This is a genomic window from Amycolatopsis thermoflava N1165 (assembly GCF_000473265.1).
In the GTDB taxonomy this organism is placed as follows: Bacteria; Actinomycetota; Actinomycetes; order Mycobacteriales; family Pseudonocardiaceae; genus Amycolatopsis_E; species Amycolatopsis_E thermoflava.
The window spans coordinates 1731690-1844278 of record NZ_KI421511.1 but is presented as its reverse complement, the minus strand read 5'-3'; the positions used below and the strand labels follow the sequence as shown (position 1 = coordinate 1844278).

Sequence of the window (112589 nt, the reverse complement as noted above, 5' to 3'; positions counted from 1 at the left end):
AGGAAGAACGCGTCCGGGTCGGCCGCGATCAGCCGCTCCGGCAGGTCACCCGGCTGGGCGAGGAAGAACCAGTGCCACGCCGACCTGGCGAACTCCGCGTCCACCGTGGCCAGCACGTCGGCCGTGGGCAGGATGTCCAGCACGGCCAGCGCGGTCACCGCGTCCGGGTGGTCGAGCGCGAGCCGGTAGGCGCAGCGCCCACCCCGGTCGTGCCCGGCGACGGCGAAGCGGCGGAACCCGAGCCGGCCCATCACCGAGACCAGCTCGCGCGCCATCGCCCGCTTGCCGAACGCCGCCACCTCGTCGCCCGGCGCCACGCTGTCCCCGTAACCGGGCAGGTCCGCGGCGACCACCGTGTGGTCCCGGGCCAGCTCGGGCGCGACCAGGTGCCACATGGCCGAGGTCTGCGGGTAGCCGTGCAGCAACAGCACCGGCGGGCCGCTGCCGCCGACGCGCACCCGGACGCGCCCGCCCGCGGGCGTCGCCACGTCCTGGCAGGTGAACCCGTCGAACACGGTCAGATCCCGTACCAGGCCGCGGCGTTGCCGGCGAGCACCGACTCCGCCTCGGCCGGGGTCAGCGCGTCGAGCAGCCGCTGCCCGCTGCCGCCGTGGTCGTGCGGGTGGTCGCTGGCGTGCATCAGCATCGAGCCGGCGCCGACCATGTCCAGCACCTCCCGCACCTGCGCGGGGTCCCGCGGCAGCTGCGCGGGCGCGGTGGTCAGCCGGATGTGCCGCGCCACCACCTCAGACGGTTTCGCGCCCAGCCACGGCACCTCGCGCCACACGCCCTTCCAGTCCTTGTCGAACCGCCACAGCAGCGCGGGCAGCCAGGAGAACCCGCACTCCAGCAGGGCGACCCGCAGTTCCGGCAGTTCCGCGAAGACACCTTCGGCGACCAGGCTGGTGAGCTGGGCCTGCACGAGCATCTGCGAGTTGCCCACGTAGTCCTCGAGGTAGGTGTGGGTCAGGCCGGTGCTGGTGGGCGCGTTCCCGATCCGGCCCCACGCGTGCAGGCCGACCACCAGGCCGCGTTCGGCGGCGGCCCGCAGGATCGGCCGGTGCCGCTTGTTGCCCCACGGCGCGTCCGTGCGCACCGGCAGCAGCACCTGCACGATCCCGGGGTGGTCGCCGATCCGTTCGATCTCGGCGACGGCGGCTTCGGCGTCCAGCGTCGGCACCACCATGCTGGCGCGCAGGCGGTCGTCGGTGCTCAACCACTCCTCGATCAGCCAGTCGTTGACAGCGCGGGTGAGCGCCGCTTCGTAGTAGGGGTTGCGGTTGCAGTGGAACGACGTCGTGCACACCAGGATCGCCGCCCGCAGCCCGTCGAGCAGGCCGGCCCGCACCGCCGCCGCGTCGTGGGCGGGGGTCAGGCCCGCGGCCCGCGCGGCCGGGGTGGCGCTGGTGGGCGCCGCCGGGGGATAGGCGCCGCCCTGGTGCGGGGACAGCATCAGCCCGCCCTCCAGCACGTAGCCGCGCCAGTAGGGTTCCAGGTAGGGCACCAGGTCGTTCAGCGACGACGGTCCACAGTGGATCTCGGCGTCGATGCGGGTGGTGCCGACCGCGGCGGTCATGAGGCCTCCGGCAGACCGTAGAGCCGGCACGCGTTGACGCCCATGACGCCTTCGCGCAGCGCCGCGGGGAACAGGCGCGGCGCGTGCCGCGGGGAGTCGAAGTCCCAGTGCGGGTAGTCGGAGGCGAACATGATCCGCTCGTCCATCGAAAGGTGGGCCAGCGCCTTGTCGAGGTCGCGCGGGTCGTCGGGCTCCTCGATCGGCTGCGTGGTGAACCAGAACCGCTCGCGGATGTACTCCGACGGCGGCTTGACCAGGTGCGGCACGTCGCCGCGCAGCTGCTCCCACGCGTCGTCCAGCGCCCACATCAGCGGCGCGGCCCAGGCGATGCCGCCCTCCACGCAGATCACCTTCAGGTCCGGCAGCCGGTCCAGGACGCCTTCGCAGAGCATCCCGGTGACGAACGCGGCCATCAGGTTGCCGTTCCACACGTGCTCTTCGAGGTAGAACGACGGCCACCCGGCGCCGCGGTGCATCTCCAGCCCGCCGGTGTGCGCGGCGACCGGCAGCCCGGCCTCGGCCGCGGCCTCGTAGATCGGCCAGTACCGGCGCCGCCCGAACCCGAGCTCCCCGCCGGTGGACAGCAGCACCTGCACGAACCGCGGGTCGCCGGCGTGCCGCCGGATCTCCTCGGCCGCGAGGTCCGGCGCCTCGATCGGGATGGCGATCGACCCGCGCAGCCGCGGTTCCGGGTCGAGCAGCGTGTCGATCTGCCACTCGTTGAGCGCCCGGCACAGCGCGGCCGCGTACTCCGGTTCCTCGGCGCCCCAGCTGTGGCTCTGCAGCGGAATCAGGATGCCGTGGGTGACGCCGAACTCGTCGAGCAGCTGGTCCCGGATCATCCCCAGGTCGCTGCCCGGCGGCCCGTCCGCGGGCCAGGAGTCCAGCCGGAAGCCCGCGTTGCGGACCCGCGGGTAGATCTCCGGCGGGCCCGGCACCCGGCTGCCGAACAGGTCCCACCGCGCGCGGTGCTTCTCCGGCAGCCGCTCCCGGATGGCGGCGGCCGGGGCCGCCGGATGGATGTCGGTGTCGACGATGGTGTAGCCGGTGCGGCCCGGCGCGCTGCCGGGCCGCCCGGCGACGGCTGTGCTGGTCACCGGTCACCTCCCTTGTCGCCAGGGCGTGCTCCGCCGCTGGTGTCCACGACCACGTAGGCGTCCTCCACGTGCACCGGGTACGTCTCGGCGACGTACGGGCCGGGGATGCGCCCGTTCTTGCCGCGCTCGACCGACACGTCGTAGGTGCGGGCGGGCGGTTCGTCCGGCCCGAGGAACGACTGCCCGGTTTCGAGGTCGTACTCCCAGCCGTGCCAGGGGCAGGCGACGAGCGAGTCGCCGTCGTCCTGCCGGACCTCACCGGGCGCGGCGGAGGTCAGCCACGGCTGGGTGGCCCCGAGGCAGAGCGGGCCGCCCTGGTGCGGGCAGTGGTTGTTCAGTGCGTAGAAACGGTCTCCGACCCGGAAAACCCCGATCGACCGCCGGCCGGCCTGCACGATCCGGCGCTCTCCCGGCGGGAAGTCGTCGAGCCGGGACACCACGATCCTCATGGTGTGCCACGGTAGAGATCGCCGCGGGCCGCGCGGAAAGTGAAAGTTTCGATGAAGAGCATCGGCGAGCCCGATAGTGGCGCATGTGGACCCGCGTCGACCTGCCGTGATTTCCCTTGTCCAGCAGGGGAAACTCTGCTCCGCCGGTGAACCGGGGCCGGACCCTCGCCTGCGGCGGCGGGAAACCGGGGACCTTGACGGGGGCGATCGGCTCGGGTCAACCTCTTCCCCAGCCGGTCACAGGGTGGTGGCCGGCAGGAGGAACGAGGAGAACCATCGTGTCCACTCCATCGCCGAGTCCATCGTTGCCCCGGCGGGCATTCCTGAGGCGTTCCGCGCTGACCGCGGCGGCCGTGGCCGCCGGGCCTGCCGTGTTGTCCGCGTGCGGCGCCGGCCCGGCGGCAGGCGGGGGCGGCAGCGGAACGGCGACCTTCCTGAGCATCCTGCCGCTGGAAACCCTGTCCATGTCGCCGGAGCTGCTCGCCGTCGCCGGCGGCCACTTCGCGCGGCACGGGCTGGACGTCACGCTGCAGGAGGTCAAGGGGTCGCCGCAGGCCACGCAGACCCTGATCGCCGGTGTCGGCGTGGTCGCGCGGCTCGGGCAGATCGACCTGATGACCGCGGTCGCCGAGTCGAACCAGCCGCTGGTGAACATCGGCACGCTGTGCCGCGGTTCCGCGGTGCGCGTCGTCTACAGCAAGCAGGCGCCGCTGGAGAAGCCGCAGGACTTCGTCGGCAAGACCATCGGGGTCAGCTCCGAGGGCGGCACCAGCAGCAAGATCGTGTCACTGGTGCTGGCCAACTCCGGGCTGGACCCCAAGAGCACGCCGCGCCAGGTCACCGGGCTCACCCCGGGCACGTTCAACCTGGTGCAGCAGGGCCGGATCGCCGGGTACGTGGTCAGCATCGACACCGCGAACATCGTGCAGTCGCAGCACGCGGACGCGGGCGTGTTCGACCCGGGCACCGTGGTGAAGTCCGACTCGCAGATCTACGTCACCACGGCCGACGTGATCGCCAAGCACCCCGACACGTTGCGCGCGTTCATGGCCGGGATCCGCGACGCGGTCGCGGAGTACGTGGCCGACCAGGACTTCGGCAAGACGATCGGGACGCTGCGCGGCAAGTACTCCTTCGCCACGCTCGACGACGACGCGATCGCGCGCAAGAGCCTCGGCATGATGCGCGACCTGTGGACGGGCAAGGACCCGTCGCGGCCCCTGCTGGTCACCGACCCGGCCGCGTGGACCGCCGGCTACGACGAGCTGACCAGGGCGGGCCAGGCCAAGCCGGGCGGTGACGCCGCCAGGTGGTTCGACAACAGCTTCCTGCCTGCCACCACCACCTGATCGCGAGGAGACGCATGTCCGCGCACCACGCCGAGACGCTCACCGCGGCCCCGCGGCAGGCCGCACCGCCGAAGCTGGAGCTCGCCGGTGTCGGCAAGGAGTTCCGGTCCAAACGCGCCACCACCCGCGCACTGCACGACATCACGCTGACGATCAGCGACGGCGAGTTCGTGTCCGTGATCGGCCGCTCCGGCTGCGGCAAGACGACCCTGCTGCGCACGCTCGCCGGGCTGCAGAGCCCGTCCGAGGGGCAGATCCTCGTGGAGGGCCGGTCGCTGTGGAACGGGTCCAGAGTGGACTCCTCCGTGGTGTCCGAACTCGGCGTGGTCTTCCAGGACGCCAACCTGTTCCCGTGGTACTCGGTCGCCGACAACATCGCGCTGCCCCTGAAGCTGCGTGGCGCGGGCAAGCGTGAACGCCGGGAACGGGCCCACGAGCTGGCGAAGCTGGTGGGGCTGGCCGGGTTCGAGAAGTCCTACCCGCGCGAGCTGTCCGGCGGGATGCGGCAGCGCGTGGCGATCGCGCGGGCGCTGTCCACGCGGCCGAAGCTGCTGCTGATGGACGAGCCGTTCGGCGCGCTGGACGCGCTGACCCGGGAGCGGATGAACGCCGAGCTGCAACGGATCGCGCTCGCCACCAAGGCGACCGTCGTGTTCGTCACCCACGACATCACCGAGGCGGTGTTCCTCGGCGACCGGGTGGTGCAGCTGAGCCCGCGGCCGGGCCGCATCAGCGAGATCCGCACGGTGGACTTCCCCAAGCCGCGTGATTTCGACGTCCAGACCGAGCCGGAGTTCGGCCGGATCGTGCGCGAACTGCGGCACGCCCTCGACAGGCAGGAGTGACCCCGGTGAACAGGGAACGTTTCGGCAGGTGGCTGCCGTGGGTGAGCACGCCGCTCATCCTGGTCGTGTTCTTCCTGCTGTGGGACGTGTTCGTGCGCGTCAACGGCATGTCGGAGCTGGTGCTGCCGCGGCCGGGCACCGTGTTCGCGAGCCTCGGCGAGCTGGTCACCACCGGCGACACCTGGTACCACGCGCGGGTCACCGCGATCGAGACGATCAGCGGGTTCGCGATCGCGCTGGTCGCCGGGGTCGCGGCCGGTGTGGTGCTGGGCAAGGTCCGGTGGATGGAGCGCAGCCTGCGGCCGCTGATCGTGGCCTCGCAGGTGGTGCCGAAGGTGGCGCTGATCCCGCTGTTCGTGATCTGGTTCGGCTTCGGCATCACCTCGAAGGTGATCATGGCCGCGATGCTGGCGTTCTTCCCGATCATGCTCAACGTGCAGCTGGGCGTCCGCTCGGTCGAGGCGGGGCAGCGGGACGTGATGCGCAGCCTCAACGCGAACCGGTGGCAGACGTTCAACCACCTGGAGTTCAAGAGCACGCTGCCGTACGTGTTCGCCGGCATGGAGGTCGGGATCGTGCTGGCCATCATCGGCACGATCGTGGGGGAGTACCTGGGCGGCAGCGAGGGGCTGGGCTACCTGGTGGTGCGCACGCTCAACGCGCTCGACGCGCCCGCGTTGTTCGCGGTGATCATCCTGTTGTCGGTGCTGGGGTTGGTGCTGTACTTCGTGGTCAACGGCCTGAAACGGTTCTTCATCCCGTGGCACGAGTCCGTCTACAGCATGCAGGAGACCAATGCCTGAGCCGGTGTTCGAGGCGGACGTGGCGGTCGTGGCTCGCCGGGTGGAGTCCGACGGGGTGGTGTCGCTGGAGCTGGGCGGCGCGGACCTGCCCGCGTGGGATCCGGGCGCGCACATCGACGTCGTGCTGCCCGGTGGCCTGGTGCGGCAGTACTCGCTGTGCGGTGAGGACGGCCGCTGGCGCATCGCGGTGCTGCGCGAACCGGACAGCCGCGGCGGGTCGGCGTGGATCCACGACCACGCGCACCCGGGCACGACCCTGCGGATCCGGGGGCCGCGCAACAACTTCCCGCTGCTGCCCGCGCCCCGGTACCTGTTCGTCGCGGGCGGGGTCGGCATCACGCCGATCCTGCCGATGGTGGCCGCGGCGGAGGCCGCCGGGGCGGACTGGACCCTGCACTACGGGGGCCGCAGCCGGACCTCGATGGCGTTCGTCAAGGACCTGGAGTCCTACGGCGAGCGGGTCGCGGTGACACCCGAGGACGAGGCGGGGATGCTCGACCTGGACGTGATCCTCGCCCCGCCGCGGGAGTCCACAGTGGTCTATTGCTGCGGCCCGGCCGGGCTGATCGACGCGGTCGAGACCCGCTGCCAGGCCTGGCCGCCCGGCTCGCTGCACGTCGAACGGTTCACCGCGGCCGAGCACGGCGGTGAGGCGCACGAGTTCGAGGTCGAACTGCGGGCCAGCGGGATGACGGTCGCCGTGCCCGCGGAGCTGTCGATCCTGGAAGCGGTGGAGAACGCCGGGGTGCGGGTGATCTCCTCGTGCACCGAGGGGATCTGCGGGTCGTGCGAGACGACCGTGCTGGACGGCGAGATCGACCACCGCGACTCGGTCCTCGACGACGACGAGCGCGACGCCGGTGACGTGATGATGATCTGCGTGTCACGGGCGAAGGGTGCCCGCCTGGTCCTCGACCTCTGACTCGTCGGGCACCCACTCCAGCAGGTCGCCGGGCTGGCAGTCCAGCACCCGGCACATCGCCTCCAGAGTGGAGAAGCGCACCGCCTTCGCGCGGCCGTTCTTCAGCACCGCCACATTGGCCGGGGTGATCCCGACGCGCTCGGCGAACTCGCCGACGCTCATCTTGCGCTTGGCGAGCTGGACGTCGATGCGCACGACGATCGGCACTCAGATCACCGCTTCCATGTCGGTGCGCAGCGTGGTGGCCTGCCGCAGCAGCGCGCGCATCACGACCATCAGCAGGCCGACCACGGCGACCCCGACCACCAGCAGGAACAGCACCAGCGGGAGGCCGGGGTCGTCGGCGTTGACGCCGACGTAGAGGAAGACCGCGACGAGCACGGCCCATCCGGCGGCGATCGCGCCGACGATCACGTTCACCCAGCGCATCGAGGCTTCGCTGAAGATGCGGTCCTTGCGCACCATGGTGAGCAGCCGCCACATCGCGACGATCACCACCTGGACGCACAGCACCCAGAACACGGTGACGGCGGTGGCCGGCCACCGGAGGTAGGCCATCTCGGGGTCCTCCCGTGCCATGTGGGCGAACTGCCCCGGCAGGGACATCACCTGGAACAGCACCAGGATCCCGAACAACGCGACGAGGAAGATCCGGAGGAGGGGGACGACCCAGCGTACGGCGAGCATGCGCCGAGTATCGCGCGGTATCTATCGAAAATCAATATATTCCTGTCGTTTCTCGGCTACCTCTGACTGTCGGTGATCAGTATTGACTCACATTGTGGGTCTGTGCTCATAATGTGGCGACAGTGCAACGAGGCACGAGCGACAGGACAACCGCATGTCAGACACCGCAATACTGATCAACACCGGGGTCACGGTCGCGGCCATCGTGGTGTTGATCGTCCGCTTCCGGCTCAACCCGGTGATCGCACTGGTGCTCGGCTCCTGCTACTTGGGGCTGTCCACCGGGCTCGGCGTGAGCAAGACGGTGGAGGAGATCACCGCAGGCTTCGGCGACGTGATGGCCGAGATCGGCCTGCTCATCGCGTTCGGCGTGCTCATCGGCGCGATCCTGCGTGATCTGCGCGCCATCGAACGCCTGGTGGACAAGCTGCTCAAGGTGTTCGGCGAACGCCGGATCCCCTACGCGATGGCGCTCACCATCGCCACCGTGCTGCAGTCGATCTTCCTCGACGTGCTGCTGGTGATCTCCGGGCCGCTGGCCAGGGGAATCGGCAAACGGCTCGGGCCACGCGGCGTCGCGCGCATGGCGACGGCGCTGGCGATCGCGCTGGAGTGCGGCATCGTGTTCACCGTGCCGGGCGTCGGCGCGCTGGCACTGGCCGGGCTGCTGCACGTGCCGCTGGGCAAGTACCTGCTGTTCGGGCTCGTCGTGGTCATCCCGACGGTGACCGTCGCGATCGCGATCATGTCGGTGCTCTTCGCCCGCGGCTGGTGGAACCCGGCCAAGGACGAGATGGCCGACGAGATCGTCGCCCCGGAAGCGCGGCCGCAGGGCGGACCGGGCACCGTGGCCGCGGTCGACCTGCGCAAGCCACCCGCCCTGCCGGTGGTGTTCAGCCCACTGCTGGGCGCGCTGGTGCTGATCGCGACGGGTGCGGTGGCCGAGATGCTGGAGTGGTCCAACCCGGTGGTGGCGTTCCTGTCCAGCCCGGTGGTCGCGCTGCTGCTCGGCCTGGTCGGCACCTGTCTGATCGGACGGCGGTACATGGGGCAGCCCGCGGTCGAGTCGGCGCTCGGCTCGGGCCTGCGGGACAGCGGGCAGATTCTGCTGCTCAACGGCGTCGGCGGCTGTCTCGCCGCGGTGCTGGCCGCGGCCGGGCTCGGCGACATCCTCGGCAAGTACTTCTCCGCCAACACCTGGGCGCCGCTGCTGCTGGTGTGGCTGATGGCCGCGGTGCTGCACATCGCGGTCGGGTCGGTGACGATCTCCGCGATCACCTCGGCGGGCCTGCTCGCCCCGATCGCGCCGTCGCTGGGCCTGGACCCGGTGCTGATCGCGCTGTCCGCGGGCGCCGGATCGCTGTTCATGGTCCACCTGACCAGCAACACCTTCTGGCTGCTGCAGTCGCTGCTCGGCCAGACCACGCGTGGCGCGCTGAAGACCGTCTCGGTCGGCGTCTCGGTCGCCTCCGTGGTGGCGCTCGGCCCGATCCTCGCGCTCAACCTCGTCCTCTGAGAACGGGAAGGAACAGATGGACACCGAACACGCACACCTGCCGCTGCGCGGCGTCCGCGTGCTGGAACTCGGCAACTACATCGCCGGGCCCACCGCCGCGCGGCTGCTCGCCGACCTGGGCGCCGAGGTGATCAAGGTCGAGCGCCCCGGCCGCGGGGACGAGCTGCGCAACTGGCGGCTCTACGCGGGCACGGTGTCCATGCTGTTCCACACCGTCAACCGCAACAAGAAGTCCATCGCGGTCGACCTGCGCACCGGCGAGGGGCGGGACATCGTGCTCGATCTGGTCCGGCGCTGCGACGTGGTGATCGAGAACTTCCGGCCCGGCACGCTGGAGAAGTGGGGCCTGGGACCGGCGGAGCTGGAACGGGCCAACCCGGACGTGGTGCTCGCGCGGATCTCGGCGTTCGGGCAGACCGGGCCGCTGGCCGACCGGCCCGGGTTCGCCGCCGTGGCCGAGGCGATGGGCGGTATGCGCAACCTGGTGGGCGAGGCCGACCGGCCGCCGTCCCGGGTCGGGGTGTCCATCGGCGACTCGATCGCCGGGCTGTACGCCGCGTTCGGCGTGATGGTCGAGCTGTACGAGCGGGCCGTGGTGCCCAGCGGGCGGCCGCTGCGGGAACGGGTGGTCGACGTCGCGCTGCACGAGGCCGTGTTCTCCATGATGGAGTCGCTGGTGCCGGACCACCTCGCCTACGGCGTCGAGCGGCGGCGCGTCGGCGGGCGGATGGAGGGCATCGCGCCCAGCAACGCCTACGAGTGCGGCGACGGCGCGAGCGTGGTGATCGCGGGCAACGGCGACTCGATCTTCCGCCGGTACATGCTCGCGATCGGCCGCCCCGACCTGGCCGACGACCCCGGGCTGGCGGACAACGCGGGCCGCTGGGCGCGACGTGACGAACTGGACGAGGCGATCGGGGAGTGGACGCGTGGCCTGGACCGCGACGAGGTGTTGAAGATTCTCGACGAGGCCGGGGTGCCTGCCGGCCCGATCTACACGGCGGCCGACATCTGCGCCGACGAGCAGTACCGGGCGCGGGCGATGATCCAGCCGCTGCCGGTCGACCCGGGCACCGGCGAGGAGGTGCCGATCGGGTTCCCCGGGGTGGTGCCGGTGATCGGCACCGAGTCGCTGCCGCTGCGGACGCCCGCGCCGAAGCTCGGCGAGCACACCGACGAGATCCTGCACCTGCTCGGCCGGAAGGACACCGGAAATGACTGACCTGCGGGACGTGACGTTGCGGGACGGCCTGCAGCTCACCGGGAAACCGCTGCCGACCGCGCGCAAGGTCGCGGTCGTCCGGGAACTCCTGGCCGCCGGGGTGCCGAGCGTCGAGATCGGCTCGATGGCGCGGCCGGACCTGGTGCCGCCGCTGGCCGACACGCTCGACGTGATCCGCGCGCTGGACCCGGACGAGCTGGCGCGCTGCTGGGTCTGGGTGGCCACGCCCCGGCACGTCGAGCGCGCGGCGGAGGCCGGGGCGGTCAACTTCCAGTACTGCCTGTCCGCCTCGGATGCGCACAACAAGGCCAACATCGGCCGCTCCACAGAGGACAGCCTGGCGGCGATGCCCCGGGCGGTGGCGGCCGCTTCGGCTGCGGGTGGCCGGATCCAGCTGTGCATCGCGACGTCGTTCACCTGCCCGTTCGAGGGGGCGGTGCCCGAGGAGCGGGTGCTGGCGATTGCGCGGGACCCGCGCGCCGAGGGTGCCGGGGACATCGTGCTGTGCGACACGCTCGGGCAGGCCGTGCCCGCGCAGGTGACCATCCTGGTCGCCCGGGTGGCCGCCGAGACGCCGCCCCGCCGCATCGTCTACCACGGACACGACACGTGGGGCCTGGGGGTGGCGAACACCCTCGCCGCCATCGCCGCCGGAGCGTCCGAAGTGGATGGTGCGCTCGGGGGGCTCGGCGGGTGCCCGTTCGCCCCCGGCGCCAGCGGCAACGCGTCCACCGAGGACCTGTTGTTCGCGCTGCGGCCGTCGTGGCTCACGCCGTCGTCGTTCGCGCGGATCGTGCGGTTGTCCGGTGCGCTGCTGGACGAGCTGGGCGAACCGAACCGTTCGCGGGCGGCGCAGGGGGCGCGCACCAGCGCGACGGCTTTCCCATGGGCGCTCGGCGAAGAGGTGAGCTGCCGGTGAGGTTCTTCGTCACCACGCCGCTGCCGGAACCGGGGATGACGCTGCTGCGCGAGGCCGGCACGGTGGTGGTGCCGGAGCGCTCGCCGGATCTGGCCGCGGTGTGCGCGTCGGGGGAGTACGACGTGGTCGTGGCGCAGCTGACTGACGTGTTCGACGCGGCCGTGCTGGCGGGGGCGCGGCTGCGCGGCATCTCCAACTACGCGGTCGGCTACGACAACATCGACGTGGCCGCCGCGACCCGGCGCGGGATCCGGGTGTGCAACACGCCGAGCGTGCTCACCGACGCGACCGCCGACGTGGCGATGCTGCTGATCCTGGCGACCGCGCGGCGGTGTGTGGAGGCCGACGCGTTCGTGCGCGCCGGGCGGTTCACCGGGTGGGAGCCGTCGCTGCTGCTGGGCGGCGACGTCAGCGGCGCGGCGCTGGGGCTGGCCGGGTTCGGCCGCATCGCGCGGGCGGTGGCGCGGCGGGCGCTCGCGTTCGGGATGACGGTGCGGTGCACCAGGCGTCGGCCGGTCGACGAGCCGGGTGTCGAGCGGGTGGACTGGGACGAACTGGTGGCGCGGTCGGATTTCCTGTCGCTGCACGTGCCGCTGACCGCGGAGACCCGGCACCTGGTCGACGCTTCCGTGCTGCGGCGGATGAAGCGCTCGGCGATCCTGATCAACACCGCGCGCGGCCCGATCGTGGACGAGCGTGCCCTGGTGGAGGCGTTGCGGAGCGGGGAGATCGCGGGCGCCGGGCTGGACGTCTACGAGGACGAGCCCCGGCCGGCTCCCGGCCTGGCGGACCTGCCGAACACGACGTTGCTGCCGCACGTGGGCAGCGCGACGCGGTCGGTGCGGGCGAAGATGGCGGAGTCGTGCGCACGCAACGCGATCGCGCTCGCCGCGGGTGAGGCGGTGCGGGTGGTGAACCCGGAGGCCGCCGCGTGAGGGTGTGGTCCCGCGGGCGCGTTGATGCGCGGGCGGTCGCCGCGTGGCGGGCGGGGCGGCGATCAGTGACGGCGCGCGGGTGGGGCGGCCGCCAGTGACGGCGAAGTCGGCGCGGTGCGGGCGAGGATGGCGGAGTCGTGCGCGCAATGCGATCGCGCTCGCCTCGGGTGAGGCGGTGCGGGTGGTGAACCGGGAGGCCGCGGCGTGAGGGTGTGGTCCCGCGGGCGCGTTGATGCGCGGGAGGTCGCCGCCGCGCGGGCGGGGCGGCCACCAGTGACGGCGCGCGGGTGGGGCGGCGATCAGCGACGCCGCGCGGGGCGGGTGATGCCGGGCGGCTCAGGCCGGGTAGCGGCCGCCCAGTGCGCGCGTGATCCGTTCGGCGTGCTCGACCAGCACGTCGACCCACTCGAGGCACTTCTCGTACGGCATGCGCATCGTCGGGCCGCTCACCATCAGCGCGCCCACCAGGTCCGCCGCCGAGTCGAACACCGGCGCCGCCAGGCCCGAGGCGCCGTCGACGCGCTCGCCGACCGTGATCGCGTACCCGTCGGCCGCGGTCTGCTTGATCAGGCGCCGCAGCTCGTCCCGGTCGGTCACCGTGCTCTCGGTCAGCTGCGGCAGGTCCTCCCGCAGCACCTCGTCGGCCAGGCCGGGCGACCAGGCGAGCAGCACGCGCCCGGACGAGCCGACCGTGATCGGCGCGATCTTGCCGACCGACATCTCCCGCCGCAGCGCGTGCCGCGTCTCCGCGACCGCGATGCACACCCGGTGACGCCCCTCGGCGCGGAAGAAGCACGCCGTCTCGCCGGTGGCGTCCCGCAGGTCCTTCAGCACCGGGTTCACCACCGACAGCACGTCGAGGTCCTTGCCCGCCGCCGCGCCCCAGTACGCCATCCGCACCCCGAGCCGGAACCCGTCCCCGGCGCGGTCGAGGAAACCGTGCGCCACCAGGTTCGTCACCAGCCGCTGGACCGTCGACTGCGGCAGCCCCGTCTTGTGCTGCAGCTCCCGCAGCGTCAGCGACGGCTGGTGCAGCGTGAACGCGTCCAGGATGTCGACGATCTTGCCCAGCACGAGCAGCGGACGCTGACCGCCCTCACCGTCCGCCCTGCGCTCGTCCGCGGTGCTCATACCGAAAAGGTACGGCAACGGCCTCAGATCGGCGCGCAGTCCGGCTTGTCGGTCCAGTTCGCGCCGCACAGGTACAGCGTGATGGGCGCGGTGTAGCCGTAGCGGGCGCCGAGCGCGTTGTACTCGGTGACGTCCACCCGCCCGGCCACGTAGTGGTCGGTGGCCGTGCCGACGGCGGTGTCGCTGTAGGTCGGCGTGCCGGGGCCGGAGCTGTCGTCGGCGATGCCCCAGAAGCGGCCCATGTAGTAGGCCGCGCAGATGTTCACGTCGAGCAGGTACGCGCCGGCCGTGCCGCACTGAGTGGTCCCGGTGCCCGGGTCGACCGGCTGGCCGTGCCCCATCCCGCTGATCTCGTAGTACTCGACCTTCCCGCCGTAGACCCGGTGCCGTTGCCCGGCGACGGTGTCGCTCACGTCCGGGGTCTGGTCGGTGCCCGCCACGTCGGTCCACTGCTCGACCAGTTCGGTGGCGTTGCGCGGGGCGACGGTGGTGTCCGCGGTTCCGTGCCAGATCGACACCAGCGGGTGCGTCCCCGAATGGTCGGCGGCGGCGCGCACCTTGTCGCCCCACTGGGCGGGGGTCAGGTCGGTGCCCGGGTTCATGCAGCTGAAGGCAGTGACGGTGGAGGTCGCGCAGCCGTACGGCAGCCCGGCGACGATCCCGCCGCCCGCGAACACGTCCGGGTAGGCGGCGAGCATGACCGCGGTCATCGCACCACCGGCGGACAACCCGGTGACGTACGCCGACGACGAGCCCAGGTCGGCTTTGGTGCGGTCGACCATCTGCTTGACCGACAACGCCTCGCCCGAGCCGCGGCGGGTGTCGGCGGGTTCGAACCAGTTGAAGCAGCTGTTGGCGTTGTTGGCGGAGCTCTGCTGCGGGAACACCACCGCGACGCGCCACTGGTCGGCCAGCTTCATCCACCCGGTGCCGGTGGCGTAGCCCGTGGCGTTCTGGGTGCAGCCGTGCAGCGCCACCACGACCGGGCGCCCGGCGGGCAGGCCGTCCGGGGCGTAGCGGAACATGCGCAGGTTGCCCGGGTTGGAGCCGAAACCGGTCACCTCCTGCAGCCCGGCGGCCTGCGCCGGTGGGGAGAAGCCCATCAGGGCCAGCACGATCGCCAGCAGGACGGCACGTCGGAACATCGCGACACCTCCACGTCGAGGCCGGAACCGGTGCCGCTGATGGTAAGAACCAGTCACCGTGATGACCGCGTTGCCGGGCAACACAATCGCGGCGATGATCATGGTGCCCGTCACCATCGCGAATACCGCGGTTTCGGTGGCGCGACCGGGCCGTTCGTGCTCTGATACCGGATCATGGACCAGCGGTGGCGGGTGCCCGGCTACAGCGAGGTGGAGGTGCTCGGCGCCGGCGGCTTCGGCCAGGTCGTTCTGGCCAAGCACGAGGCCTCCGGTCAGCTCGTCGCGATCAAGTACCTGCACTCCGAGTTCCTGAGCGACCCGGGGATCCTCGACGGGTTCCGCCGCGAGGCCCACCTGTTGCACGGCGTGCGCAGCCCGCACGTGGCGCGGCTGCACGAGTTCGTCGAACGTCCCGAGGGCGCCGCGCTGGTCATGGAGGCCGTCCCCGGGGTCTCGTTGCGCGTGCTGCTGGCCGCCGAGAAGACCCTGGCGCCCGAATCGGCCCTGGCCATCCTCAAGGGCTCGCTGCTGGGACTGGCGGCCGCGCACGCCGCAGGCGTCGTGCACCGCGACTACAAGCCGGGCAACGTCCTGGTGTCGCAGGCAGGGGAGTCCAAGCTCGTGGATTTCGGACTGGCCACACTGGACGGGCAGGCCGGGCTCGCCGCCGGGTCGCCCGCCTACATGGCGCCGGAACAGTGGGCGGGCCTGCCCGGGATGCCCGCCACCGACGTCTACGCCGCCACCTGCGTGTTCTTCCAGTGCATCACCGGTCACCGGCCGTTCGAGGCGGACACCACGGAGCGGTTGCGGGCCCTGCACCAGTCCGCGCCGGTGCCGCTCGCCGCCGTGCCCGAGCCGCTGCGGGCGCTGATCGCGCGTGGCATGGCCAAGGACCCCGGGCAGCGCCCGGTCACCGCGCACGCTTTCGTGGCCGAACTCGAAGCCATCGCGCGCGCCGCTTACGGGGCGGACTGGGAGAGCCGCGGCTGGAAGCGGCTCGCCGCGCCCGTCGCCGCCCTGACGGCCCTCACCCCGCTCGCGCTGCTCGCGACCGCCGGCACCGCGGCCGCCCCGCTCGCCGCCGCCGCACCGGCCGGCGCGGGGATCGCGGCCACCAGCGTCGGGAAGGTCGTGATCGGGGTCCTGGTGACGGCGGTGCTCGCCGTCGGCGGATTCCTGGTCTACCAGCAGTTCGACGACCCGCCGCCACCGGTGCTGAGCGTCGCCATCGAGACCACCGCCGGCACCGACACCGCGCTGCCGATCACCTACGACCTGCAGTACCCGCGAGTGACCGGGCACGCCGACCCCGCTGTCGAGGAGCGGATCAACGCCGCGCTGCGAGCGCCGGTCGACGAGCGCCTGCGGTCGGTGCGGGAACAGCTGTCCGATCCGGACATTGCCGCCGACGTCCGGGGCCGGGGCGAGACCGTGGGCGTGCGCACCACGGCGGTCATCGCCCTGCGCACCGACCGGCTGGTGTCCGTGCGCTTCGACCACGCGCTCGACTCGGACTTCCTGTCGCACGCCAGCTGGCGGTTCCCGGAGAGCGTCACCGTCGACCTCACCACCGGCCGGGTCCTCGGGCCGCGGGACGTCTTCCGCGACGACGTGCTGACCGCGCGGGGCATGGCCACCCTGACCGAACGGCTCACCGCGCACTCGGAGCGCGGGTTCTGCCGCCGGGTCGGCGTCAGCGGGGCCGGGGCGCCCGCGTCGATCGACACCGCGGACACGCCCGGCGGCGGCGACCACGTGCCCGCCGCCGACGTCGTGTTCACGAACGCCGGGGTGGACTTCCTGGTGCTGTACTACGACCTCGGCTGCGACACCGCCTCCGGGCAGGAGACGATCACGATCCCGTACGCGGAGATCACCGATCTGCTCCGGCCGGAGCTGCCGGCGATGCTCGGCCGGGGCGCCGGTGTCCCGCCGTCGTCCGCGCCGTCCACCCCGCCTGCCGACGACGGCACGTACACCAACGCGCGGTTCGGTTTCACGGCACTGGTGCCCGAGGGCTACCAGCGGCAGCTCTACAGCCCGCCGGGTGGCGACGGCATGGAGTTCACCGACCCGGCCCTCGGCGCGACGATGACGGTGTGGGGAGCCAACAACCCCGGCGGCCGCTCCACGGCGGACGTCCTGGCCGAAACTGCGGGCGGCATCCGCGCCGAGGGCGGGCAGGTGACGGTCCAGCGCGTCGAAGGCGAGCTGTACACGATCTCCGGCTACCGCGGCGACGGCCGCATCTTCTACGAGCGCGGTTTCGTCGGCCCCGGCTCGACGGCCACCCTGCGGTGGGTCTACCCGCGGGGGAACAAGGACGCGCTCGACGGGCCGGTGAGCCGCACGGTGAAGACCTTCCGGGCAGGCGACCTCAGCCGGCCGCACTGATCGGCCCGGGGCTGATCTTCTGGACAACCGGTCACGAAATCAGCACCATGGGTGACCTGATCGACGACTGGGGGTTGCCGTGGAAGTGACGCTCACCGTGACGGCGGAACGTGCCGGGGACGAGGCGCGGTCCCTGCGGGAGTGGCTGCTGGGCCAGGACGAGCTGCGCGGGCGCGTCCGTCTCGTCGAGTCGCCGCCCCAGCCGGGGCGGCTCGGTTCCGTCGTGGAGACCCTGGCCGTCGCGCTCGGGCCGGGTGGCGTCGCGACCGCCACGGCGACCGTGGTGATCGCCTGGCTCCGCCGCCGCACGTCGGACGTGACGATCACCGTCAAGAAGCCGGACAGCGATTTCGAGCTGACCGCCACCAACGTGAAGGGCGTCGACGCCGGCGAACTCGCCGAACTCACCCGGCGGGTGTCGGCCGAGCTGGACGGCGGGGACGAGACCGCCGCATGAACCTGGGCTCGGCCGGAACCCGGGTCCTGCTCGTCGGTACGGGCACGCACGCCGAGGGTTCCCGGCTCCCGCCGGTCCCCGCGGTCGGGGCCACGCTCACCGCGCTGGAAACCGCTTTCCGCGACCACTGCGGGGTGCGGCCGGAGAGCCTGCCGGACCCGATCCTGGACCCGGATCCGATCGAGTTCGGCAACGCCCTCACCAGGGCGGCGGCCGAGGCCGAGGACGTGTTCGTCCTCTACTACGTCGGCCACGGCCTGGTCAGCCCGGGCAACAAACTGCACCTGGCCACCCGCGAAACCGACGACCTGAGCACCGGCCTGGCGTTCAAGGCCCTGCCGTACTCCGCGGTCGAGGACGCCCTCACCCTGTGCCGGGCCCGCACGATCGTCGTCGTCCTCGATTGCTGCTTCGCGGGCCGCGCGCACGGCTCGTTCGGCACGTCGGCGAGCGACGCGTTCGAACTGGCCTCGCTGGGCGGCGCTTACGTGCTCGCCTCCGCGGCGTCCGACGAGCAGGCGCTGGCGCCGGAGGGCGAGCGGCACACCGCGTTCAGCGGCGCGCTGCTGACCCTGCTGGCGGAGGGCGATCCCGCCGGGCTGCCCGACCTGACCGTGGAAGCCGCCTACCGGCACCTCCGGCGCGTCCTGCCGTCGCGGAACGTGCCTGCGCCGGTCCGCCACCTCAGCGGGCAGGCCGGCGACCTCGTCCTGGCCCCGAACCCCGCCGCCGCGCCGCCACGGCTCCCGGTCCCGCGCACCGACGGGCAGCCGCAGGCCGACCAGCCCTGCCCGTACCGCGGACTGGACCCGTTCACCGCCGACGACGCCCGGTTCTTCTTCGGGCGCGAACAGCTCACCCGGGAACTGCTCGACGACCTGGCCGCGTGGTCCGCCGAACCCGGCCCGGTCGCCGTGGTCGGCCTGTCCGGCGCGGGGAAGTCCTCGCTGCTGCGCGCCGGCCTGCTGCCCGCCGTCGAGCGCGGCGAACTGCGCGTGCCCGGCTCGCGCACCTGGCCGCACATGCTGCTCACCCCGGGCGAGGACCCGCTCGGCAACCTCGCCGCCCGGCTGGCCGCGCCGGCCGGCCTGACCCCCGAGGCGATCCGGGCGGACCTCACCGCCGATCCGGCGCGGCTGGCCGACCTCCTGCGCCGCGCGCTGCGACGCCAGGCCGGCGGACGCGACGTGCCCGGCGGGCGGCTGCTGCTCGTGGTCGACCAGTTCGAGGAACTGTTCACGACGTGCGCCGACGAGGACCAGCGGCGGGCCTTCGTCCGCGCGCTCACCGCGGCCGCCGAGGAGACCGCGCTGGTGGTGCTCGGCTTGCGCGCGGACTTCTACGCCCACTGCCTGGCCTATCCGGAACTGGCCGGGGTGCTCAAGGACCGCCAGCTGCCGGTCCCGGCGATGACCTTCGCCCAGCTGCGCGACGCCATCGAAAAACCTGCGACGGCCGCGGGCCTCCAGCTCGAACCTGGCCTGACCGAGCTGCTGCTGCGCGACGTGCGGGCCGGCGGTGACTTCGGCTCCGGCACCCTGCCGCTGCTGTCCTACGCCCTGCTCCTCACCTGGCGGTCGCGGCAGGGCCGCACGCTCACGCTCGCCGGCTACCAGGCCACCGGCGGGGTGTGGGACGCCATCACCCGCCAGGCCGAGACCATCTACAACGGACTCGACGCGGACGGACAGCGGGCCGCGCGGCTGATGCTGCTGCGGATGGTGAGCGTCGGCGACGGCACCGAGGACACCCGGCGGCGGGTCCGGCTGTCCGAACTGGACGCCGGAGCCGCGGCCGTGCGCGACCGGTTCGCGGCCGCGCGGCTGGTCACCGTCGACGGCGACACCGCCCAGATCTCCCACGAGGCCCTGCTGCGCGCCTGGCGGCGCTTGGGGGAGTGGATCGACACCGACCGGGCCGGTCTCGTCATCCACCAGCGGCTCGCCGAATCCGCCCGGCTGTGGGACCGGGACGGCCGGGACGGGAGCGCGCTCCACCGGGGCAACCAGCTGCAGCTGGCGCGGGACTGGGCGGCCGACCACCCGGAGCAGCTGGACGAGCTGAGCAGGCGGTTCCTCGACGTGAGCGTGCGCGCCGACCGGCGGCGGCGGCAGGTCCGCGCGGTAGTGGGCGGCGCGCTGGTCGTCCTCCTCGTCGCCGCGCTGGTCGCGGCCGTGCTCGCGGTGCAGGGCCGCAACGAAGCCAGGGCCCAGCAGCGGAGGGCGACCGCGCGCGCCCTGATCGACCGGGCCGAGAGCGCCCGCGACACCGCGCCGCAGCTCGCGCTCATGCTCGGCATCGCCGCCGACCGGCTCGACAGCACCGCCGACAGCACCGCGAGCCTGGTCACGGGTCTGCTGGACCCCTACGCGGGAACCCTGGAGGCGCACACCGCCCCGGTGTCGGCCGTGGTGTTCAGCGGCGACGGGCGCCGGCTCGCGACCAGCGGCATGGACAACCGGATCTTCCTGTGGGACACCGCCGATCCGGCGCGCCCGCTGGGCGAGATCACCGACACCACACCCTCGAACGGGTTCCTGTTCGGCCCGGACGGCCGCACGTTGTTCGTCGGCGAGTTCACCGGCCGCGTCAGCGTGTGGGACGTCGCCGCCGCGCCGGCGCGGGTGGGGGAAGTGCCGACAGGCGGCGGTTACATCACCGCGGCCGCGCTCGACCCCGGCGGCACGGTGTTCGCCACCGGCAGCCTCGACGGCGCGGTGCGGCTGTGGGACGTCGCGGACCGCACCCGGCCGCGCCTGCTGACCACGCTCACCGGCTACCCGGACCAGATCGGCGCGATGGCGTTCAGCCCGGACGGCGGCGTGCTGGCGGCGGGCGGCTACAACCCGGAGCAGCCGAAGGCCGCGGGCGTGGTCCTGTGGGACGTGCGGAACCCGGCGGCGCCCCGGGAGGCGGGCCGCCTCGCCGACCAGGACGGCGGGACCGGGGCGATGGCGTTCAGCCCGGACGGCCGGTTGCTGGCCGTCGGCGCCGCCGCGACGATCGGGCTGTGGGACGTCGCCGATCCCGCCCGGCCCGGCCGGCTCGGCGACCTGACCGGCCAGGTCAGCCCGGTCCGGACCATCCGGTTCGAGGGGCCGCGGCGGGTCGCGGCGGCGGGCTACGACCACTCCTGGACCGCCTGGGACATCACCGATCCGGCCAAGCCGGGCCCGTCGCGGAGCAGGCTCAGCGGCGGGCAGTCCAACTGGACCAACGCGGTCACCCTCAGCCCGGACGGCGAGATCCTCGCGGCGGCGAGCGCGGAGAACACCGTGCTGCTGTGGCGCCGGGACGCCGACGCCGGGATCGGCGCGCTCGACCACTACCTCAGCGTCCAGCAGGGCGCGGTGCGGGCGGTGCGGTTCAGCCCGGACGGCAGGCTCGCCGCGGTCGGCAGCGGGGACGGGACCGTGGGCCTGTGGGACGTCACCGACCGCGACCGGCCACGCGGGATCCGCCGGGTGTCGGGCCACACGAACTGGGTCGACGCGGTCGCCTTCGCCCCGGACAGCCGCACGCTCGCCAGCGCAGGCGAGGACGGCGTGGTGATCCTGTGGGACGTCAGCGATCCGGCGAACCCCCGGGAACGGGCCCGCGTCACCGAATCGATGGCGCCGGCGTCCACAGTGGAGTTCGATCCGAGCGGGCGCCTGCTCGCGGTGGGGACGGGGAACGGTTCGGTGAGCCTGTACGACGTCGCCGACCCCGGCCGCCCGGCACGGGTCGCGGTCGTGCCGGCGCACCGGGCGCTCGTGTCCGCCGTGGCGTTCGGCGACCAGGGACGCGTCCTGGCCACCGGCAGCTACGACGGAACCGGCTCGCTCTGGGACCTGTCGGACCCGGCCGCGCCCCGCGAGCTGTCGAAGTTCACCGCGCACACCGGCCGCTGGTACGCGCTGGCGTTCGACCCGGCGGGCCGGACCCTCGCCACCGCGAGCGAGGACACCACCGTCATCCTGTGGGACGTCCGCGATCCGGCCGCGCCACGGGTGCTGGGATCCCCGTTGGCGCGGCACACCGGCCGGGTCCGGTCCGTCGCGTTCAGCCCGGACGGCCGGATGCTCGCCACCGGCAGCGAGGACCAGACCACCCGGGTCTGGGACGTCACCGACCCGACGCGGCCGGTGTCGATGGTCCGGCTCAGCAGCCAGCAGGCGATGATCATCACGGTGGCGTTCAGCCCGGACGGGCGGACCCTGGCCACCGGCGACGGCGAAAACCGGGCGTACCTGTGGGACACCGGGGAGGTCGTCGACATCCGCGAGCACGCGGTGGAGCAGGCCTGCCGGCGCGCCGGACGGGGCCTCAACCCGGACGAGTGGCGGCAGCAGGTGCCGGACCTGCCGTACCAGCAGACGTGCCCGTGACCGCCCGCAGGCAGCGTTCGCCCTGCCGCCGCAGGGCTTCGGCGAGTTCCGGTGGGCCGTCGGCGAGTGTGAAGGCCGCGTCGACCGAGGTGATCATCCACACCAGCGCGTGCAGGGTGTCGGCGCCGACGTGCAGCAGACAGCTCGTGTCGTCGACCGGTTCGAGCGTGCCGGTTCCCGGCCAGACCCGGCCGGCCACGGCGGTCGCCGATTCGTGCAGCACGACCGTCGCCCGGCAGGGCCACATCCGCGACGACAACTGCCGCTCCAGGTACACGGCCACGTCGCCGCACGGCGGTTCCCGCGGCGTGAACCGGGCGCCGCCGGGGGACTTCGGCGTCACGCGGTCCACGCGGAAGGTCCGCCAGCCGTCGCGGGCGACGTCCCAGGCGACCAGGTACCACCGCCGTCCCCAGCTGACCAGCGAGTGCGGCTCGACCTCGCGGCGGGACGCGGCGCCGGTGTGGTCGGCGTAGTCGAACCGGAGCCGCTCGTGACGCCGGCACGCCTCGGCGATCGCCACCAGCGTCCCGGGCGGCACCTGCGGCCCGGGGGCGAGCCCGGCCCGCACCGTCGCGTGCTGGAGGGTGCGCACCCGGTGCCGCAGCCGCGACGGCAGCACCTGCTCCAGCTTCGCGAGCGCCCGCACCGCGGTCTCCCCGATGCCCGCGACCGAACCACCGGCCGCCGTGCCCAGGCTGACCGCGACCGCCACGGCCTCCTCGTCGTCGAGGAGCAGCGGCGGCAGCGCGGCGCCCGCGCCGAGCCGGTACCCGGCGGCGCCGCGCGTCGCGTGCACCGGATAACCCAGGTCGCGCAACCGGTCCACGTCCCGGCGCACCGTGCGCGTGCTGACGCCGAGGCGCGCGGCGAGTTCCGCGCCCGCCCAGTCGCGCCGGGTCTGCAGCAGGGACAGCAATTCGAGCAGCCGCGCCGAGGTCTTCAACACCCGGCCAGTGTGCCGGACAGTTAGGACCGGATCCGGCCTAATCCGTCCCTACCGTCGCCGCCATGACCGAGATCCACCCCTTCCGCATCGACATCCCGCAGGCCCAGCTGGACGACCTGCACGCCAGGCTCGCCGCCACCCGGTGGCCGGGCGAGCTGCCCGGTGTCGGCTGGAGCCGCGGCGTGCCGGTCGGCTACCTGCGTGAACTGGCCGGCTACTGGCGCACCTCCTTCGACTGGCGCAAGCAGGAGGCGGAGATCAACAGCCACCCCCAGTTCACCACCACGATCGACGGGCAGAACCTGCACTTCCTGCACGTCCGCGCGGCCGGCCCGGACGCGCTGCCGCTGGTGCTGCTGCACGGCTGGCCGGGCGGCGTGACCGACTTCCTCGACGTGCTCGAACCGCTGTCGCGGGAGTTCCACCTCGTCGTGCCGTCGCTGCCCGGGTACGGCTTCTCCACCCCGCTGAACGGGCCGGGCATGCGCCCGTCGAAGATGGCCGGCCTGGTCGTGGAACTGATGACCCGCCTGGGGTACGACCGGTTCGGCGTGCAGGGTTACGACCTCGGGGCGTGGGTGGCGCCGTCGATCGGCAGGCAGGCGCCGGACCGGGTCGCCGGGATCCACGTCAACGCGCTGCTGACCTTCCCGGCGGGCGAGGAGGGCGAGTTCGATGGCCTGACGGACGCCGAGCGGGCCCGGTGGGCGGCGATGCAGGACTTCAACGACGGCTACCTGCAGTGCAACTCGAAGCGCCCGCAGACGGTGACCTACGGCCTGCACGACTCGCCCGCCGGGCAGCTTGCGTGGATCGTGGAGAAGTTCAAGGAGCTGACCGACCCGCCCGAGGGACTGCCGGAGGACAGCATCGACCGGGACCGCATCCTCACCGACGTGTCGCTGTACTGGTTCACGGGCACGGCGGGGCCGGCCGCGCAGGTCTACTACGAGGAGATCACCGCGGGGGAGTGGGAGCCGGTGGCGCGGGGCACGGTGCCGACCGCGGTGCTGGTGTCCCGGCACGACAAGACGATCCGCCCGTGGGCCGAGCGGGACCACAACGTGGTGCGGTGGACCGAAACCGGGCGGGGCGGGCATTTTCTCGCGATGGAGGAGCCGGAGCTGCTGGTGGCGGATGTGCGGGAGTTCTTCACGAAGCCGGCTTGAGTGGTTCGGGCGAGGATCGCGGCCGGTGCGTGAAAGCGCTTCCCGCGTTGAGCTATCCCGCGCCGGTGCGGGCGAGGATCGCTTGCGCGCGCAGGATGACCGGGCGGTCCACCATTTGCCCCTTGTGGACACCCACCGACCCGTCACCCATCGAGGCCAGCACCCCCTCCGCCCACTCGATCTCCGCGGCGGTGGGGGTGCAGGCCTCGTGCACGAGGCCGACCTGGCGGGGGTGGATGCAGAGTTTGCCGGTGAAGCCCAGCTTGATCGCGTGCGCGAGGTCGGCTTGGAGGATGTCGGTGTTGTGGAGGGTGGTGGTGACGCCGTCGATGGGGGCGGCGCGGCCGGTGGCCGCGGCGGCGATCACCACCGCGGAGCGGGCGTGGTGCAGGGCGGTGTGGGAGTGGTGGTCGACGCCGAGTTGGGTGGCGAGGTCGATGCTGCCGAACGCGGGCCGCACCACGTTCTCGGCGGCGCAGACCTCCACGGCCCGCACCACGCCGAGGGCGGTTTCGATCAACGGGATCACCGGGGCGCCGATCGACGCCAGCACGGCGGGGTCTTCGGCCTTGGGCACCATGATCGCGGTGGCCTGGTCGGTGATGGCGGTGAGGTCGTCGTCGAACCAGGGGGTGCCGGGGCCGTTGATCCGCACCACCGCCGGGTGCCCCGTCTCGAGCCAGGATCGCACGTGTTCCCGCGCCGAGGCTTTGTGGTCGGGGGCGACGGCGTCCTCCAAATCGACCACGACCACGTCGGCGCCGGAGGCGGCGGCCTTGGTGAACCGGTCGGGGCGGTGGCCGGGCACGAACAGGAAACTCCGCGCCCCGGCGATCATGCGGCACCCCGCAGCACGCCGGTGGCCGTCTGCCGCCCGTACCGGTCCCGCACCGCGGTGGCCACCCCGTCGGATTCCTTGGTGGCGGTGGTGATCAGGCCCTGGTGGTCGAACAGCGGCGCCACCAGCCGGTAGGAGAACTCCACCTCGCCGCCGACGCCACGAGCGCGGGCGGCTTCGGCCATCGCCAGCGCCTGCAGCGGCCCGTGCGTGAGCAACCCCGGATAGCCCTCCACGTCGCGGGCGTAGTCGCGGTCGTAATGAATCCGGTGCGCGTTGTAGGTCAGCGCGGAGAACCGGAACAACAACGTCGGTGTCACCTCGATCGCCCACTCACCCGGCCCGGCCGGCACCACCTCCCCCTCCGCGACCACGGCCGGACTCCCGGTAGCTGGTCGGTAGACGATGTCCTGCCGCTCCTCGACCACCACCCGGCCGCCCTGGGAGATCAGGTGTTCCACGGTCACGAAGGTCAACGGCCCGGACCGGCCCTGCTTGTCGGCCACCGAGGCCACCCGGGTGCGCCGCGTCGCCGCCTCCCCGCACCGCAACACCCCACAAGTGCGGACCCGGCCACCGGCCCACATCCGCCGCCGCCCCGGCCCCGGCGGCGCCGGCACACAGTTACGCACCGGATGCCCATCCGGCCCCAGATCCGTCTGCGCCGGCCGGTCCAGCAGATACAGCCAGTGCCACAACAACGGCAGCCCCTCGCGCGACAGATCCGGCACCGGCACGTCCAGCAACGCCCCCAGCGCCCACGCCGGCTCCGGCGCCACCACCTCGCTGCGTTCCACAACCTCCGACACGGCGTCAGATCCGGTTCCGGCTGATCAACTGCCGCGCGATCACACCACGCTGGATCTCGTTGGTGCCCTCACCCACGATCATCAACGGCGCGTCCCGGAAATACCGCTCCACATCGAACTCCGTCGAATACCCATACCCACCATGAATCCGCACCGCGTTCAACGCCACCTCCATCGCCGTCTCCGACGCGAACAACTTCGCCATCCCCGCCTCCATGTCACACCGCTGCCCCGAGTCATACCGACGCGCCGCCATCAACACCAACTGCCGCGCCGCCTCCAACTTCGTCGCCATATCCGCCAGATAGTTCCCGATCGACTGGTGCTGCCAGATCGGCTTGCCGAACGACTCCCGCTCCTGGGCATACCGCAGCGAGTCCTCCAACGCTGCCCGCGCCACGCCGAGGGCACGGGAGGCGACCTGGATCCGCCCGATCTCCAGCCCGCGCATCATCTGCGCGAACCCTTGGCCCTCGACGCCGCCCAGTACGGCGCCGGCCGGGACGCGGAGGTCGTCGAAGGACAGCTCGCAACTCTCGACGCCCTTGTAACCGAGCTTCGGCAGGTCGCGGGACACGTGGAAACCGGCGCCTTTTTCCACCAGCAGCACGCTGATCCCCCGGTGCGGCGGGTCGGCCGCCGGGTCGGTCTTGCACAGCAGCGCGACCAGGTCCGAGCGGCGGGCGTTGGTGATCCACGTCTTGGACCCGTTGACCACGTACTCCGGACCGTCGCGGCGCGCGGTCGTGCGCAGGGCCTGCAGGTCGGATCCGCCGCCGGGCTCGGTCAGCGCCATCGTGGCCCGCAGCTCGCCGGTCGCCATCCGCGGCAGGTAGCGGTCCCGCTGCTCCCGCGTGCCGTAGTCGACCAGCAGCTTGGCGACCACCGTGTGCCCGCCCATCGCGCCGGCCAGGCTCATCCAGCCGCGCGCCAGTTCCTCGGTGACCGCGGCGTAGCACTGCGCCGACACCGACGCCTCACCCCACGGCGCCGGGATCGCCAGCCCGAAAATGCCCATCTGCTTCATCGCCTCGATGAGCTTCTCCGGATAGGTGTTCGCGTGCTCCAGCTCCCGCGCCACCGGCCGCACCTCGCGGTCGACCCACTCGCCGACCGCCGCGACGATCGCCGTCTCGTCCTCGGTCAGGCCGTCCATCCGGTGTCCTTCCTGCGTTGCCTGGTTCTCACTATCGCTCACCCGCCGATCACCCCGCGAGCGCGAGGTAGCTGCCGGCGCCGGGCTGCGTGAGCGGCGCGAACCGCGGGTGCCGCGCCGGCGTGGAGTCCCGTGCCAGCTCGGCGAACGTGGGGTAGCGCGACCACAACACCGACGTCGGCCGCAGCACGCCCCGGCCGTGCGGAAGTGCTTGACCAGGACGGGAAAAGCGGCTCGGGCGGTGTCGGGTCGCGGCGCCGTCCGGCATCACCTCGATGACCCGCGTGGTTGCCAGGTTCTCGACCGGGATCGTGTGCGGGCCGCCCGGCTGGAAGGCGCCGTCCGCGTAGGTCGCGTTGCGGTCGGTCACGGCGACTCCCCTCGGGCGGTCTCGGCTCGCCCGCTCCGGCAAGCGCTCACCAGGACTCTATTCTATAGAATCTGCGAGATGACAGCCGCCGGTTATCCACATCACACACTTTTCTATGGGATATAGGATGGCGGCGGATGGCCGGCACGGAGGCGCGTCATGGGTGCAACGCACGGCCGCGGGGGCAGCCTGCGGCGCACGTCGTTCGAGAACAAGCAGCAGCTCAGCGAAAAGGTCGCCGCCTACATCCGCGAGGGCATCATGGTCGGCCAGTTTCGCGCCGGCGAGTACATCCGCACCGAGCGGCTGGCCGAGGAGCTCGGCGTCAGCCCCACCCCGGTGCGCGAGGCGCTGATGCTGCTGGGCAGCGAGGGGTCGGTGCGGTGGGAGCCGCGGCGCGGCTACCGCGTCGTGCCGCTGACCAGCCGCGACGTCGGCGACCTGTTCCGGGTGCAGGCCTTCATCGCGGGCGAGCTCGCCGCCCGCGCCGCCACCGAGCTGCGGGACGAGGAGCTGGACCTGCTGGAGGAGACCCAGGCCAAGCTGGAGCAGGCGGAGCGGGACGGCGACTTCGACCTCGTCGAGTCGCTGAACTACCAGATCCACCGCACGATCAACAAGGCGTCGGACTCGGCGCGGCTGGCTGTCCTGCTCGGCGTCACGGTGAACTACGTGCCGCTCGGGTACTACGCCTCGATCGAGGGGTGGTCGTCGGCCTCGGCCCACGACCACAGCTCGATCTTCCAGGCCCTGCGCGCCCGTGACCCGGAGGGGGCCCGCAAGGCGATGTCGGCGCACATCGAGCACGTCGGCGGGCAGCTCGTGGAGCACCTGCGCCAGCGCGAAGTGCTCAGCTGACGGTCTTGCTCGCGACCGCGGCCAGGTCCTCCCAGGCGGCGGCGAAGGCGTCCCGCCCGTCCGGGGACGGGCGGGACGCGGCCGGCGGAATCAGTTCATCGTCACGGAGAAGTCGGAGACGGTGAACCGGGCGGGCACGCCGCCGGTGGAGCAGAACTCGATGCCGTAGCCGAGCTGGTTGACGGTCGGGTTCGGCGGAATGTAGCCGCGGCCGACCGACCAGTCGATCATCGCCTTGATGTCGATGTTGCCGGAGTACTGGGTGGACTGCGCGACGAAGGCGAGGTAGCCGCTGCCGTTGGCCCACACGTCGTAGGTCACGCCGCCCGCGGTGTAGGTGGCGACCTTCTCCCCGGAGGGCACCTGGTTGTGGTTCTCCGTCCACACCATCAGTTCGGTGACCCCGGGCTGCTGACCGACGCCGTTGAGCCAGATGTCGTAGGCGACGTCGTAGATCCCGGTGGCGGGCCCGCGGCCGGCGAAGGTGGAGGTGATGGTGGAGTAGTCCGACAGCGGGGCGCCGTCGAGGTTGTTGATGTCCTTGTGGACGTTCGGGTAGGTCTTCACCGACGTGGAGTCGGGCTGGGTGGAGTCGACGTACCAGTTGTCGTGGGCGCAGGCATGCAGGGTTTCCGGGCCCGCCTCGTCCTGGTTCCACATGTTGTTGTGCACGTAGTAGCCGCCGTCGGACCAGCCGCCGTCGGGGTCGCTGGTGGTGAACACCGGGTCTGCGCAGGTCTTCTCCGGCGCCGGGGTGCTCGCGGCGGAGGTGGCGGAGGTGCTGGTGCCGGACCTGCTCGTGGCGGATGTGCTGAGGGGCGTCGTGCTACTGGGCGTCGTGCTGCTGGGCGTGCTGGACGTGATGGGCGGTGTGCTGGTCGTGCTGCTCGCCGCGGCGCTGGTCGTGCCCGGCGCGGCGCTCGCGCTGGACGACGGGGCAGGTCCGCCGCGGGAGGCCTGCGTGGCCCAGGAACTCCCGGGGTCGCAGGCCGCAGCGCTCAGCAGGACCAGGGGAGCGGCGAGCAACACCGCCGGCAACGTGCGTTTCATGTGCGATCTTTCCTGTTTCGGTTGGTCCCCCAGCCGAACGGTTCGGAAAGCTAGCACAGATAACGGGAAGATCACATCCGCATCACGGCAAAGTGTCTGCTGCGCCACGTCGCTCCCGCGACCAGCACGGTGGAGCCCGGTGATCACGGGGGCGATGTGACCAGGCGACGAGCGGCGGTGCCGATCCGGCTGGCCCTGACAGCGGGCCTGGTGCTCGCCGCCTGCGCGCCGGCCGAGCCGCAACCGCCCGTGCCGGAACCCGTCGTGACGACCGTGGAGTTCGAGAACCGGCTCGCCGAACACCTGGCCCGTTTCACGGCCGAGGTGCTGGAACCCGACGCGCAGGTGGCGGCTGCGGCGCACTCCCGCGCCACCGGCTGCCCAGGCGGGCCGGACTGGGGTGTGGTGCCGCGGGCGGAGACCGCGGTGACCGCGGGCGACCAGGCCGAGAAGTTCCTCGAAGACCTGCAGTCCTGGATGGGCGGCAACGGCTTCGCGGACACGTTCGAGGACGAGGACCGTCGCTGGGAGCCCGACGGCACGCGCGCGTTCTCCGGCGTCGGCGGGGACGGCACCGCGGTCCGCGCGCAGATTGCCCGCGACAGCCCGCGGTTCACCATCACCCTGACCGGACCGTGCACCTGGCCGCCGGACCGGCCTGGTGGCCCGCCGGAAACCGGCGTGCTCGCCCCGTTGCCGCCGCCTTCCGGGCCCGCCTCGCTCGGCGGCTCGGCCGACCTGGACCCGAGGGTGTGCCGGTCGCCGAAGCTCTACGTCCTCAACGACGACGCGCCCGCGTACGCCGGCCCCGGGCCGCACCCGATGGCGCTGGTGACCTACACCGGCCGCACCAACTACCAGGAGGAGGAGTTCGCGCACGACGAGATCCTCCTGCCCAGGAGCATGGCGGCCCAGTTCACCTCGGAAAGCCGCCCCGCGAAGTCCGCGCACCTCGTCGTGTGCGTGCACATCGAGATCACCGGCGACACCGGCCGCGACGTGACGTGCCGCTACACCTACGAGCCGGCGGGATCGGGCAGCGGTGTCCCGATCGCCTTCGACCTGCACGACAGCGTCTACCGGGTCACGGTCCGGGAGGCGCGCACCGGTGCGAAGGTCGCGGAGTTCACCCTGCCGGGAACCCGGGGTGGCGACGGTGCTTGCCCGTTCCGGTTGGACGTCCGCGGTTCCCGGCTCGCGCTCGCCCTCGACGAGTCCGAATTGGAGCGTCGCCTGCGCCCGGTGTTCGACGGCCGCCCGTGAGGCGTCAGGCGCGGCGCTGCTCGGCCTCCAGGCGTTCGGCCTCCTCGCCGCCGATGGCTTCGCCGCGGGCGACCAGCCCGGCCACGTCCGAGAGCGGGATCTGCTTCAGCACCAGCGACAACGCGAACGCGATCCCGATGAACGGCAGCAGGTACCAGAACACCGGGGCGAGCGCGTCGGCGTAGGCGGTGACCACGCCGTCGCGCACCGGTTCCGGCAGCTGGTTCAACGCGGCCGGGTCGAGGGTCGCGGTGGCGGCCGAGGCGTCCGTGGCCGAGGCGCCGGCGGCGGTGAACACGCCGTTGAGGTTCTCCGTCAGCCGCGTGGTGAAGATGGTGCCGAACACCGCCGTGCCGAGCGCCGCGCCGACCTCGCGGAAGTAGTTGTTCGTGCTCGTCGCGGTGCCGATCATCGCCGCGGGCACGGCGTTCTGCACCACCAGCACCACGACCTGCATGATCAGACCGAGCCCGGCGCCGAACACGAACAGGTACACGCAGATCAGCCAGATCGGCGTGTCCGCGGCGAGCGTGGTCATCAGGACCATCGCCACGGCCGTGATCACCGTGCCGAGGATCGGGTGGATGCGGTACCGCCCGGTCTTCGTGATCGCCGACCCGGACACGATCGAAGTGCCGATGAGGCCGACCATCATCGGCAGGAGCAGCAGGCCGGACGCGGCCGCCGAGGTGCCCGAGGACATCTGCAGGAACGTCGGCACGAACCCGATCGCGGCGAACATGCCGAGGCCGAGCGCGAGCCCGATCGCGGTGGCGTTGACGAAGATTTCGTTGCGGAACAGGCTCAGCGGGATGATCGGGTCCGCCGCACGCTTCTCGGCCACGACGAAGGCCGCCGCCGACACGAGCAGGCCGAGGCCCCACGCCCAGGTCTCCATCGCGGCCCAGCCGTGGTCCTTGTCGCCCCCGAAGTCGGTGAAGAAGATCAGGCAGGTGGTGGCCAGCGACAGCGACACCACGCCGGCCAGGTCGATCGGCTGGGTCGCCTTCTTGCTCGGCAGCGTCAGCGCGACCAGCGCGATGACGAACGCCGCGACGCCGACCGGGATGTTGATGTAGAACGCCCACTGCCAGGTGAGGTGGTCGACGAAGAACCCGCCGAGCAGCGGGCCGCCGACGGCCGACAGCCCGAACACGCCGCCGAGCGGGCCCAGGTACTTGCCGCGCTCGTTGGCGGGCACGATGTCGGCGATGATCGCCTGGGACAGGATCATCAGCCCGCCGCCGCCGAAGCCCTGCAGCGCGCGGAACACCACGAACACCCAGAAGTCGGTGGCGAACGCGCATCCCACGGAGGCGAGGGTGAACAACGCGATCGCGACGAGGAACAGCCGCCTGCGGCCGAGGACGTCGCCGAACTTGCCGTAGATCGGCATGACGATCGTGGTCGCGAGCAGGTAGGCGGTGGTGATCCACACCTGGTGCTCGACGCCGCCGAGGTCGCCGACGATGGTCGGCATCGCGGTCGCCACGATCGTCTGGTCGAGGCTGGACAGCAGCATGCCCGCGATGAGGGCGCTGAAGATGATCCAGATCCGCCGCTGGGTCAGCAGCAGCGGGGCAGGCGCGGTGGTCGTCATGGCGTCCGTTCGGGTTCGGGGGACAGGAGGGTGCGCGCGGCGGCGAGCCGGCGCGCGAGGAGGTCGCCGAAGCTGGTCGTGTTGCCCTCGCGGAGGAACTCGCGCACCGACGCCCCGGCGAGGGCGCCGACGATCTGCACCGCGGCGGCGGCGCGCAGGTCGCCCGCGGGCAGTCCTTCGCGGCGCTCGACCAGCTCCACATCGGACTGTTCGTCGCGCAGCAGCTGCTCGAAGAACCTGCCGAGCAGGCGGGGTTCCCGCTCGACGGCGGCCTGCACCTCGCGGCACTTCTCGACCGTGATGTCGGCGCGGACCCACCGGCCCGCGGTGAGCCGCACGAGGTCGTCGAGCAGGTCGCCGCCCGCGGCGAGGAACTCCTCGACCAGGTCGTGGTCGTCGCGGTGCGCGGACCGGCCGAGGACGGCGTCGTCCTTGGTGGCGAAGTAGTTGAAGAAGGTGCGGCGCGAGATGCCGGCCCGCTCGCACACCTCCTCGACGGTGAAGCCGGTGAGCCCCCGCTCGGCGGTGAGCTGCCGCGCCACGGTGGTGACCAGGGCGGCGGTGGCGGCCATCCGCCGGGTGGTTGCACTATTCATCTCAAAGTGCATTCTTCCACGCGGGCCCTGTCGTACGCCAGCGCGTTCTGCTACGTTCGATTGTGCACAACTTAATTGGAAACAACTGGAAGGATGGACATGACTGAGACGGTGGTCCTGGTGCACGGCGCGTTCGCCGAGTCGGCCGGCTGGAACGGGGTGATCGCCCGGCTGCGGGAACAGGGGCGCCGGGTCGTCGCGGTGGCGAACCCGCTGCGCAGCCTCGCGGGCGACGCCGAGTACCTGCGGCGGGTGCTCTCCGGGATCGAGGGTCCGGTGGTGCTGGCGGGCCACTCGTACGGCGGCATGGTCGCCACCGAGGCCGCGGCGGGAAACCCGCAGGTCAAGGCGCTCGTCTACGTCGCGGCGTTCGCGCCGGAGGCGGGGGAGTCGGCGCTCGGGCTGTCCGGCAAGTATCCGGGCAGCACGCTCGGCGCGACGCTCGACCCGGTCCCGCTCGGCGACGGCAGCAACGACCTGTCGATCAGACCGGACGAGTTCCACGGGCAGTTCGCCGCCGACGTGCCGGCGGCCGAAGCCGCGCTCATGGCGGCGACGCAGCGACCGGTGCGCGACGTGGCCCTGTCGCAGGAGGCGACGCACGCGGCGTGGCGCGACATCCCGTCGTGGTTCCTGATCCCGTTGGGGGACAAGAACATCCCGGCGGCGGCGCAGCGGTTCATGGCCGAGCGGGCGGGCGCGCGGAAGGTGGTCGAACTCGACGGTGCCTCGCACGCGGTGGCGGTGTCCGAGCCGGCCGCGGTGGCGGACCTGATCCTCGAAGCGGCGAAGTCCGCCTGACGGAAAACGGAAGACGGGGCCCGCGCGGAGTGCGCGAGCCCCGTCGTTCCAGGAGCGTCAGTCGTTGCCGGCTTCCAGCGCGGCGTGGTCGAGCAGCTCGACGTCCTCCGCGGCGCCGCCGCGGGAGGCGATCACCTCGGCGCCGCCCTCGGTCATGGCGCCGATCAGGCCCGTCGAGGCGGCCTGGGCGGCCCCGACCAGCTTCGGCTGCTGGGTACCGCCGGTGCCGACCAGGCCGAGGCCCGCGTACTGCTCCAGCCGCGAGCGCGAGTCGGCGATGTCCAGGTTGCGCATGGTCAGCTGGCCGATGCGGTCGACCGGGCCGAACGCCGCGTCCTCGGTGCGCTCCATCGACAGCTTGTCCGGGTGGTAGCTGAACGACGGGCCGGTGGTGTCGAGGATCGAGTAGTCCTCACCGCGCCGCAGCCGCAGCGTGACCTCGCCGGTGACCGCCGTGCCGACCCACCGCTGCAGCGACTCGCGCAGCATGAGCGACTGCGGGTCGAGCCAGCGGCCCTCGTACATGAGCCGGCCGAGGCGGCGGCCCTCGTTGTGGTAGCTGGCGATCGTGTCCTCGTTGTGGATCGCGTTGAGCAGCCGCTCGTAGGCGGCGTGCAGCAGCGCCATGCCCGGGGCCTCGTAGATGCCGCGGCTCTTGGCCTCGATGATCCGGTTCTCGATCTGGTCGGACATGCCCAGCCCGTGCCGCCCGCCGATCGCGTTGGCCTCGAGCACCAGGTCGACGGAGGTGGCGAACTCCTTGCCGTTGATGCGCACCGGGCGGCCCTGCTCGAAGGCGATCGTGACGTCCTCGGCGGGGATCTCGACCTCGGGGTCCCAGAACCGGACGCCCATGATCGGCTCGACCAGCTCGATGCCGGCGTCCAGGTGCTCCAGCGCCTTCGCCTCGTGGGTCGCGCCCCAGATGTTCGCGTCGGTCGAGTAGGCCTTCTCCGTGCTGGCGCGGTAGGGCAGGTTCCGGGCCGTCAGCCACTCCGACATCTCCGTGCGGCCGCCCAGCTCGGTGACGAAGTCGGCGTCCAGCCACGGCTTGTAGATGCGCAGGGCCGGGTTGGCGAGCAGGCCGTACCGGTAGAAGCGCTCGATGTCGTTGCCCTTGAAGGTGGAGCCGTCGCCCCAGATCTGGACGTCGTCCTCCAGCATCGCGCGCACCAGCAGCGTGCCGGTGACCGCACGGCCCAGCGGGGTGGTGTTGAAGTAGACGCGGCCGCCGGAGCGGATGTGGAAGGCGCCGCAGGCCAGGGCGGCCAGCCCTTCCTCGACGAGCGCCTCGCGGCAGTCGACGAGCCGCGCGATCTCCGCGCCGTAGGTCTTGGCGCGGCCCGGCACGGAGGCGATGTCGGGCTCGTCGTACTGCCCGATGTCAGCGGTGTAGGCGCAGGGGACCGCCCCCTTCTCGCGCATCCACGCGACCGCTACCGAAGTGTCGAGGCCACCGGAGAAGGCGATCCCGACACGTTCACCGACAGGCAGAGAGGTGAGCACCTTGGACACGGGAACAGTATATGCATGGCGATGCATGATCATGCAAAGGGGTGCGTGGTGTTCCCGGCCACGTGGGTCAGGCGCCGGAGGAGGTCCCTGGCCTCCCCGCGGCACAGCCGGCTCAGGCGGGCGAGCAGGCGGGCGGCCTTGACCCGGACGTGACGCGGCGCGGCCTCGTCGTGCGCCACTTCGCGGGCCACGAGCGCGGCCTGTTCCCGGTGATCGGCTCGGAGGTTCGCCATCGCCGCGGCCGCGCGGAGCCGGACCCGCGGGCCCAGCGATCGATCCGCCGCGAGGGCGCGCAGCCCGAGCGCGCCGTCGAGGCTGTCGAAGTGCCCGATCGCCTCGCACACCTGGACGCGGGCCAGCGGCTTGCCGGTGTGGCGGAGCCGCTGCAGGAACCCCAGCATCTCCCCGCACAGGTCGGGCCGGTGGCCGGCGAGCGTGCGGGCGGCGTCGGTGCGGACGAGCTGCGGCAACGTCGCGTCGGTCACGATCCCGTGCAGCGCGGGCGCTCCCAGCTCGCGACCGCGGTCGCCGAACGACATCAGGTCGCGTCCGGCGCGCCACCGCAACGTGGGACGGCACGCGTGGTCGGTGGCGAGCGCGTGCAGCGTCCGCACCCCGGCCGCGCGGTCGGCGACCGTGAACCCGGCCAGCCGGTTCGCCACGGTCCACCGGGTCGCCGCCGGCGCCTGGTCGTCGTCCCGGATCCGGCGCAGCGCGCCGAGGCCGTCCAGGTCGCGCAGGAGGACGCGGATCTCGACCCGGTCGAGGTCGCCCACCACCGGGTCGTCGAGCATGCCGCGCAGGTAGCCGGCCACCGCCTCGGCGGAGACCAGGTCCACCAGCACCTCGGACGCCTCGGCGTGGTCACGCCAGGGCCGGGACTCGTCGGCGAGCACGGCGTGCGCCTCGGCGATCCGGCGGCGCCGCCAGTCCGGGTCCAGTTCCGCGAGCTTGTCCCACGCGAGCCGGCCGAACCGCTCCTCGGTGAACTCCGCGAGCACGCCCACGGCTCGTGGCAGGTGCCGGGGTGAGAGGCCGGCGAGCGTGACCGCGGCCTCGACGCGTTCCGCGGGCAGAACCTCCGGCGCGGTGAGGAGGTCCGCCAGCGCCGACTCCGCCGCCGCGATCAGGTCCGGATCGTCCCAGGCGGTGAGGCCGGCGAACCGGTCCCCGGGTGCGACCGCCGGGTCGTCGAGAAGCGCGAGCCGGGTCTCCCGTGCCTCCCGGCCGCGGTACCGCTGCGCGAGCCGCGCCCGGAACCACACGGTGGCCGCGGGGTCCCGGGCGCGCAGGAGGTTGGCCTGCCGCAGTCCGTCCGTGCGGTCCTGGCTGAGCCCGTCCCACCAGTAGACCGCGAGCTCGTGTTCGTGCGCGGCGCGTTCCTGGTCGGCGGCCAGCCGCCGCAGGACGGTGAGCGAGCGCCCGGCCAGTGAGTCGTCCAGCTGAACCAGGTTCTTCGCGGCCTCGCACCGGTCGGTGGTGGACTGCCGCTCGTCTTCGAGGACCCGGCGGACGAAGGCGATCGCCGCCTCCTGCCGGTCCGGGGCCAGCGCCACGATCCGCATCCAGACGTCGACGCGGTCGGAGAAGCCGAGGCAGTCGTCGGCGGCCTGCGATTCGAGCTCGGCCAGCGCCTCCTCCCGCAGGCCCGGATCCAGCTCGGCGAGCAGCGCGGCGGCGATCTCGCGCCGGATGCGTTTCGTCGCGCTCCCGGCCGTCACGTCCCGCAACCCCGGCACCAGGTCGGCGCCGAGCGCGGCGAGGGCACGCAGCCGGGTCTCCCAGCGGTAGTCCGATCCACGCCGGCTCGACAGGACCACGGCGGCGGCCGCGCCGAGCCGGTCCGGCGCCGCCCTGGCCAGTGCGACCGCCGCTTCGCCGCGGGAGTCCTCGTCCGCGGTCTCGTCGAAGGCGATGCGTTCCAGCGCCGCGACCACCTCCGGATCGCCACGGTGACCGAGGTGGTCCAGAGCCTCGGCCACGCCGCACACGATCCCCGCGGTGACGGCCGGCCCGCGCAGCAACTCGCGGAACACCTCGGCGGCCTCGTCGCGCGGCGCGTGCCCCATGCCGGTGAGGCTTCGCGCCAGCCACGGGAGTTCCGCGTCCTGCACGGTGTGTGACCGCAGGAGGCCGATCACCCCGTCCAGCGCGTCGCGGTGGTACGGGCGGCCCAGCGTCACCAGGGTGGTGGCGGCGGACCTCCTGGCGTCGCCGCGCCGTGCCGGGTCCCGGAGCACCCGGATCACCGCGCGGGCCAGCGCCTCGTGGTCGTCGGTGTCGGAGACCTGGGGCACCGGGAAGTCCCGCCACGCCACCCACGTCGCGGCCTCGTCCGGACCCAGCAGGTGGAGCAACTCCGCGGCAGCGCGCTCGGCGGCCGGACCGTCGAGACGTCGCAACAGCCGCCACGCGTCGGACCGCAGGTCCGGATCCCTGCGGCGGTGCGCGATCTCGCCCAGCCGCTCGACGATCTCCCGGTGGAATTCCGGCCCGAGGCGGGCCAGCTGGGTGGCCGCCTCGCGGCGCAGGCGCGGATCGGCCGCCGTGTCCGCGAGGAGGTCGCGCAGATCGTCCACCGCGGCGGAACGGTGTGGTTCCCCGGCGGCGGCCAGCCACCCGAGCGCCGCGGTCCGCTCGTACCCGGGGGCCAGCGGGTGCCCGGCCAGGCGCTGCAGCAGCGCGGCGGCTTCCTCGCCGTACTGTGGAACGGCGTCGCCGAGGCTGCGGGCGGCCCACAACTTGTGGTTGACCGTGGCCGTGCGGTCGGCGAGAACCGCACGCAGGCGCTCCACCGCCTCCTCGGGAAAACCGAGGTTGGCCAGGCAGTCGGCGAGGAAGCGCCGTTCGAGGGGGCGCACGTCGAACTCGGCGCCGATCCTCTGGAGGAGGGTGACCGCGTGCGCGCGGTGCTGCGGTCCCAGCTCGGCCAGCGCCTCGACGGCGAAGATCCGCTCGATCCGGTCGTTCCGCCGGTCTTCGATCCGGCCGGTCAGCACCGCCACCGCCTCGTCGAAATGGGGTGCGCCCAGCGAAGCCAGAGCCCGGGCCGCGTCGGTCAGGTCGGTGTTGAGGCCGGTGTGCCGCCCGAGGGTCGCGCGGAACGCGTCCGCGCACCGCTCGTGGAACTCCACCCCGATCTCGACCAGGCCGGTCGCGGCTTCGACGAGATCGCGGTCGGGTGCCCAGGGGTCGGCCAGGACGGACTCGAGCGCGCGGACCGCGCGGGCCCGCGCCGCGGAGCCGAACGCCGACAGCACGACCGCGGCCTTCCGGCGTTCCAGCGCGCTCGCGCGCTGGTCGCCGAGCACGGAGACGAGGCCGTGCTCGGCGATCGCGCGATCGTCGCCGCCGCAGTCGGACAGCGCCTCGGCCGCCGCGAGCCGGACCTCCACGGCGATCGCTTCCTGGTCGATCACCTCACGCAGCCGGTGGCGCGCGGCGTCGCCCTCCGCGCCGCGCAGCCTCGTCGCCAGCGCGGTCGCGGCCTCCACCCGCGACGGCCACGGGAAGGCCTCGTCGTCCATCAGACCGGACAACCAGCCGCCGATACCGGGGTGGTGGGTGGCGCGGCCGGCCTGCGCCAGGATCTCGTCGCCGGGGGACTGCGTGGTGCGCGCCCAGGCGCGGACGGTCGCCAGGAAGTCGTCGACAACGCCCGCGCCGGCGGGCACGCGCCAGGCCAGCAGGTGGGCGGCGAGGAGGTGCTCGTCGGCGTTCCCGGCGTGCAGCCAGGTGATCAGGCGGTCGGCCTCGGCCGGGTGCAGGCGGGTGTAGTGCAGCAACACCGCGCGCGCGTGACGTCCGCGGAACTCCCCGCTCGCCGTGTGCAGCAGCAGGGCGAAGCCGGGGTGGGCGTGGTCGAAGTGCGCGGGCAGCAGTCTCGCCTGTGCCGTCGCGGCCAGGTGCTCGGCGAAGCTGTGGTGGAGGAACCGGAGGTCGCCGCCACGGCGGACGAGCGGGCCGGCCGCGGTCAGCGAGGAGATCAGCTCCTCCCGCGCGTCCGGGGTCCAGCCGGGGACGTGCTCCCCGGCCCAGGCGGTCGCGGCGTCCGCCAGCGAGGTGTCGGCCTCCAGCCGCACCCGGCCCAGGTGCTCCAGCAGCAGGCCGCACACCTCGTCGAACCGGCCCGGCCTGGTCGCCTGCGCCGAGCGCAGGTACTTCAGGTAGCTCTCGTAGAGCTCGTACTGGCTGTCGGGCAGCGGGCGGTCGCCGTGCTGCTCGAAGATGATCGCGGCGATGGTCGCGAGCAGCGGCACGCGGACGAGCTCGTCCAGGTGGGCCGCGCGGATCTGCCGCACGAACCGGTCGGCGTCCTCGCCGAGGTCGAACCACCTGCCCGCGAAGTCGCGCAGCGCCGTCTCGTCGAAGGGCTGGAGTTCGTAGCGGTTCGCGCCGATGCGCTGCAGCGGGGCGAGCGCCGCGCCTTCGATCGGCCTCGTGGTGAGGACGATCCGGTAGGGCGCCTCGGCGGTCGAGGCCCAGGCCGCGAGCACCGTCACCAGCCGGTCGCGCTCGACGGCGTCGGCGACCTCGTCCAGCCCGTCGACCAGCAGCAGCCACCGGCGCCCGGCGACGCGCTCACCGAGCCGGTCGGCGTCCACGGGCTTGCCGAGCAGCGCGCCGTACTCGGCGCGGACGCTCGCCGCGATCGCGTGCGGGAACGGCGTGTCGAGCCGCGCCGCGAGTTCCCGCGCGGTCACCCGCAGCGGCAGAACCGGTTCGAGCGGGCCGGCCTGACCCTCCTGGCCCGGCGACCACCAGCCGGCCAGCTCGGCCGCGAGCCGCAACGACAGGGTCGACTTGCCCTGGCCGGGCCCGCCGGTCACGACCACGTGGTCGTCGCTGGCGAGCACGTCGTGCACCGAGCGCGACGGCGGCCGGACCACGAGCCGGGACACCGGGGCCGTCGCCGGCTGCACGAGCCGGCCCCGGTCGTCCACGATGGGGGCCGGGCGCTCCGGCTCGGGCTGGTCGTCGTCCTGCCCGCTGCCGAGCTCCTGGCGCACGTACAGCGTGGCCAGCGCCGGGCGCCGCGCCCCGGGCAGCCGGTACGGCAACTCCTGCGCAGCTTGCGCCTGGGCCCTGAGCAGGGCTTGGACGTCGGCGGGCAAGGCCGCGGCGTGGCCCCAGCCGGCCGGGGCGGCCGGGTGCGGTGCGGGTTCCGCGGCGGGCGGGGACAGGTGGAAGTGCACGCCGCCGCTGATGGATCCGGCCTGGACAGCCGCGCCGTGGACGGTGCCGCTCAGGTCATTGCTGATGCGCTGCTCGTCCACGCCTCCTCCTTCGCCGCGGCGACGGCATCCTCTCACGAAGATCGCGGGCGAGAGGCGGAAACGCGCTAGTCCCCGGCCGCCGCGGCCGGGATGTCGTTCGCCGCCGCCCAGGCGCCCACATCCTGCCGCTGGACCGCCGCCGCCATCAGGTCGGGGAACTTGTCCGGCGTGCACGCGAACGCGGGAATCCCCAGCGCCGCCAGCGCGGCCGCGTTGTCGTGGTCGTAGGCGGGCGCCCCGTCGTCGCTCAGGGCGAGCAGGCACACCACCTGCACGCCGTCGGCCTTCAGGGCCTGCGCGCGCTGCAGCATCTCAGCCTCGTCACCGCCCTCGAACAGGTCGCTGATCAGCACGAGCACCGTGTCGCGCGGGGCGTCGATCCGGCTCTGGCAGTACGCCAGCGCCGCGTTGATGTCGGTGCCGCCGCCCAGCTGGACCCCGAACAGCAGCTCCACCGGGTCGGAGACCGACTCGGTCAGGTCCGCCACCGCCGTGTCGAACGCGATCACCTGGGTCCGCAGCGACCGGATGGAGGCGAGCACCGCCCCGAACACGCTCGCGTACACCACCGACGCGGCCATCGACCCGCTCTGGTCCAGGCACAGCACGATCTGCCTGGACACGCTGGGCAGCCGCCTGCCGAAACCCACCAGCCGCTCCGGCACCACGGTCCGCTGCTCGGGCTGGTAGTGCTTCAGGTTGGCCAGGATCGTGCGGTTCCAGTCGATGTCGCCGTGCCGGGGCCGGTTCGTGCGGTTGGCCCGGTGCAGCGCCCCGCCCACCGCCTGCCGCGTGGGCTGAGCCAGGCGCTTCTCCAGGTCCTCGACCACCTTCCGCACCACCGCGCGCGCCGTTTCGCGCGACCGTTCGGGAATGGCCCGGTTGAGCGAGAGCAGCGTGCCCACCAGGTGCACGTCCGGCTGCACCGACTCCAGCATCTCCGGCTCCAGCAGCAACTGGCGCAGCCCGAGCCGTTCCATCGCGTCGCGCTGCATGACCTGCACCACCGAGCTGGGGAAGTAGCCGCGGATGTCGCCCAGCCACCGCGCGACCCGCGGGGACGACCCGCCGAGCCCGCCGCGCCGGTCCTTTTCCTTGTCGTACAACGCTTCCAGCGTGGCGTCCCGCCGGGCGTCCGCACCGGACAGCGACACGCCGGTGCCGTCGGCGTCCTGTCCGCCCAGCATCATCCGCCACCGCCGCAGCCGTTCGCTCATCCCAGCAGCTCCAGGATCCGCGGCACCACCAGCGCCGCCCGCTCGTGGTCCAGGTCCTCGTCCGCCGCGCGTGCCCCGGACGCGCCCTCGCCGCGGTCGATCCGCCGCACCCGCAGCCCGATCTCCCGCCGCTCCGGCGCGCTGAACTCGGCGAATGTGCGGCGCAGCAACGGCAGCAGGTGGTCGAACACGTCCTCGCCGACCCCGGTGGCCCACCGGTCGACGATCTCCAGCAGCTCGGGCTCGTGCACCAGCAGTGCCGCCTCGCCGGACAGGAACCCCTCCAGCCACCCCGCGGCCTGCGTCGCGTCCGCGGCGACCGACAGCTGCCGGGACAGCCTGCCCCCGGCGTCGGCCACGTCCAGCAGCCCGGCGTCCAGCAGCAGCCGCACCGCGCGGCCGGCGATCAGGCCCGGCACGCCGAGCCGGTCGGCGACCGTCCGCAGCGCGCCGTACCAGACCTCCCGCAGCTCCTGCTGGTCCAGCAGCCCGATGCCGCGCTGCACGCCGTCCACGAGCTGCCGCACCTCGCGGCCGGCGTCCTCGTCGAGACCGGCGCACGCGGCGGGCAACCCGACCGCGATGCGCGTGACCACCCCGGTCAGCACCCGCTGCACCAGCTCGGTGTCCGCGCGGCGCACGTTGCCGTAGCGGCGCACGCGCGCCATCGGCTCCACCGCCGCCATCAGCCGGGTGGTGTCGTGCTGGCGCGCGGCTCGCTCGTCGAGCGCCGCGAGGACCCCCGCCAGCGCTTCCGGGAGGTCCGCGGTCAGCGTGTCCTCGACCAGGGCGCTCAGCTCGGCGATGTCGGCCTCGGCGGCACGCTGCGCCACCACAGCCGTCGCCGCGGACTCGATCGTCGTGCCGTGACCGCTCGCCTCGATCAACGCGACCGCCAGCTCCGGCCGCCACTCCAGCACCCACGACTCCCGGAACGTGCCCCGCGTCCGCGCCGTTTCCGCGGGCTCGCCCCACCGCACGCCGAGCAACAGCAGCCGGTGCAGCAGCTTGCTGCGCTCCAGGTGCGTCGGCGTGCGCAGGTCCAGGTCGAGCTGCTGCTCGGCCGCGCTCTGCTTGAGCCGCAACCGTTTCCGGGTCGCCTCCAGGTCCTTGGCCAGCGGCACCATCGGCGTCTCGGCGGGCACCCGGCCCAGGATGTCGCCGACCAGCAGCTTGCGGGCGACCAGCCGCATCGGGACGTCCGACCCTCCACACAGGACCGCCTGGCAGGCCTCCAGCACCTCGGGCAGCCCGGGGTGCGGGCGGTTGCGCAGCACGGCCAGCGCGTCGGCGAGCCGGACGCCTTCGATCACCGCGGCCGGGGACACGTCGTGCTGCTCGCGGCGCAGCAGGTGCGCCACCCGCACCAGCCAGCGGCCCACCGCCTCGTCCCGGGCAGTGGTGAACAGGTGGTGGTACCAGCCGGGGGAGGAGATTCCCGCGCCGTAGCCGCTGGCCCTGGCCAGCCGCGACGACGTCCACGGCACCCAGGTCGCGGCGACCTTCGTCGTGCGCAACCCCTTGAGCAGCCGGTTGTCCGCGGCCTGCGCGGGGAACTCCGAGGGCACCAGCACCGGCGCGTGCCAGGCGCCGCACACCACCGCGATCGTCCCGGCCCCGCCGCGGATGACCGCCCGCAGCACCTTCCGCATCGCGGCTTCGCGCCGCTGGGTGCGCAGGTCGGGCACATGCCCTTCGCGCAGCGCGCGCATGGCGTCGAGCAGCGCGTCGAACACTTCCAGCCCGTGGTAACGCAGTTCGACCGCGTCCTCCCACCAGCGTTCGGGGTCGTCGTACCCGGCGGCTTCGGCGAGCGTCGCGATCGGGTCGATCGGCGGTTCGGCGGCCGGGTCTTCGGCGTCCTCCAGCACCAGCGCGGCGTTCGCGGGCAGGTCGAGGAACCGTACCTGCCTGCCGTGCTCCAGAGCCCACCGCAGCGCCACCCACTCCGGGGAGAACACCGCCATCGGGTAGAACGCGGCCGTCGCCGGCCGGTCGGTCGCGTACACCAGCCCGGCCACCGGCGGGCGCATGCCCGCGGCCGCGGCGAGCGGGGCGACGGAGTCCAGCTCCGGCGGCCCCTCGATCAGCACGACCTCGGGGTCGAGCCGTTCCAGGGCGTCGGCGACCGCGCGGGCCGAACCGGGCCCGTGGTGCCGGATGCCGAGGACGTGAACGCTCACACCAGTTCCCGGCACGCGCGGTAGAGGTCGGACCACGGCTTGCGCTCGCGCACCACGGTCTCCAGGTACTCCTGCCACACGATCCGGTCCTGCACCGGGTCCTTGACCACCGCGCCGTGCAGGCCGGCCGCCACGTCGTCGGCCCGCACCACGCCGTCACCGAAGTGCGTGGCCAGGGCGATCCCGTTGGTCATCACCGAGATCGCCTCGGCGGTGGACAGCGTGCCCGACGGCGACTTGATCTTCGTGCGCCCGTCGGTGGTGACCCCGTCGCGCAGCTCGCGGAACACGGTCACCACGCGGCGGATCTCGTCCACGTTCTCCGCGCCGGCAGGCAGCTGCAGCGACCGGCCCAGCTGCTCGACGCGCAGGCGGACGATCTCCACTTCGGACTCCGCGTCGTCGGGCAGCGGCAGCACGACGACGTTGAAGCGGCGTTTCAGCGCGGCGGACAGGTCGTTCACGCCGCGGTCGCGGTCGTTGGCCGTGGCGATCACGTTGAACCCGGCGAGCGCCTGCACCTCGCTGTCCAGCTCCGGGATCGGCAGGGTCTTCTCGCTGAGGATCGTGATCAGCGCGTCCTGCACGTCGGACGGGATGCGGGTCAGCTCCTCGATCCGCGCGATGCCGCCGGTCTCCATCGCGCGCAGCACCGGGCTGGCGACCAGCGCCTTGGGCGAGGGCCCTTCGGCGAGCAGGCGCGCGTAGTTCCAGCCGTAGCGGATCGCCTCCTCGGCGGTGCCGGACGTGCCCTGCACCAGCTGGGTCGAGTCGCCGGAGATCGCCGCGGCCAGGTGCTCGGACAGCCACGTCTTCGCGGTGCCGGGCACGCCCAGCAGGAGCAGCGCCCGATCGGTGGCGAGCGTGGCGATCGCGACCTCGACGAGACGGCGCGAGCCGAGGTACTTCGGCGTGATCGGCGTGCCGTCCGGGGCCTCGCCGCCCAGCACGTAGGTGGCCACCGCCCACGGCGACAGCTTCCAGTTGGGTGGTTTGGGCCGGTCGTCGGCGGCCGCGAGGGCAGCCAGCTCGTCGGCGTGCTGCTGCTCGGCGTGTGCTCTGAGCACGTCGGTCATGTGAACTCCTGCCGGATGGTCGCTCGGATGGTCAGCGCGTGGGCGATGCCGCGCAGGGTGCGCGCGGTGGGTTTGTGCTCGGTGCCGAGGGCGAGCAGCCAGTTCTCGACGGCGGCCAGCGCCGCGGGGTGCAGGTGCTCGGCCATCGCGCGGGCGGCGAGCCGCAGCACGGCCTCGGCCTTGCCGGTGCGCAGCCGCCCGACGATCCCGGTGGAGAACTCCGCGGGCCACGGCCCTGGCGCGGCGGCGAGCAGCGCGCCGAACCGGGCATCGAGTTTCCGGCTGCCGCCGAGGATCTCCGCGGCGGTCGCCGGGGTGAGCGCGGCGATCAGCTCGGGGGTGGCCTGGTGGCGGGCCAGCGCGGTGAGCCACTCCTGGTCGCGCTGGCGCAGCGCGGCCTTCGTCCAGCCGAGGAGGACGTCGTGGCCGGCCTCGGGGATCCAGTCCGGATCCCAGGCGGACAGCGGGGCGGCGGCGAGGATCTGGATCAGCCGGGACGCGCCGCGGCCGAGACCAGGTTCGCGGTGGTCGGTGACACCGTCGCGGCGGGCCGCGTCGTCGGGTTCGCCGGGCAGGTCGAACGCGCCGCGGCCCTGGTGCAGCTGCTGGGCGCGCTCGGCCATGCGGCGGGCGCGGGCCGAGCCGGGCAGGTGGTCGAGCAGCGCGGTGGCGGCGGCGCGGACGGTCGCGGCGCGGTCGTCGAGGGCGCGTTCGAGCAGCGGTTCGTCGTCGCCGGACAGGCCGGTGCGCAGGGTGTCGAGGAAGGCGGCGCGGGTGGCGGCCGGCTCGTCGGCCCAGGTTTCCTCGATCAGTTCGCGCGCGCGGCCGGGTGCGGTGGCGCGCAGGTCGGTCAGCAGCGCCACCCGCTCGGCGCGGGTGCCGGTGGCGAACCGCTCCGCCACGTCGGCGGGCCGGACGGTGGCGGCCCAATTCCACGCCGGGTTGTGCCCGGCCAGCCAGGCGCCGCGCGGGCCGAGGACGTCGCGGACCAGCGGGCGCGCGGTGGCGGTGGTCGTGCCGAACCGGAGCAGCTCCGGCAGCAGCCGGTACGGCGGGCGCCGTCCGGTGTCGCGGGCGGCGGCGAGCCAGTCGCCGGTGAGCAGCTCGGTGCCGGCCTCGAGGCGGATGGCCTTGGTGAGCAGCAGTTCCAGCAGCTGGGCGGCGGCCGGGGTGCACTCGGGACGGTCGTCGGGGGCGGCGGGTTGCCGCGGGGTGCCGCGCCACACCGGTGGCGTCCAGCCCGCGCGCCGGTGCCCGGCGGCGAGGGCGGCCGCGGCCAGGACCGCGGCCTCGGGCGAGTCCGCGGTGACGCGGCCTGCGCCCGGAATCCCGGAGGCGGCGAGGTCGAAGGGGCGGCGGCCGGTGCCGACCAGCGCCGTGCCCAGCAGGTCGTCCCACGCGGTCACAGCGCCACCAGCCGGTCGCCGACCTGCACGCTCAGGGGGTGCAGGCGCTCGTCGATCCACTCGCCGAACACCGGCACCGGGTGCCCGCCGGACAGGGCGAGCAGCTGCCACACGTCGGTGCCCGGGGCCAGGGTGAGCGCGGCGCCGGCGGGGTCGACGAGCAGCGGCGGGTCGCCGGGGACGACGGTCATCCCGGCCAGCGCCAAGGGTATGCGGCGCAGCCACGGGTTCCCGGCGAGCCACCGGGCGGCCTGCCCGAGCGCGGTGCGGACGTCGGTGGCGTGCGGCAGGCCGGAGCCGGGCGTGACCTTGTGCTCGTCGCCGGCGAGCAGGGCGCGGCGGGGCGGGCCGCCGGGGTAGCGGGCCACCTCACCGTCCACAACGGACCCGAGCACGTGCGCGACCTTCAGCGCCTGCCCGGCGGCGGCGAAGTCCAGCAGCACCACGGTTTCGCCGGTGCGCTCGCCGTGCAGCCAGGTGCGCTGGGACAGCAGGCGCTCGTCCTCCTCCTGGCTCAGGCCGACGACCCACCACCGGTCGGCGACCCGGTCGCCGATCTCGTCGCGGCGGCGGGCCCAGCCCAGCACCGTGCGCAGGTCACCCATCGCGGCGTCGTCCAGCTCGGCGCGGCGCCGCCACGCGCGGACCGCGAGGTACCAGCGGCCGAGCTCGCCGAGCAGGTGCGGCGCCCAGTCGGCGCGGGCGTGGATGTCGGCGCCGGCGGCGCGGACCCGGTCGGCGAGCCCGGGCAGCTGGGCGTCGACGAGCCGGGCCGCGGCGGTCTCCCAGAACCCGGGCGGCTGGCGGCGGGCGGTCGCCAGGCCCTGCCGGACGAGGTCGTGCAGCCACAGCTCGAAGTCGTCGAGGCCGGCCGACATGAGCGACTCCCGCTCGGCCAGGCGCTTGGCCTGCGCCTCGGGATCGGGTTTGGCGGCTTCCCGGCGGGGTGCGGCGGGGGTGACCCAGTCGGCGGGCCCGGCGTCCTCGGCGACGGAGCCGTCGCCCGCGGCCCACATGAGCAGCAGCGCCAGGCCGTGCTTGCAGGGGAACTTGCGGCTCGGGCAGGTGCAGCGGAAGGACGGTTCGGTGAGGTCGACGGTCACCTGGTAGGGGGTGCGGGCGCTGCCCTGGCACTTGCCCCAGACGAGTGAGCTGGTGCTGCCGAGGTCGGACCAGGTGCGCGGGTTCGCCAGCCCACGGGCCGCCCGCGCGGACCCGGCGTCCGGGGCCAGCGCGAGCACCCGAGCCACCGTCCACCGCGATCCCACCCGGCCAGCCTATCGGCCGTGACGGAGCCGCGGCCTGCTGGTTCACCGGCCGGGGGCGCGCCCCCGGCCGGCGGCGCTCAGGCCATTTCGGGGACCCGCAGGTGCGCCAGTGCCAGCTCGAACTCGGCCACCTCCAGGATCTCCACACCGGCCTCCTCCGCGCCGCGCGAGCGGAGCGCGTCGGCGCGGTTGCGGGTGCTCGCCATGTTCGCGTGGCTGTCGTAGGTCACCGAGGACACCGCGATGCCGGCCTCGCGGTCGATCATCAGGCTGGCGCTGCAGAACCCGTCGAGGCGTTCCAGCTCGGGCAGCAGGCCCATGCGGTAGGTGTCGATGGCGCGGTCGAGCTGGTCGAAGCGGGTCCAGGTGACGCGGCAGCAAGCCCCTTCCGGCGCGGGCCGCGTGCGGTGCAGCACCGCGATCTCCCACTCGTCGACCTGGGCGCGGTTACCGCCCATCACCTCCGCCGCGTGGTCGCGCAGCGGGCGCACCCGGTCCGCGCTGTCCCGCATCGCCTCCATCGACTCCCACGACGTGGTGGCGATGCAGCGCCCGGACTCGCGGTCGACGAGCATCGACAGTCCGACACAGCCGGGCATCTCCATCAGCTCCGGCATGACCTCGTCGCGCATGTGGGCGATCCCGGCGTCGATGGTGTCCTGGTGAGCTTGCACCGTGGTGGAACGCGCGAACACGCCTTCCACCCCCTCTCCGGTCGAGGCGGCGTCCCGGCGGCGCCGCCGGTAGCCCTCCACCTTGCGCCGCGGGGCGAGCGGGCGCAACCGTGGCCGGAACCGGTCCACCACTCAGTCGACGACGTACCACTGGCCGCCGCGGTATTCGAGGACCGCGTCGCCGAGATCGCTCTCCGTGAACGGGGTGCCCGCCCGCACCGCGCCGGCCGGGATTTCGATCCGCCCGGCGGTTTCGGTGACCCGGGCCCGGTCGACCGTCGCGGTGCGCAGTGCCTGCTTCTGTGCCGTCGAGAACATCTGGAACGTGATCGGGAAGGTCTGCTCGCACGGCCCGAAACCCTGGTCCTCGGCCTGCTTCGCGGCCGGGCCGGCGATCTCGCAGGCCACCGCGAGGTCCTCACGGCCCACGGCGTGCAGGAACTCCTCGTAACGCCGGATGCCGTCGGACGCCGACGGGGCCGACGACGTCGGCGGTGCCGAGGACCCTGACGGTGGCGGGCCGTCCTGCTTGCGGTACAGCGTGGCCGATGCCGTCACGCCGCCGCCGGAGTAGGTCATCTTCAGCGACTCGCCGTCCCGGTGGAGCGTCACCGTGCCGTCGGTGACGCAGTTGCCCGCGTCCTTGTCCAGGATCGTCTCGCGCAGCTGCAGCCACTCCGTGGTCGCGTCGACCAGCCGGAGGATGCCGCGGCAGGCCAGGTCCGGATCGGGGCCGGTCCAGGTCGTGCGGTATTCGACCGGGTTGCTGTCGCCGCCGAGGACCACCCGCATGTGGTAGGGCCCGGTCGCCGGGGACTGCTCGACCGGGTCGCGGGTCTCCCAGGTCCCGGCGAACCCGTCCGGCAGCCGTGCGGGCATGGCGCAGCGGCGGTCGGTGAACACGTCGGCGAGTTGCCGTCCCGGGTAGGGGCCTGCCGGGCCGGAGAAGCCGGGCACGAGCGACTGCGCGCCCCACGCGCCGCGGTAGCCGTACCACGGCTCGCCGTCGAGCGCGCGCGGTTGCGTGTGCCACAGGTCTCCCTGCGAGGTCCAGTCGAAGGTGGCGCCGGAGACGTGCCAGCCCTTCGACGGGTACGACGCGTGCGACCCCTTGGCCGAGTACACGACCGGGTGACCGTCGTCGTGGTCCAGGTCCGTCCACGGCACCGAACACGGCTCGGCGCCGTGGCCGAAGAAGGTCACCGCGACCGGCTCGCCGTTCCGCAGCTGGACGGCGACCCGCTCCCAGTCGCCCTCGTGCGTGTTGCCCACCGGGGTGCCGGCAGGGCGGAGTTCGTTGCGGCCGTAGAAGAACCAGTACACGTACGCGGAGCGCTCGTCGTCGGCGCGGTGGTGCTCCCAGTACATCGGCGGGGGAGCGTCGTCGGGCTGGACGTCGTCGTGCGCGTCCAGGTAGAACCCGCCGTCGGAGTCCGGGGTGACCTCCTCACCCGAGTGGCGGGCGCACGGGAACAGCGGCTTGTCCGGGGACGGCACAGCCGGATCGGCGTCCTTCTGGTGCTTGTAGACGGTGCCGCGGAGCGCGCCGGGCTCGACCGGGTCGGCCACCGGTTCGCCGTCGGCGCAGTCGTCGTGCTCGTACCGCAGCACCGACTGCCGGATGTAGGCGGTCGCGTCCATCGGGGTGAACCGCTCGTCGCCGGCGAGCCACACCCGCGGCGCGAACTGCAGTGCGGTGGGCTCGTCCGCACGCGCCGGAGTGGGCGCGGTCTGCTCCTTCGGCCCAGGATCGTGGTCCTGGCAGGCCGTCAGCAACGTCATGGCCAGCAGAGCCACCCCCAGCAACGCGCGCATTTGGAGGACTGTACGCAACGGACGCCGCCCGCGTGGCCGTTTTCCCGGATCCGCCGCCGGTGATCGTTTTTCCGGTTCCGCCGGAACCGGGTGGAGAGCTGTCGCATCCAACCGGTGCACTTCGACGAGGAGGTCATCGTGGCTGAACTGCCCGATCGGAAATCGCAGGCGGGAACCGGTTTCGACGTGGTGCCCGGCTCGCTGGCGCTGGCCGCGACCGGGTTCGGTGTGGCGTCCGACGCCTGGCGGGACGCACGCGAACTGTTGCTGGGCTGCGACCTGCGCCTGGACGACCTCGGCGCGCTCGCCCGGCGCAGTCCGTCCATCGTGGACGGGGTGCGGTCCTATCAGGACGCCGTGGCCCAGGTGCGGCTCGCCCTGGCACACGGCGCGACGGTGCTGGCCGAGTCCGAGCTGACGCTCAAGCAGATCGCGGGCGTCTACGCCCGCGTCGACGAGGAGTACGCCGAGGCGTTCGGCTACCGGAAGGGATCACATGGCTGACCGGAACCTGCCGCTGGCGTTCGACGTGGTGATCCTGTGCGCGGAGAGCACGGGTTACGACGACCTGGCCGACCTGTTGCGGACCGCGCCGGACTGGGAACCGCGGACCGCCGCGCTCGACGCGCTGGCGCACCTGTGGGGGACCGAGCTCGGCAGGCGGTTCGCCGGCTGCAAGAGCCGGCTGGAGACCGTGAAGAGCGAGGTCAAGCACGTGTGGGCCGGCGACGCCGCGGACGCGTTCGTCCGGCACGTCGACGACACCCTGGCCCGGCACGCGGAGTACCAGGCCGCGGCCGGGCAGGTCGCCGTCGCGCTCGGCGAGGTGAACAAAGCGATGGCCACCTGCGCCGCGGACTGCCACGGCGCCGTCAACGACGCCGCGGCCGCCATTCTGAACGCCGGCCTGCTCGGCGTCGCCGGGTTCGCTTCGGGCACCGCACCGGTGTCGGTGACCGGAGCGGTCTTCACGATCATGGCCACCCTGTCCGGCAAGGTGGCGCAGATCCAGGCGATCGTCGAGCGCGACGCCGGCGCCGCTCTGGCCAAGCTCCGGGAGGCGTGCAACACCCTGGCGCAGCTCACCCTGCCCGCGGCGATGGCCGAATCGCTGAAGGAACCCGCCCACTGGTTGCCGAAGCCCTACGGCAGCACCGTCCTCGCCGACGTGCCGCCCGGGTTCGCGGCGCACCTCGCGCAGGTCAGCGCGGACCACTTCGGCAAGGACGTGAGCGCCGCGGCGCTGCAGCGGTTCGAGCAGACCTTCGACCACGGCTTCGACGGTCTCGACGAGGACGAGTATGTGGCCGCCGCCGAGGCGATCAGCGGGTACGCCGACGACGTCGACCTCGGCGCGGCTGAACCGGAACCGGACGGGCAGGTGACGGTGGTCGGGCCGCCGCCGTTGGACATGCCGCCCGCCGCGCCGAAGGCCGGTGCGCAGTGACGCCGGAACTCCCGCCGCCGCTGGCCGAACTCGGCAGGCGGCTCGACCACCACCGCGCCACCGCCGCGCACGGGAACGTGGCGGCCGAAGTGGACGGACACGGCAACCTGACCGGCCTGCGACTGGCCGCGGGCACCCTGCGGCGTGTGCACCCGGACGTCCTGGGCCGCGAGATCGTGTCCGCGGTCGCGGCCGCCCGCGCCGCTGCCGCCGAGCACCGGCGGCAGGCGATGTCCGCCGTGCTGCCGGGGATCGCGACGTGACCGGGTTCGACGACCTGGCCCGGGAATCCGACGAGCGCCTGCGGGCGATCGCACGCGCGGCGGAGGAACGCGCCAGGGCCACGGTCAGCGAGGCGATCGACGGTGGGTTCGGCGACGTGCTGGTCAGCGGAACCGGTGTCCTGGTCGACGTGCGGCTGGACGCGGCGCGCCTGCGGACGGTGCCGGAAGCACGGTTGGCGGAGGCGGTGGTGAGCGCGATCCGCCGGGCAGGTCAGGGGGCGCCGCCGTCCGCGGTGCGCCGCCCCCGTCCGCCGGCGGGCGACGAGCCGGAGGAGTTGTTCACCGGTCTGGCGGACGAGCACCGGCGCCGGGCGGCACGGGAGCGGGTGACGTGCTGCCCGCACTGCGGCGGAACGTTGCCCGCTCAGCCGTGAGGCTGCGCTTCGAGGTGCTGCTTCAGCAGGCCGAGCGTGGCGGGCACTTCCTTGCGCGCGTTGCGGCGCGCCAGGGGAGCGATGAACCTGCCCACGCCGTGCCCCTCGAAGGCGATGCCGTACTCGACGTGGGTGCCCTGGCCCTGCGGGGTGAACGTGACGTCCACGTTCGCCCGGACCGGCCCGTCCACGCCGCGGACCCCGTAGCGCCGGCCCGGGTCGTAGGCCGTCACCTCCCACGCGATGGTCCGGTCGGCGCCCATGACGTGACGTACCTCGTGCCCGCGGGTCCCGACGGTGACCGGGGCCGGGCCGTCGAAGGCGGCGGTGCGGACGTCGGGCTGCCAGTCGGGCAGGTGGGTGGCGTCGGTGAGGAAGCCGAACACCTCCTGCGGGCTGCGCGCGATGTCCACTGCGGCGGTGGTCTTCCCGGACATGACGCGACTCCTCTCGTGGTGCGTCGAGGGTAGGCCGGTCGGACGGTGCCCGGAAGGAGTTCGGCGCGGCAACCTCGTCCGCGCTCGACCGTCCTGTCAAGGAGTGCCCGGACGCGAGGGGGTTCTGTTGCGGGATGCCGGCGGTTGGCTGCGGGAGTTCCAGGAGGCCGCGCGGGCCAGGCAGGATCGGGGTGATCCGGACTGGGCGCGCGGCGCCCGGCTCGATTGCGCCGTGGTGCGCAGCCTGCAGCGGTTCCAGGTCGGCGAATCCGGCGACGGCGTGCGGCTCAACCGCGCCGCGGAGCGGACCGGCGATCCCGCCTACGCCGCGGCGGTGCGGTTGTTCGTCGCCGAGGAGCAGAACCACGCGCGGCTGCTCGCCCGCCTGCTCGAGGCCGCCGGGGCGCCGACGATCACGCGTCACTGGACCGACACGGTGTTCGTCTCACTCCGGCGCGGGCTGGGGCTGCGGCTGGAGCTGGCGGTCCTGCTGATCGCCGAGACCGTCGCGCTCAGCTACTACCGCATCCTGCGCGACGGTTCCGGCGACGCCCTGACCCGGGAGGTGGCGGCCCGCATCCTCGATGACGAGCAGCGGCACGTGCCCTTCCACCGGGACCGCCTGCGCGGGTCGATGCCGCGCCCGGTGTGGTGGCTGGTGCGGACCGCGTGGCAGCTGCTGCACACCACCACCGCGATGGTGGTCGCGTGGGACCACGGGGCCGCGTTGCGTGTGCTCGGTGTCGGTCGGCGGGAGTTCGTGGCCGAACAGGTCCGCCTGTTCAGCCGGTTCCTGACCACGCTGCGAGCGGAGCACGCCGGGGTTTGAGGCCGCGTGGTGCGGGGTCAGCGGTCGCGTCCCGCCAGGTAGGCGAGGTGGTGCGAGGTCGCGATGGCGACCGGTTTGCTCCTGCGGCCCAGCCCGTTCCCGCGGCCGTCTGCGGCCGCGGCCACTTCCCGGTCGCCCCAGGAGAACCGCGGTCCCGCGAAGTGCTCGCTCGTCACCAGACGGCGGCAGGTCCGGCGCAGGGTGTACGCCAGGCTGCTGTCCGCACCGGAGTGTTCGTCCTCGGTCAGGCGTTGCCGGCTGTAGACCCACCCCGCCGGACAGGAGTACTTCACGGCCACGTGCTTGCTCCTGAACCCCGGGCCGGCGATGGGGTGCACGACGCCGTAATCACCGAACCGGAGATCGCCCGCCCCCGCGGCCACGACCTCGTTCCACAGTTGTTCCTCGTAGCGCGGCTGCTGCCACAGATCCGTGCGATTCAGCGTGCGCGGGATGGAGCCGCTCAGCAGGACGGTCGACCGGACCGGCCCGACCACCCGAACGAGGTCCAGAACCGCCCGCACCTGCTCGACACGCTGGGGCGCCACCTGATCGACGTACCGGAGGTCGACGATGACGTCGACCAGGCCGACGTCGATCCGCAGCCGATCGACGAGCCGCGCCACCGAGGACCGGTCGCGCAGGGGCACGTGAATCCGCACGGCCGCGCCGATGCCGATTTCGTCCGCCAGCCTGCCCAGATTGGTCACCGCCTCGTCCGGAGTGTCGTCGCGGACGACGGGGATGAAGGGGACGGGGTAGTCGCCGTCGAGCAGGTCGACGGGATCGGACAGGCGGTTGGCGAGCTCGCCGAGTGGGCCTGCCAGTCCGAACCTGCTCGGTTCGCGGATCTCGGCGGCATCGACCATGAGGTGACGGCCGAACCGGTGGAGGGCCCGCGCGACCGCTTCGATCCGGGACAGCTGGGCCGCCGGGGATGACGTGAACGCGTCGAAGTCGATCAGCGGTTGAACGTGGGTGAGCTGCCGGGCGCCCTCGATCCTGCGCAGGGCTTCGAACTCGCCCTCCTTGGCACGCAGAGCGACCAGCACCGTGAAGTCGTCGAGCCGTTCCGCTGCCATCACCCCCGGTTGTCGAGGCGACACCAAGAGTCATGGTAGGGACTGGGAAACGGCCGTGGATCCGCCGAACGCGCGACCTCAGGCGTGCGCCACGGGAGGCCCGCGCCCAGTGCCAGCGCCGCCGCCTCGCCGCGGGAGCTCACTTCCAGCTTCTGCAGCACCCCGGTGACGTGGAACTTCACCGTGCTCTCGGTGACGCCCAGCTCCGCCGCGATCGCCTTGTTGCGCTTGCCCTGCGCGAGCAGCGCCAGCACCTCCCGCTCACGGCGGTTGAGGTTCGTCAGCCGCGTTTCGCCGGAGGGCTGCGGCGCGTCCAGCGGCAGCGAGATCGTCACCCGGCTGCCCCAGCCCGGCGCGGCGTCGATGTCCAGCGCGGCGCCCAGGGTGCGCGCCCGGCCCTGCAGGCCCCGGCGCAGCGCGTCCACGTCCAGCTCCCCGGACCCCTGGTCCCGCACGTCGACCACCAGGCTCGCGCCGTCGCTCGACCACGCGATCCGCAGGCGCGCCAGGCCCTGCTGGGCGGTGAACGCCAGTACGGCGGTCCGCGTCATCGCCCGTGCGGCATGGGCGATCTCGCCGGGCACGGAACCGCCCGACGGTGCGACGAACTCGATCGGCGCCTCGTGATGCCGCAGCATCTGCCGGATGTCCTCGCGCAGCCGGGCGAACGCCTCCGGCGCCGCCTCCTCGGACAGCGCCTGGTCCGACTTCCGCGCCGACCGCAGCGCCAGCAACGCCGCCGACGCCGAGTCCGCCGCCGACAGCCGCGCCCGGCGGTCATCCAGGCCGGCGGACCGCAGCGGGGTCAGGATCGCCACCAGCGCCGCCTCGTGCGCGGCCGCCAGCTCGGCGATCGTCCGCTCCCGCTCACTCGACGCGGCCCGCGACTCGGCGAGGTAGTCGGGGCTGGCCTGGGCGACCTGCTGGCTGATCGAGGTCACCACCAGGCCGAAGATCGCGGCCAGCAGCTCCGGCTCCGGCAGCCGCCGCCGCGCCGCACGGGGGACCAGCACCAGCAGCGTGCCGGCCGGATCGAGCACCACCCACACGGTCCGCTCCGCGCCCGCGATCGACGCGGTCGTGCTGACCGGACGGCCGGGCTCGACCGCGGCCTTCAGCTCCTCCAGCTCGCCGATCGTGACCTTGTTGATCATCTCGGTGGCGCCGGCGACCTTGCGTGGCCGCCCGGTGCACTCCCGGGTGAACACGACCAGCGCGGTGTGCGGCCACCGCTCGCCGAGGAACCGCGAGAGGCGGCGGGCGATCTCGTGCAGCGGCCCGTCCACGACCTCTCGCAGAGCCACCAGGTCGGTCACCGGATCCATGCGGCCACTCTAACCGGAGGTCGAGGTTTTACTGGTCCGACGACCAGGTCGCGGAAACGCCACTCGGGGCTACCGTCGCCAACGGTATGCGTCACCGCGCATGCTTCTCCACCGAAAGGAACAGCCGATGCCACAGACGGTCCGCGGCGTGATCGCCCGCTCGAAGGGAGCTCCGGTCGAGCTCACCGACATCGTGATCCCCGACCCCAGCCCCGGTGAGGTCGTGGTCGCGATCGCCGCGTGCGGGGTGTGCCACACCGACCTGACCTACCGCGAGGGCGGCATCAACGACGAGTTCCCGTTCCTGCTCGGGCACGAGGCCGCCGGCACCGTCGAAAGCGTCGGCGAAGGCGTCGACTCGGTCCAGCCGGGCGACTACGTCGTCCTCAACTGGCGTGCCGTGTGCGGCCAGTGCCGCGCCTGCAAACGCGGCCGCCCGCAGTACTGCTTCAGCACGTTCAACGCCACCCAGAAGATGACCCTGACCGACGGCACCGAGCTGACCCCGGCGCTGGGCATCGGCGCGTTCGCGGACAAGACGCTCGTGCACGCCGGGCAGTGCACCAAGGTCGACCCGGCCGCCGACCCCGCCGTCGCCGGCCTGCTCGGCTGCGGTGTGATGGCCGGGCTGGGCGCGGCGGTCAACACCGGCGCGGTGAGCCGCGGCGATTCCGTCGCGGTGATCGGCTGCGGTGGTGTGGGCGACGCGGCCATCGCCGGGGCGCGCCTGGCCGGGGCGAACAAGATCATCGCCGTGGACCGCGACGCGAAGAAGCTCGAGTGGGCGACCGAACTGGGCGCCACGCACACGGTGAACGCCACCGAGACCGACGTCGTCGAGGCCGTCCAGGCCCTGACCGGCGGGTTCGGCGCGGACGTGGTGATCGACGCGGTGGGCAGGCCGGAGACCTGGAAGCAGGCCTTTTACGCGCGCGACCTCGCCGGCACGGTGGTGCTGGTCGGCGTCCCGACCCCGGACATGCGCCTGGAGATGCCGCTGCTCGACTTCTTCTCCCGCGGCGGCGCGCTGAAGTCGTCCTGGTACGGCGACTGCCTGCCGGAACGGGACTTCCCGGTGCTGATCGACCTGCACCTGCAGGGCAGGCTGCCGCTGGACAAGTTCGTCACCGAGCGCATCTCGCTGGACGACGTCGAGAAGGCCTTCCACACCATGCACGCCGGCGAGGTGCTGCGTTCGGTGGTGGTCTGGTGAGCTTCCGGATCGACCGGGTCGTCACCTCCGGTGTCTTCGAACTCGACGGCGGCAGCTGGGAGGTCGACAACAACGTCTGGCTCATCGGCGACGACCGCGAGGTGGTGGTGGTCGACGCCGCGCACGACGACAAGCCGATCGTCGAGGCCGTCGCGGGGCGCAAGGTGGTCGCGGTGATCTGCACGCACGGGCACAACGACCACGTGACGTACGCGCCGCAGCTCGGCGAGCAGCTGTATGCGCCGGTGCTCCTGCACCCGGGCGACCAGGAGCTGTGGGACATGACCCACGCCGGGCAGGCGTTCTGGAAGGCCGACGACGGTCAGCGCATCGCCGTCGCGGGCACCGAGATCGAGCTGATCCACACCCCCGGCCACTCGCCCGGATCGGTGTGCCTGCACCTGCCCGAAGCGAAGGCGCTGTTCACCGGCGACACGTTGTTCGCCGGCGGGCCGGGCGCGACGGGCCGGTCGTTCTCGGACTTCCCGACGATCATCGACTCGATCCGGGACCGGCTGTTCAAGCTCCCCGAGGACACCCGGGTGCACACCGGCCACGGCGACGGCACCACCATCGGAACCGAAGCGCCGCACCTGGCGGAGTGGATCGCGCGCGGCTACTGAGCTGGCGTGTTTGCCCACGCCATGGCCGTCGCAGCGCCTGGCTACCGCGCGGGCTGCTCGGCCACGATGCCGCCACCGCCACGGTGAGCGAGAACTGGGCAGCCCGCGCTCAGTGCGCGGGCTGCCCAGCGGCGACGCCGGCGGGGGTGGTGCGTCGGCGGGGGTGGTGCGTCGGCGGGGGTAGCGCCCGCGCTCGGTGCGCGGCAGGCGCCGCGGCGGCAACAGCGGGCTTGCTCCATCGGTGGATCCACGGCGGCGGCTCGGCAGGGTGGTGGTCGCGCGAAGGGCGGTTGGCGCCCAAGGCTTCGCCTGCGGCAGGCAGGTGATGCCCCGCAGCGCGGCCACCCGCCGGGTGCTCGCGCTCAGCGCGCGGGCTGCCCAGCGGCGACGCCGGCGGGGGTGGTGCGTCGGCGGGGGTAGCGCCCGCGGTCAGTGCGCCGCAGGCACCGCGGCGGCAGCGGGTTTGCGCACGAACAACGCGGTCACCAGTGCGAGCACCCCGACGACGCCGGCCACCACGAACGCCGTGCGCAGGCCGGTGGCGTCCGGGGTGCCCGCCGGGTCGTTGCTGCCCAGCGTGGCCACGCTGACGAACACCGCGGTGCCGAACGCGCCCGCGACCTGCTGCAGCGTCGCCAGGATCGCGCTGCCGTGCGAGTACAGGTGGTCCGGCAGCACGCCGAGCGACTCCGTCATCAGCGGGGTCATCATGAACCCGAGCCCGGCCATCAGCAGCACGTGGATCGCGATCACGGCGGCCAGCGGCGAACCCGGCCCGAGCAGCGCGAACAGCCACATCGACACCGCCAGCGCCGCCGCGCCGGGGATTACCAGCGGCCGCGCGCCGAACCGGTCGAACAGCGCGCCCACGGGGCGGCCCAGCAACCCGAGCGTCAGGCCGCCGGGCAGCACCGCCAGCCCGCTGACGAACGTGCTCGTGTGCAGCACGGTCTGCAGGTACAGCGGCAGCATGATCGAGGCGACCCCGAGCAGGCACACGAACAGCAGCGCGGCCAGCACCAGCGCGACGACGAAACTGCGGTGCGTGAACGGCCGCAGGTCCAGCAGCGCCCGGTCCGCGCGCTGCAGCCGCGTCTGCCGCCAGGTGAACACGGCCAGCAGGGCGAGCCCGCCGACGATCGTGGCCCACGGCGGCACCGGCGAGTGCCCGCCGCCTTCGCCGATGCCGGCCAGGCCGTAGAGCACGCCGCCGAACCCGAGCGCGGACAGCAGCACCGACGGCACGTCCAGCGGCACCTTCCGGGTCGAACTGTCCAGGCGGAACCACGTCGCGCCGACCGCCAGCGCGGCCAGCGCCAGCGGGAGCACGATCCAGAACATCCAGCGCCAGCCCAGCGACGCCAGCACCGCCCCGCCGATCGTCGGCCCCACCGCGGGGGCCACGGCGATCACGATGGTGATCGTGCCCATCGTCGCGCCGCGCTTGTTCTCCGGCACCAGGCGCATCACCGACGTCATCAGCAGCGGCAGCATCACGGCGGTGCCGCACGCCTGGACCACGCGCCCGGCCATCAGCATGCCGAAGCCGGGCGCGAGCCCGCTGATCGCGGTGCCCGCGCTGAACAGAGTCAGCGACGCGAGGAACACCTGGCGCGGGGTGAACCGTTCGAGCAGGAACCCGGTGGTCGGGATGACCACCGCCATCGTCAGCAGGAACCCGCTGGTCAGCCACTGCACCGTGGTGGTGGAGACGGCCAGGTCGGCGGTGAGGTCGCGCAGCGCGACGCTCAGGATCGTCTCGTTCAGGATCATCACGAACGCGGAGACGACCAGCACGCCGATGAGCAGCCCGGACCGCGGCGGCGCCTCGAGCGTGGCGTCGGGCGGAGTGGTCGCGGGGGCGGCCATGGAAGCACCTCACAGGGAATTCAGTGGTCGGGATCGCGGCCTCGGCGCCGCCGGAACGGCCGCACCCCATCCCCCAGCAGGGCAGGCGAAAACAGCCGAACCACTTATACGGTGCGAACGCACCGCCCGTCCATCGAATTCCCGCTTCGCCGCTAGGTCACCTGGCGGATGAGGATCGTCGCCACGCACGCCGGTTTCGGCGCGTCCGCGACGGCGATCGTCATCGTGATCGCCAGCTGCAGCCCGCCCCGCACCTCGGTCACCTCCTCCAGCGTCGCGGTCGCGCGCACCTTGCTGCCCACCGGCACCGGGGAGGGGAAACGGACCTTCTCGCAGCCGTAGTTGACGGTCAGCCCGAACCCGGTGAACTCCACGATCTCCGGCAGCAGCCGCGGCACCAGCGACAGCGTCAGGTAACCGTGCGCGATGGGACCACCGAACGGCCCGCTCTTCGCCCGCTCGACGTCGACGTGGATCCACTGGTGGTCCCCGGTCGCCTCGGCGAACCGGTTCACCGCCTCCTGCGTGACCTCGACCAGCCCGCTGCTGCCGAGCGGTTCCCCGACCGGCAGGGCGCGCACCCCTTCGACGCCGTGCACCACGATCGCCACGTCAGACCTCCTCGAGCGCGAGCGGCGCGGGTTCGAACTCCTGCAGCGGCGCACCGGCGAACAGCCGCGCGACCTCCGGCACGGTCCAGCCGCCGGGCCGCAGCTCCTCGGCCACCTCGCCCGGGTGCGTCCACAGCGCGATGCGGTCGCCGCCCACGGCGATGGCCTGGCCGGTGACGTGCGCCGACTCCGCCGACGCGAGGTAGACGACCAGCGGCGCCACGTCGTCCGGGGTGCCGAGACCCTGGCGCCGCAGCGGCTCCGGCACCGGCTCCCCGGCGTCCACTCTGGACACCAGCTCGCCCAGTCCCGGCATGGTGGCGACCATCCGGGTGAGCGCGGTGGGCACGATCGCGTTGACCGTCACGCCGATCTTCGCGTGCTCGACCGCCCAGGTGCGCATCATCGCGACGATGGCGCCCTTCGAGGCCGAGTACGCGGTCTGCCCGAAGCTGGCGCGCTGCCCGGCGGGGGAGCCGACGAGGATCAGCCGCCCGCCCTCGCCCTGTTCCCGGAACCGCCGCACCGCCGCCCGGCCACAGGTGAAGGTGCCGCGCAGGTGGCTGGTGACCACGAGGTCGAAGTCGTCGTCGCTGGTGTTGCGCAGCGTCCGGTCGCGCAGCGCGCCGGCGTTGGTGACCATCACGTCGAGGCGGCCGAACTCGCCGACCGCCCGCCGCACCAGCGCGTCGGCCAGGTAACTGCCGCCGACGGAACCGACCACGGCAACCGCCCGGCCGCCCGCGGCGGTGATCTCCGCGACCGTCGCCTTGGCGACGTCGGCGTCGAGGTCGTTGACGACCACGGCGGCGCCCGCGGCGGCCAGCGCCCGTGCGTAGGACCGGCCGAGGCCGCGGCCTGCCCCGGTGACCACGGCGACTCTGCCGTCGAGCATGTGCCCTCCTTCGATCGCGGATCTCCTCGACGGTATGGGCCGCGGCGGCCCGGCACGCTGGCCTTGCGTCGCCACCGTGGCGCGACGTTTGTCCCGCCCGGCCTGCGGTTCCCGGCCGTGTCGCAGGGACCCCGCGCCTTCCTACGCTGGACGCCGAGCCGAGGAGGTGCAGACCGGATGGACGTCTCCTTCGGCACCGTGTGGGAGGCCGTGGCCCGTGGCCTGCCGGACGCGGTCGCGATCTCCGAACCGGGGCGCGACCTGACCTACGCGGAGTTCGACGACCGCGCGGCCCGGCTGGCCACCGCGTTCGAAGAGGCCGGGGTGCGCTCCGGCGACAAGGTGGCCTGCTACCTCCACAACGGCGCGGCCTACCTGGAAACCGTGTTCGCCGCGTTCAAGATCGGCGCCGTTCCGGTGAACGCGAACTACCGGTACACCGCGGACGAGCTGACGGCGCTGCTGACCGACGCTGACGCGGCGGCGGTGGTGTTCAGCGGTGCGCTCGCGCCGAACCTGCGCCACGCCGCGGCGCACGTGCCGACCCTGCGGCTGCTGGTCCGCGCCGGACCCGCCGCGGAGCCCGGGCCCGCGGCGCCGGAACTGGAGGAACTGCTCGCGGCCACGCCGCCGCGGCCGCCGGAGCACCGGTTCGGCTCGGACGAGATCTTCATGTACACCGGCGGCACCACCGGCAAGCCGAAGGGCGTCATCTGGCGGCAGTCCGACCTGCTGCATTCGCTGTTCGTGCCGGTCTTCCGGCCGCTGGGCGCGCGGGAGCTGCCCGCCACCCTCGCCGAGGCCGTCGGCCTCGCGATCGACGCGCACGCCGAGGACCGCTCGCACGCGACGATGCCGGTCGTGCCGCTGATGCACGGCACCGGCCTGTTCAACTCGATGGGCGCGCTGCTCACCGGCGGCCGGGTGATCACCACCGATCCCGGTGCGCTCGATCCGCGCCACGTCTGGACGACGGTCGCCGCGCAGCGGGCGCGCACGATGATCGTCGCGGGCAACGCCGTGTGCCGTCCACTGGTCGACGAGCTGGTCGCGGCGGAGCGGCGAGGGAGCCCGCACGACCTCGGCTCGCTGCGGTCGGTGATCAGTTCCGGCACCGCGCTGTCGGACCGGCTCAAGCACGCGCTGCACGAGCGGGCGGGCGTCACGATCTTCGACGCGATCGCCTCCAGCGAGGGCGGGCCGTTCGCGTTCGCGGTGACCTCCACTGTGGACGATCTGCCGTCGCGGTTCTTCCCGGTGCCCGCGACGAAGGTGTTCGGTCCCGGCGACGCCGAGGTCACACCCGGCAGCGGCGAGACCGGCGTGCTCGCCTACCGCGGCCCCATCCCGCTCGGCTACTACAAGGACTCGGCGAAGACGGCCGCGACGTTCCGCACGATTGGCGGCGTCCGCTACGCCATCCCCGGCGACCTGGCCGCCGTCGAGGCCGACGGCGCGATCCGGTTCCTCGGCCGCGGGTCCGGCGTGATCAACACCGGCGGCGAGAAGGTGCACCCGCAGGAGGTCGAGGACGCGTTGCTCACCCACCCCGAGGTCACCGACGCGGTCGTGGTCGGCCTGCCGGACGAGACGTGGGGCGAGCGCGTCGCGGCCGTGGTCGCGACCGCGTCGGCGACGTTGTCGGCCGGGGAGCTGCGGGAGTGGGTGCGCCGCGGCCTGGCCGGGTACAAGGTGCCGCGCACGATCGCGCTGCTGCCCGAGCTGCGCCGCACGCCGACCGGGAAGCTCGAGCTGGCCTGGGCCCGCGACCTCCTCCTAAAACGTTTAGGAAGTTCCTGATAAGCTTTAGGCATGGTGCGAGCGGGACTGACCACCGAGCGCGTGGTCCAGGCGGGGGCGGAGCTGGCCGACGAGGCCGGGTTCGACCAGGTCACCCCGTCGGCGGTGGCCCGCCGGTTCGGCGTCCAGGTCGCGAGCCTGTACACGCACGTGCGGGGCGCCCACGACCTCAAGGTCCGCGTCGCGCTGCTCGCGTTGGGCGAACTCGCCGACCGGGCCGCCGACGCGCTCGCCGGGCGAGCCGGCCGGGACGCGCTGGCCGCCTTCGCCGGTGTCTACCGCGACTACGCCCACGAGCACCCGGGCCGCTGGGCGGCGGCACAGTTCCGGCTCGACCCGGAGCACGCGGCCGCGAGCGCCGGGCCCCGGCACACCCGGATGATGCAGGCGATCCTGCGTGGTTACGACGTGCCGGAGGCCGACCACCCGCACGCCGTCCGGCTGCTGGGCAGCGTCGTCCACGGCTTCGTCGAGCTCGAATCGGGCGGCGCGTTCGGCCACAGCGCGCCCGCGCCCGGCGAGTCCTGGTCGCGGATCCTCGAGGTCCTCGACGTCACCCTGCGGAACTGGCCCGGGAGGACCGGATCGTGATCACCACACCCCTGACCGCGGACCTGCTGCGCGGCGCGCTGGACGTCGAGTCCGGGGCGCACGGCCTGGTGCCGCACCGGCTGCCCGCGTGGGCGCGCGCCCGGGCCGACGCGCAGCTCCGCATGGCGGAGTCGCAACCCTCCGGCGTGCGGCTGGCCTTCCGCACCCGCGCGACCGTGATCGAGCTGGACGCGCTGCGCACCACCCGGTCCTACGTGGGCACCCCGCCGCGCCCGGACGGCGTGTACGACCTGCTCGTCGACGGACGGCTGACCGCGCAGGGCGGGGTCGGCGGCGGCAACACCGTCCACATCGACCTGTCCACCGGCGCGGCTCGGATGGAGCCCGGACCGCCCGGCACGGTCCGGTTCGACGGCCTGCCCGGCCACGACAAGGACGTGGAGATCTGGTTGCCGCACAACGAGATCACCGAGCTGATCGCGCTGCGCACGGACGCGCCGGTCTCGCCGTCGCCCGCGCGCGGGCGGGTGTGGCTGCACCACGGCAGCTCGATCAGCCACGGCTCGGACGCCGCGAGCCCGGTCACCACCTGGCCCGCGGTCGCCGCCGGGCTGGGCGGGGCCGAGCTGGTGAACCTGGGCTTCAGCGGCAGCGCGATGCTGGACCCGTTCACCGCGCGGGTCATGCGGGACACGCCAGCCGACCTGATCAGCGTCAAGATCGGGATCAACCTGGTGAACGGCGACGTGATGCGGCTGCGTGCGTTCACGCCGGCGGCGCACGGTTTCCTCGACACGATCCGCGACGGGCACCCGGACGCGCCGCTGCTGGTGGTCTCGCCGATCTGGTGCCCGATCCACGAGGACACGCCGGGCCCCGGCGCGTTCGACGTCGAGGCGCTGAAGTCGGGTGTGGTGCGGTTCCGGGCCACCGGGGACCCGGCCGAGCGCGCCGCCGGGAAGCTGACGCTGCGCGTGATCCGGGAGGAGCTGGCGCGGATCGTCGCCGAGCGCGCCGACGAGAACCTGCACTACCTCGACGGCCGCGACCTCCACGGCGAGAACGACCGCCCGCTGCCCGACAACCTCCACCCCGACGCGGCGACCCACCGGCTGATGGGGGAGCGGTTCGCCAAGCTCGCGTTCGGCGGCCCGTTCGCGGCTCGCTAGTTGTGATGTCCAGGGACGTTGTTCCGGTTTGAGGTGACCGGTGACGGCCTGTGGTGCGGACAGGTGAAGGCCTCCGGATGTGACGTGGAGCTGTCGTGGAACCACATCACCCACGGGAGGCCTTCGTGTCCCACCGCCGCGAAGTGGGCGCAGCGCTACCGTGACGAAGGCCCAGCCGGGATGGCTGACCGCAGCTCACGCCCACTGCACAGCCCGGCCCGCACCCCCGAGCACCTGGCGAGACACCTGCGCCGAGCCGGGGATCACTCCGAAACACACCCGGCCCCCTCGGCCACAGAACAACGGCAAGATCGAACGCTTCCACCGCACCCTGGCCGACGGCTGGGCCTACGCCCGCTTCTACCCATCCGAGACCCTGCGCCGGGCGGCCCTGCCAAGCCGGCTGCACTTCTACAATCACCACCGACCCCACAGCTCAACCGGCGGCAAGCCACCCCTCACCCGTCTGACCAACCTCCCTGAACATCACAGCCAGTCCAGGCAGGAGCGGAGCGCGGTCAGGTAGGCGGTGGTGTTCGGCGCGTTCAGCAGTCCCGGCGCCATCCGGTTCATGACGTAGGCGAACGTCAGCCGCCGGTCGAGGTCGTTCACCACCACCGCGCCGCCGAACCCACTCCACCAGCAGGTGCGGCCGTCGACCGCGTAGCCGAGCCCGAACCGGACGGGCGCGCCGAGCACCCGGTCCACCCCGTCGGCCTGCACCGCGAAGATTCGCTCCACAGTGGACTCCGCGAGGAACCGCCTGCCGTCGATCGCGCCGCCGTGGGAGACGACCGACTGCAGGCGCGCCACCGAGCGCGCGTTGCCCTGGCCGTTCAGCCCGCCGAGCTCGGCCGCCAGGAACGGCCGCGTGGTGGTGACCGAGGGTGGGATCACCGGGTTGGTCAGCGTGCGCACCGCGACCGGGTCGAGGGCCGCGTAGTCCACACCGGACGACTCGGGCGGCACCAGCGTGGCGACCCGGGTGTCGACGTCCTCCGGCGCGCCCAGCCAGTAGTCCGCCCCCAGCGGCTCCGCGAACTCCGACCGCAGCACCGTGCCCAGCGAGCGGCCGGTCACGCGCCGCACGATCTCGCCGACCAGGTGGCCGTGGCTGACCGCCTGGTACCCGGAGCCCTCGCCCGGCGGGAACCACGGCTCCTGCGCCGCCAGCAGCGCCGCCGCCCTGCCGACGTCGCAGATGTCTTCCAAGGTGACCGGCGAGTCCCACCCGCACACGCCTGAGGTGTGGCCCAGGACGTGCCGCACGAGCACGCCGTCCTTGCCCGCGGCGCCGAACTCCGGCCAGTACCGCGCGACCGGCGCGTCCGGGTCCAGCTGCCCCCGGTCCACCAGCGCGAGCGCCACCAGCGCCACCATCGTCTTGGTCAGCGAGTACGTGGTGACCAGCGTGTCCCGCGTCCACGGCCTGCCCGGCGCGGCCGAGCCGCCCCACAGGTCCACCGCCACCCGGCCGTCGGCGATCACGCAGACCGACGCGCCCGCCTCCGCGCCGTCGCGCAGCCGCTCCGCCAGCAGGTCGCCGAGTGCGGCGAACCGCGGGTCGCAGTGGCCGTTCACCGGACGGCCGCCGCCCGCTTCCGGCCCGCCTCGATCTCGCGGTGCAGGTCGCGCACGTAGCGGGCGAAGTCGAGCTGGATGGTGTGCCGCGGCGCGGAGTAGTACTGCCCGAGGTGCTTGGCCTCGTCGCGCGCGATGGTGGCCGCCATCTCCGCGACGTCCGGCAGCTCGTACTCCCCGGTCAGGTGCCGCGCGATGAGCTTGCTCTGCTGCTCGGCGAGGTTGACGATCGTCGGCGACGCCTGCGCCAGCCCGGCGAAGTAGAGGTTGCCGATGCCCGGCTTGACGATCCGCTTGAACAGTGGCAGCCGGTGCTCGGCGTCCGGCAGCAGCGCCGGATCGTCGAAGAACGGGAACGACATCCGGTACCCGGTGGCGCACACGATCACGTCGGCCTCGACGCGGGTGCCGTCCACGCACACCACGGCGTCGCCGTCCAGCCGCTCGATCGCGGGCACGCAGGTGAGGTCGCCGGAGCCGGCCTTGGCGAGGAAGTCCACACTCACCGACGGGTGCGCGGACAGCGGCTCGTGATCCGGCTTGGGCAGGCCGTAGTCCTCCATGTTGCCCAGCGTCTTCCTGATCGCCCGGCGCGACAGGGCGAGGCCGATCTTCTTCGGCATCCACGGCGGCATCATCATCTTGTCCGCCGGTTTGCCGCCGCGGTACTTCGACAGCACCCACACGCCGCGCCGCGCGGACACCCACACGTGCCGGGCGATCGAGCGGTGCGACAGCTCGGAGGCGATGTCCAGCGCCGAATTTCCCATGCCCACCACGACGATCCGCTTGTCCCGCATGTCGACCGGGTCGAACGGGCTGCGGTAGGCGTGGCTGTGCAGGACCGGCCCGTCGAACGTGCCGGGGTAGGCGGGCAGGTACGGGTTCCAGTGGTGGCCGTTGGCGACCACGAGCGCGTCGTAGTCCCGGGTCTCGCCGGTGGACAGGGTGATCCGCCAGGTGCCGTCGGGCTGCCGGGCCGCGTGCTCGACCGCGGTGTCGAAGGTGATCGTCTCCCGCAGTCCGAAGTGGTCGACGTAGTCGCGGAAGTACTGGTGGATTAGCGAATGGTGCGGGAAGTGCGGCCAGTCCGCGCCCGCCGGGAAGTCCTCGAACTGCAGACGCGTGGTCGAGGTGTCGATGTGCAGCGATTCGTAGCAGGCCGAGCGCCCGTTGGGGTTGCCGAAGTACCAGTTGCCGCCGACGTCGTCGGACATCTCGAAGCAGTCGTAGGGGATGCCGTGGTCGCGCAACCGCTTCGCCGTGGTGAAGCCGGAGCAGCCGGCGCCGATGATGCAGACGGTGGGGAGTGAACTCACGGATGCCTCCTCCGCTGGCCACGATGCCGCTGAACACTCTGACACGTTCGCTGACGGTGTGTCCAGTGAGTAGGCTGACCGTCATGAGCCTGCGGGAGCGGCAGAAGCAGCAGACCCGGCGCGACCTGCTGGAGCACGCCAAGGCGCTGTTCGTGGAGCGTGGCTACGCGGCGGTGACGATCGACGACATCGTCTCCGCGGTGGGGTGCAGCCGCGCGACGTTCTACCTGCACTTCACCGGCAAGCCGGAGGTGCTGCAGAAGATCGGCGCGGAGACGATGGCGCAGCGGGCGGTCGCGGTGTACGCGGAGCTGGACGAGGTGCTCGCCACCGGATCGCGCGCCGAGTTCACCCGCTGGATGCGGGGCGCGGTCGCGTGGTTCGAGGAGAACCAGGCGATCCTGCCCGCGTGGGACGAGGCGGTCGCGCTCGAACCGGAGTTCCGGGCCATCGCCAAGCGGGCGGTCGACGAGCTGCCCGCCGCGATGCCGCGGTACCTGGAACGGTGGGGCCCGCAGCGGCGGGCCGAGGCGCACCTGCGGATCGAGCTGCTGGTCAGCCAGCTGGAGCGGTTCTTCACCCGGTGGGCGGTGCAGGGCACGATCACCTCGACGGCCGACGAGGCGGCCGAGGTGCTCAGCGACATCTGGTTCCCGGCCCTGCGGCCGCCCCGCTGAGACGCTCGTCGTCTCAGCGGAGCCGGAATCGGATATTGGACTTCATGGTGCCGGGGTGCGATCGTCGGACGTAAGCCCTGCCCAGCCGTGAAAGGACAACGGATGTCCGTCGATGTCGTGATCTGCGAGCCGCTGCGGACGCCGATCGGCCGGTTCGGGGGAGCGCTGGCCGGCCAGACTCCCGCCGCGCTCGCCGCGCACGTGCTGTCCGCCGTCGTGGAGCGCACCGGCGTGGACCCGGAGCGCGTCGACGAGGTGATCCTGGGGCACGCCTACCCGACGTCGGAGGCGCCCGCGATCGGGCGGGTCGCCGCGCTCGACGCCGGCCTGCCGGACACGGTGACCGGCATCCAGATCGACCGCCGCTGCGGCTCCGGCCTGCAGGCCGTGCTCGACGCCGCCATGCAGATCCGCGCCGGGTTCAGCGACGTCGTGCTCGCCGGTGGCGCCGAGGTGATGAGCGCCGCGCCGTACTACACGCACGAGGGCCGCTGGGGCATCAAGGGCGCCGGCCTGCAGCTGCACGATTCGCTGGCGCGGGGCCGGGCCACCGCGGGCGGCGTGCACCACCCGATCCCGGGCGGGATGATCGAGACCGCCGAGAACCTGCGCCGCGAGCACGGCATCTCCCGCGAGGACCAGGATGCCCTCGCCCTGCGGTCCCAGCAGCGCGCGGCGCGGGCGATCGAGGGCGGGCTCTTCAAGGACGAGATCGTCCCGGTCACGGTGAAGTCGCGGAAGGGCGAGACGGTGGTCGACGCCGACGAGCACCCGCGCCCGGACACCACCGCGGAGGGCCTGGCGAAGCTGAAGCCGGTGATGATCCGCACCGACCCGGAGGCCACGGTCACCGCGGGCAACGCGAGCGGCCAGAACGACGCCGCCGCGGCCTGCCTGGTCACCAGCCGGGAGACCGCGGAGAAGCTCGGCCTGCGCCCGCTGGTGCGGCTGGTGTCGTTCGCGCGCGCCGGAGTGCCCGCCGAGACGATGGGCATCGGCCCGGTGCCCGCGACCCGCGCGGCGCTGGCCAAGGCCGGGCTGTCGCTGGACGACCTGGACCTGATCGAGCTGAACGAGGCCTTCGCCGCGCAGGTGCTGGCGTGCACCCGCACGCTCGGGCTGAGCGACACCGACGAGCGGTTCAACGTCAACGGTTCCGGTGTGTCGCTGGGCCACCCGGTGGGGGCGACGGGCGCCCGGATCCTGGCGACGCTCGCGCGGGAGATGGTCCGCCGGGAGGCGCGGTACGGCCTGGAGACGATGTGCATCGGCGGCGGCCAGGGCCTGGCGGCGGTGTTCGAGCGGGTGAGCTGACCCGGGGCGGCGGCCGCCGCCCCCAGCCCCGCGCAAGGTGCGCGCGGGGCTGGGCAGGTCAGTCCCGCCTGGCCGGCGCCCCCTCGGCGGGTGCGGCCCGCAGGTACTGCCCCGGGTACTGCTTCCGCGCCGAGCCGGGGTCCAGGGTTTCCGCGGCGTGCAGGGGCCACGCCGGGTTCCGCAGCGCCTCCCGCGCCAGCAGCACCACGTCCGCGGACTTCGCGGCCAGGATCGCCTCGGCCTGCTCCGGTTCGGTGATCAGGCCGACCGCGCCCACCGGCAGCGCCGTCCGGGCGCGGACCCGCTCGGCGAACGGGACCTGGTACCCCGGCCCGACCGGGATCCGCTGGTCCGGGTCGAGCCCGCCGGTGGTCACGTCGATCAGGTCCACCCCGCGGTCGTGCAGCAGCGGCGCCAGATCGGCGGTCTCCGCGGCGGTCCAGCCGCCCTCGACCCAGTCCGTCGCCGACAACCGCACCAGCAGCGGGCGTTCCGCGGGCCACGCAGCGCGGACCGCGTCGACCACCTCCAGCAGCAACCGCACCCGGTTGCCGAACCCGCCGCCGTAGCGGTCGGTGCGCCGGTTCGCTCGCGGCGACAGGAACTGGTGCAGCAGGTACCCGTGGCCGGCGTGGATCTCGACCGCGTCGAACCCCGCGTCCACCGCCCGCCGGGCCGCCGCGGCGAAGTCCGCCACGACCCGGGCCAGGTCGTATTCCTTCGCCGCCACCGGGGTCGCGAAGCCGCGGTAGGCGAGCGGGGACGGCGCGAGCGGTGTCCAGCCGCCCTCGCCCGCCGGCACCGTGCCACGCCCCTCCCCGGGCGGGAACGCCGACGCCTTGCGCCCGGCATGACCCAGCTGCACCGCGATCGGCGTGCCCTGCGCGTGCGCGAACCCGGTGATCCGCCGCCAGCCCGCGACCTGCGCGTCCGACCACAGACCGGTGTCCCGCGCGCTGATCCGCGCCTCCGGCGACACCGCGGTGGACTCGGTGATCAGCAGCCCGAACCCGCCGGCCGCGCGGGCGCCGAGGTGGACCAGGTGCCAGTCGCCCGGCACCCCGTCCGCCCCGGCGCTGTACTGGCACATCGGGGACAGCCACACCCGGTTCGGCACCGTCAGCTCCCGCAGCGTCAGCGGGGTGAACAGCCTGCTCACGAGCCGGCCCCGAGGAACGCCCGCGCGTTCGCGGTCAGGGTCGCGACGTCCAGGCCGGCCGCGGTGGCGAACCCGACCGGGTCCGGCTGCGCCATGTCGAACGGGTGGTCGCTGCCGCACACGACCGCGTGCTCGCCCACCCGCGTGGTCAGCAGGCGCAGTAACTCCGGGTCGTGGGTGACCGTGTCGAACCACAGGGCCCGCACCGCCTCGCCCGGCGGGCGCGACGAGTCGCGGCGCACGTCGGCCCGGGTGCGCCAGCCGTGGTCCCACCGGCCCAGCACCCCGGGCGTGCAGCCGCCGCCGTGCACGAAGCAGATCCGCAGGTCCGGCAGCTGGTCGAGCACCCCGCCGAGCAGCAGCGCGCCGACCGCCGTGGCGGTCTCGACCGGGTTGCCGAGCAGGTTGGCCAGGTAGTGCTCCCGCCACTCCGGGCGCGGCAGCTGCATCGGGTGCACCAGCACCGACAGGCCGAGCCGCGCGGACTCGCCGAGCACGTGCCGCAGCACGCCGCGGTCCAGCGACTCGCCGCCGAGCAGCGGCGGGATCGCCACCCCCGCGATCCCCGGCTGCGCCGCCAGCCGCTTCAGCTGTTCCGTCGCTGCCGCGTCGTCGTCGAGGGAGACCAGGCCGAGCCCGGCGAGCGCACCACCAGCGGACGCCACGACCTCGGCGAGCGCGGTGTTGAACGCGTCCACGTACTCCGCCGCCGGGCCGGCGACGGGGAAGGCGAACGGCGGGGCCGACAGCACCCGCACGCCGAGTCCGGCCGCGGCGGTGTCGGCGAGGATCGCGGGCACGTCGCTCATGGCCCGCGTCGGGATGGACAGGGGCACCTCGCCGAGGTGCAGCCCGCCGCCGGAGTCGCGCAGCGGCCCGTACGGCGCGCCCGGCGGGAGGCCGAACAGCTCGGCGGGCAGCCAGTGCGCGTGGACGTCGACCGGCCCGTCCGCGATCGGCCCGATCACCGCCGCTCTCCCAGCGGCAGCGGCGCGTTGGCGCTGTCCAGGTGCTCGACCGTGGTGAACACCAGATCGCTGTCACCGATGTTCTCGATGTCGTGCAACAGGTATTCGCCCGGGCCGAACGTGAAGTGCCGCGTCTCACCGGCCACATAGGACACCTCGCGGGTGGTGCCGTCGCTGGTGTGCTGGCGGCTGCGCCCGGCGTTGACCGCGGTCCAGAAGTAGTCCAGCACGTGCCGGTGGGCGTGCCAGCGCTCCCCGGGCGCCAGGCGGATCTCCCAGACCCGGACGCGCTCGTTCTCGCTCAGCAGGCGCGAGCCGACCTCGCCGTCGTGGGCGTGGGCTTCGAACTCGGCGCGCAGCTGCGGGCTCCAGCCCTCGAATCCGCTCGCGACGAGGGTGCCCGCCAGCGGCAGGTCGGACAGGAAACTGGTGTCGGACATGGTCTTCTCCTCGTTTCAGTGGCCGGGCCCGTAGAGGCCGAACCGCAGGTCCGGGTCCCCGGGCGTCCAGGTGTTGTGGAACTGCGAGCGCGCGCCCATCGCCTTGACGCGGTCGAGCAGCCGGGCGCTCAGTTCCAGCTGCGCGGGCTCCCATTTGCGCAGGGCTGCGGGGACGTCGCCGTCGGCATCGGTCAGCGCGCCGGCGAGCGCCCAGGCGTCGGCGGCCGCCTTCGCGGTGCCCGCGGCGGCGTGCGGGCGCGCGGCGGCCGCGGCGTCGCCGATCAACGCGATCCGGCCCTGCGCCATCCGCGAGGCGCGGACGTCCGACACGACCTGGATGTAGGGCTGCGCGGTGCGGGTGACCACCTCGGCGGCGGCGGGCGCGAGCAGCTCCGCGGCCGTGTCCCGCATCTCGTCGACGTAGCGGTCCTGGACCTGTCCGGGGTGGATGGACACCGTACCGGTGAAGCCGCGCTTGTCGATGAGCATCTCCGCCAGCTCACAGCCGGCCGGCACGTTCCGGTACCAGACGTAGTTCATCAGCCGCTCCGACGGGCCGGTCTCCCCGGGGATCGGGTACACCGTGATGTGCGAGTGCGGGACCACGCTGTAGGAGATCGCGTTGCCGAGCAGTTCCCGCGTCGCGGGCGTGAGTTCGTGCTCGGGCACCGTGCCGCGCCAGCCGACGTAACCGGAGTACTCCAGCTGCGCGCCGGGGTCGAGCAGGGACCGGCCGATCGAGGTGATGCCGTCGGCGAACACGACCAGATCGGCCTCGGCACGGTGGCCGGAGACGAACCGGACGGTGACCTGGTCCTCGTCCTGCGCGACACCGCAGGCGAACTGGCCGAGGTGGTAGTGCTCGCTGCCGAAGTCGGCGAGCAGCGCCCGGTAGAAGGTGCCCCAGGACGTGTAGGTCCAGCGGCGGCGGTCGCGGTGGACGACGCCGTTGGCGCGGTCGAGGTACTGCACGTACTCGGTCGCGGTGGACAGCGCTTCCGGGTTCTGCGTGCTGCGCTCGGCGAACCAGCGCACGGTGTCCGGCTGCAGCACGATCCCGCCGCCCCGGCCGTCCAGCGGCGTCGGGGTGCGCTCGTACACGTCGACCTCGAACCCGAGGTCGCGCAGCAGCAGCGCGGTGGTGAGCCCGCCGATCGACCCGCCGATCACGGCGGCGCGGGCGCCTGCGTAGGCACTCATCAGTGGATCTCCTCCGAAGCGGGAACCGGGCCGGGCTGGACCGGATCGGCGGGCAGGGGCGCGCCGCGGGTCTCCGGCGCGAAGAACAGCCCGATGGCGCCGAGCATCCCGACGGCGACGACGCACGTGGTGGCCAGACCGAGGTCACCGCCGAACCAGGACGCGGCCACCACACCGGCCACCAGCGGTCCGGCCGCGGTGAGGTAGCGCCCGATGCCGTTGTAGAGCGCCATCCCGGTGGCGCGGACGCTCGGCGGGAACAGCTCCGGGCCGTAGACGAGGATCCCGGACAGCGCGCCGTAGAGGCCGAAGCCCGCGAGCGGGATGACGGCGAGGAACACGGCCCAGCCGGGCGAGAACGGGAACAGGAACCCCACACTCACCGCGGAGACCGCGAAACTGGCCGCGAACGCTTTCCGGCGGCCGATCGCGTCGGCCAGGAACCCCCAGGTGGCGTAGCCGAGCACGCCACCGGCGTTGAACAGCATCGAGGCCAGCGCGACGCGTTCGTTGGCCGTCGCGGGCGTCAGCTGGGCCGCGGTCGCTGCCTGGCGGATCACCTGCGGGTACCAGGTGGACACGCTCCAGAAGGCCACCAGCGACCCGGTGGCCAGCGCGGTGCCGACCAGGGTGTGCTTGAGCAGCGGCCGGGTCAGCAGCCGGCGCAGCACGAAGCGGTCCTGCTCGGTGCGGTGGCCGCGGGCGCGGCGTTCCCGGCGGGCGGCGATGGAGCCCTTGATCTCCGGCGGTTCCGGCACGTGGCGGCGGATGAAGTACACCAGCAGCGCGGGCAGCACGGCGATGCCCATCATCAGCCGCCAGCCGTGGCCGCCGAGCACCGCGTAGGCCAGCGAGGCGATGAAGAAGCCGAACGCGTAGCCGGACATCATCACGCCGCAGGCCCGCGCCCGGTAGCGGTTGCGCCAGACCTCGGCCACGAGCGCGGCGCCGACCGGCGCCTCCACCCCGGACCCGAGGCCGGCGACGAACCGCAGGACACCCAGCTGCCACCAGGTGTCGGCGAAGGCGGCCAGCGCGGTGAACACCGCGTACGTCACGATGCCCGCGGACAGCACGCGGACGCGGCCGAAGTAGTCGGCGAGGATCCCGAACAGGATCCCGCCGGTGCCCCAGCCGAACAGGAACAACGCGACGGTGATGCCGCCGTAGAGCCCGATGCTGCCGGTGGCCGGCGCGATCCCGCTGTGCGGCAGTAGCTCGGTCATAGCCGGGCCGAGGATCAGGGAGTACAGGCTGCCCGCGAACCCGTCGAGGGCCCAGCCCATCGTGGTGCCCAGCAGGACCAGCCACTGGGTGCGGGTGATCTCGGTGCGCCACGGTGGCGCGGAGGGGTTGGCCATGGAACGGCTCCTTTGCCGTGGGGACAGGGGTCAGTTGAGGCGGCCGGGGGTGTCGGCGCCGTACCAGTCGACGTCGTCGGCGGCAGTGCGGGCGACGACGGTCTTGATCCAGGTGAAGTCGTCGAAGGACTCGGATCCGGCGTCCCGCCCGGTGCCGGATTCCTTGATGCCGCCCCAGGGCAGCGACGGTTCGAGGCGGTGGTGGTCGTTGATCCAGACCATGCCCGCGGCGATCCGGTCCGCGACGCGGTGGCCGCGGGCCAGGTCGCGGGTCCAGATCCCGGCGCCGAGGCCGAAGCGGTTGTCGTTGGCCTTGGCGATGGCGTCGGCCTCGTCGTCGAACGGGACGACGACGGCGACCGGGCCGAAGATCTCCTCCCGCGCCACCCGCATCTCGCTGGTGGCGTCGGCGAGCACGGTGGGCCGCAGGAAGAACCCGCCGTCCAGCGGCGCGGGCAGGTCCGGCGCGCCGCCGCCCGCGGCGAGCCGGGCGCCCTCGGCGATCCCGGCGCCGATCAGGTTCAGCACCTTGTCCCGCTGCGCGGCGCTGACCAGGGGACCGAGCTGGGTGCGGGGGTCGGACGGGTCGCCGATCCGGATCGCGTCCGCGCGGCGGGCCAGCGCGGCGACGAAGCGCTCGTAGCTCCCGCGCTGCACCAGGAACCGGGAACCGGCCACACAGGACTGTCCGGCCGCGACGAAGGCGGCGAACGCGGCGCCCTCCGCGGCCACCTCGGGGTCGATGTCGTCGAACACGACGATCGGGGTCTTGCCGCCCAGTTCGGCGGTGACGCGGGCGAACCGCGCGGCGGTCGCCACCGCCGCGGCCCGGCCGGCCTCGGTGCCGCCGGTGAGCGTGATCTTGGCGATGTCCGGGTGACCGGTGAGGCGCTCGCCGACCTCCCGGCCGCCGGTCACCACGTTCACCACGCCGTCCGGGACGCCGGCTTCGCGAACCAGCCCGGCCAGGGCCACAGTGGACAGTGGCGTGATCTCGGAGGGCTTGACCACCACCGTGTTCCCGGTCGCCAGGGCGGCGGACAGGCTGCGGGCGAGGATGAGCAGCGGGTGGTTGAAGGGCGTGATGATCCCGCAGACGCCGAGCGGCGCGCGCCGCTGGTAGGTCAGGTACGGGCCGTCCGAGGGCAGCACCGCGTCGCGCTGGGCGGCCAGCAGCCCGGCGTTGTAGCGGAACCACTCCGGCACCCGGGACAGCTGCGCGCGGGTCTCGGTCACCGGACGGCCGTTGTTGCGGGTCTCCAGCCGGTACAGCGACTCGGCGGCGCCTTCGACGACGTCCGCGACGCGCAGCAGCAGCCGTCCGCGTTCGGTGCGGGTCAGCGCCGGCCACGGCCCGCCGAGGAACGCCGCGCGGGCGCGGGCGACGGCGGCGTCGACCTCGTCGAGCGTGCTGTCCGGCACCGTGTCGAGCACCCGGCCGGTGGCCGGGTCGAGGATCGGCCGCGCGTGTCCGGTCTCGGCGGTGGTGGGGGAGGTGGTCGTCGTCGACATCCCGGGCCCTTTCGGTCGTGGGTGGAGCGCTTCCCGAGTCTGATCGACGGCGCCGCACCGGGCGATGTCTGCGGCGACACAGAGTTGACTTGTGTGGTGTTCCCGCTGACACTGCCCGGGTGGATGAGGCTTCCGAGTTGCGCGAGTGGCTGGGCGCGATCGGCGCCCTGACCGCGGCGGTGAACGCCGGTCAGGGGCTGCGTGAGGTGCTCGACCTGGTCGCGGCGACCGCGCGCGAGCTGCTCGGGCTCGACTTCTGCGGTGTCCTGGTGCCGGACGCCGCGCGGGCGAACCTGGTGATCGCCGGGTGGAGCGGACTGACCGAGGCCTACGTCGCCCGCGTCAACTCCGACCGGCCGGTGCGCATCGAGGCCACCGCCGACGTCGGGGCCCCGTCCAGCCAGGCGTTCCTGTCCGGCCGTCCATGCGCGGTCTCGGACATCTCGCGGGAGCAGGACTTCGTGTGGGGTGGTGTCGCCCGCGAGCAGGGCTACCTGTCGATGCTGTCGGTCCCGCTCGTCACGGCCTCCGGCGTGATCGGCACGCTCAACAGCTACCGCTCCACGGTGCACGAGTTCGGCGCCGAAGAGGTCGGCCGCCTCCAGCTGCTCGCCGAGCACGCCGCGATCGCGATCACCTCGGCGCGGGTGCTCGACGACCTGCGCCGCCAGCACGACCTGGTGACCCGGTCGGAGCGGATCCACGAGCGGCTGCTGCGTGTCGCGGTGCAGGCGGGCGGGGTCGCCGGGATCGCGGCCGCGCTGCACGACCTGCTGGGCAGGCCGGTGCTCGTCCGCGACGCGCGGGGCGAGGAGCTCGCCGCCGCGGGCGGCCCGGTGGCGGCCGGCGACGCCGGTCCGTGGTCACCGCGCGCCGAGCTGGTACGGGAGACCGGTGCGCACGTCGTCGCCGACGTCGTGCTGACCGGCGAGGTCGCCGCCCGGGTGTGGCTGCCCGGCGGGCCGCTCGCGCCGCTGGACCGCCGGGCCCTGGAGCACGCCTCGGTGGTGCTGTCGCTGGAACTGCTGCGGCAGCGGACCGCGCTGGAGGTGGAGCAGAACCTGCGTGGCGAGCTGCTGGCCGACCTGCTGGCCGGGGCGGACCCGTCGGCCCCGTCGGTGCGGGACCGCGCGGGCCTGCTGGGTCACGACCTGACCCGCCCGCACCGCGCGCTCGTCGCCCGGGCGGTCGCCGCCGGGAAACCGGCGCCGCCGGGCGCGACCCAGCGGGCGGTGGCGGAGGCGACCCGGCTCGCCGCCGGGGTCCGGCCGCGCCCGCTGGTGGCGCTGTATCGCGGCGAGGTGGTGGCCCTGTGGCCCGACGGCGAGCCCGTCGACGGCTTCCGCCGGGCGCTGGTCACCGCGCGCGGGGTCGACGACGCCACCGTCGCGGTGTCCGCGCCCGCCGTCAACCACGCCGAGGCCTACCGGGTCGCCCGCGGAGCACTCGCCGTCGCCGCCTACGCCGGGCAGTCGGGCGCCACGATCACGCTGGACCGGCTCGGCGTGGCCGGGTTGCTGCTCCAGCTCGGCGATCCCGCCCCGCTGTGCGAGTACGCCGACCGCACCCTGGGCGGGCTGGTCGCCTACGATCGCGACCACGGCACCGCCCTGCTGGAGACGCTGCGGGTGCACCTCGCCGCCGGGCTGGACCGGCAGGCCACCGCCGCGGCGCTCACCGTGCACCCGAACACCGTCAGTCAGCGGCTGCGCCGCATCGAGGCGCTCAGCGGTCTGGACCTGCGCTCGGCCCGCGACGTCGTGGACGCGCAGTCCGCGCTGGTGGTGCTCGACGTGGCGAACGGGACGCACGCCGAGGGGTGATCGTCCGAGGTGGACGGAGCCCGCACGGTTCGGTTTCGGCGGCAACCGGATCGGGCCGGCGAGTTAGCGGCACGGTCGCCGTGCGGTTCCTGCTCGCCTTGGCCCTGCTGAGCGGGACGAGCGTCGAGCGCGCGCCGATCCGCGGGACGTCGAGAGCTTCCGGCTCCAGTGGCGCCACGACCTCCGGCACCGCTGCGGCTGCACCGGCGCCGGCACGGGCGCAGGTTGCGCGGCGCACCCGCCCAGCACGGAAGCGACCTTCACGATCACCGGCCCGCCGGCGACGACCACGACGAAGCCGCGGCCGGGCACGTCCACGCGGCCGCCCGCGCCGTCGAAGGCCCCGACGAAGGCCCGCAGGTCAAGGTGCTGCCGACGGGCGCCCCGGAGACCGGCGACGGCACCTACGCGGGGTAAGGGCGTCCGGGCCGGGGCAGATCGACTGCCCCGGTCAGTCCGGCACGTCCCGGTCCGCCACGTGCACGGCCCGGCCGTCCTGGTACACGGCCAGGATCCGTTTGCCCAGGTCCCGCACGTCGAGCGGGTCACCGTCGACGATCACCAGGTCCGCGCGCTTGCCCGGGGCGATCGAGCCGAGCGTGGACTCCAGCCCCATCAGCTCGGCGGCGGACAGCGTCGCGGCGTGCAGGGCCCCGGCCGGGGACAGGCCGTGCTCGACGAGCAGCTCCAGCTCCAGCAGGTTCTCGCCGTGCGGGTACAGCGGCGCATCGGTGCCCATCGCGATCCGCACGCCCGCCTCGACGGCCCGCCGCACGCTGTCGCCGGAGCGCTGCCGGATCTTCTCGGCGATGTGGTCGGGGTAGGGTACACCCGCCTCGACCGCCTGCCGCAGCCCGACGCCCGCGCTGAGCGTCGGCACCAGCCAAGTGCCCCGCGCGGCCATCATCTCCAGCGTCTCGTCGTCCAGGAAGTGCCCGTGCTCGATCGAACGGACCCCGTTGCGCACCGCCGCTTTCGCGCCCTCGCCGTGCGCGTGCGCCATGACGTGCAGGCCGGCCGCCGACGCCTCGGTCACCATCATGGCGATCTCGTCGTCGCGGAAGTGCGGGATCCGCGGCCCGGCGCCGCTGGACACCACCCCGCCGCTGGTCGCGACCTTGATGACGTCCGCGCCGGCACGCACCAGTTCGCGGATCTTGCGCCGGATCTCCTCCGGTCCGTCCACGATGACCGGCGGGCGGCCCGGGTGCGGCGGCAGCAGGTCCACCACGCACGTGGAGGGCCACCACGGGTCGCCGTGCCCGCCGGTCTGGCTCAGCATGTTCAGCGAGATCTGCATGCGCGGCCCGGGAATCAGGCCGCGTTCCTGCGCCACGCGCATCCCGAGGTCGGCACCCGCCGCGTCGCGGACCGTGGTCACCCCGGCCGCGAGCGTCCTGGCCATGTTCCGCGCGCCCTCGTAGAACTGCAGCGAGAACGGCTCCTGCGCGGCGGCGAACAGGTCCGCGCCGGTCATGGTGAGGTGGACGTGGCAGTCGATCAGCCCGGGCAGCACCCCGCGGCCGGCGCAGTCGACCTCCTCGTCACCGTCGAGGCCGGTGCCGACGTCGGTGATCCAGCCGTTCTCGACCGCCACGTCGGCGGGACCGGCGGTGCGGGAGGCGGCGTCGAACACCGTGCCGCCGCGGAAGATGGTGCGTGTCATCGCTGCCCCTCGCGTACGGGTTCCATTGTGGACAAACCGCGGTCGGAATGCCGCCGGATGAGCGGCGCGAGCGCGAACAGCACCAGGGCGAGCACCACCGCGCCCATCCCGAGCAGGCCGAAGTAGGCGGCCGCCGACCCGGCGTCGTAGAACTTCACCAGCTGCGCCCCGATGCCCTGCCCGGCGGCGTTGGAGGACAGCCACAGGCCCATCGTCTGCGTGGCGAACGCGGCGGGCGCAAGCCGGGTCGTCGCGGACAACCCGATGGGGGACAGGCACATCTCGCCGATCGTGACCACGGCGAGGCTGCCGATCAGCCACAGCGGGCTGGTCTGGCCCGGACTCGCCGCGGGCAGCACGAGCATCAGGTAGGACAGCCCCGCGATCGCCAGGCCCGCCGCGAACTTGTGCGCCGTGCCGGGGGATCGGGTGGACCGGTCGAGCCGCAGCCACAGCACCGCGAACAGCGGCGTCAGGACGATCAGCACGAGCGACCCGACGGACTGGAACCACGACGCCGGGATGGTGAAGCCGAACGCGTCCAGGTCGGTGCTCTCGTCGGCGTACTGCGCGATCACCGTGGCGCCCTGTTCCTGGATGCACCAGAACGCGACCGCGGCGACGAACATCGGGATGTAGCCGCGCACTCGTGCCCGTTCCGCCGCGGTGGTGCGCTTGCTGCGCAGCATGACCGTGAAGTAGCCGACGGGCAGCGCGATCGCGAGCACGCTGATCAGGTCGACGACCCCGCCCGGGCCGAGCGCGCCGGTGCCGATCGTCGCGGCGAGCACGGCGACGAGCACCGCGACCCCGGCAGCCACCGCGACCACGCGCGAGCGGGGCACCTCGCCCAGCCGCAACGGGTTCTTCGGCGCGCTGCTGAGCGGGCTCAGGTGGCGCTGGCTGCGCACGTAGACGACGAGGCCGAGCGCCATGCCGATCGCCGCCAGGCCGAACCCGAGGTGGTAGTCGTACCGTTCGCCGACGGTGCCCACGACCAGCGGCGCGGCGACTGCCCCGACGCTGATCCCCATGTAGTAGATGCTGAACCCGGAGTCGCGCCGCGGATCGTCGCGGGCGTACAGGTCGCCCACCGACGAGGAGATCGTCGGCTTCAGCAGCCCGGTGCCGCTCGCGATGAAGATCATCGACGCGAAGAGCGCGCCCGCCCCGGCGGGGATCGCGAGGCAGATGTGGCCGCACATGATCAGGACCCCGCCGGTGAGCGTCGCCCGCCGGTCCCCGAGCAGCCGGTCGCTGATCCAGCCGCCCAGGATCGCCGCCATGTAGGTGGCCGAGCCGTACACCGCGATCAGCGACTTCGCGCTGCCCGGGTCGATGCCGAGACCGCCGTCCAGAATCCGGTCGGTCATGTAGTACAGCAGCAGCGCACGCATGCCGTAGTAGGAGAACCGTTCCCACGCCTCGGCGAAGAACAGCCCGACCAGCCCGCGCGGCTGGCCGAAGAACACCCGATCCGTACTCCCCACGCCCACCGCACCTCCGAGCCGACCGTGTCAGATGGGCGCAGACGTTACATCCGCACGGCCCGGTGATCAATGCATGATTCGACGGTTATGCCGCCTCCGTGCCGCCGGTACGACTTTCAATGGGCGATTTGCGTGAATGGAACGTCGGACGGCTCGGCGTGCGTTAGGTTGTCCCCGTGCACGGGAACCTGGACGACATCGACGAGCGGCTCGTCCGCGCCCTGCACGAGGACGGCCGGGCCTCCTACGAGACGCTGGCCCGCCTGGTCGGGCTGGCCCGCTCCACCACCAAGGCCCGCGTGCAGCGCCTGCTCGGCGAGGGCGGGCTCCGGCTCGTCGGGGCGATCCACCCGGCGGTGTTCGGGCTGCACCAGCTCGGCCACGTGACCATCGAGACCGACGGCCCCGCCGGCCCGGTCGCGCGGCAGGTCGCCGAACTCGACGAGGTTTCGTTCGTCACCACCACCGCCGGGCGGTTCGCCGTCACCGCCGAGCTGCGCACCGCCGACCTGGAGTCCTTCGCCCGTGGCCTCGCGCGCGTGCAGGCCGTGCCGGGGGTGCGTGCGCTGCAGACGATGACCTACCTGCGCATCTGGAAGGACCCCTACTTCCCGCCCGGACCGCTGGAAAGCCCCGGCCCGCTCGCGCACATCGAGCTCGACGCGCACGACCACGCACTGCTGGCGCACCTGCGCACCGACGGCCGGGCCTCCTTCGCCGAGCTGGCGAGCGTCAGCGGCCTCTCCGCCGGGGCGGCGCGCGCCCGGGTGCTGCGGCTGCTGGAGACCGGGGTGGTCCACGTCGGCGCGCTGGTGCGCATGACGCCGCTCAGCCGGGTCCACACGATGGGGTTCGCGCTGGACGTCAACGGCGACACCGAGCCCGTGGCACGCAAGATCGCCGCGCTCGACGAGATCGACTGCCTGGCCACCGGGATCGGCTGGTGCGGCGGAATCGGCACCATCCGGGCCGGCTCACTGGACGACGTGCTCGCCACGCTGGAGCGGGTGCGTGGCCTGCCGGGCGTGCGGACGGTCGAGGCGTGGACGCACCTGCGCGCCATCAAGGAGGAGAACGACCGGGCGCTGCCACTGGCCGAATAGCGCCAGGCCGGGAAATCGGTCGTGGCGCGGGGTTCGCCGCCGTAGGGTGCGTGGCGCAGCGGCCACGATTCCGTGCTGCACCGGATTTCCTGAGGAGGGATGGCGTTGGCTCAGGGGCAGGACGAGACGGGCAGCACGCTCCGGTTCCGGGTGGCGGGCGAGAGCGGGGGACAGGTGTGCTTCGAACCGGCCGGGATGTGCTACGACCTGGCCGACGGCGAGCACGTGTGCGCGCTGCTGGACGAGACCCAGATTCGCGGCCTCGAAGTCACGTACTGGCCCGGTGGCATTTCGGTGTGGGTGCGCGGGAGCTTCACGACGTCGGACCACCACGGCAACGAGCTGCACCGGCTGTGGGGCGGCTGACCGGACGTGATCGAGATCCGCAACTTCCTCCGCCGCCAGGACGGCACCTTCGAACCACTCCTCGCGACGTCGGATCCGCCCGAAGACCCCTGCTACGTCGACGGCGCCATCGAGCTGGTGATCGACGGCGCTGCCGGAGAACGCCGAGGACCACCGGCACGACCTGTCCCAGCTGCCTCCGGCGAAGTCCACATGAGACCGCCCCACGTACCCGGGGTAAGAGGCGTTCGGCCCTAGCCGGGCGGTCGCGGAGCGGGTGTGATCGGGCCGGTGCAGACCGATTTCACCGCCGTGCCGGACTGGTTCCCGTGGGAGAACAGCGGCGCGTCGATCGCCACCGCGGGCGGGGACGTCGTGCTCCTGATGGTCGATAACCCGCCCGGCCGCAACGCCGCCTTCTACCGCGTCGGGCGCGGGCTGGACCAAACCGGCGCCCTGACCGGCGGGTGGACCGGCTGGCGGCAGGTTCCGGACTGGTTCTCCTGGCAGAACGACGCGGCCGGGGTCGCCGTGGCAGACGTGAACGGCGACGGCGAGCCCGACCTGATCGTCTACCTGATCGACGCGCCGGACGGCCCGAACCAGGCGTTCTACCGCGTCGGCTGGTCCCTCGACCGGGACACCGGCGCGGTCACCGGCGGCTGGACACCCTGGCAGCCGGTGCCGGACTGGTTCGCCTGGCTCAACGCGGGCGGGGACATCACCGTCGCCCGCACCGCCGCCGGCCTGCAGCTGGTCGTGTTCATGGTCGACGCGCCGGCGGGCGCGAACGCCGGTTTCTACCGCAGCGGCACGCTGAACCCGGACGGCGTGGTGACGGACTGGCGGCCGTGGCGTGCGGTGCCCGACTGGGGGTTCTGGGAGAACCAGGGCGCGGCCGTGGCGGTCGCGGATCTCGACGGGGACGGCAACGACGAGCTGATCGTCCTGACCGTCGACAACCCGGCCGGCCAGAACCGCGCGCTGTGCACGATCGGCTGGCGGCTCGACGACGAGGTGCGTCCCGCGGACGGCTGGGGACCGTGGCTCCCGGTGCCGGACTGGGGGTTCTGGGAGAACCAGGGCTGCGGCCTCGCCGTCGCCGGTTTCGGCGGCGAACCGCACTTCGTCGTGCTGGCGGTGGACAACCCGGCCGGGCAGAACGCCGCGCTGCACCGGTTGCTGCACCCGCTCACCGACCTGCACATGGCGCCCGACATGGGGGTCTGGCGCCTGCTCGAACGCGACTCCGGCACCCTCGCTGTGCACGCCGCCCTCCTGCGCACCGGGGACGTGCTGTTCTTCGCCGGGTCGAGCAACGACCCGGACCGGCACAACGCGCACCTCTACGGCACCACGGTCTGGCACTACCCGGGTGATGAGGTCGAACAGCCGCACACGCCGGTCGACCTGTTCTGCGTCGGCCACGCGTTCCTGCCCGACGGCAGGCTCCTCGCCGCCGGGGGCACCGGGCAGTACGACCCGTTCTTCGGGCTGCGGCAGTCGATCGTGTTCGACCCGGACACGCTGACCTGGACGGCGCAACCGGACATGGCGGGCGGCCGGTGGTACCCGTCGCTGCTCGCGCTGGGCGACGGGCGGGTTCTCGCCGTCGCCGGGCTCGACGAGTCCGGCATGCTCAACACCGTCCCCGAGGTCTACACCGGCGGCGCAGGCTGGACCACGCGGCCCGGGTCGGCGCACTGGCCGATGTACGGGCACCTGTTCCTGCTCGCCGACGGTCGCGTGTTCTACAGCGGCGGCCAGTACGGCAGCAACAACGGGGTGCGGCCGAGCGTGTGGGACCTGGCTTCCAACGAGGTGACCGACGTGCCGGGCCTGCCCGGCGCCGGGCTGCGCAACCAGTCGGCGAGCGTGCTGCTGCCGCCGGCGCAGGACCAGCGGGTGATGATCGTCGGCGGCGGGCCGTGGGACATGCACGACCACTCCGGCGCGACCACGTCGGCCGCCATCGCCGATCTGTCCGCGGCCGCGCCCCGCTACACGCCCGCGGCTGACCTGCACATGGCGCGGATGCATCTGTGCGCGACGCTGCTGCCGGACCGGACGGTGCTGGTCAACGGCGGCTCGATGATGGAGGAGCACGTCGACGCGGCGGCGCTGGGCGCCGAGATCTTCGACCCGGCGAGCGGGGCGTGGACGATGGCCGCGGAGAGCCGGGTGCCGCGGCTGTACCACTCGGTCGCGCTGCTGATGCCGGACGGCAAGGTCGTGACCGCGGGCTCCAACCCGGCGCGCAAGACCGAGGAGATGCGCATCGAGGTGTTCTGGCCGCCGTACCTGTTCGCCGGCCCGCGTCCGCTGGTCGTCGTGACCACACCGGAGGTGCACTACGGCGACACGCTGGAGGCCGGCGTCCCGGACCCGGCGGACATCGCGAGCGCGTCGCTGATCCGCCCCGTCGCGACCACGCACTCCAGCGAGCTGGAGCAGCGGCTGGTGGATCTGCCGGTAACGGTGACGGGAGAGGACACGCTCGGGTTGCGGCTGCCCGCGTCGGCGAACCTGGCGCCGCCCGGCTGGTACCTGCTGACGGTGGTGAACCACGTGGGAGTCCCGTCACCCGCGGTGTGGGTGCGGCTGAGCTGACCGGTCAGACCGCCAGGCGCTGGAACAACGCGACCGGGAACGCGCCCGTGCGCACGAGCGTCCGGGCCGTGCGGCGGCCGGCGGCGGCGGTGGCCGCCGCGCGGACCGCGCCGGAGGGCGCCCAGCGGATGTCGTATATCCACAGTGGACCGCCGGGGCGCACGACCCGGTGCAGGGCGGTCACGATCGCGGGGACGTCGGTCCAGTGGTGCATGCTCGCGGTGGACACGACGAGATCGGCGGTGGCGGCCGGCAGCGGGAGGTCCGCCAGGTCGGCGACCGTGAACGTGACCCGGTCCGCGAGGCCCGCCCGCTCGGCGCGCTCGACCGCGACGTCCACCATGGCCTGTTCCAGGTCCACGCCGTGCACCCGCAGATCCGGCCGCCGCTGCGCGATCTCCGCGGCGAGCAGGCCCGTGCCGCAGCCGGCGTCCAGCACCAGCCCGCCGCTCGGCGCCGCCGCGGCGACGTCGTCGGCGACCCGCCGGTGGAGAGTGCGGAACGCGCGGCCCGCGTGCCGGTCGTACGACCGCCCGTCGGCGAAGAGGTGCCGCTGGCCGAGCCCGTGCAGTGTCCGGTGCATGACCGCTCCCTATGATGGTTGACAGTGGCAACTGTGACCGATGCTAGCGTCAACGGTTGCCACTATCAACCATGGAGGTGTGGTGGCGGAGATCGACTCGCTGGAGGCCCTGCTCGCCCGGGTCATGCGGCTGGTCGCGACGCAGGGCGACGAGCCGGCCGGCGACGGGGCGGCGGCGATGACGCTGACCGAGGGCGTCGTGCTCGTCGAACTGCTCGGGGCGGGGGAGGTGACGCAGGCGCAGCTCAGCGCCCGGCTGCGGGTGGACAAGAGCCGGATGAGCCGGGTCTGCTCGTCGCTGGAGCGCAAGGGGCTGGTCGCCCGGGAACGGGACGAGCGCAACCGGCGCAACCTGGTCGTGCGGATCACCGGCGAGGGGACCACCGCGGCGAAGCGGCTCCGCGAAACCTGGCGGGAACGGCACGAACGCATGCTCGGCGCGATGACCGCCGAGGAGCGGCAGGGGCTGATGCTGGGGCTGCGGGCGCTGGCCCGCGAACTCGACGGCTTCCACCCCTCGCAGGAGGCGATCTGACCCCGGGTGATCCCACCCCACAGGGAGATCACCCGGGGCCGGACCCGTCGGCAGGCCGGGACGCCTGCCGTTGCTGGCTTCCCGCCCTGCCCGATTGAGGGCCGCGGTCGCCGGCCGGCCGATTGCCACGCGAACCGGCGCTCGCCCGGCCCGGATGGGGCCATGCGCCGGGGTAAGACACCGCCTGGACGGGGTCACCGTCCAGGCGGCGCTTGCTGCCCGTGCACGGTCCAGACGGGGGTCACCGTCGGGACCGTGCACGGGATTCCTCAGCCCTGCGGTCACCGCCAGGCGGCGGCCGCAGGGCTGGTCGCTGCCCGGGCACGAGCCGGGCGGGATCACCGTCCGGATAGGCGCGGGTATTCCTCAGCCGAGTGCGGTCACGGCCCGGGCGCCGTCCGAACCGGAGTCACCGGCCGGACGGCGCGGCACCCTCAACCCAGCGCGGGCACCGCCAGGCGGCGTTCGTTCGCCGTCGCGTCGTCGGGGGCTTCCTGGGCGGTGCGTTCCGCCTCGACGCGGGCCCGGTAGTGCGCCACCTCGCGGTCGCGGCGCTCGGCGGTCCAGCCCAGCTCCGGGGCGATCAGGTCGGCCACCGCGGGCGCCGCCGCCAGTCCGCGGTCCCGCTGCTCGATCGAGATCCGCGTCCGCCGCGTGAGCACGTCCTCCAGGTGCAGCGCGCCTTCGTGTGTCACGGCGTACACCGCCTCGGCCTTCAGGTAGTCCGGCGCGCCCGGGATCTCCTCGCCCAGCTCCGGCCGCTCACCGACCAGGGCCAGCACCTCCTCGACCGCCGTGCCGTACCGGCCCAGCAGGTGCTCGATCCGCGCCACCGGCAGGCCCGCCCGCCGCGCGAGCGCGTACCGGCCCTCCCAGACCTCCGCGTACCCGCGCGCGCCCACGATCGGCAGCTTGTCCGTCCACGACGGCGGCGCCGGACGGTCCACATCGGACATCGCCGCGTCCACCGCGTCCGCGGCCATCACCCGGTACGTCGTGTACTTCCCACCGGCCACGACCACCAGTCCCGGCACCGGGTGCGCCACCGCGTGCTCCCGCGACAGCTTCGTCGTCGCGGTCGCCTTCGCCGCCAGCAGCGGCCGCAGCCCGGCGTACACGCCCTCGATGTCGTCGCGCGTCAACGGCTTGCGCAGCACCGCGTTCACGTGGTCGAGCACGTAGTCCACGTCCGCGCGGCTGGCCGCCGGGTGCTCGCGGTCCAGGTCCCACTCGGTGTCCGTGGTGCCGACGATCCAGTGCGGGCCCCACGGGATCACGAACAGCACGCTCTTCTCGGTGCGCAGGATCAGCCCGGTGTCCAGGTCGATCTTCTCCCGCGGCACCACCAGGTGGATGCCCTTCGACGCGCGCACCGTGAACGGCTTCTCGACGCCGGCGGCCTCGGCGATGTCGTCGCTCCACACCCCGGTCGCGGCGATCACCACCCGCGCCCGGACGGTGATCTCCGCGCCGCTCTCCCGGTCGGTGACCCGCGCGCCCACGACCCGCTCGCCGTCGCGGACCAGCGAGGTCACCCGCGTCCTGGTGACCACCGCCGCGCCCTGGTCGGCCGCCGTGCGCGCGATCATCATCGTGTGCCGCGCGTCGTCGACCTGCGCGTCGTAGTACTGGATCGCGCCGATCAGCGCGTCGTCGGCGAGGCCGGGCGCCACCTCGAACGCGCGCCGCCGGCTCAGGTGCCGGTGCCGCGGCAGCGCCCGCGCCCCGCCGAGCGTGTCGTACAACGTGACCCCGGCCCCGATGTAGCCGCGCTCCCAGACCCGGTGCTGGAGCGGCACCAGGAACTTCACCGGCCGCACCAGGTGCGGCGCGAGGGTGCGCAGCAGCAGCCCGCGTTCCCGCAGCGCTTCCCGCACCAGCTTGAAGTCCAGCTGCTCCAGGTAGCGCAGACCGCCGTGGATCAGCTTGCTCGACCGGCTGGACGTGCCCGCGGCCAGGTCGCGGGCCTCGACCAGGGCGACCGACAGCCCGCGCGAAGCCGCGTCCAGCGCGGCGCCCGCGCCGGTCACGCCGCCACCGACGACGAGCACGTCGAACTCTTCGTTCGCCAGCCGCCGCAGCGCGTCGCCGCGGTAGGCGGGGGACAGGGGTTGGGACACGGCTCTCTCCTCTTTTCCAGGCCTGGTGCCGGAGCGGCGAGCCGCCTCCAGGCGTCGCCACGCGGGCCGCTCCGGCACGGGATTCACTCGACGTCGACCCAGTCGAGGGTGCGGCCGACGGCCTTCTGCCAGCCGGCGTACCCCTCGGCGCGCTGGGCGTCGTTCCACGACGGCTCCCAGCGCCGGTCCTCGTTCCAGTTCTGTTCCAGCTCGTCGGTCGACCGCCAGAACCCGGCGGCCAGCCCGGCCGCGTAGGCGGCCCCGAGCGCGGTGGTCTCGGCGACGACCGGCCGGGACACCGGCACGCCCAGGATGTCCGCCTGCAGCTGCATGCACAGCTCGTTCGCGGTGACGCCGCCGTCGACGCGCAGCACGTCGAGCGTGACGCCGGAGTCGTTCTGCATGGCCTCCACGACGTCGCGCGTCTGGTAGCAGATCGATTCCAGGGTGGCGCGCGCCAGGTGGGCGTTGGTGGTGGCGCGGGTCAGGCCGACGATCGCGCCGCGGGCGTCGGAACGCCAGTACGGCGCGAACAGCCCGGAGAACGCCGGGACGAAGTAGATCCCGCCGTTGTCCTCGACCTGCCGGGCCAGGGTCTCGCTCTGCGAGGCGCCGCTGATGATGCCGAGCTGGTCGCGCAGCCACTGCACCGCCGACCCGGTGACCGCGATGGAGCCTTCCAGCGCGTACACCGGCTTGTCGTCGCCGAATTGGTAGCACAGGGTGGTGAGCAGCCCGTGCTTCGACCGCACCAGCTCGTGGCCGGTGTTGAGCAGCAGGAAGTTGCCGGTGCCGTAGGTGTTCTTGGCCTCGCCGGGGCGGAAGCACACCTGGCCGACGGTGGCCGCCTGCTGATCGCCGAGCACGCCGGTGATCGCGATCTCGCCGCCGAGCGGTCCGTCGGCGCGGGTGGTGCCGAAGTGGCCGGACGACGGCTTGATCTCCGGCAGCATCCGGCGCGGGATGCCGAAGAACGACAGCAGCTCGTCGTCCCAGTCCAGCTTCTCCAGGTCCATCAGCATGGTGCGGGAGGCGTTGGTGACGTCGGTGACGTGCACGCCGCCGTCCACCCCGCCGGTGAGGTTCCAGATCAGCCAGCTGTCGGTGGTGCCGAACAGGGCGTCGCCGTTCTCCGCGTCGGCCCGGACCCCGTCGACGTTCTCCAGGATCCACTGCAGCTTGCCGCCGGAGAAATACGTGGCGGGCGGCAGCCCGGCCTTGCGGCGGATCACCTCGCCCTGGCCGCCCCGCTCCAGCGCGGAGGCGATCCGGTCGGTGCGGGTGTCCTGCCAGACGATGGCGTTGGTGTAGGGGCGGCCGGTGCGCCGGTTCCACACCACGGTGGTCTCGCGCTGGTTGGTGATGCCCAGCGCGGCCAGGTCGGCGACCGTCAGGTTCGCCTTGGTCAGCGCGCTCGCGATCACCGCGCGGGTGCGCTCCCAGATCTCGGTGGGGTTGTGCTCGACCCAGCCCGGCCGGGGCAGGATCTGCTCGTGCTCCAGCTGGTGGCGGGCGATCTCGTTGCCGCCGTGGTCGAAGATCATGAACCGGGTGCTGGTGGTGCCCTGGTCGACGGCACCGACGAAATCGGGCATGGTCACTCCTTCGTGAACTCAGGCGGTGGGCTCGAGGGCCTTGGCGGGCCCGATGTCCTCGGTGCGGGGCAGGTGGCGGCTGATGAAGTACTTGTAGATCGCGCCGCCGATGACCGCGCCGACGATCGGCGCGAGGATCGGGACCCACCAGTACGGGTTGCCGTACTGGTCGCTCCACGCGGTGTCGTAGCCGGTCAGCCAGGACGCCAGGCGCGGCCCGAAGTCGCGGGCCGGGTTGATGGCGTAGCCGGCGTTGGTGCCCCAGGCCATGCCGATCGCGACGACCAGGAAGCCGACGACGACCGGGCCGAGGTTGGCCGCCGGCGCGGTGTTGCGCAGGTCGGTGATCGCGAAGATGACCAGCGCCAGGATCGCGGTGCCGATCACCTGGTCGCGGAAGGCGCCCCAGTCGCCCACCGGCAGGGTGCCGTTGCCCGGCAGGGTCGAGAACACGCCCTGGGTCTTGATGGTCAGGCCCGGGTCGACGGCGTTCAGGACCTCGGTGTAGTTCCAGCGCACCAGCAGCGCGGCGACGAACGCGCCGGCGGTCTGGGCCAGCGCGTAGGGCGCCACCTTGCGCCAGGAGAAGCCCTGGAACACGGCGAGCGCGACGGTGATCGCGGGGTTGAGGTGGGCGCCGCTGATCCGCGATGCGACGTAGACGCCCAGCGTGACGCCGATGCCCCAGGCCCAGGCGATGCTGTCGTGGTCCCCGATGCCGGCGGCCGACACCTGGGCCACCACCCCGCATCCGAACAGGATGAGGATCATCGTCCCCACGAACTCGGCGGCGAGTTCGCCGGCGAGTCCGTGAGCCTTGAGGCTTCGCGTCATTGCTTCCTCCACAAAGGACCGGTTCCCCCGTTGGTGACGCCGAAGCTATGACCGGCGGTGAGACCGCGGCAACGCGCGGTGGTCGGCATTGTCGAACACTCGGAAGTGCGGTTCGACATTGTCGAACCCGCGGCGGGCGGGTTAGGGTCCCCGCTGTGCCGGGTCCCATCCAGTCCATCGAGCGCGCCGCCGCGATCCTCCGGCTGCTGGCGCGCGGTTCCGGGCGCCTCGGCGTCGTGGAGATCGCCGAGTCGCTCGAGCTGGCCAAGGGCACCGCGCACGGCATCCTGCGCACCCTCGCCGGCGTCGGGTTCGTCGAGCAGGACCGCGACACCGGCAAGTACCAGCTCGGCGCCGCCCTGCTGCACCTGGGCAGCAGCTACCTCGACGTGAACGAGCTGCGCTCCCGCGCCATCAACTGGGCCGACGCGCTGGCCGCCCGCAGCGGCGAGGCGGTGCGCATCGGCGCGCCGCTGGAGGGCCGGGTGCTGGTGGTGCACCACGTGTTCCGCCCGGACGACAGCCCGCAGACCCTGGACGTCGGCGCGATGCTGCCGCTGCACGCCACCGCGCTGGGCAAGGTGCTGCTCGCCTACGACGCCGCGCTGCTGGCGTCCTGGCGCGCGGCCGGGCCGGAGGCCTACACCCGGCGCACCCTGCCGCCTGCCGCGGTCGCCCGCGCGCTGGCCGAGGTCCGCCGGGCAGGCTGGGCGGCCGAGCGCGGCGAGATGGTGCCCGGCGAGGCCGGGATCGCCGCGCCCATCCGCGGGCACGGTGGCATCGTGGTCGGCGCGATCGGCGTCTCCGGCGCCGAGGACCGGATCTGCGAGCCCAGCGGGCACCCGAAACCGCGGCTGCTGGAGCAGGTCCGCGACGCGGCCAGGGCGGTCTCCCGCGACCTCGTCGCGTCCCGGTGAGGAGGAGGTGATCCGGTGCAGCACTACGTGATGGCGGTCGACCAGGGCACCACGTCGACCCGGTGCATCCTGTTCGACGCCCGCGGGCGGCTGGTGTCCGTGGCGCAGCGCGAGCACCAGCAGCACTTCCCGCGCCCGGGCTGGGTCGAGCACGACGCGACCGAGATCTGGCGCAACCTCGGCCGGATCGTGCCGCAGGCGCTGGCCGACGCGGGCATCGGCGCGGAGCAGGTCGCCGCGCTCGGCATCGCCAACCAGCGCGAGACGACCGTGCTGTGGGACCGGCACACGGGCGTGCCCGTGGGGCGGGCGATCGTGTGGCAGGACACGCGCACCGACGCGATGGTCGAGGCGCTGGCCCGCGAGCCGGGCGCGGACCGCGTCCGGCGGCTGTGCGGGCTGCCGCTGGCGACGTACTTCTCGGCGCCGCGCATCCGCTGGCAGCTGGAGCACATGCCGGGGCTGCGCGAGCGGGCCGAGCGCGGGGACGTGCTGTTCGGCACGATCGAGAGCTGGCTGATCTGGAATCTCACCGGCGGGCCGGACGGCGGCCTGCACGTCACCGACGTCACCAACGCCTCGCGCACGATGCTGATGAACCTGCGGACGCTGTCCTGGGACGACGAGCTGCTGGAGTTCTTCGACGTGCCGCGCGCGATGCTGCCGGAGATCCGCTCGTCCACCGAGGTGTACGGCACGACGTCGCGGGTGGTGCCGGGGATCCGGATCGCCGCCGCGCTCGGCGACCAGCAGGCCGCGTTGTTCGGCCAGACGTGCTTCGCGCCGGGCGAGGCGAAGTGCACGTACGGCACCGGCAGTTTCCTCCTGCTCAACACGGGGACCACGCCGGTGCTGTCCACGCACGGCATGCTCACCACGGTCGGGTTCCGCATCGGCGAGGAGCCCGCGGTGTACGCGCTGGAAGGCTCGATCGCCGTCACCGGGTCGCTGGTCCAGTGGTTCCGCGACGGGCTCGGCCTGATCGGCAGCGCGCCGGAGATCGAGACGCTGGCGCGGACGGTCGAGGACAACGGCGGTTGCTACATCGTGCCGGCGTTCTCGGGGTTGTTCGCGCCGCACTGGCACAGCGAGGCGCGCGGCGTGATCGCCGGGCTCACCTCCTACATCACCAAGGGGCACCTGGCGCGGGCGGTGCTGGAGGCCACCGGCTGGCAGACGCGCGAGGTGGTGGAGGCGATGAACGCCGACTCCGGGCTCGCGTTGTCCACACTGCGCGTCGACGGCGGGATGACCGCGGACAACCTGCTGATGCAGTTCGTCGCGGACGTCCTGGACGTGCCGGTGGTGCGCCCGATGGTGGCCGAGACCGTGTCGCTGGGCGCGGCCTACGCGGCGGGGCTGTCGGTCGGGTACTGGCCGGACCTGGAGGGGCTGCGGCGCAACTGGCACCGCGCCGGTCAGTGGCTGCCGGAGATGGACCCGTCCCGCCGCGAGCGGGAGTACGCGCACTGGCGGCAGGCGGTGGAGCTGACGTTCGGCTGGACCCGCCCGTCCCCGGCGGCGACCGCAGGCACCGACGTGACCGAGCTGGTGCAGGCCGACCACCGGCGGATGGAGGAGCTGTTCCGCGAGCTGCGCAACGACGAGGCCGACCGGGCCGCGCTGGCGGGTGAGCTGGTGTCGCTGCTGACCGCCCACGCCACGGCGACTTCGCGGGTCCTGCACCCGGCCGCGCCCGGGACGGACATCGCCGCCGACGTGCGCGCGCTGGCGGAGGCCGCTTCGGAGAAGGCGTTGCTGCGCCTGGAAACCGTTGTGGAGGACCACATCCGCGCGGAGGAGCGCGGCCTGCTGAACGAGCTGCGCCGCACGGTGTCGCCCGCCGAGCGGCTGAGCCTGGGGCGGGCGTTCGCGGCGGAACGCGCGCGCCGGCTGGACGCCACGCCGGATCCACGGCGCGGGCTGCGCCTGTGAAGGGCAGCCCACGCCGGAGCGTTCAGCGGATCAGGTCCTCCACCGTCGGGGCGATCGTGCCGAACAGGTCGCCGATCGTCGTCAGGGCCGCGGTCCGCAGCGTGCCCGCCACCACCGGCGTGCCGTCCGGGGCGGGCAGGCTCCGCGTGGCGGTGGCCTCGGCGACGACCGTCGGGCGGTAGCCGCGGTTGAAGGCGCCCTGGGCGGTGAACGTGACACACATGTGGGTCATGAAACCGGCCAGCACCAGCTCCGCGCCGGAACCCAGCTCGCGCAGCACCTTCTCCAGCCCGGTCTCGTGGAAGGCGTCCGGGAACCGCTTGACCACCACGGGCTCACCCTCGCCGGGCGACACCTCGGGGCTGATCGCGCCGATGTCGGCCCGGATGTCGTACGGGCTGCCGGGCCCGCCGTCGTTGATGACGTGCACGACCGGCGCGCCGGCCGCGCGGGCGGCGGCGAGCAGGCGGGCCGCCGCGGCGAGAGCGGGCTCGGCGCCTTCGAGGGCCATCACCCCGGTGCGGTAGGTGTTCTGGAAGTCGATCAGCACGACGGTGGCGTCGGCGAGCCGGGGCACCCCGGCGCCGAGGCCCAACACGTCCCGCAGAGTCGGGGAAACGGGCATGACGAAACTCCTTCTGGGCAGGGAAACGGCAGGCGCGGCGGGAGTGCCGCGCCCGGAATCAGCGGGTCAGACGGTGGTGCGGAACCGGCGTCGGTAGGCCGCCGGCGTGGTGCCGATCTGCTTGCGCATCGCCCGGTGCAGGGTCTCCACCGAGCCGAGCCCGCATGCCGCGGCGATCCGGTCCAGCGGCTCGTCGGTGCTCTCCAGCAGACGGCGCGCGGCCTCCACCCGGGCGGCCTCGACGTAGGCGGCGGGCGGATGGCCGGTCTCCTGCCGGAAGACCCGGGCGAAGTGCCGCTCGCTCAGGCACATCCGGGCCGCCAGCGCCGCGGTGGACAGGTCGCCGTCGAGGTGGTCGGCGATGAACATCCGCAGCTCGTCGATGTCCCGGCGGGAGGCGGGCGGCGTGCTCAGCGGGACCGAGAACTGGCTCTGCCCGCCCTGGCGCTTGAGGTACATGACCAGCTGCCGCGCCACATCCAGGGCGACCTCCTCGCCGAGGTCCTCGGCCACCAGCGCCAGCGCGAGGTCCATGCAGGCGCTGATCCCGGCGCCGGTCCACACGTTCCCGCTGCGCACGAAGATCGGGTCGGGGTCCACCCGCACCGCCGGGTGGTCGGCGGCCAGCTGCGCGGCGGTCGACCAGTGGGTGGTGGCGGTCTTGCCGTCCAGCAGCCCGGCCGCGGCCACCACGTGCGCTCCCACGCACACCGAGGCGACCCGGCGCGCCTGCGGCGCGGTCGCCTTGACCCAGGTCACCACCTCCTGGTCGATCCGCGCGACCGGCCCGCCCGGGCGCAGGTCGACCGCGCCGGGCACCAGGAGCGTGTCCAGCGCGCCGTCCACGTCGGCGAACGCCAGATCCGTCACCAGCCGCACCCCCGCCGACGTGGCCACGACGCCGCCGTCCGGTCCGGCGAGCTGGACGACGTAGCCCGCCGCGCCCCGGGTCGCCCGGTTGGCCAGCGTGAACACCTCGGCCGGGCCGGTGACGTCGAGGAGGTCGACGTCGGGGAAGACCGCGATCACGACACGGCGGGTGGTTGGCATGCACCCATCGTGACCGGCGGCCGGCCATGGCGGCAATGACGGTGTTCTGTCACATCCGGACACGCCTCACAATCGAGGGCGCTGTCTCGTCGAACAGCGGGAGCACGTCACCGAGGGAGCCGCCATGACCACCGATCCGGGCCTGAGCGCCGTCGTCAGCGAGCGGCGTCAGCTGATCAACCTCGCCTACCGGCTGCTCGGCACGCTGGCCGACGCCGAGGACGTCGTGCAGGAGACCTACGCCCGGTGGTACTCCCTGTCCCGCGCGCAGCAGGAGGCGATCGCCTCCCCGGGCGCGTGGCTGACGACGGTGGCCAGCCGGATCTGCCTCGACCTGCTCGGCTCGGCCCGCGCCCGCCGCGAGCGGTACGTCGGCGAGTGGATCCCGGAGCCGCTGCCCGACCGCGGGTCCGCCGCCGACCCGGCCGACCGCGTCACGCTCGACGAGTCGGTCAGCATGGCCTTCCTCGTGGTGCTCGACGCGATGACCCCGGCCGAGCGGGTGGCGTTCGTGCTGCACGACGTGTTCGGCTACCCGTTCGCCGAGGTCGCCGAGATCGTCGGCCGCACACCCGCGGCGTGCCGTCAGCTGGCCACGTCGGCGCGGCGCCGCGTCCGCGACGCGCGGGTGCCCGCCACCTCCGCCGAGCAGCGGGCGGCGGTCGTGCGGAACTTCAAGCGCGCGTGGGAAAACCGGGACATCCGGGCGCTGGTCGGCCTGCTCGACCCCGGCGCGACGGTGGTCGCCGACGGCGGCGGGCTCGTCAGCGCCGCGCCGCACCCGATCGAAGGCGCGGCGGAGATCGCCCGCTACATGGCCGCGCTCGTCGAGCAGGCCCCCGGCCTGGGCCTGGAGGAACGCCCGGTCAACGGCCAGCCCGGCCTGGTGGTCCGGCACGCCGGCCGCACCGAGGCGGTGCTGGCGTTCGAGGTCGACGGCGACCGCGTCAGCCGGATCTGGGCGGTGCGCAACCCGGAGAAACTGCGGCCCTGGACCGATTCCTGACCCCTGCCCGGTTTGTCTAGGCTGGTGCCCGGACGACGGGGGTGGGCGATGAGCGTGCGCAGTGCGGAGTTCCACGACATGGTGGACGCGCTGGCGGAGGTCGAGCGCGGCAAGGGCAGCGAGTACACGTCCTTCAGCGTGCGCGGCAAGCGGTTCGGCTACTACTGGCCGCGCACGGAGACCGTGGGGCTGAAGCAGACGCTGATCGAGCAGCAGGCGCTGGTCGCGGAGCGGCCGGAGGTGTTCGAGGAGCAGTTCACCGCGGGCGGGTTCGGCTGGGTGGTGGTCCACCTGGCCGGCATCGACGCCGACGAGCTGGCCGAACTGGTCTACGAGGCGTGGCGGCTGTCCGCGCCGGAGGAGCTCATCGCCGCGCAGCCGTTGCCGCGCTAGCGATCACCACGTCATCGGCGGCACGATCTCGCCGGTCGCGCGCCCGTCCGCGGTGAGCAGCCAGCCCATCCGCTTCGGGGTGCGCAGGTTGATCCCGTTGTCCCGCACGGTGAGCCACGGCAGCTTCTCCCCGATGAGGCGCTCCAGGCGCAGCAGATCGGCCAGCGACCGGGTCCACACGGTGAAGGCGATGTTGCTGTCGCCGGTGGTGGACAGGCACATCCGCAGCTCCGGCAGCGTGGTGATCGCGTCGACGGTGCGTTGCTGGTCGGCCGGGGCGACGCTGGCCAGCCAGGTGCTGCTGATCGGCCAGCGCGACACCGACTGGGCGACCTCGCACCGGAACGACAACAGCCCCGAGGCGAGCAGCCGGGCCAGCTGCCGCCGCACGGTCGCCGGGTTGCGGCCGGTCAGCGACGCGAGCTCGGCGGCCGTGCGCCGCCCGTCGTGCGCCAGCGCGGAGATCAGCGGGCCTGCGTTCGGCGGCGGGGTCACGCCCGGTACCGGGCGGGTGGCCCGGGCGGCGGCCTCGAACGCCAGCTCCTGCGACCGGTTCAGGGCGTCCAGCCGCCACGAGCTGCCGTCGCGGTGGGTGGCGCTGACGACGTGCGTGCGCTGCCGCTGCAGGCCGGGCATCCGCGGCAGGTCGTCGAGCACGAACGTGGTGAGCCCGGCCAGGTCGGGGGTGATCACGGTGAGCAGCAGGTCCCGGCCGCGCGTCGACTCCTCGACGGTGACCGCCCGCGGATCCGCGCACACCGCCCGCACCACCTCGTCCCGCGCGCCGGGCAGGCAGTCCACCTCGACCAGAGCAAGGACGACTCGCCGGTAGTCGCCGCCGGGGTGGGCCGTCACCCACGCCACCCCGGCCTCCCGCAGGCGGGCCCAGCGCGCCGCCACCGTCGCCGGGGTCGTGCCCAGGATCCTGGCCGCGTCCGCCCAGGTCACCCGCGGCGCGATCTGCAGCCCGTGGAGCAGCTCGAGGTCCCGCTCGTCCAGATCCGGATGCACGAAAACCTCCCCGATCCCGGAAACGATGCGCGAATCATTCGATTTCGGCGGCCAAAGGGTAGCCGTTGCGCAAACTCCTGGGAACAACGTGACGACGAGGAGGGCGAGAACGGATGTCGGTCGTGGCGGACGCCAGGGCGATGGCGGAGGACCTCATCCGGCTGCGGCGGGACCTGCACCGCGAGCCGGAGGTCGGCCTGCACCTGCCCCGCACGCAGGAGCGCGTGCTCGCGGCGCTGGACGGCCTGCCGCTGGAGATCACCACCGGCCGCAGCTCCACCGCGGTGACCGCCGTGCTCCGGGGCGCCGGGTCCGGCCGGGCGGTGCTGCTGCGCGCCGACATGGACGGGCTGCCCGTGCAGGAGGCGACCGGGCTGGACTACGCCTCGCGTGCCGAGGGGACCATGCACGCCTGCGGGCACGACCTGCACACCGCGATGCTCGCCGGCGCGGCCCGGCTGCTGTCCGACCGCCGCGACCGGCTGGGCGGGGACGTGGTGTTCATGTTCCAGCCGGGGGAGGAGGGCTGGGAGGGCGCGCGGGCCATGATCGACGAAGGCGTGCTCGACGCGGCAGGCCCGCGTGTCGAGGCCGCCTACGGGCTGCACGTGTTCTCCACGTTCGAGCCCGGTTTCACCAGCAGGCCAGGGCCGATGATGGCCGCCTCGGCGTCGTTCGCGGTCACCGTGCGCGGCCGCGGCGGGCACGGCTCCGCCCCGCACCTGGCGCGCGACCCGGTGCCGGTCGCCGCCGAGATGATCACCGCGCTGCAGACGATGGTCACCCGCCGCTTCGACGTCTTCGACCCCGTGGTGCTTACCGTCGGGGTGGTGCGGGCGGGATCCCGCAGCAACATCATCCCGGAGACCGCGCGGTTCGAGGCCACCGTCCGGACCTTCTCCCGCGACGCCGGGCAGCGCGTGCGGGACGCCGCGGTCCGGCTGGTGCGGGGCATCGCGCAGGCCCACGACGTCGAGGCCGACGCCGAGTACCTGGAAGCCCGTCCCGCGACGGTCAACGACGACGGCGAGACCGCGTTCGCCCGCGACGTGGTGCGCGAGACGTTCGGCGACGACGGCTACGCCACCATGCCCAACCCCATCGCCGGCGCCGAGGACTTCTCCCGCGTCCTGGCCGAGGTGCCCGGCTGCTTCCTCGCCCTCGGCGCGCTGCCCGCCGGCGCCGACCCGCGCCGGGCGGCGTTCAACCACAGCCCGCACGCCGTGTTCGACGACTCCGTGCTCGCCGACGGCGCGGCCCTGTTCACCGAGCTGGCACGACGCCGGCTCGCGTCCGAAGGAGACCGACCATGACCGAGACCGCGCAGCGCGGCACCCGGGCCCCGGCCACGCGCCGCACCACCACGCTCGTCGGCACCGGCCTCGGGCACGCGCTCGAGTGGTACGACTGGGGCATCTACGCGATCTTCGTGCCGTTCTTCGCCACCCAGTTCTTCGACCGCGGCAACCAGTTCTCCGCGATGCTGTCCAGCCTGGCCGTGTTCGCCGTCGGGTTCGTCGCGCGGCCGCTGGGCGGGCTGCTGTTCGGCTGGTTCGCCGACCGCGCCGGGCGGCGGACCGCGATGACGGTGACGGTCGCGACCATCGCGGGCGCCAGCTTCGCCATCGGTGTCGCCCCCACCTACGCCGCCGTCGGAGCGTGGGCGTCGCTGATCCTGCTGCTCGCCCGCGTGGTGCAGGGCCTGGCCTGCGGCGGGGAACTGCCGTCGGCGCAGACCTACTTGTCCGAAATGGCGCCCGCGGCCCAGCGCGGGCGGTGGTCCAGCCTGATCTACATCGCCAGCGTCTTCGGCAACACCGTCGGCGTCGTGCTGGGGCTCGTCCTCACGGTCGTGCTGACGCCGGAGCAGATGCAGTCCTTCGGCTGGCGCATCCCGTTCCTGCTCGGCGGCGTGTTCGGGCTGGTGGCCGTCTACATGCGACGGAACCTGGCCGAGAGCGAGACCTTCACCGCGTCGCGGCGGCGCGAGAAGGCCCGGCTGTGGCCGGCGATCGTGGAGCACCGCAGGCAGGCGCTGCAGGTGATCGGGCTGTCCGTCGGGTTCACCGTCGTCTACTACTCGTGGGTGATCGCCGCCCCGGCGTACGCCATCAGCTCCCTGCACATCGGGTCGACCGCCGCGCTGTGGGCCGGGGTCGGGTCGGCGGTGATCCTCATGGTCACGATGCCGTTCTGGGGCATGCTGTCGGACCGGATCGGGCGCAAGCCGGTGCTGCTGATCTCCACCCTCGGGTGCGCGGCGCTGCTGTTCCCGGTGCAGTTCCTCGTGCGCACCAGCGCGTGGCAGCTGTTCCTGGGCATGAGCCTGGCGGCGGTGTTCATCTCCGCGGGCGTGTCGATCCTGCCCGCGGTGTACGCGGAGATGTTCCCGACCGCGATCCGCGCGCTGGGGCTCGCCGTGCCGTACTCGATCGCCGTCGCGGCCTTCGGCGGGACCGCGCCGTATCTTCAGGCGTGGGTGGGCGCCGAGTTCGGCCGGTCCGCCTTCACCGGATACCTCGTCCTGCTGATGCTGGTGTCCACCGCCGCCATCGCCACCCTGCCCGAGACCCGAGCCAAGGAACTGAGCTGAACCATGTCCCTGCTGGACGCGCTGACCGACGGCCACCGCATCGCCGACCTCTCGCAGCCGCTGGAGAACGGCATGCCGTCCTCGCCGACGCACCCGCCGTTCCGGTTCGCGCTCGCCCAGCGGCACGGTGACGTCGTCCGCGAAGACGGCCTCACCGGGTCGCACGAGCTGATCGTGATGGGCGGGCACGTCGGCACCCACATGGACGCGGTCAGCCACGTCGCGGCCGACGGCGTCCTGCACGGCGGGGTGCCGGTGGCGCAGGCGCTGGAGCGGGGACGCTACCGGGTCGGCGGCATCGAGGCGGTGCCGCCGATCCTGTGCCGCGGGGTGCTGTTCGACATCCCACGGCTGCGGGAGGTGCCCCGGCTCGGACCGGGGGAGGCCGTCACCGCGGAGGATCTCGCCGCGACCGGTCTGGACGTGCACGCCGGAGACGTCGCCCTCGTCCGCACCGGATGGGCGCAGCTGTGGGACCGGCCTGCGGACTACCTCGGCGGCGAGGGTGGCGTGCCGGGACTGGACGCGAGCGGCGCGGAGTGGCTGGCCGAACGCGGGGTGCGCGCGGTCGGCGGCGACACGATCGCGCTGGAGCAGATCGGCCCGGAGGCGGGGCTGGGGCGGCTGCCGGTGCACCGGATCTTGTTGCAGGAGAACGGGATCAACATCATCGAGGTGATGAACCTGGAGGAGCTGGCGGCGGCCGGGCCGGCGGAGTTCCTGTTCGTGTGCGCGCCGCTGCCGGTCGTCGGGGCCACTGGCGCGCCCGTGCGGCCGCTGGCAGTGTGGTGACGCGTGACCGGTCAGAAGGAACGGATGCTCGCGGGGGAGCTGTACCGCGCGGACGACCCGGAGCTGCAGGCCTCGCTGCGCCGTGCGGCGGAACTGCAGCGGCGGTTCAACGACGGCGGGGACCCGGCGGTGCTGCGTGAGCTGCTGGGCTCGGTCGGGGAGGGCACCGAGGTGCGGCCGCCGCTGTACGTCGACTACGGCTCGCACGTCACCATCGGGCCGCGCGCGTTCCTCAACTACGGCGCGGTGCTGCTGGACGTCGCCCCGATCACGATCGGCGCGGACGCGCAGATCGGCCCCGGCGTGCAGCTGCTGACCCCCACTCACCCGCTCGACGCGCGGCTGCGGCGGGACAAGTGGGAGGCCGCGGAGCCGATCACCCTGCACGACAACGTGTGGCTCGGTGGTGGCGTGATCGTGTGCCCCGGCGTGACGATCGGGGAGAACACGGTGGTGGGCGCGGGGTCGGTGGTGACGCGCGATCTGCCGCCGGACGTGGTGGCGGTCGGCAACCCGGCGCGCGTGGTGAAGAAACTCTGAATTTCCCCCCGTCCCGTCGATCCGGCGCGTGGTGGTTCGACGTACCGGTAAGGACGAGGAGGAAGGACGAGAGCGATGACCACCACGACGCTGCTGACCCGGATCGCACTGGACGACGCGCTCGTCGCCGAGGACCACGCCGAGGAGTGCGGTTTCCTGGACCCGCTGGACCGGATCACCTGCCCGGTGCACCGGCGGTGGATCCACCAGTGCTGCCACAGCGACCTGCACGTCAGCCAGGTCAGCGGGCACCGGTGGTGCCGCCCCTGCAAACGGGCGCTGGAGGTGGCGGTCGACGAGGTGCTCGGCACGGTCGCCCTGAGGTGCCCCAAGTGCGCCCGGGGAAGCCACACCCGCGCCGACGCGCAACTGATCACCGCCTGCGAAGCGAGCCTCGCCGCGGCATCCCGCGCGGTGCGGCGCGCCGCCTGAAAATTCTCGGTCACCTGTGCCCGCCGTGCGTCACTTACCGGTGGAGCGCGACATGACCCTCCGCAAGCTCGGGTGCCCGGTCTCCGAGGCGCGGACGATCGCCGAGGACGCGGTGACCGAGCTCGTCCTTGGCGAACTGAGCGACGGATGTCGGCCTTGCTGCGGGTGCTGCCGGACAAGCAACGCGAGATCGCCGTGCTGCGGGTGGTCGCCGGGTTGTCCGCGCAGGAGACGGCCGAGGTCGTCGGGGTCGACCCCGGGCGCCGTGCGCGTCGCGCAGTACCGGGCGCTCGCGAGCCTGCGCAAGGCCCTCGCCGCGAAGGCTTAGCGCGCCCACTCCGGCACCCACACGTCGCCGCCCGCCGTGGCCCGGTAGCGGCTGTGCAGGTAGCCGAGGAAGCTCGCCAGCACCGGGTGGGCGTTGTCGGCCCGCCAGATCACCGAGTGCGGGTACACCGGCGTCGGGCCGACGACCGGGATCCGGCGCAGGTCGTAGCTCTCCGGCCAGAGGTACCGCGAGCCCTCGCCGACGAAGGTGGCCAGCCGGGCCGAGTCGGCGATCTCCGCGAGCAGCGCTTCGACCCCGAAGCTCGGCCCGATCGTGTCGATGGTCAGCCCGAACGCGGCCCCGAGGTCTTCGTAGTAGCCCTTCGCCTCGGTGTCGGCGAGGCCGGGCATCCAGATCGGGTGCCCGGCGAGCTCGGCGAGCGTCACCGCCGCCGCGCGCGCCAGCGGGTGCCGCGGACCGACCAGCACCTGGTGCCGGTCGTCGATCACACGCGCCGCCCGCAGCCCGGCCGGCACCTTCCCCGCGGCCGCCCGCAGCGACCGGAACGTGGCGTCGAGCGTGCCCGCGCCGACCTCGGCCAGCGCCGACGCGGCGTCCACGGTCAGGGTCACCACGTCCAGTTCGATGCCGGGCTGCTGCCGGTAGAAATCGTGCAGGATGCCGGCGGCCGCGACCCGCCGGTTCAGCACGTCGATCCGCAGCGCCCGCCGCCCCGGCGTGACCGCCGTCAGCGCGCGCTCGGCCGCGCGGAGCAGTTCGCGGGCGTGCGGCAGGAACGCCTGCCCGTCCACCGTCAGCCGCACACCCCCGGCCGCGCGCACGAACAGCCGCACGCCGAGCTGCCGCTCCAGGCCGGCCACCCGTTTCGACGCCGCCTGCTGCGTGACGCCCAGCTCGTCCGCGGCCGCCTGGAACCGGCCCGCCGCGGCGACCGCGGCGAAGGTGCGCACCGCCTCGAGATCCACGACGCCGAACCTACTGCCACAACCAGCGGTTGTGCCGCCGCGTCGAAGCCGTTGTTGACAAAAGGCAGGTAATTACCTGCATAATGGTCGGCGTGAGCGCGGAAGCGATGGACGTGGTGTTCAAGGCACTGGCCGACCCGACCCGGCGGCTGCTGCTCGACCGCCTGCGGGAGCAGAACGGGCAGACCCTGAGCCAGGTGTGCGAGCCGCTGGGCATGGCCCGTCAGTCGGCGACCCAGCACCTCGACGTCCTGGTGCGGGCCAACCTCGTGACCGTGGTGCGCCGCGGCCGGGAACGCCTGCACTACCTCAACCCCGGGCCCATCCACGAGATCGAGCAGCGCTGGATCGCCGAGTTCGACAAACCCCGGCTGCGTGTGCTCGCGGCCATCAAAGACCAGGCAGAGGAGTACGCCATGACCGTCCCGGACTACGTCTACGTCACCTACATCCGCGCGAGCGCCGACCAGGTGTGGCGGGCGCTCACCGACGCGGACCTGACCGCCCGCTACTGGGGGCACGCCAACATCTCCGACTGGCAGCCCGGTTCGGTGTGGGAGCACCGCCGCGTGGACGGGTCGGGCGCCGTGGACGTGGTGGGCAAGGTGCTCGAGTCCGAGCCGCCGACCCGGCTGGTGATCACGTTCGAGGATTCGCTGGGCGAGTCGCGCGATCCGTCGGTGGTCACGTTCCTCGTCGAGCCGCACGAGGAGATCGTGCGCCTCACCGTGACCCACGAGAGGCTGCCCAACGAGGAGATGCGCAACGGCATCTCCAGCGGCTGGCCCGCGGTGCTGGCGAACCTGAAGTCGCTGCTGGAGACCGGTGACGTGCTGCCGCAGGCGCCATGGGAGATGTCGGCGGCGCACGCCTGACCCCGCCGCGCTGAGCGGCCGCCCGCTCTGTGGGACGGCTACCGCGCAACGCCCGGGATCCCCCATGATCGGAGGAACTTCCACGGCTCAGGGGGTGGTGACGGTGGCCCGGATCCTCCGCGCGTTCGGGCGCGCGCTCGGCAGCATCGGTCACGCGATGGTCCCGGTCGGCGCGCCCTACGACGTCGGCTTCGCGTTGCCCCGTCCGGATTACCCGCCCCTGGGCCATCCGGCGGACCGTCTCACGGTGCCGCTCTCCGGACGGGAACGGGAAGCCTTCCACGTGCTCGCCGCGGACCTCGCGCTGTGAACGTGCGGCGGCGGACCGTGCTCGGCATGGCGGGGGTCGCCGCGGCCGGTCCGTTGTGGACAACGGCGGCCGCGGCGGCCGACACTCCCATCGTGAAACCGCTGCCACCGGAGGACTTCACCGTGCTCGGCACGAACGCCGAGCTGCGGTGGGACTCGCCGCACCCGGTCGGCGACGTCGTGCCGGTGTCCCGGTTCTTCGTGCGCAACCACACCGCCACCCCGCTGCTCGACGCGCGGACCTGGCGCCTGGAGATCACCGGCGACGGGCTGCGCGGCGGCCCGGTCACCGTCACCTACGACGACCTGCTGCGCCTGCCGTCGGAAACGATCACCGCGGCCATCGAGTGCGCGGGCAACGGGCGCAGCTTCTTCACCTCGCAGCAGGGGCAGACCGTCGCCGGCACCGCGTGGCGGCTCGGTGCGGTCGGGGTGGCGCGCTGGCGGGGCGTGCCGCTGGCCACGCTGCTGCACCGGGCCGGCCTCGCCCGCGATGCCGTCGACGTGCTGCCCGAAGGCCTCGACGCCGACTACGTCACCGGCGGGGTGAACCTGGGCCGGGTGCGGCGCCCGCTGCCGGTGGGCAAGGCGCTCGACGACGTGCTGGTCGCGTACGAGATGAACGGCGAACCGCTCCCGCCGGACCACGGCTTCCCGGCCCGGCTGGTGGTGCCGGGCTGGATCGGCATCGCGTCCATCAAGTGGCTCGGCCGCATCCAGGTGTCCCGCACCTCGCTCGACTCGCCGTGGGATACGCAGTACTACCGGCTGACCGGCCCGGACTACCCGCCCGAAGGGGTGCTGGTGACGCGGCAGAACACCAAGAGCGTGTTCGAACTGCCGTGGCGGGCGACCCTCGCCGCGGGCCGGGAGCACGTGTTGCGCGGCCGGTCCTGGTCCGGCTCCGGCGGCATCCGCCGGGTCGAGGTGAGCACCGACGACGGCCGCACCTGGCGGCGCGCCGAGTTCGTCGGCAGCGGCCGCGGGTGGCAGCGGTGGACGCTGCGGTGGCGCCCGCACCCGGGCGAGCACACGCTGCGGGCGCGCGCGGTGGACCGCCACGGTGTGGCCCAGCCGGACACCGAGCCGTACAACACGCAGGGCTACCTGTTCGGCGCCGTCGTCCGCCACCCGGTGGTGGCGGTCTGAAGTCGCGGGCCGGTGGCGCTGTCCTGGCCCGCCGCCACGCACGACGGGCGCTGGGCGCGATCCCGGTGGTGGCGGTCCAGGTCGTGTCCGGTGGTTGATCCGGCCGTGGGTGCTTGATCTTGGGTCGGGGTGAGGTGGCGAGGCCTGCCGATGCGCGTGCTGCTCACCCGCGGTCACGCCGGCGACAACCCGCAACTGTTGCCGCTGCTCGACGGGATCGCGGTCGCCCGGATCCCCAACAGGACACGACCTAAGCCGTGCGCGTGTAGAAGAAGTTCTCTCCACCGCCCGGGTCGCCGGTCGTCACGGCGACCGGGCAGCCGAGCACCGTGGACAGTTCCCCGGCCAGCCCGGCGACATCGCCGGGCGCCGCGCCGGGGCGTAGCGCCACCACCAGGTCGAGGTCGGAGTCCGGGCGGTCCTCGCCGCGCGCGGCGGGGCCGGTCGGCCACGCCCGCGTGACCGGGTACCGCGCGAGGACCTCGGTGACGCTCCGGCGCTGCCGCTCCAGGAGTTCGCTCGGGCGCAGCGTGTTCACCAGTTCGGTGGCCAGGTGGAACCCCGCGGCGCGCAGGAGGCGTTCGAGCATCGCGACCGACGGCTGGCGGCGGCCCGCCTCGATCGTCGCCACCGTCGACTGTGGCACGCCGGCCAGGCGCGCCAGTTCCCGTTGCGACATTCGCCGCTGCCCGCGGGCAGCCGACAGCAACTTCGCCGCGGTTCCGGTGACAGCGGATCCGCTCTCGATTCCCTCGCTATCGGTACTCGTTTCGTCACCCATTTTCCCGGTGAATTGTCGCGGCGATTTGCCCGGAGTATAAGTCCACCTCGGACGCCGCCGCGCAAGACGAGCTGTTGAACCGCGTTTCTTACGCGCCAGTAGGCAAGCCGTGAGTAGATCTTGAAGAGAGATCGTTTCCTGGAAATTGTTTTTCGCGCGCCACTCGCAGTTTTTCCGGTGTGGCCGCGGGGTAGTTCTCGGCCGGTACATCCTGCTCGCCCCGATGAGTTCGGGGGGTGGCGCGTGGGTTGTCGGCAGGACTCGCCAATCGCCGGAGTCAGGAGGACTTACGAATGAAGGCAGGATCGCGTGTCGCCCTCGGTGTCGGGCTCGGCTACCTACTGGGCCGCACGAAGAAGATGCGCCTGGCGCTGATGATCGCGGCCGCGGGGGCGACCGGCAAGACCGGCGTCACGCCGGGGAAGCTGCTGCAGAACGGCCTGAGCCAGCTCGGATCGTCCGCGGAGCTGACGAAACTGACCGACGTCGCCCGCGACCAGCTGCTGAGCGCGGCGAAGGCGGCCGCGGTGACGGCGGCCTCGCAGCGCATCGAGTCGCTCAGCGAACGTCTCCAGGACGGTGCCAAGCGCCCGTCCGGGGACGAGGGCGCGGAAGAGGAGCCGGAGGAGACTGACGAGGAGACCGAGGACCGGTCCGAAGAAGCGCCCGAAGAGGACGAAGAGACCCAGGAGGAGCCGGAGGAGGAGCCCGAGGAGGAGCCCGCGCCACCGGCGCGCGCCCGCCGCACCGCCACCCGGCGCCGCCGGGCCGAACCGGAACCCGAGCCCGAGGACGAAGACGAAGACGAAGAGCCCGCTCCGACCCGGGCGCGCCGCACCGGCCGGGCGGCTGCCGCCCGCACCCCGGTCCGCCGGGCGCGGAGGTGAGCGCCATGGCGACCGACCAGATCAGGAAGACCCTCGACAAGGCCACCGGCGCGGCCACCGACACGGTCTCCGGCGTGGCCGACGCCGCGCCGAAGCCGTCCACCGAGCTGACCGAAGCCCTGCGCAAACTGGCCGGCGCGGTCACCACCCGCGCGTCGACCTCGCTGGCGAACCGGATCACCTCGACCTCCGGCCGCCTGCAGGACTACGCCTCGGGTGGCGGCGGTGGCGGCCTGATCGAAGCCGTCACCGGCGGCAAGCCCAGCGTCAAGGGCAAGGCCATGATGGGCGCGGTCAAGGGCGGGCTTTCCGGGCTCGCGGACAAGGTGAAGGACGCCGTCGGCGGCGGCGGTGGCGGGGGCGGGGGCGGCAAGCTCAAGGTCACCAACATCGTCGAGCAGGCCGACATCGGCGCCCCGATCGACCTGGTCTACGACCAGTGGACCCGCTTCACCGAGTTCCCGCGCTTCATGAAGAAGGTCGAGAACGTCGACCAGACCAGCGACGAGAAGCTGACGTGGAAGGCGCAGATCTTCTGGTCGCACCGCACGTGGGAGTCCACGATCCTCGAACAGGTCCCCAACGAGCGCATCGTGTGGCGGTCCGAGGGCGAGAAGGGCCACGTCGACGGCGCCGTGACCTTCCACGAGCTGACCCCGGACCTGACCCGCGTCGTGCTGGTGCTGGAGTACCACCCGCAGGGGCTGTTCGAGCGCACCGGCAACATCTGGCGGGCCCAGGGGCGGCGCGCGCGGCTGGAGCTCAAGCACTTCCAGCGGCACGTGATGACCGAGGCGATCCTGCACCCGGACGACGTGGAGGGCTGGCGCGGCGAGATCCACGACGGCGAGGTCCAGGACGGCGACGAGGAACCCGGGAACGAGGAAGAACCCGAGGAACCCGAGGCCGACGAGGCCGAGGCGCCCGACGAGGAAGAACCCGAAGAAGAAGAACCCGAAGAAGAGGCCGAGGAACCGCCGGCGCGGCGTACACGCACCCGGGCGTCGGCGGGCAGAGGACGGGGGAGCAGGCGATGACGACAGCGGTGCAGCCGTCGGGCGGTGGCGGGGGCCTGGACCGGCCCACCTCCAGCAGTCTCGCGGACGTGATCGACACGATCCTGGACAAGGGACTCGTCCTGGACGCCTACGTGCGCGTGTCATTGGTCGGCATCGAACTGCTGACCATCGACGCGCGGGTCGTCATCGCGAGCGTGGACACCTACCTGCGGTTCGCGGAGGCGGTGAACCGGCTCGACATCTCCGACACCGAGCAGAAGGGTCTGCCGGACCTGCTGGAGGACGTGACCTCCGGCGGCGCCAAGGCGAAGACCCGGGGAGCGCTCGAAGCCGCCGGTGACAAGCTGCAGGACCTCCTCGGCGGCAACGAGGAGCCGGAGCGCGCCGGGCGCCGGAAGGACGGTGGGCGATGACCGAGGAGCGCGAGACGGTGGTCTACGTGTACGGCATCGTGCCGTCCGACGTGGAGACCGATCCGGAGGCCCGCGGCGTCGGCGACCCGCCCGCCGAGGTCCGCGCGGTCAAGCACGACCGGATCGCCGCGCTGGTGAGCGAGGTGCCGAGGGACAAGCCGCTCGGGCGGCCCGAGGACCTCACCGCCCACGCGTCGCTGCTCGACGCGGCCGCTGCCGAGGTGCCGGTGCTGCCGTTGCGCTTCGGCGCCGTGGTCACCGACGAGGACGCCGTGCGCACCGAACTGCTCGAAGCCAACCAGGACGACTTCGTCGCGGCACTGGACGAGCTGGAGGGCAAGGCGCAGTACGTCGTCAAGGCGCGCTACGTGGAGGAGACCATCCTCCGCGAGATCCTCGAGTCCGACGAGCAGCTCGCCCAGCTGCGCGAGGCGATCCGCGGGAAGTCCGAGGACGCCACGCGCAACGAGCGGATCGCGCTGGGCGAGGGGATCGGCAACGCGATCGCCGCCCGCCGCGAGGCCGACACCAAGCGGGTCGCCGACGCGCTCGCCGGGATCGGCGCCCAGATCGCCCCGCGCGAGCCGACGCACGAAGAGGACGCGGTGCACCTCGCGTGCCTCGTCGAGACGGCCAAGCAGTCCGATCTGGAGGAAGCCGTCGACCGCGTCGCGCGGGACTGGTCGGGCCGCGCCGAGGTGCGCCTGCTGGGCCCGCTCGCGGCATACGACTTCGTCGTGACACAACGGCCGGAGGCGTAGCCGATGGGCCTGCTGTCCGGGATCCTCGGCCTCCCGCTGCTGCCGGTCCGCGGCGTGATCCAGCTCGGTGAGCTGATCCAGCGCCGGGTCAACGAGGAACTCGCCGCGCCGGCGTCGATCCGCCGCGAACTCGAAGCGGCGGAGGAGAAACGCGCGGCCGGGGAGATCTCGCCCGAGGAGGAGGCCGAGGTCCAGCAGCAGGTCCTGCGGCGGCTGAACGTGACGGAGACCGACGAGAAGGAGAGGTGACCCGCCAGTGGCTCCACGCGATGAGGCCGAAGGGGACGGCGCGCTGTCCGCGCCGGAAGCGGCGTCGCGGGCACTCGCCCACGCCGGTGAGCTGATCAGCCGGAACCCGGTGTCGGTCACCTCGGTCGAACCCACCGACGACGGCTGGCTCGTCGAGCTCGAAGTGCTGGAGGACCGGCGCATCCCGTCCTCGGCCGACATGCTGGCCCTGTACGAGCTGGAACTCGGCGCGGACGGCGAGCTGCTCGCCTACCGGCGCACCAAGCGGTACGTCCGCGGCCGGGCCGACAGCGGAAGCGGGGTGTCCTGACATGGCCGCTGGGCAGCCGGCCACCACGCCGGGCGGAGGCGGGTCCCCCGCGCTCGGCAACCACCAGCCCGCCAACCTGGGGGACATCCTCGAGAGAGTGCTCGACAAGGGCCTGGTGATCGCCGGGGACATCCGGGTCAACCTGCTCGACATCGAACTGCTGACCATCAAGCTGCGGCTGGTGATCGCCTCGCTGGAGACCGCGCGGGAGGTCGGGATCAACTGGTGGGAAAGCGATCCGTGGCTCTCCGGCGACACCACGCGGCTGCAGCGGGAGAACCGCGAGCTGCGGGCCCGCGTCGAGGAGCTGGAGGGCGCGGACGAGCGCGCCGTGATCGAGGACCGGCACCGTGACTGAGGACAGCGGGATCTGGCTCTACGCCGTGACCCGGCGGGAGGGCGCCGGCGCGGCAGGGGAACTGCCCGGCGTCGCCGGGGAAGCGCTGCGCACGGTGGAGGCAGGCGGGCTGGCGGCGGTCGTCGGCGACGTTCCACTGGAGACGTTCGGCGAGGAGGCCCTGCACCGCAACCTGGAGGACCTGGACTGGCTCGGCGCCGTGGCCCGCGCGCACGACGCCGTGGTCGGCGCCCTCGCCGGCGCCGGTCCGGTCGTGCCGGTGCGGCTGGCCACGGTGTACCGCGACGAGCACGGCGTGCGCCGCGTCCTCGAACACCGCGGGCACGAGCTGACGCGCACCCTGGACCGCGTCGCCGGGCGGACCGAGTGGGGCGTCAAGGTCTTCGCCGGAGAGCCGCCGCCCGGGCGCGAGGAGACGCCGTCCCGCCGGGGGGCCGGGACGGCGTACCTCGCCCGGCGCCGGGCCGAACGGGACGCGCGCGCGGAATCCGAACGGCTCGCGCGCGAGCAGGCCGCGAAGGTCCATTCCAGACTCGCGGCGCTGGCCGCCGGCGCGCGCCTGCACCCGTTGCAGAGCAAGGCGTTGTCCGGTGACGACCAGCAGATGGTGCTCAACGCCGCCTACCTCGTCGGCGACGACGACGCGCGCACCTTCGCCGAGGCGGTGGCGGCCTGCGACGACGACAGCCCGGCGATCCGGGTGCAGCTCACCGGGCCGTGGCCGCCGTACTCGTTCTCGTCCTTGGAGGAAACATGACCGAACCGGTTCCCGCGCCCGTCGCCGACCAGCCGGTGGCGCTGGTCGACCTGCTCGACCGGGTCCTCGCCGGCGGGGTCGTCGTGACCGGCGAGATCACCCTGTCCATCGCCGACGTCGACCTCGTGCACATCTCGCTGCGGACCCTGCTGTCCTCCGTGAGCGCCCTGCAGCCCGCCGATGACTGACCCCGCGAAGCGCCGCATCGACACCGATCCGGACAGCGTCGAGCGCGGTCTGGCCGGCCTCGTGCTGACCGTGGTGGAACTGCTGCGGCAACTGATGGAGAAACAGGCGCTGCGCCGGGTCGACCGCGGCGACCTCACCGACGAGCAGGTCGAGGCGATCGGGCTGACGCTCATGCGCCTGGACGAGCGCATGACGGAACTGTGCGAGCATTTCGGGGTGTCCCCGGAGGAATTGAACATCGATCTCGGCCCGCTCGGCCCGTTGCTGTCGGATCGGCGGTGATGTGAAAAAGGTTTCGCCGGGAATTGTCCGGGAATCCGGAAGCATCGCCGAACAATGGAGTTGCGATGGCTATATCCGGAATCATCAGTGCCTTGCTCGTGGGGTTGGTCATCGGTGTTCTCGGCCGCCTGCTGGCGCCGGGGAAGCAGAACATCCCGATCTGGCTGACCATCGTCGTCGGTATCGTCGCGGCCTTCGCAGGCACCGCGATCGCCCGGGGTGTCGGGTACGCCGACACCGACGGTATCGACTGGCTCGAAGTGCTGACCCAGCTGGTGCTCGCCGTCCTCGGGGTCTCGCTGGCCACCGCCCTGCGGGGCGGCCGCCGGCGCAAGCTCATGCACTGACCCCCTTCCCGGCCCGGCCCGGTCCGGACACGGTTTCCGGCCCGGGCCGGGCGCCCGGTCCCCTCAGTTCACGGATGTGAAAGATGAACCTCACCGAATTCTGGAACGACGCGGTCGGAGCCGTGATCACGTTCCTGCCGAAGTTCGCCGTATTCCTGGTTGTGCTGGTCGTCGGCTGGCTCGTCGCGAAGGCGTTGCGCAAGGTCGTCAAAGTCGTGCTGGAACGGGTCGGTTTCGACCGGGCCGTGGAGCGCGGCGGGATCAAGCGAGCGCTGGAACAGTCCCGGTACGACGCGAGCGGGCTGCTGGCCGCGCTCGTCTACTACGCGGTCCTGCTGATCGCCCTGCAGTTGGCGTTCGGCGTGTTCGGGCCGAACCCGGTCAGCGCCATCCTGGCGGCCATCGTCGCCTGGCTGCCGCGCGCCATCGTGGCCATCGTCATCGTGATCGTCGCCGCGGCCGTCGGCAGCGCGCTGCACGACCTGATCCGCGGCGCGATGGGCGGGCTCAGCTACGGCCCGCTGGTCGCGAAGATGGTGCAGGTCGTGGTGATCGCCTTCGGTGTCATCGCGGCGCTGAACCAGATCGGCGTGGCCACCACGGTCACCGGGCCGGTGCTGATCGCACTGCTCGCGACCGTCGGCGGTGTGCTGGTCGTCGGCGCGGGCGGTGGCCTGATGCGGCCGATGCAGCAGCGCTGGGACCGCTGGCTCAACCGGGCCGAGGAGGAGATCCCGTCGGCCCGCACCAGGGCCGAGGCCTACCGCCGCGGCCGCGAGGACGCGGAACGGGAAGCCGGCGCCGGGGCGCCGCGGCACGCGGCCGAAACCGCCACGATGCCGCAGGAACGGACCGCGGCGATGCCGCCGTCGTCGTCGCCGGGCAGCGGGACGATGCCGCA

The 112589-nt window shown here is 73.1% G+C and carries 108 protein-coding genes and 3 pseudogenes (2 of these 111 cut by a window edge); 61 read left to right on the top strand and 50 right to left on the bottom strand.

Features of this window, described 5'->3' with window-relative positions; all coding sequences use genetic code 11:
- The 4 genes in view from AMYTH_RS0109215 to AMYTH_RS0109200 are tightly spaced (at most 2 nt apart) and all read right to left on the bottom strand, a layout consistent with a single transcriptional unit that may run on beyond the window.
- Positions 1–515, bottom strand: partial view of an alpha/beta fold hydrolase gene (locus tag AMYTH_RS0109215; RefSeq protein ID WP_027930070.1) — the 5' portion only. It extends 355 nt beyond the left edge of the window; the window shows 515 of its 870 coding nt (coding positions 1–515); the start codon lies at positions 513–515; the stop codon falls past the left edge of the window.
- 2 nt (positions 516–517) lie between these two features.
- Complete coding sequence (locus tag AMYTH_RS0109210) at positions 518–1576, bottom strand: amidohydrolase family protein (protein ID WP_027930069.1); 1059 nt, start codon at positions 1574–1576, stop codon at positions 518–520.
- Positions 1573–2673: an amidohydrolase family protein gene (locus AMYTH_RS0109205; RefSeq protein WP_027930068.1), complete on the bottom strand. Its 1101-nt coding sequence runs from the start codon at positions 2671–2673 to the stop codon at positions 1573–1575. Before AMYTH_RS0109205 ends, AMYTH_RS0109210 begins: the two co-directional genes overlap by 4 nt.
- The gene (locus AMYTH_RS0109200; protein WP_017982743.1) at positions 2670–3122 is read right to left on the bottom strand and encodes a Rieske (2Fe-2S) protein; all 453 of its coding nucleotides are present in this window, start codon (positions 3120–3122) and stop codon (positions 2670–2672) included. Before AMYTH_RS0109200 ends, AMYTH_RS0109205 begins: the two co-directional genes overlap by 4 nt.
- Before the next feature lie 278 nt (positions 3123–3400).
- Here AMYTH_RS0109200 and AMYTH_RS0109195 point away from each other — a divergent pair, with 278 nt between their 5' ends.
- The 4 genes from AMYTH_RS0109195 to AMYTH_RS0109180 are packed head-to-tail and all read left to right on the top strand — an operon-like array spanning position 3401 to position 7041.
- On the top strand, positions 3401–4471 hold the full coding sequence (locus tag AMYTH_RS0109195; protein ID WP_026153163.1) for an ABC transporter substrate-binding protein: 1071 nt from the start codon (positions 3401–3403) through the stop codon (positions 4469–4471).
- A 14-nt stretch (positions 4472–4485) separates the two neighbouring features.
- Positions 4486–5316, top strand: a complete 831-nt coding sequence (locus AMYTH_RS0109190) for an ABC transporter ATP-binding protein (protein ID WP_027930067.1) — start codon at positions 4486–4488, stop codon at positions 5314–5316.
- Between the two features lie 5 nt (positions 5317–5321).
- Complete coding sequence (locus tag AMYTH_RS0109185; protein WP_027930066.1) at positions 5322–6119, top strand: ABC transporter permease; 798 nt, start codon at positions 5322–5324, stop codon at positions 6117–6119.
- The gene (locus AMYTH_RS0109180; protein WP_027930065.1) at positions 6112–7041 is read left to right on the top strand and encodes a PDR/VanB family oxidoreductase; all 930 of its coding nucleotides are present in this window, start codon (positions 6112–6114) and stop codon (positions 7039–7041) included. Before AMYTH_RS0109185 ends, AMYTH_RS0109180 begins: the two co-directional genes overlap by 8 nt.
- On the opposite strand, the gene AMYTH_RS0109175 is transcribed toward AMYTH_RS0109180, so the two are convergent.
- Together AMYTH_RS0109175 and AMYTH_RS0109170 are read right to left on the bottom strand one after the other, a co-directional pair.
- Entirely contained in the window at positions 7003–7248 is a 246-nt protein-coding gene (locus AMYTH_RS0109175) for a helix-turn-helix domain-containing protein (protein WP_027930064.1), read from the bottom strand. The two genes, AMYTH_RS0109180 and AMYTH_RS0109175, sit on opposite strands and share 39 nt — an antisense overlap.
- A complete protein-coding gene (locus AMYTH_RS0109170; RefSeq protein ID WP_027930063.1) occupies positions 7249–7728 on the bottom strand; it encodes a DUF2975 domain-containing protein in 480 nt (159 codons plus the stop codon).
- 154 nt (positions 7729–7882) lie between these two features.
- On the opposite strand from AMYTH_RS0109170, the gene AMYTH_RS0109165 reads away from it, so the two are divergent.
- From AMYTH_RS0109165 to AMYTH_RS0109150, 4 genes are read left to right on the top strand one after another with little or no spacing between them, the layout of a single operon-like run.
- Complete coding sequence (locus AMYTH_RS0109165) at positions 7883–9244, top strand: GntP family permease (RefSeq protein WP_027930062.1); 1362 nt, start codon at positions 7883–7885, stop codon at positions 9242–9244.
- 16 nt (positions 9245–9260) lie between these two features.
- On the top strand, positions 9261–10466 hold the full coding sequence (locus AMYTH_RS0109160) for a CaiB/BaiF CoA transferase family protein (protein ID WP_027930061.1): 1206 nt from the start codon (positions 9261–9263) through the stop codon (positions 10464–10466).
- Positions 10459–11385 (top strand): beta/alpha barrel domain-containing protein, encoded by a 927-nt coding sequence (locus AMYTH_RS0109155; RefSeq protein ID WP_027930060.1) that lies wholly within the window; start codon positions 10459–10461, stop codon positions 11383–11385. Before AMYTH_RS0109160 ends, AMYTH_RS0109155 begins: the two co-directional genes overlap by 8 nt.
- Positions 11382–12320, top strand: coding sequence for a 2-hydroxyacid dehydrogenase (locus AMYTH_RS0109150; protein ID WP_027930059.1), 939 nt, complete (start codon positions 11382–11384; stop codon positions 12318–12320). The genes AMYTH_RS0109155 and AMYTH_RS0109150 overlap by 4 nt, the downstream gene beginning before the upstream one ends.
- Before the next feature lie 336 nt (positions 12321–12656).
- Here AMYTH_RS0109150 and AMYTH_RS0109145 read toward each other — a convergent pair whose 3' ends face one another.
- Both AMYTH_RS0109145 and AMYTH_RS44375 read right to left on the bottom strand, forming a co-directional pair.
- Positions 12657–13451 (bottom strand): IclR family transcriptional regulator, encoded by a 795-nt coding sequence (locus AMYTH_RS0109145; protein ID WP_027930058.1) that lies wholly within the window; start codon positions 13449–13451, stop codon positions 12657–12659.
- Between the two features lie 23 nt (positions 13452–13474).
- Positions 13475–14596, bottom strand: coding sequence for an extracellular catalytic domain type 1 short-chain-length polyhydroxyalkanoate depolymerase (locus AMYTH_RS44375; RefSeq protein ID WP_037323546.1), 1122 nt, complete (start codon positions 14594–14596; stop codon positions 13475–13477).
- Between the two features lie 174 nt (positions 14597–14770).
- Between AMYTH_RS44375 and AMYTH_RS44370 the strand changes: the two genes are divergently transcribed.
- The 3 genes from AMYTH_RS44370 to AMYTH_RS0109125 all read left to right on the top strand — a co-directional run bounded on the left by AMYTH_RS44370 (position 14771) and on the right by AMYTH_RS0109125 (position 21820).
- Complete coding sequence (locus AMYTH_RS44370; protein ID WP_051362602.1) at positions 14771–16993, top strand: protein kinase domain-containing protein; 2223 nt, start codon at positions 14771–14773, stop codon at positions 16991–16993.
- A gap of 85 nt (positions 16994–17078) precedes the next feature.
- Positions 17079–17450: an effector-associated constant component EACC1 gene (locus AMYTH_RS0109130; protein WP_228684663.1), complete on the top strand. Its 372-nt coding sequence runs from the start codon at positions 17079–17081 to the stop codon at positions 17448–17450.
- Positions 17447–21820: a caspase, EACC1-associated type gene (locus AMYTH_RS0109125; protein WP_027930056.1), complete on the top strand. Its 4374-nt coding sequence runs from the start codon at positions 17447–17449 to the stop codon at positions 21818–21820. The genes AMYTH_RS0109130 and AMYTH_RS0109125 overlap by 4 nt, the downstream gene beginning before the upstream one ends.
- On the opposite strand, the gene AMYTH_RS49490 is transcribed toward AMYTH_RS0109125, so the two are convergent.
- A complete protein-coding gene (locus AMYTH_RS49490) occupies positions 21759–22769 on the bottom strand; it encodes a helix-turn-helix transcriptional regulator (RefSeq protein ID WP_027930055.1) in 1011 nt (336 codons plus the stop codon). The two genes, AMYTH_RS0109125 and AMYTH_RS49490, sit on opposite strands and share 62 nt — an antisense overlap.
- 62 nt (positions 22770–22831) lie before the next feature.
- On the opposite strand from AMYTH_RS49490, the gene AMYTH_RS0109115 reads away from it, so the two are divergent.
- On the top strand, positions 22832–23938 hold the full coding sequence (locus AMYTH_RS0109115; protein WP_027930054.1) for an epoxide hydrolase family protein: 1107 nt from the start codon (positions 22832–22834) through the stop codon (positions 23936–23938).
- A 52-nt stretch (positions 23939–23990) separates the two neighbouring features.
- Here AMYTH_RS0109115 and AMYTH_RS0109110 read toward each other — a convergent pair whose 3' ends face one another.
- From AMYTH_RS0109110 to AMYTH_RS49870, 4 genes are read right to left on the bottom strand one after another with little or no spacing between them, the layout of a single operon-like run.
- On the bottom strand, positions 23991–24776 hold the full coding sequence (locus AMYTH_RS0109110; RefSeq protein WP_027930053.1) for an HpcH/HpaI aldolase/citrate lyase family protein: 786 nt from the start codon (positions 24774–24776) through the stop codon (positions 23991–23993).
- The gene (locus AMYTH_RS0109105; RefSeq protein WP_027930052.1) at positions 24773–25585 is read right to left on the bottom strand and encodes an HTD2 family dehydratase; all 813 of its coding nucleotides are present in this window, start codon (positions 25583–25585) and stop codon (positions 24773–24775) included. Before AMYTH_RS0109105 ends, AMYTH_RS0109110 begins: the two co-directional genes overlap by 4 nt.
- A gap of 4 nt (positions 25586–25589) precedes the next feature.
- A complete protein-coding gene (locus AMYTH_RS0109100; protein ID WP_027930051.1) occupies positions 25590–26741 on the bottom strand; it encodes an acyl-CoA dehydrogenase family protein in 1152 nt (383 codons plus the stop codon).
- Positions 26742–26790: 49 nt separating this feature from the next.
- Positions 26791–27111 (bottom strand): hypothetical protein, encoded by a 321-nt coding sequence (locus AMYTH_RS49870; protein WP_027930050.1) that lies wholly within the window; start codon positions 27109–27111, stop codon positions 26791–26793.
- Positions 27112–27270: 159 nt separating this feature from the next.
- Between AMYTH_RS49870 and AMYTH_RS0109090 the strand changes: the two genes are divergently transcribed.
- Positions 27271–27969, top strand: coding sequence for a GntR family transcriptional regulator (locus AMYTH_RS0109090; RefSeq protein WP_051362601.1), 699 nt, complete (start codon positions 27271–27273; stop codon positions 27967–27969).
- A gap of 90 nt (positions 27970–28059) precedes the next feature.
- Here the strand turns inward: AMYTH_RS0109090 and AMYTH_RS0109085 are convergent, their stop codons facing one another.
- Positions 28060–28692, bottom strand: a complete 633-nt coding sequence (locus AMYTH_RS0109085; RefSeq protein WP_084022543.1) for a GH12 family glycosyl hydrolase domain-containing protein — start codon at positions 28690–28692, stop codon at positions 28060–28062.
- Here AMYTH_RS0109085 and AMYTH_RS0109080 point away from each other — a divergent pair.
- Together AMYTH_RS0109080 and AMYTH_RS0109075 are read left to right on the top strand one after the other, a co-directional pair.
- Positions 28685–29179: a hypothetical protein gene (locus tag AMYTH_RS0109080; protein ID WP_027930047.1), complete on the top strand. Its 495-nt coding sequence runs from the start codon at positions 28685–28687 to the stop codon at positions 29177–29179. The two genes, AMYTH_RS0109085 and AMYTH_RS0109080, sit on opposite strands and share 8 nt — an antisense overlap.
- Positions 29176–30282: a hypothetical protein gene (locus AMYTH_RS0109075; protein ID WP_157360562.1), complete on the top strand. Its 1107-nt coding sequence runs from the start codon at positions 29176–29178 to the stop codon at positions 30280–30282. The genes AMYTH_RS0109080 and AMYTH_RS0109075 overlap by 4 nt, the downstream gene beginning before the upstream one ends.
- 4 nt (positions 30283–30286) lie before the next feature.
- Here the strand turns inward: AMYTH_RS0109075 and AMYTH_RS44365 are convergent, their stop codons facing one another.
- Both AMYTH_RS44365 and AMYTH_RS0109065 read right to left on the bottom strand, forming a co-directional pair.
- On the bottom strand, positions 30287–31882 hold the full coding sequence (locus tag AMYTH_RS44365) for an MDR family MFS transporter (RefSeq protein ID WP_037322439.1): 1596 nt from the start codon (positions 31880–31882) through the stop codon (positions 30287–30289).
- Positions 31879–32478 carry a TetR/AcrR family transcriptional regulator gene (locus AMYTH_RS0109065; RefSeq protein ID WP_228684661.1) on the bottom strand — a complete coding sequence of 200 codons (600 nt, stop codon included), beginning with the start codon at positions 32476–32478 and terminating at the stop codon, positions 31879–31881. Before AMYTH_RS0109065 ends, AMYTH_RS44365 begins: the two co-directional genes overlap by 4 nt.
- Positions 32479–32577: 99 nt before the next feature.
- On the opposite strand from AMYTH_RS0109065, the gene AMYTH_RS0109060 reads away from it, so the two are divergent.
- On the top strand, positions 32578–33279 hold the full coding sequence (locus tag AMYTH_RS0109060) for an alpha/beta fold hydrolase (RefSeq protein WP_123687601.1): 702 nt from the start codon (positions 32578–32580) through the stop codon (positions 33277–33279).
- 57 nt (positions 33280–33336) lie between these two features.
- On the opposite strand, the gene argG is transcribed toward AMYTH_RS0109060, so the two are convergent.
- The 9 genes from argG to AMYTH_RS46970 all read right to left on the bottom strand — a co-directional run bounded on the left by argG (position 33337) and on the right by AMYTH_RS46970 (position 49709).
- Positions 33337–34794: an argininosuccinate synthase gene (gene argG, locus AMYTH_RS0109055; RefSeq protein ID WP_017982715.1), complete on the bottom strand. Its 1458-nt coding sequence runs from the start codon at positions 34792–34794 to the stop codon at positions 33337–33339.
- 29 nt (positions 34795–34823) lie between these two features.
- Positions 34824–40070, bottom strand: coding sequence for an NACHT domain-containing protein (locus AMYTH_RS0109050; RefSeq protein WP_027930043.1), 5247 nt, complete (start codon positions 40068–40070; stop codon positions 34824–34826).
- Positions 40071–40135: 65 nt separating this feature from the next.
- Positions 40136–41287, bottom strand: coding sequence for a VWA domain-containing protein (locus tag AMYTH_RS44360; RefSeq protein ID WP_037322436.1), 1152 nt, complete (start codon positions 41285–41287; stop codon positions 40136–40138).
- Positions 41284–43470, bottom strand: coding sequence for a DUF5682 family protein (locus AMYTH_RS0109040; RefSeq protein WP_027930042.1), 2187 nt, complete (start codon positions 43468–43470; stop codon positions 41284–41286). Before AMYTH_RS0109040 ends, AMYTH_RS44360 begins: the two co-directional genes overlap by 4 nt.
- Positions 43467–44546: an ATP-binding protein gene (locus AMYTH_RS0109035; protein WP_027930041.1), complete on the bottom strand. Its 1080-nt coding sequence runs from the start codon at positions 44544–44546 to the stop codon at positions 43467–43469. The genes AMYTH_RS0109040 and AMYTH_RS0109035 overlap by 4 nt, the downstream gene beginning before the upstream one ends.
- Positions 44543–45952, bottom strand: a complete 1410-nt coding sequence (locus tag AMYTH_RS44355) for a DUF5691 domain-containing protein (protein ID WP_037322434.1) — start codon at positions 45950–45952, stop codon at positions 44543–44545. The genes AMYTH_RS0109035 and AMYTH_RS44355 overlap by 4 nt, the downstream gene beginning before the upstream one ends.
- Entirely contained in the window at positions 45949–47220 is a 1272-nt protein-coding gene (locus AMYTH_RS0109025) for an SWIM zinc finger family protein (protein WP_228684659.1), read from the bottom strand. Before AMYTH_RS0109025 ends, AMYTH_RS44355 begins: the two co-directional genes overlap by 4 nt.
- Before the next feature lie 77 nt (positions 47221–47297).
- Positions 47298–48026, bottom strand: a complete 729-nt coding sequence (locus tag AMYTH_RS0109020; RefSeq protein WP_228684657.1) for a hypothetical protein — start codon at positions 48024–48026, stop codon at positions 47298–47300.
- A complete protein-coding gene (locus AMYTH_RS46970; protein WP_051362600.1) occupies positions 48027–49709 on the bottom strand; it encodes a Vps62-related protein in 1683 nt (560 codons plus the stop codon).
- 114 nt (positions 49710–49823) lie between these two features.
- On the opposite strand from AMYTH_RS46970, the gene AMYTH_RS0109005 reads away from it, so the two are divergent.
- From AMYTH_RS0109005 to AMYTH_RS44335, 4 genes are read left to right on the top strand one after another with little or no spacing between them, the layout of a single operon-like run.
- Positions 49824–50213, top strand: a complete 390-nt coding sequence (locus AMYTH_RS0109005; protein ID WP_027930038.1) for a RidA family protein — start codon at positions 49824–49826, stop codon at positions 50211–50213.
- The gene (locus AMYTH_RS0109000) at positions 50206–51156 is read left to right on the top strand and encodes a hypothetical protein (RefSeq protein WP_027930037.1); all 951 of its coding nucleotides are present in this window, start codon (positions 50206–50208) and stop codon (positions 51154–51156) included. Before AMYTH_RS0109005 ends, AMYTH_RS0109000 begins: the two co-directional genes overlap by 8 nt.
- Complete coding sequence (locus tag AMYTH_RS44340) at positions 51153–51419, top strand: YbaB/EbfC family nucleoid-associated protein (RefSeq protein ID WP_051362599.1); 267 nt, start codon at positions 51153–51155, stop codon at positions 51417–51419. Before AMYTH_RS0109000 ends, AMYTH_RS44340 begins: the two co-directional genes overlap by 4 nt.
- Positions 51416–51814, top strand: a complete 399-nt coding sequence (locus AMYTH_RS44335) for a hypothetical protein (RefSeq protein WP_037322432.1) — start codon at positions 51416–51418, stop codon at positions 51812–51814. The genes AMYTH_RS44340 and AMYTH_RS44335 overlap by 4 nt, the downstream gene beginning before the upstream one ends.
- Here AMYTH_RS44335 and AMYTH_RS0108985 read toward each other — a convergent pair.
- Positions 51805–52251, bottom strand: a complete 447-nt coding sequence (locus AMYTH_RS0108985; protein WP_027930036.1) for an SRPBCC family protein — start codon at positions 52249–52251, stop codon at positions 51805–51807. The two genes, AMYTH_RS44335 and AMYTH_RS0108985, sit on opposite strands and share 10 nt — an antisense overlap.
- Before the next feature lie 103 nt (positions 52252–52354).
- Between AMYTH_RS0108985 and AMYTH_RS0108980 the strand changes: the two genes are divergently transcribed.
- The gene (locus tag AMYTH_RS0108980; RefSeq protein WP_228684655.1) at positions 52355–53080 is read left to right on the top strand and encodes a ferritin-like domain-containing protein; all 726 of its coding nucleotides are present in this window, start codon (positions 52355–52357) and stop codon (positions 53078–53080) included.
- 17 nt (positions 53081–53097) lie between these two features.
- Here AMYTH_RS0108980 and AMYTH_RS0108975 read toward each other — a convergent pair whose 3' ends face one another.
- A complete protein-coding gene (locus AMYTH_RS0108975) occupies positions 53098–54162 on the bottom strand; it encodes a beta family protein (RefSeq protein WP_027930034.1) in 1065 nt (354 codons plus the stop codon).
- Complete coding sequence (locus tag AMYTH_RS44330; protein WP_228684653.1) at positions 54162–55487, bottom strand: response regulator transcription factor; 1326 nt, start codon at positions 55485–55487, stop codon at positions 54162–54164. Before AMYTH_RS44330 ends, AMYTH_RS0108975 begins: the two co-directional genes overlap by 1 nt.
- A gap of 127 nt (positions 55488–55614) precedes the next feature.
- Between AMYTH_RS44330 and AMYTH_RS0108965 the strand changes: the two genes are divergently transcribed.
- Positions 55615–56700, top strand: coding sequence for an S-(hydroxymethyl)mycothiol dehydrogenase (locus AMYTH_RS0108965; RefSeq protein WP_027930033.1), 1086 nt, complete (start codon positions 55615–55617; stop codon positions 56698–56700).
- Positions 56697–57323: an MBL fold metallo-hydrolase gene (locus AMYTH_RS0108960; RefSeq protein WP_027930032.1), complete on the top strand. Its 627-nt coding sequence runs from the start codon at positions 56697–56699 to the stop codon at positions 57321–57323. Before AMYTH_RS0108965 ends, AMYTH_RS0108960 begins: the two co-directional genes overlap by 4 nt.
- A gap of 429 nt (positions 57324–57752) precedes the next feature.
- Here the strand turns inward: AMYTH_RS0108960 and AMYTH_RS0108955 are convergent, their stop codons facing one another.
- The 3 genes from AMYTH_RS0108955 to AMYTH_RS0108945 form a co-directional block, all read right to left on the bottom strand.
- Positions 57753–59192: a DHA2 family efflux MFS transporter permease subunit gene (locus AMYTH_RS0108955; RefSeq protein WP_027930031.1), complete on the bottom strand. Its 1440-nt coding sequence runs from the start codon at positions 59190–59192 to the stop codon at positions 57753–57755.
- A gap of 152 nt (positions 59193–59344) precedes the next feature.
- On the bottom strand, positions 59345–59803 hold the full coding sequence (locus AMYTH_RS0108950) for a MaoC family dehydratase (RefSeq protein WP_027930030.1): 459 nt from the start codon (positions 59801–59803) through the stop codon (positions 59345–59347).
- Position 59804: 1 nt separating this feature from the next.
- On the bottom strand, positions 59805–60698 hold the full coding sequence (locus AMYTH_RS0108945) for an SDR family NAD(P)-dependent oxidoreductase (protein WP_027930029.1): 894 nt from the start codon (positions 60696–60698) through the stop codon (positions 59805–59807).
- Positions 60699–60875: 177 nt separating this feature from the next.
- On the opposite strand from AMYTH_RS0108945, the gene AMYTH_RS0108940 reads away from it, so the two are divergent.
- The 5 genes and pseudogenes from AMYTH_RS0108940 to AMYTH_RS47770 form a co-directional block, all read left to right on the top strand.
- The gene (locus AMYTH_RS0108940; protein WP_027930028.1) at positions 60876–62498 is read left to right on the top strand and encodes an AMP-binding protein; all 1623 of its coding nucleotides are present in this window, start codon (positions 60876–60878) and stop codon (positions 62496–62498) included.
- 12 nt (positions 62499–62510) lie between these two features.
- Positions 62511–63089, top strand: coding sequence for a TetR/AcrR family transcriptional regulator (locus AMYTH_RS0108935; protein WP_027930027.1), 579 nt, complete (start codon positions 62511–62513; stop codon positions 63087–63089).
- Entirely contained in the window at positions 63086–64219 is a 1134-nt protein-coding gene (locus tag AMYTH_RS0108930) for a GDSL-type esterase/lipase family protein (protein WP_027930026.1), read from the top strand. Before AMYTH_RS0108935 ends, AMYTH_RS0108930 begins: the two co-directional genes overlap by 4 nt.
- A gap of 132 nt (positions 64220–64351) precedes the next feature.
- Positions 64352–64468: pseudogene (locus tag AMYTH_RS51305) on the top strand (leucine zipper domain-containing protein); the annotation flags it as partial.
- Positions 64455–64745: pseudogene (locus AMYTH_RS47770) on the top strand (integrase core domain-containing protein); the annotation flags it as partial. The pseudogenes AMYTH_RS51305 and AMYTH_RS47770, both read left to right, overlap by 14 nt.
- Here AMYTH_RS47770 and AMYTH_RS0108925 read toward each other — a convergent pair.
- Together AMYTH_RS0108925 and AMYTH_RS0108920 are read right to left on the bottom strand one after the other, a co-directional pair.
- A complete protein-coding gene (locus AMYTH_RS0108925; protein WP_027930025.1) occupies positions 64706–65800 on the bottom strand; it encodes an EstA family serine hydrolase in 1095 nt (364 codons plus the stop codon). The pseudogene AMYTH_RS47770 and the gene AMYTH_RS0108925 sit on opposite strands and share 40 nt — an antisense overlap.
- Positions 65797–67119 carry a flavin-containing monooxygenase gene (locus AMYTH_RS0108920; protein ID WP_027930024.1) on the bottom strand — a complete coding sequence of 441 codons (1323 nt, stop codon included), beginning with the start codon at positions 67117–67119 and terminating at the stop codon, positions 65797–65799. The genes AMYTH_RS0108925 and AMYTH_RS0108920 overlap by 4 nt, the downstream gene beginning before the upstream one ends.
- Positions 67120–67202: 83 nt before the next feature.
- On the opposite strand from AMYTH_RS0108920, the gene AMYTH_RS0108915 reads away from it, so the two are divergent.
- Positions 67203–67796 (top strand): TetR/AcrR family transcriptional regulator, encoded by a 594-nt coding sequence (locus tag AMYTH_RS0108915; RefSeq protein ID WP_051362598.1) that lies wholly within the window; start codon positions 67203–67205, stop codon positions 67794–67796.
- Positions 67797–67898: 102 nt separating this feature from the next.
- On the top strand, positions 67899–69110 hold the full coding sequence (locus tag AMYTH_RS0108910) for an acetyl-CoA C-acetyltransferase (RefSeq protein WP_027930022.1): 1212 nt from the start codon (positions 67899–67901) through the stop codon (positions 69108–69110).
- 58 nt (positions 69111–69168) lie between these two features.
- Here the strand turns inward: AMYTH_RS0108910 and AMYTH_RS44325 are convergent, their stop codons facing one another.
- The 6 genes from AMYTH_RS44325 to AMYTH_RS0108880 are packed head-to-tail and all read right to left on the bottom strand — an operon-like array spanning position 69169 to position 75750.
- The gene (locus AMYTH_RS44325) at positions 69169–70269 is read right to left on the bottom strand and encodes an NADH:flavin oxidoreductase/NADH oxidase (protein WP_037322430.1); all 1101 of its coding nucleotides are present in this window, start codon (positions 70267–70269) and stop codon (positions 69169–69171) included.
- Positions 70266–71237, bottom strand: coding sequence for an amidohydrolase family protein (locus tag AMYTH_RS0108900; RefSeq protein WP_027930021.1), 972 nt, complete (start codon positions 71235–71237; stop codon positions 70266–70268). Before AMYTH_RS0108900 ends, AMYTH_RS44325 begins: the two co-directional genes overlap by 4 nt.
- Complete coding sequence (locus AMYTH_RS0108895; RefSeq protein ID WP_027930020.1) at positions 71234–71677, bottom strand: cupin domain-containing protein; 444 nt, start codon at positions 71675–71677, stop codon at positions 71234–71236. Before AMYTH_RS0108895 ends, AMYTH_RS0108900 begins: the two co-directional genes overlap by 4 nt.
- Before the next feature lie 15 nt (positions 71678–71692).
- Complete coding sequence (locus AMYTH_RS0108890) at positions 71693–72877, bottom strand: FAD binding domain-containing protein (protein ID WP_027930019.1); 1185 nt, start codon at positions 72875–72877, stop codon at positions 71693–71695.
- Entirely contained in the window at positions 72877–74238 is a 1362-nt protein-coding gene (locus AMYTH_RS0108885) for an MFS transporter (RefSeq protein WP_027930018.1), read from the bottom strand. Before AMYTH_RS0108885 ends, AMYTH_RS0108890 begins: the two co-directional genes overlap by 1 nt.
- A gap of 30 nt (positions 74239–74268) precedes the next feature.
- Positions 74269–75750, bottom strand: coding sequence for an aldehyde dehydrogenase family protein (locus AMYTH_RS0108880; RefSeq protein ID WP_027930017.1), 1482 nt, complete (start codon positions 75748–75750; stop codon positions 74269–74271).
- A gap of 119 nt (positions 75751–75869) precedes the next feature.
- Between AMYTH_RS0108880 and AMYTH_RS0108875 the strand changes: the two genes are divergently transcribed.
- Positions 75870–77573, top strand: coding sequence for a helix-turn-helix domain-containing protein (locus tag AMYTH_RS0108875; protein ID WP_027930016.1), 1704 nt, complete (start codon positions 75870–75872; stop codon positions 77571–77573).
- A gap of 225 nt (positions 77574–77798) precedes the next feature.
- Positions 77799–77990, top strand: a complete 192-nt coding sequence (locus AMYTH_RS49485) for a hypothetical protein (RefSeq protein WP_167344555.1) — start codon at positions 77799–77801, stop codon at positions 77988–77990.
- A gap of 34 nt (positions 77991–78024) precedes the next feature.
- On the opposite strand, the gene AMYTH_RS0108865 is transcribed toward AMYTH_RS49485, so the two are convergent.
- Both AMYTH_RS0108865 and AMYTH_RS44320 read right to left on the bottom strand, forming a co-directional pair.
- Positions 78025–79239 (bottom strand): metal-dependent hydrolase family protein, encoded by a 1215-nt coding sequence (locus AMYTH_RS0108865; RefSeq protein ID WP_027930014.1) that lies wholly within the window; start codon positions 79237–79239, stop codon positions 78025–78027.
- Positions 79236–80729, bottom strand: a complete 1494-nt coding sequence (locus tag AMYTH_RS44320) for a peptide MFS transporter (protein WP_458645633.1) — start codon at positions 80727–80729, stop codon at positions 79236–79238. The genes AMYTH_RS0108865 and AMYTH_RS44320 overlap by 4 nt, the downstream gene beginning before the upstream one ends.
- Before the next feature lie 176 nt (positions 80730–80905).
- Here AMYTH_RS44320 and AMYTH_RS0108855 point away from each other — a divergent pair, with 176 nt between their 5' ends.
- The 3 genes from AMYTH_RS0108855 (at position 80906) to AMYTH_RS0108845 (ending at position 84787) form a co-directional block, all read left to right on the top strand.
- Complete coding sequence (locus AMYTH_RS0108855; RefSeq protein WP_027930013.1) at positions 80906–81832, top strand: Lrp/AsnC family transcriptional regulator; 927 nt, start codon at positions 80906–80908, stop codon at positions 81830–81832.
- A gap of 99 nt (positions 81833–81931) precedes the next feature.
- On the top strand, positions 81932–82198 hold the full coding sequence (locus AMYTH_RS0108850) for a hypothetical protein (protein ID WP_228684651.1): 267 nt from the start codon (positions 81932–81934) through the stop codon (positions 82196–82198).
- A gap of 270 nt (positions 82199–82468) precedes the next feature.
- Positions 82469–84787, top strand: coding sequence for a galactose oxidase-like domain-containing protein (locus AMYTH_RS0108845; protein WP_027930011.1), 2319 nt, complete (start codon positions 82469–82471; stop codon positions 84785–84787).
- Between the two features lie 4 nt (positions 84788–84791).
- Here the strand turns inward: AMYTH_RS0108845 and AMYTH_RS46965 are convergent, their stop codons facing one another.
- Positions 84792–85370 carry a class I SAM-dependent methyltransferase gene (locus tag AMYTH_RS46965; protein WP_051362596.1) on the bottom strand — a complete coding sequence of 193 codons (579 nt, stop codon included), beginning with the start codon at positions 85368–85370 and terminating at the stop codon, positions 84792–84794.
- 82 nt (positions 85371–85452) lie between these two features.
- On the opposite strand from AMYTH_RS46965, the gene AMYTH_RS44310 reads away from it, so the two are divergent.
- A complete protein-coding gene (locus AMYTH_RS44310; protein WP_051362595.1) occupies positions 85453–85905 on the top strand; it encodes a MarR family winged helix-turn-helix transcriptional regulator in 453 nt (150 codons plus the stop codon).
- Positions 85906–86339: 434 nt separating this feature from the next.
- Here AMYTH_RS44310 and glpD read toward each other — a convergent pair whose 3' ends face one another.
- The 3 genes from glpD to AMYTH_RS0108820 form a co-directional block, all read right to left on the bottom strand.
- Positions 86340–88025, bottom strand: a complete 1686-nt coding sequence (gene glpD, locus AMYTH_RS0108830) for a glycerol-3-phosphate dehydrogenase (protein WP_027930010.1) — start codon at positions 88023–88025, stop codon at positions 86340–86342.
- 83 nt (positions 88026–88108) lie between these two features.
- Complete coding sequence (glpK, locus tag AMYTH_RS0108825) at positions 88109–89620, bottom strand: glycerol kinase GlpK (protein ID WP_027930009.1); 1512 nt, start codon at positions 89618–89620, stop codon at positions 88109–88111.
- Positions 89621–89638: 18 nt separating this feature from the next.
- Complete coding sequence (locus AMYTH_RS0108820; protein WP_017982659.1) at positions 89639–90454, bottom strand: MIP/aquaporin family protein; 816 nt, start codon at positions 90452–90454, stop codon at positions 89639–89641.
- Between the two features lie 155 nt (positions 90455–90609).
- On the opposite strand from AMYTH_RS0108820, the gene AMYTH_RS0108815 reads away from it, so the two are divergent.
- A complete protein-coding gene (locus AMYTH_RS0108815) occupies positions 90610–91371 on the top strand; it encodes an IclR family transcriptional regulator (protein ID WP_027930008.1) in 762 nt (253 codons plus the stop codon).
- A gap of 30 nt (positions 91372–91401) precedes the next feature.
- A complete protein-coding gene (gene glpK, locus AMYTH_RS0108810; protein ID WP_037323524.1) occupies positions 91402–93306 on the top strand; it encodes a glycerol kinase GlpK in 1905 nt (634 codons plus the stop codon).
- A gap of 22 nt (positions 93307–93328) precedes the next feature.
- On the opposite strand, the gene AMYTH_RS0108805 is transcribed toward glpK (AMYTH_RS0108810), so the two are convergent.
- Positions 93329–93931, bottom strand: coding sequence for an isochorismatase family protein (locus AMYTH_RS0108805; protein ID WP_027930006.1), 603 nt, complete (start codon positions 93929–93931; stop codon positions 93329–93331).
- A 66-nt stretch (positions 93932–93997) separates the two neighbouring features.
- Positions 93998–94981 (bottom strand): GlxA family transcriptional regulator, encoded by a 984-nt coding sequence (locus AMYTH_RS0108800; protein WP_027930005.1) that lies wholly within the window; start codon positions 94979–94981, stop codon positions 93998–94000.
- 124 nt (positions 94982–95105) lie between these two features.
- Here AMYTH_RS0108800 and sigJ point away from each other — a divergent pair, with 124 nt between their 5' ends.
- Positions 95106–95987: an RNA polymerase sigma factor SigJ gene (gene sigJ / locus AMYTH_RS0108795; protein WP_027930004.1), complete on the top strand. Its 882-nt coding sequence runs from the start codon at positions 95106–95108 to the stop codon at positions 95985–95987.
- A gap of 48 nt (positions 95988–96035) precedes the next feature.
- A complete protein-coding gene (locus AMYTH_RS0108790) occupies positions 96036–96380 on the top strand; it encodes an MmcQ/YjbR family DNA-binding protein (RefSeq protein ID WP_017982655.1) in 345 nt (114 codons plus the stop codon).
- A 3-nt stretch (positions 96381–96383) separates the two neighbouring features.
- On the opposite strand, the gene AMYTH_RS0108785 is transcribed toward AMYTH_RS0108790, so the two are convergent.
- On the bottom strand, positions 96384–97391 hold the full coding sequence (locus AMYTH_RS0108785) for an Lrp/AsnC family transcriptional regulator (protein ID WP_027930003.1): 1008 nt from the start codon (positions 97389–97391) through the stop codon (positions 96384–96386).
- A gap of 113 nt (positions 97392–97504) precedes the next feature.
- Here AMYTH_RS0108785 and AMYTH_RS0108780 point away from each other — a divergent pair, with 113 nt between their 5' ends.
- From AMYTH_RS0108780 to AMYTH_RS50225, 6 genes and pseudogenes are all read left to right on the top strand, one after another.
- The gene (locus AMYTH_RS0108780; protein WP_027930002.1) at positions 97505–98704 is read left to right on the top strand and encodes a M20 metallopeptidase family protein; all 1200 of its coding nucleotides are present in this window, start codon (positions 97505–97507) and stop codon (positions 98702–98704) included.
- Complete coding sequence (locus tag AMYTH_RS0108775) at positions 98701–99984, top strand: MFS transporter (RefSeq protein WP_027930001.1); 1284 nt, start codon at positions 98701–98703, stop codon at positions 99982–99984. Before AMYTH_RS0108780 ends, AMYTH_RS0108775 begins: the two co-directional genes overlap by 4 nt.
- 3 nt (positions 99985–99987) lie before the next feature.
- Positions 99988–100776 (top strand): cyclase family protein, encoded by a 789-nt coding sequence (locus tag AMYTH_RS0108770; RefSeq protein ID WP_027930000.1) that lies wholly within the window; start codon positions 99988–99990, stop codon positions 100774–100776.
- A gap of 3 nt (positions 100777–100779) precedes the next feature.
- On the top strand, positions 100780–101316 hold the full coding sequence (locus AMYTH_RS0108765) for a sugar O-acetyltransferase (protein WP_027929999.1): 537 nt from the start codon (positions 100780–100782) through the stop codon (positions 101314–101316).
- A gap of 75 nt (positions 101317–101391) precedes the next feature.
- Positions 101392–101748: a hypothetical protein gene (locus AMYTH_RS0108760; protein WP_027929998.1), complete on the top strand. Its 357-nt coding sequence runs from the start codon at positions 101392–101394 to the stop codon at positions 101746–101748.
- A gap of 141 nt (positions 101749–101889) precedes the next feature.
- Positions 101890–102076, top strand: a pseudogene (locus AMYTH_RS50225) (sigma factor-like helix-turn-helix DNA-binding protein); the annotation flags it as partial.
- On the opposite strand, the gene AMYTH_RS0108750 reads toward AMYTH_RS50225, so the two are convergent.
- On the bottom strand, positions 102073–103002 hold the full coding sequence (locus tag AMYTH_RS0108750; protein ID WP_027929996.1) for a LysR family transcriptional regulator: 930 nt from the start codon (positions 103000–103002) through the stop codon (positions 102073–102075). The pseudogene AMYTH_RS50225 and the gene AMYTH_RS0108750 sit on opposite strands and share 4 nt — an antisense overlap.
- Before the next feature lie 83 nt (positions 103003–103085).
- Between AMYTH_RS0108750 and AMYTH_RS0108745 the strand changes: the two genes are divergently transcribed.
- The 3 genes from AMYTH_RS0108745 to AMYTH_RS0108735 all read left to right on the top strand — a co-directional run bounded on the left by AMYTH_RS0108745 (position 103086) and on the right by AMYTH_RS0108735 (position 105335).
- Positions 103086–103877: an ArsR/SmtB family transcription factor gene (locus tag AMYTH_RS0108745; protein WP_027929995.1), complete on the top strand. Its 792-nt coding sequence runs from the start codon at positions 103086–103088 to the stop codon at positions 103875–103877.
- A 64-nt stretch (positions 103878–103941) separates the two neighbouring features.
- The gene (locus AMYTH_RS0108740; RefSeq protein ID WP_228684650.1) at positions 103942–104187 is read left to right on the top strand and encodes a hypothetical protein; all 246 of its coding nucleotides are present in this window, start codon (positions 103942–103944) and stop codon (positions 104185–104187) included.
- Between the two features lie 2 nt (positions 104188–104189).
- The gene (locus AMYTH_RS0108735; RefSeq protein WP_228684648.1) at positions 104190–105335 is read left to right on the top strand and encodes a sulfite oxidase; all 1146 of its coding nucleotides are present in this window, start codon (positions 104190–104192) and stop codon (positions 105333–105335) included.
- A gap of 250 nt (positions 105336–105585) precedes the next feature.
- On the opposite strand, the gene AMYTH_RS47760 is transcribed toward AMYTH_RS0108735, so the two are convergent.
- Complete coding sequence (locus tag AMYTH_RS47760) at positions 105586–106116, bottom strand: helix-turn-helix domain-containing protein (RefSeq protein ID WP_051362593.1); 531 nt, start codon at positions 106114–106116, stop codon at positions 105586–105588.
- A 293-nt stretch (positions 106117–106409) separates the two neighbouring features.
- Between AMYTH_RS47760 and AMYTH_RS0108725 the strand changes: the two genes are divergently transcribed.
- The 12 genes from AMYTH_RS0108725 to AMYTH_RS0108670 all read left to right on the top strand — a co-directional run.
- The gene (locus AMYTH_RS0108725; protein ID WP_027929991.1) at positions 106410–107003 is read left to right on the top strand and encodes a hypothetical protein; all 594 of its coding nucleotides are present in this window, start codon (positions 106410–106412) and stop codon (positions 107001–107003) included.
- A 5-nt stretch (positions 107004–107008) separates the two neighbouring features.
- Positions 107009–108040, top strand: coding sequence for an SRPBCC family protein (locus tag AMYTH_RS0108720; RefSeq protein WP_027929990.1), 1032 nt, complete (start codon positions 107009–107011; stop codon positions 108038–108040).
- Positions 108037–108435 carry a gas vesicle protein GvpJ gene (gvpJ, locus tag AMYTH_RS0108715; RefSeq protein ID WP_027929989.1) on the top strand — a complete coding sequence of 133 codons (399 nt, stop codon included), beginning with the start codon at positions 108037–108039 and terminating at the stop codon, positions 108433–108435. Before AMYTH_RS0108720 ends, gvpJ begins: the two co-directional genes overlap by 4 nt.
- A complete protein-coding gene (locus AMYTH_RS0108710) occupies positions 108432–109196 on the top strand; it encodes a GvpL/GvpF family gas vesicle protein (RefSeq protein ID WP_027929988.1) in 765 nt (254 codons plus the stop codon). Before gvpJ ends, AMYTH_RS0108710 begins: the two co-directional genes overlap by 4 nt.
- A gap of 3 nt (positions 109197–109199) precedes the next feature.
- Positions 109200–109445 (top strand): gas vesicle protein GvpG, encoded by a 246-nt coding sequence (locus AMYTH_RS0108705; RefSeq protein WP_027929987.1) that lies wholly within the window; start codon positions 109200–109202, stop codon positions 109443–109445.
- A 7-nt stretch (positions 109446–109452) separates the two neighbouring features.
- A complete protein-coding gene (locus AMYTH_RS0108700; RefSeq protein WP_037322426.1) occupies positions 109453–109755 on the top strand; it encodes a gas vesicle protein GvpO in 303 nt (100 codons plus the stop codon).
- Position 109756: 1 nt separating this feature from the next.
- Entirely contained in the window at positions 109757–110113 is a 357-nt protein-coding gene (locus tag AMYTH_RS0108695; RefSeq protein ID WP_027929985.1) for a gas vesicle protein, read from the top strand.
- Positions 110106–110870: a GvpL/GvpF family gas vesicle protein gene (locus tag AMYTH_RS0108690; protein ID WP_027929984.1), complete on the top strand. Its 765-nt coding sequence runs from the start codon at positions 110106–110108 to the stop codon at positions 110868–110870. Before AMYTH_RS0108695 ends, AMYTH_RS0108690 begins: the two co-directional genes overlap by 8 nt.
- Complete coding sequence (locus tag AMYTH_RS0108685; RefSeq protein WP_017982634.1) at positions 110867–111058, top strand: gas vesicle protein; 192 nt, start codon at positions 110867–110869, stop codon at positions 111056–111058. The genes AMYTH_RS0108690 and AMYTH_RS0108685 overlap by 4 nt, the downstream gene beginning before the upstream one ends.
- Positions 111051–111341, top strand: coding sequence for a gas vesicle protein K (locus AMYTH_RS0108680; protein WP_017982633.1), 291 nt, complete (start codon positions 111051–111053; stop codon positions 111339–111341). Before AMYTH_RS0108685 ends, AMYTH_RS0108680 begins: the two co-directional genes overlap by 8 nt.
- 65 nt (positions 111342–111406) lie before the next feature.
- Positions 111407–111688 (top strand): GlsB/YeaQ/YmgE family stress response membrane protein, encoded by a 282-nt coding sequence (locus tag AMYTH_RS0108675; RefSeq protein ID WP_026153151.1) that lies wholly within the window; start codon positions 111407–111409, stop codon positions 111686–111688.
- An 83-nt stretch (positions 111689–111771) separates the two neighbouring features.
- Positions 111772–112589, top strand: partial view of a mechanosensitive ion channel family protein gene (locus AMYTH_RS0108670; protein ID WP_027929983.1) — the 5' portion only. The gene runs 19 nt beyond the window's last position; the window shows 818 of its 837 coding nt (coding positions 1–818); the start codon lies at positions 111772–111774; its stop codon lies off the right edge, out of view.

Coding starts and splice junctions, on each gene's coding strand:
- AMYTH_RS0108850 (WP_228684651.1), top strand. CDS start 81,932: ATGGCGTTGGCTCAGGGGCAGGACGAGACGGGCAGCACGCTCCGGTTC.
- AMYTH_RS0109160 (WP_027930061.1), top strand. CDS start 9,261: ATGGACACCGAACACGCACACCTGCCGCTGCGCGGCGTCCGCGTGCTG.
- AMYTH_RS0108955 (WP_027930031.1), bottom strand. CDS start 59,192: ATGGCCGCCCCCGCGACCACTCCGCCCGACGCCACGCTCGAGGCGCCG.
- AMYTH_RS44330 (WP_228684653.1), bottom strand. CDS start 55,487: ATGGATCCGGTGACCGACCTGGTGGCTCTGCGAGAGGTCGTGGACGGG.
- AMYTH_RS0108895 (WP_027930020.1), bottom strand. CDS start 71,677: ATGTCCGACACCAGTTTCCTGTCCGACCTGCCGCTGGCGGGCACCCTC.
- AMYTH_RS0108965 (WP_027930033.1), top strand. CDS start 55,615: ATGCCACAGACGGTCCGCGGCGTGATCGCCCGCTCGAAGGGAGCTCCG.
- AMYTH_RS44365 (WP_037322439.1), bottom strand. CDS start 31,882: ATGACGACCACCGCGCCTGCCCCGCTGCTGCTGACCCAGCGGCGGATC.
- AMYTH_RS0108740 (WP_228684650.1), top strand. CDS start 103,942: ATGATCGGAGGAACTTCCACGGCTCAGGGGGTGGTGACGGTGGCCCGG.
- AMYTH_RS0108725 (WP_027929991.1), top strand. CDS start 106,410: ATGAAGGCAGGATCGCGTGTCGCCCTCGGTGTCGGGCTCGGCTACCTA.
- AMYTH_RS0108705 (WP_027929987.1), top strand. CDS start 109,200: ATGGGCCTGCTGTCCGGGATCCTCGGCCTCCCGCTGCTGCCGGTCCGC.
- AMYTH_RS0109060 (WP_123687601.1), top strand. CDS start 32,578: ATGACTGAGACGGTGGTCCTGGTGCACGGCGCGTTCGCCGAGTCGGCC.
- AMYTH_RS0108910 (WP_027930022.1), top strand. CDS start 67,899: ATGTCCGTCGATGTCGTGATCTGCGAGCCGCTGCGGACGCCGATCGGC.
- AMYTH_RS46965 (WP_051362596.1), bottom strand. CDS start 85,370: ATGCACCGGACACTGCACGGGCTCGGCCAGCGGCACCTCTTCGCCGAC.
- gvpJ (WP_027929989.1), top strand. CDS start 108,037: ATGACGACAGCGGTGCAGCCGTCGGGCGGTGGCGGGGGCCTGGACCGG.
- AMYTH_RS0108915 (WP_051362598.1), top strand. CDS start 67,203: ATGAGCCTGCGGGAGCGGCAGAAGCAGCAGACCCGGCGCGACCTGCTG.
- AMYTH_RS0109145 (WP_027930058.1), bottom strand. CDS start 13,451: ATGAGCACCGCGGACGAGCGCAGGGCGGACGGTGAGGGCGGTCAGCGT.
- AMYTH_RS0108805 (WP_027930006.1), bottom strand. CDS start 93,931: ATGCCCGTTTCCCCGACTCTGCGGGACGTGTTGGGCCTCGGCGCCGGG.
- AMYTH_RS0109200 (WP_017982743.1), bottom strand. CDS start 3,122: ATGAGGATCGTGGTGTCCCGGCTCGACGACTTCCCGCCGGGAGAGCGC.
- AMYTH_RS0108975 (WP_027930034.1), bottom strand. CDS start 54,162: ATGGCAGCGGAACGGCTCGACGACTTCACGGTGCTGGTCGCTCTGCGT.
- AMYTH_RS0109180 (WP_027930065.1), top strand. CDS start 6,112: ATGCCTGAGCCGGTGTTCGAGGCGGACGTGGCGGTCGTGGCTCGCCGG.
- AMYTH_RS0109035 (WP_027930041.1), bottom strand. CDS start 44,546: ATGACCGACGTGCTCAGAGCACACGCCGAGCAGCAGCACGCCGACGAG.
- AMYTH_RS0109155 (WP_027930060.1), top strand. CDS start 10,459: ATGACTGACCTGCGGGACGTGACGTTGCGGGACGGCCTGCAGCTCACC.
- AMYTH_RS0108940 (WP_027930028.1), top strand. CDS start 60,876: ATGGACGTCTCCTTCGGCACCGTGTGGGAGGCCGTGGCCCGTGGCCTG.
- AMYTH_RS0108770 (WP_027930000.1), top strand. CDS start 99,988: ATGTCCCTGCTGGACGCGCTGACCGACGGCCACCGCATCGCCGACCTC.
- AMYTH_RS0108780 (WP_027930002.1), top strand. CDS start 97,505: ATGTCGGTCGTGGCGGACGCCAGGGCGATGGCGGAGGACCTCATCCGG.
- AMYTH_RS0109000 (WP_027930037.1), top strand. CDS start 50,206: ATGGCTGACCGGAACCTGCCGCTGGCGTTCGACGTGGTGATCCTGTGC.
- AMYTH_RS0109115 (WP_027930054.1), top strand. CDS start 22,832: ATGACCGAGATCCACCCCTTCCGCATCGACATCCCGCAGGCCCAGCTG.
- sigJ (WP_027930004.1), top strand. CDS start 95,106: ATGACCACCGATCCGGGCCTGAGCGCCGTCGTCAGCGAGCGGCGTCAG.
- AMYTH_RS46970 (WP_051362600.1), bottom strand. CDS start 49,709: ATGCGCGCGTTGCTGGGGGTGGCTCTGCTGGCCATGACGTTGCTGACG.
- AMYTH_RS44375 (WP_037323546.1), bottom strand. CDS start 14,596: ATGTTCCGACGTGCCGTCCTGCTGGCGATCGTGCTGGCCCTGATGGGC.
- AMYTH_RS0109170 (WP_027930063.1), bottom strand. CDS start 7,728: ATGCTCGCCGTACGCTGGGTCGTCCCCCTCCTCCGGATCTTCCTCGTC.
- AMYTH_RS0108820 (WP_017982659.1), bottom strand. CDS start 90,454: ATGACGCGAAGCCTCAAGGCTCACGGACTCGCCGGCGAACTCGCCGCC.
- AMYTH_RS0108790 (WP_017982655.1), top strand. CDS start 96,036: ATGAGCGTGCGCAGTGCGGAGTTCCACGACATGGTGGACGCGCTGGCG.
- AMYTH_RS0108710 (WP_027929988.1), top strand. CDS start 108,432: ATGACCGAGGAGCGCGAGACGGTGGTCTACGTGTACGGCATCGTGCCG.
- AMYTH_RS44360 (WP_037322436.1), bottom strand. CDS start 41,287: ATGAGCGAACGGCTGCGGCGGTGGCGGATGATGCTGGGCGGACAGGAC.
- AMYTH_RS0108745 (WP_027929995.1), top strand. CDS start 103,086: ATGGTCGGCGTGAGCGCGGAAGCGATGGACGTGGTGTTCAAGGCACTG.
- AMYTH_RS0109190 (WP_027930067.1), top strand. CDS start 4,486: ATGTCCGCGCACCACGCCGAGACGCTCACCGCGGCCCCGCGGCAGGCC.
- AMYTH_RS0109090 (WP_051362601.1), top strand. CDS start 27,271: ATGGGTGCAACGCACGGCCGCGGGGGCAGCCTGCGGCGCACGTCGTTC.
- AMYTH_RS0108720 (WP_027929990.1), top strand. CDS start 107,009: ATGGCGACCGACCAGATCAGGAAGACCCTCGACAAGGCCACCGGCGCG.
- AMYTH_RS0108985 (WP_027930036.1), bottom strand. CDS start 52,251: ATGTCCGGGAAGACCACCGCCGCAGTGGACATCGCGCGCAGCCCGCAG.
- glpK (WP_037323524.1), top strand. CDS start 91,402: ATGGCGGTCGACCAGGGCACCACGTCGACCCGGTGCATCCTGTTCGAC.
- AMYTH_RS0108890 (WP_027930019.1), bottom strand. CDS start 72,877: ATGAGTGCCTACGCAGGCGCCCGCGCCGCCGTGATCGGCGGGTCGATC.
- AMYTH_RS0109125 (WP_027930056.1), top strand. CDS start 17,447: ATGAACCTGGGCTCGGCCGGAACCCGGGTCCTGCTCGTCGGTACGGGC.
- AMYTH_RS0108935 (WP_027930027.1), top strand. CDS start 62,511: ATGGTGCGAGCGGGACTGACCACCGAGCGCGTGGTCCAGGCGGGGGCG.
- AMYTH_RS0109210 (WP_027930069.1), bottom strand. CDS start 1,576: ATGACCGCCGCGGTCGGCACCACCCGCATCGACGCCGAGATCCACTGT.
- AMYTH_RS0108775 (WP_027930001.1), top strand. CDS start 98,701: ATGACCGAGACCGCGCAGCGCGGCACCCGGGCCCCGGCCACGCGCCGC.
- AMYTH_RS0109065 (WP_228684661.1), bottom strand. CDS start 32,478: ATGAATAGTGCAACCACCCGGCGGATGGCCGCCACCGCCGCCCTGGTC.
- AMYTH_RS0108680 (WP_017982633.1), top strand. CDS start 111,051: ATGACTGACCCCGCGAAGCGCCGCATCGACACCGATCCGGACAGCGTC.
- AMYTH_RS0108675 (WP_026153151.1), top strand. CDS start 111,407: ATGGCTATATCCGGAATCATCAGTGCCTTGCTCGTGGGGTTGGTCATC.
- AMYTH_RS0109165 (WP_027930062.1), top strand. CDS start 7,883: ATGTCAGACACCGCAATACTGATCAACACCGGGGTCACGGTCGCGGCC.
- AMYTH_RS0108685 (WP_017982634.1), top strand. CDS start 110,867: ATGACCGAACCGGTTCCCGCGCCCGTCGCCGACCAGCCGGTGGCGCTG.
- AMYTH_RS0108760 (WP_027929998.1), top strand. CDS start 101,392: ATGACCACCACGACGCTGCTGACCCGGATCGCACTGGACGACGCGCTC.
- AMYTH_RS0109110 (WP_027930053.1), bottom strand. CDS start 24,776: ATGATCGCCGGGGCGCGGAGTTTCCTGTTCGTGCCCGGCCACCGCCCC.
- AMYTH_RS0108865 (WP_027930014.1), bottom strand. CDS start 79,239: ATGACACGCACCATCTTCCGCGGCGGCACGGTGTTCGACGCCGCCTCC.
- glpK (WP_027930009.1), bottom strand. CDS start 89,620: ATGCCCGATTTCGTCGGTGCCGTCGACCAGGGCACCACCAGCACCCGG.
- AMYTH_RS0109100 (WP_027930051.1), bottom strand. CDS start 26,741: ATGGACGGCCTGACCGAGGACGAGACGGCGATCGTCGCGGCGGTCGGC.
- AMYTH_RS0108945 (WP_027930029.1), bottom strand. CDS start 60,698: ATGCTCGACGGCAGAGTCGCCGTGGTCACCGGGGCAGGCCGCGGCCTC.
- AMYTH_RS0108800 (WP_027930005.1), bottom strand. CDS start 94,981: ATGCCAACCACCCGCCGTGTCGTGATCGCGGTCTTCCCCGACGTCGAC.
- AMYTH_RS0108885 (WP_027930018.1), bottom strand. CDS start 74,238: ATGGCCAACCCCTCCGCGCCACCGTGGCGCACCGAGATCACCCGCACC.
- AMYTH_RS0108880 (WP_027930017.1), bottom strand. CDS start 75,750: ATGTCGACGACGACCACCTCCCCCACCACCGCCGAGACCGGACACGCG.
- AMYTH_RS47760 (WP_051362593.1), bottom strand. CDS start 106,116: ATGGGTGACGAAACGAGTACCGATAGCGAGGGAATCGAGAGCGGATCC.
- AMYTH_RS44370 (WP_051362602.1), top strand. CDS start 14,771: ATGGACCAGCGGTGGCGGGTGCCCGGCTACAGCGAGGTGGAGGTGCTC.
- AMYTH_RS0108695 (WP_027929985.1), top strand. CDS start 109,757: ATGGCCGCTGGGCAGCCGGCCACCACGCCGGGCGGAGGCGGGTCCCCC.